Annotated in this window: 95 protein-coding genes, 1 tRNA gene and 2 pseudogenes (1 of these 98 only partly in view); 32 read left to right on the top strand and 66 right to left on the bottom strand. The window is 61.3% G+C overall.

What is annotated here, in order from left to right; all coding sequences use genetic code 11:
* From hisD to rpe, 4 genes are all read right to left on the bottom strand, one after another.
* A protein-coding gene (gene hisD / locus ACYVHT_RS15070) for a histidinol dehydrogenase (protein ID WP_460553404.1) crosses the window boundary here: on the bottom strand, positions 1-2,155 show its 5' portion. The gene continues 263 nt to the left of window position 1, outside the view; only the first 2,155 of its 2,418 coding nucleotides appear in the window; its start codon is at positions 2,153-2,155; its stop codon lies beyond the left edge, outside the window.
* Between the two features lie 2 nt (positions 2,156-2,157).
* Positions 2,158-3,009 carry an ATP phosphoribosyltransferase gene (gene hisG / locus ACYVHT_RS15065; RefSeq protein WP_460553401.1) on the bottom strand — a complete coding sequence of 284 codons (852 nt, stop codon included), beginning with the start codon at positions 3,007-3,009 and terminating at the stop codon, positions 2,158-2,160.
* A gap of 639 nt (positions 3,010-3,648) precedes the next feature.
* Positions 3,649-6,258 carry a TonB-dependent receptor gene (locus ACYVHT_RS15060; RefSeq protein WP_460553398.1) on the bottom strand — a complete coding sequence of 870 codons (2,610 nt, stop codon included), beginning with the start codon at positions 6,256-6,258 and terminating at the stop codon, positions 3,649-3,651.
* A 28-nt stretch (positions 6,259-6,286) separates the two neighbouring features.
* Positions 6,287-6,997: a ribulose-phosphate 3-epimerase gene (rpe, locus tag ACYVHT_RS15055; RefSeq protein ID WP_460553395.1), complete on the bottom strand. Its 711-nt coding sequence runs from the start codon at positions 6,995-6,997 to the stop codon at positions 6,287-6,289.
* A 165-nt stretch (positions 6,998-7,162) separates the two neighbouring features.
* On the opposite strand from rpe, the gene ACYVHT_RS15050 reads away from it, so the two are divergent.
* On the top strand, positions 7,163-7,759 hold the full coding sequence (locus tag ACYVHT_RS15050) for a hypothetical protein (protein ID WP_460553392.1): 597 nt from the start codon (positions 7,163-7,165) through the stop codon (positions 7,757-7,759).
* A gap of 86 nt (positions 7,760-7,845) precedes the next feature.
* On the opposite strand, the gene trmB is transcribed toward ACYVHT_RS15050, so the two are convergent.
* The 10 genes from trmB to holA form a co-directional block, all read right to left on the bottom strand.
* On the bottom strand, positions 7,846-8,511 hold the full coding sequence (gene trmB, locus ACYVHT_RS15045; RefSeq protein WP_460553389.1) for a tRNA (guanine(46)-N(7))-methyltransferase TrmB: 666 nt from the start codon (positions 8,509-8,511) through the stop codon (positions 7,846-7,848).
* Between the two features lie 97 nt (positions 8,512-8,608).
* A complete protein-coding gene (locus ACYVHT_RS15040; RefSeq protein WP_460553386.1) occupies positions 8,609-9,916 on the bottom strand; it encodes a bifunctional folylpolyglutamate synthase/dihydrofolate synthase in 1,308 nt (435 codons plus the stop codon).
* A 115-nt stretch (positions 9,917-10,031) separates the two neighbouring features.
* The gene (locus ACYVHT_RS15035) at positions 10,032-10,916 is read right to left on the bottom strand and encodes a hypothetical protein (RefSeq protein WP_460553384.1); all 885 of its coding nucleotides are present in this window, start codon (positions 10,914-10,916) and stop codon (positions 10,032-10,034) included.
* A 90-nt stretch (positions 10,917-11,006) separates the two neighbouring features.
* The gene (locus ACYVHT_RS15030) at positions 11,007-11,426 is read right to left on the bottom strand and encodes an ExbD/TolR family protein (RefSeq protein WP_460553381.1); all 420 of its coding nucleotides are present in this window, start codon (positions 11,424-11,426) and stop codon (positions 11,007-11,009) included.
* Between the two features lie 113 nt (positions 11,427-11,539).
* Complete coding sequence (locus ACYVHT_RS15025) at positions 11,540-12,235, bottom strand: MotA/TolQ/ExbB proton channel family protein (RefSeq protein ID WP_460553378.1); 696 nt, start codon at positions 12,233-12,235, stop codon at positions 11,540-11,542.
* An 8-nt stretch (positions 12,236-12,243) separates the two neighbouring features.
* A complete protein-coding gene (locus ACYVHT_RS15020; protein ID WP_460553375.1) occupies positions 12,244-13,452 on the bottom strand; it encodes an HU domain-containing protein in 1,209 nt (402 codons plus the stop codon).
* A 107-nt stretch (positions 13,453-13,559) separates the two neighbouring features.
* Positions 13,560-15,356: a TonB-dependent receptor gene (locus ACYVHT_RS15015; protein ID WP_460553372.1), complete on the bottom strand. Its 1,797-nt coding sequence runs from the start codon at positions 15,354-15,356 to the stop codon at positions 13,560-13,562.
* 36 nt (positions 15,357-15,392) lie between these two features.
* Positions 15,393-18,605, bottom strand: coding sequence for a tetratricopeptide repeat protein (locus ACYVHT_RS15010; protein ID WP_460553369.1), 3,213 nt, complete (start codon positions 18,603-18,605; stop codon positions 15,393-15,395).
* Positions 18,606-19,028: 423 nt separating this feature from the next.
* Complete coding sequence (locus ACYVHT_RS15005; protein ID WP_460553366.1) at positions 19,029-19,220, bottom strand: hypothetical protein; 192 nt, start codon at positions 19,218-19,220, stop codon at positions 19,029-19,031.
* 57 nt (positions 19,221-19,277) lie between these two features.
* Positions 19,278-20,336: a DNA polymerase III subunit delta gene (gene holA, locus ACYVHT_RS15000; protein ID WP_460553363.1), complete on the bottom strand. Its 1,059-nt coding sequence runs from the start codon at positions 20,334-20,336 to the stop codon at positions 19,278-19,280.
* A gap of 152 nt (positions 20,337-20,488) precedes the next feature.
* Here holA and tyrS point away from each other — a divergent pair, with 152 nt between their 5' ends.
* A complete protein-coding gene (tyrS, locus tag ACYVHT_RS14995) occupies positions 20,489-21,799 on the top strand; it encodes a tyrosine--tRNA ligase (RefSeq protein WP_460553360.1) in 1,311 nt (436 codons plus the stop codon).
* A 196-nt stretch (positions 21,800-21,995) separates the two neighbouring features.
* Here tyrS and ACYVHT_RS14990 read toward each other — a convergent pair.
* Positions 21,996-22,166, bottom strand: a pseudogene (locus tag ACYVHT_RS14990) (histone H1); the annotation flags it as partial.
* Positions 22,167-22,419: 253 nt separating this feature from the next.
* Positions 22,420-23,667, bottom strand: coding sequence for an aminotransferase class I/II-fold pyridoxal phosphate-dependent enzyme (locus ACYVHT_RS14985; RefSeq protein ID WP_460553357.1), 1,248 nt, complete (start codon positions 23,665-23,667; stop codon positions 22,420-22,422).
* Positions 23,668-23,933: 266 nt separating this feature from the next.
* Here ACYVHT_RS14985 and accC point away from each other — a divergent pair, with 266 nt between their 5' ends.
* Positions 23,934-25,445 (top strand): acetyl-CoA carboxylase biotin carboxylase subunit, encoded by a 1,512-nt coding sequence (gene accC, locus ACYVHT_RS14980; RefSeq protein ID WP_460553354.1) that lies wholly within the window; start codon positions 23,934-23,936, stop codon positions 25,443-25,445.
* Between the two features lie 71 nt (positions 25,446-25,516).
* Here the strand turns inward: accC and ACYVHT_RS14975 are convergent, their stop codons facing one another.
* The 3 genes from ACYVHT_RS14975 to parS form a co-directional block, all read right to left on the bottom strand.
* A complete protein-coding gene (locus ACYVHT_RS14975) occupies positions 25,517-26,002 on the bottom strand; it encodes a hypothetical protein (protein WP_460553351.1) in 486 nt (161 codons plus the stop codon).
* An 11-nt stretch (positions 26,003-26,013) separates the two neighbouring features.
* Complete coding sequence (locus tag ACYVHT_RS14970) at positions 26,014-26,472, bottom strand: RES family NAD+ phosphorylase (protein WP_460553348.1); 459 nt, start codon at positions 26,470-26,472, stop codon at positions 26,014-26,016.
* A gap of 81 nt (positions 26,473-26,553) precedes the next feature.
* Entirely contained in the window at positions 26,554-26,997 is a 444-nt protein-coding gene (gene parS / locus ACYVHT_RS14965) for a type II RES/Xre toxin-antitoxin system antitoxin (protein ID WP_460553345.1), read from the bottom strand.
* A gap of 211 nt (positions 26,998-27,208) precedes the next feature.
* Here parS and ACYVHT_RS14960 point away from each other — a divergent pair, with 211 nt between their 5' ends.
* From ACYVHT_RS14960 to ACYVHT_RS14950, 3 genes are all read left to right on the top strand, one after another.
* The gene (locus ACYVHT_RS14960) at positions 27,209-27,520 is read left to right on the top strand and encodes an antibiotic biosynthesis monooxygenase (protein ID WP_460553342.1); all 312 of its coding nucleotides are present in this window, start codon (positions 27,209-27,211) and stop codon (positions 27,518-27,520) included.
* Positions 27,521-27,604: 84 nt separating this feature from the next.
* Entirely contained in the window at positions 27,605-28,024 is a 420-nt protein-coding gene (locus ACYVHT_RS14955) for a secondary thiamine-phosphate synthase enzyme YjbQ (protein ID WP_460553339.1), read from the top strand.
* 108 nt (positions 28,025-28,132) lie between these two features.
* Positions 28,133-28,996 (top strand): class I SAM-dependent methyltransferase, encoded by an 864-nt coding sequence (locus ACYVHT_RS14950; RefSeq protein WP_460553336.1) that lies wholly within the window; start codon positions 28,133-28,135, stop codon positions 28,994-28,996.
* 35 nt (positions 28,997-29,031) lie between these two features.
* On the opposite strand, the gene bshB1 is transcribed toward ACYVHT_RS14950, so the two are convergent.
* On the bottom strand, positions 29,032-29,751 hold the full coding sequence (gene bshB1 / locus ACYVHT_RS14945) for a bacillithiol biosynthesis deacetylase BshB1 (protein WP_460553333.1): 720 nt from the start codon (positions 29,749-29,751) through the stop codon (positions 29,032-29,034).
* Positions 29,752-29,920: 169 nt separating this feature from the next.
* Entirely contained in the window at positions 29,921-30,931 is a 1,011-nt protein-coding gene (locus ACYVHT_RS14940) for a zinc-dependent alcohol dehydrogenase family protein (RefSeq protein ID WP_460553330.1), read from the bottom strand.
* Between the two features lie 120 nt (positions 30,932-31,051).
* On the opposite strand from ACYVHT_RS14940, the gene ACYVHT_RS14935 reads away from it, so the two are divergent.
* The gene (locus ACYVHT_RS14935) at positions 31,052-31,408 is read left to right on the top strand and encodes a winged helix-turn-helix transcriptional regulator (RefSeq protein ID WP_460553327.1); all 357 of its coding nucleotides are present in this window, start codon (positions 31,052-31,054) and stop codon (positions 31,406-31,408) included.
* 18 nt (positions 31,409-31,426) lie between these two features.
* Here ACYVHT_RS14935 and ACYVHT_RS14930 read toward each other — a convergent pair whose 3' ends face one another.
* From ACYVHT_RS14930 to ACYVHT_RS14900, 7 genes are all read right to left on the bottom strand, one after another.
* Entirely contained in the window at positions 31,427-32,518 is a 1,092-nt protein-coding gene (locus ACYVHT_RS14930) for a peptidoglycan DD-metalloendopeptidase family protein (protein WP_460553324.1), read from the bottom strand.
* 197 nt (positions 32,519-32,715) lie between these two features.
* Positions 32,716-33,651: an NAD(P)/FAD-dependent oxidoreductase gene (trxB, locus tag ACYVHT_RS14925; RefSeq protein WP_460553322.1), complete on the bottom strand. Its 936-nt coding sequence runs from the start codon at positions 33,649-33,651 to the stop codon at positions 32,716-32,718.
* A 181-nt stretch (positions 33,652-33,832) separates the two neighbouring features.
* On the bottom strand, positions 33,833-34,696 hold the full coding sequence (locus ACYVHT_RS14920) for a sigma-70 family RNA polymerase sigma factor (protein ID WP_035566352.1): 864 nt from the start codon (positions 34,694-34,696) through the stop codon (positions 33,833-33,835).
* Between the two features lie 122 nt (positions 34,697-34,818).
* Positions 34,819-36,990 (bottom strand): polyribonucleotide nucleotidyltransferase, encoded by a 2,172-nt coding sequence (gene pnp / locus ACYVHT_RS14915; protein ID WP_460553319.1) that lies wholly within the window; start codon positions 36,988-36,990, stop codon positions 34,819-34,821.
* A 202-nt stretch (positions 36,991-37,192) separates the two neighbouring features.
* Complete coding sequence (gene rpsO / locus ACYVHT_RS14910; protein ID WP_460553316.1) at positions 37,193-37,468, bottom strand: 30S ribosomal protein S15; 276 nt, start codon at positions 37,466-37,468, stop codon at positions 37,193-37,195.
* 140 nt (positions 37,469-37,608) lie between these two features.
* Positions 37,609-39,060 carry an LptF/LptG family permease gene (locus tag ACYVHT_RS14905; protein ID WP_460553313.1) on the bottom strand — a complete coding sequence of 484 codons (1,452 nt, stop codon included), beginning with the start codon at positions 39,058-39,060 and terminating at the stop codon, positions 37,609-37,611.
* A 78-nt stretch (positions 39,061-39,138) separates the two neighbouring features.
* Complete coding sequence (locus tag ACYVHT_RS14900; RefSeq protein ID WP_460553310.1) at positions 39,139-39,546, bottom strand: START-like domain-containing protein; 408 nt, start codon at positions 39,544-39,546, stop codon at positions 39,139-39,141.
* Positions 39,547-39,684: 138 nt separating this feature from the next.
* Between ACYVHT_RS14900 and ACYVHT_RS14895 the strand changes: the two genes are divergently transcribed.
* Positions 39,685-39,758: transfer RNA gene (locus ACYVHT_RS14895), tRNA-Met, on the top strand.
* A gap of 171 nt (positions 39,759-39,929) precedes the next feature.
* On the opposite strand, the gene rplT is transcribed toward ACYVHT_RS14895, so the two are convergent.
* The 5 genes and pseudogenes from rplT to ACYVHT_RS14870 form a co-directional block, all read right to left on the bottom strand.
* Positions 39,930-40,274, bottom strand: a complete 345-nt coding sequence (gene rplT, locus ACYVHT_RS14890; protein WP_168672944.1) for a 50S ribosomal protein L20 — start codon at positions 40,272-40,274, stop codon at positions 39,930-39,932.
* A 151-nt stretch (positions 40,275-40,425) separates the two neighbouring features.
* Complete coding sequence (gene rpmI, locus ACYVHT_RS14885; RefSeq protein ID WP_460553307.1) at positions 40,426-40,620, bottom strand: large ribosomal subunit protein bL35; 195 nt, start codon at positions 40,618-40,620, stop codon at positions 40,426-40,428.
* 207 nt (positions 40,621-40,827) lie between these two features.
* Positions 40,828-41,385 (bottom strand): annotated as a pseudogene (gene infC, locus ACYVHT_RS14880) (translation initiation factor IF-3); the annotation flags it as partial.
* 202 nt (positions 41,386-41,587) lie between these two features.
* Positions 41,588-43,519 (bottom strand): threonine--tRNA ligase, encoded by a 1,932-nt coding sequence (thrS, locus tag ACYVHT_RS14875; RefSeq protein ID WP_460553304.1) that lies wholly within the window; start codon positions 43,517-43,519, stop codon positions 41,588-41,590.
* Between the two features lie 159 nt (positions 43,520-43,678).
* A complete protein-coding gene (locus ACYVHT_RS14870) occupies positions 43,679-44,074 on the bottom strand; it encodes a winged helix-turn-helix transcriptional regulator (RefSeq protein ID WP_460553301.1) in 396 nt (131 codons plus the stop codon).
* 85 nt (positions 44,075-44,159) lie between these two features.
* On the opposite strand from ACYVHT_RS14870, the gene ACYVHT_RS14865 reads away from it, so the two are divergent.
* Positions 44,160-44,963: an SDR family oxidoreductase gene (locus ACYVHT_RS14865; protein ID WP_460553298.1), complete on the top strand. Its 804-nt coding sequence runs from the start codon at positions 44,160-44,162 to the stop codon at positions 44,961-44,963.
* 137 nt (positions 44,964-45,100) lie between these two features.
* Here the strand turns inward: ACYVHT_RS14865 and ACYVHT_RS14860 are convergent, their stop codons facing one another.
* The 4 genes from ACYVHT_RS14860 to ACYVHT_RS14845 form a co-directional block, all read right to left on the bottom strand.
* Entirely contained in the window at positions 45,101-46,264 is a 1,164-nt protein-coding gene (locus tag ACYVHT_RS14860) for a tetratricopeptide repeat protein (RefSeq protein ID WP_460553295.1), read from the bottom strand.
* A gap of 24 nt (positions 46,265-46,288) precedes the next feature.
* On the bottom strand, positions 46,289-47,221 hold the full coding sequence (locus ACYVHT_RS14855; protein WP_460553292.1) for a tetratricopeptide repeat protein: 933 nt from the start codon (positions 47,219-47,221) through the stop codon (positions 46,289-46,291).
* Between the two features lie 228 nt (positions 47,222-47,449).
* Positions 47,450-50,182 carry a DNA gyrase/topoisomerase IV subunit A gene (locus ACYVHT_RS14850; RefSeq protein WP_460553503.1) on the bottom strand — a complete coding sequence of 911 codons (2,733 nt, stop codon included), beginning with the start codon at positions 50,180-50,182 and terminating at the stop codon, positions 47,450-47,452.
* Between the two features lie 778 nt (positions 50,183-50,960).
* On the bottom strand, positions 50,961-52,904 hold the full coding sequence (locus ACYVHT_RS14845; protein WP_460553289.1) for a DNA topoisomerase IV subunit B: 1,944 nt from the start codon (positions 52,902-52,904) through the stop codon (positions 50,961-50,963).
* A gap of 222 nt (positions 52,905-53,126) precedes the next feature.
* On the opposite strand from ACYVHT_RS14845, the gene ACYVHT_RS14840 reads away from it, so the two are divergent.
* The 5 genes from ACYVHT_RS14840 to ACYVHT_RS14820 all read left to right on the top strand — a co-directional run bounded on the left by ACYVHT_RS14840 (position 53,127) and on the right by ACYVHT_RS14820 (position 59,261).
* Positions 53,127-54,338, top strand: coding sequence for an AI-2E family transporter (locus tag ACYVHT_RS14840; RefSeq protein ID WP_460553286.1), 1,212 nt, complete (start codon positions 53,127-53,129; stop codon positions 54,336-54,338).
* A gap of 201 nt (positions 54,339-54,539) precedes the next feature.
* Positions 54,540-55,373: an AraC family transcriptional regulator gene (locus tag ACYVHT_RS14835; protein WP_460553283.1), complete on the top strand. Its 834-nt coding sequence runs from the start codon at positions 54,540-54,542 to the stop codon at positions 55,371-55,373.
* 205 nt (positions 55,374-55,578) lie between these two features.
* The gene (locus ACYVHT_RS14830; RefSeq protein ID WP_460553280.1) at positions 55,579-56,316 is read left to right on the top strand and encodes an SDR family oxidoreductase; all 738 of its coding nucleotides are present in this window, start codon (positions 55,579-55,581) and stop codon (positions 56,314-56,316) included.
* A gap of 125 nt (positions 56,317-56,441) precedes the next feature.
* Positions 56,442-57,947, top strand: a complete 1,506-nt coding sequence (locus ACYVHT_RS14825; protein WP_460553277.1) for an exonuclease domain-containing protein — start codon at positions 56,442-56,444, stop codon at positions 57,945-57,947.
* Between the two features lie 117 nt (positions 57,948-58,064).
* Positions 58,065-59,261, top strand: a complete 1,197-nt coding sequence (locus ACYVHT_RS14820; protein WP_460553275.1) for an acyltransferase family protein — start codon at positions 58,065-58,067, stop codon at positions 59,259-59,261.
* A gap of 95 nt (positions 59,262-59,356) precedes the next feature.
* Here the strand turns inward: ACYVHT_RS14820 and ACYVHT_RS14815 are convergent, their stop codons facing one another.
* The 4 genes from ACYVHT_RS14815 to ACYVHT_RS14800 all read right to left on the bottom strand — a co-directional run bounded on the left by ACYVHT_RS14815 (position 59,357) and on the right by ACYVHT_RS14800 (position 66,338).
* On the bottom strand, positions 59,357-61,504 hold the full coding sequence (locus tag ACYVHT_RS14815) for a T9SS type B sorting domain-containing protein (protein ID WP_460553272.1): 2,148 nt from the start codon (positions 61,502-61,504) through the stop codon (positions 59,357-59,359).
* A gap of 234 nt (positions 61,505-61,738) precedes the next feature.
* On the bottom strand, positions 61,739-63,652 hold the full coding sequence (gene acs, locus ACYVHT_RS14810; RefSeq protein WP_460553270.1) for an acetate--CoA ligase: 1,914 nt from the start codon (positions 63,650-63,652) through the stop codon (positions 61,739-61,741).
* A 144-nt stretch (positions 63,653-63,796) separates the two neighbouring features.
* A complete protein-coding gene (locus tag ACYVHT_RS14805) occupies positions 63,797-65,266 on the bottom strand; it encodes an MFS transporter (protein WP_460553267.1) in 1,470 nt (489 codons plus the stop codon).
* A 142-nt stretch (positions 65,267-65,408) separates the two neighbouring features.
* Positions 65,409-66,338, bottom strand: a complete 930-nt coding sequence (locus tag ACYVHT_RS14800) for a zinc-binding metallopeptidase family protein (protein ID WP_460553265.1) — start codon at positions 66,336-66,338, stop codon at positions 65,409-65,411.
* Positions 66,339-66,395: 57 nt separating this feature from the next.
* On the opposite strand from ACYVHT_RS14800, the gene ACYVHT_RS14795 reads away from it, so the two are divergent.
* The gene (locus tag ACYVHT_RS14795) at positions 66,396-67,316 is read left to right on the top strand and encodes a flavin reductase family protein (RefSeq protein WP_460553263.1); all 921 of its coding nucleotides are present in this window, start codon (positions 66,396-66,398) and stop codon (positions 67,314-67,316) included.
* Between the two features lie 7 nt (positions 67,317-67,323).
* On the opposite strand, the gene ACYVHT_RS14790 is transcribed toward ACYVHT_RS14795, so the two are convergent.
* The 4 genes from ACYVHT_RS14790 to tsaE all read right to left on the bottom strand — a co-directional run bounded on the left by ACYVHT_RS14790 (position 67,324) and on the right by tsaE (position 70,571).
* Entirely contained in the window at positions 67,324-67,968 is a 645-nt protein-coding gene (locus ACYVHT_RS14790) for a PDDEXK family nuclease (RefSeq protein WP_460553261.1), read from the bottom strand.
* On the bottom strand, positions 67,969-68,799 hold the full coding sequence (locus ACYVHT_RS14785) for a DNA adenine methylase (protein WP_460553258.1): 831 nt from the start codon (positions 68,797-68,799) through the stop codon (positions 67,969-67,971). It lies immediately after the preceding gene.
* 10 nt (positions 68,800-68,809) lie between these two features.
* A complete protein-coding gene (locus tag ACYVHT_RS14780) occupies positions 68,810-70,036 on the bottom strand; it encodes an alanine dehydrogenase (protein ID WP_460553255.1) in 1,227 nt (408 codons plus the stop codon).
* A gap of 97 nt (positions 70,037-70,133) precedes the next feature.
* Positions 70,134-70,571 carry a tRNA (adenosine(37)-N6)-threonylcarbamoyltransferase complex ATPase subunit type 1 TsaE gene (gene tsaE / locus ACYVHT_RS14775; RefSeq protein ID WP_460553252.1) on the bottom strand — a complete coding sequence of 146 codons (438 nt, stop codon included), beginning with the start codon at positions 70,569-70,571 and terminating at the stop codon, positions 70,134-70,136.
* Between the two features lie 202 nt (positions 70,572-70,773).
* Here tsaE and ACYVHT_RS14770 point away from each other — a divergent pair, with 202 nt between their 5' ends.
* Together ACYVHT_RS14770 and ACYVHT_RS14765 are read left to right on the top strand one after the other, a co-directional pair.
* Positions 70,774-73,245: an outer membrane beta-barrel protein gene (locus ACYVHT_RS14770; protein WP_460553249.1), complete on the top strand. Its 2,472-nt coding sequence runs from the start codon at positions 70,774-70,776 to the stop codon at positions 73,243-73,245.
* Positions 73,246-73,401: 156 nt separating this feature from the next.
* Positions 73,402-74,658 carry a pyridoxal phosphate-dependent aminotransferase gene (locus ACYVHT_RS14765; protein WP_460553246.1) on the top strand — a complete coding sequence of 419 codons (1,257 nt, stop codon included), beginning with the start codon at positions 73,402-73,404 and terminating at the stop codon, positions 74,656-74,658.
* 586 nt (positions 74,659-75,244) lie between these two features.
* Here the strand turns inward: ACYVHT_RS14765 and porX are convergent.
* The gene (gene porX / locus ACYVHT_RS14760; RefSeq protein ID WP_460553243.1) at positions 75,245-76,813 is read right to left on the bottom strand and encodes a T9SS response regulator signal transducer PorX; all 1,569 of its coding nucleotides are present in this window, start codon (positions 76,811-76,813) and stop codon (positions 75,245-75,247) included.
* Between the two features lie 268 nt (positions 76,814-77,081).
* Here porX and ACYVHT_RS14755 point away from each other — a divergent pair, with 268 nt between their 5' ends.
* From ACYVHT_RS14755 to ACYVHT_RS14730, 6 genes are all read left to right on the top strand, one after another.
* Positions 77,082-78,308 (top strand): HD domain-containing protein, encoded by a 1,227-nt coding sequence (locus tag ACYVHT_RS14755; RefSeq protein ID WP_460553240.1) that lies wholly within the window; start codon positions 77,082-77,084, stop codon positions 78,306-78,308.
* 110 nt (positions 78,309-78,418) lie between these two features.
* Complete coding sequence (gene lpxD / locus ACYVHT_RS14750) at positions 78,419-79,459, top strand: UDP-3-O-(3-hydroxymyristoyl)glucosamine N-acyltransferase (protein ID WP_460553238.1); 1,041 nt, start codon at positions 78,419-78,421, stop codon at positions 79,457-79,459.
* 115 nt (positions 79,460-79,574) lie between these two features.
* The gene (locus ACYVHT_RS14745; protein ID WP_460553235.1) at positions 79,575-80,969 is read left to right on the top strand and encodes a bifunctional UDP-3-O-[3-hydroxymyristoyl] N-acetylglucosamine deacetylase/3-hydroxyacyl-ACP dehydratase; all 1,395 of its coding nucleotides are present in this window, start codon (positions 79,575-79,577) and stop codon (positions 80,967-80,969) included.
* 107 nt (positions 80,970-81,076) lie between these two features.
* Entirely contained in the window at positions 81,077-81,886 is an 810-nt protein-coding gene (gene lpxA / locus ACYVHT_RS14740; protein ID WP_460553232.1) for an acyl-ACP--UDP-N-acetylglucosamine O-acyltransferase, read from the top strand.
* Between the two features lie 148 nt (positions 81,887-82,034).
* Positions 82,035-82,667 carry an ABC transporter ATP-binding protein gene (locus ACYVHT_RS14735; RefSeq protein ID WP_460553229.1) on the top strand — a complete coding sequence of 211 codons (633 nt, stop codon included), beginning with the start codon at positions 82,035-82,037 and terminating at the stop codon, positions 82,665-82,667.
* Positions 82,668-82,873: 206 nt separating this feature from the next.
* A complete protein-coding gene (locus ACYVHT_RS14730; RefSeq protein ID WP_460553226.1) occupies positions 82,874-83,239 on the top strand; it encodes a hypothetical protein in 366 nt (121 codons plus the stop codon).
* Positions 83,240-83,396: 157 nt separating this feature from the next.
* Here the strand turns inward: ACYVHT_RS14730 and ACYVHT_RS14725 are convergent, their stop codons facing one another.
* Complete coding sequence (locus ACYVHT_RS14725; RefSeq protein ID WP_460553223.1) at positions 83,397-84,239, bottom strand: DUF4197 domain-containing protein; 843 nt, start codon at positions 84,237-84,239, stop codon at positions 83,397-83,399.
* Between the two features lie 113 nt (positions 84,240-84,352).
* Here ACYVHT_RS14725 and ACYVHT_RS14720 point away from each other — a divergent pair, with 113 nt between their 5' ends.
* Positions 84,353-85,678, top strand: a complete 1,326-nt coding sequence (locus ACYVHT_RS14720) for a competence/damage-inducible protein A (protein ID WP_460553220.1) — start codon at positions 84,353-84,355, stop codon at positions 85,676-85,678.
* A gap of 94 nt (positions 85,679-85,772) precedes the next feature.
* Here ACYVHT_RS14720 and ACYVHT_RS14715 read toward each other — a convergent pair whose 3' ends face one another.
* The 7 genes from ACYVHT_RS14715 to dnaG form a co-directional block, all read right to left on the bottom strand.
* Positions 85,773-86,150, bottom strand: coding sequence for a DUF4260 domain-containing protein (locus ACYVHT_RS14715; protein WP_460553217.1), 378 nt, complete (start codon positions 86,148-86,150; stop codon positions 85,773-85,775).
* A gap of 86 nt (positions 86,151-86,236) precedes the next feature.
* Positions 86,237-86,818, bottom strand: a complete 582-nt coding sequence (locus ACYVHT_RS14710; RefSeq protein WP_460553214.1) for a Crp/Fnr family transcriptional regulator — start codon at positions 86,816-86,818, stop codon at positions 86,237-86,239.
* 126 nt (positions 86,819-86,944) lie between these two features.
* Positions 86,945-88,171 carry a bifunctional 3,4-dihydroxy-2-butanone-4-phosphate synthase/GTP cyclohydrolase II gene (locus ACYVHT_RS14705; protein WP_460553212.1) on the bottom strand — a complete coding sequence of 409 codons (1,227 nt, stop codon included), beginning with the start codon at positions 88,169-88,171 and terminating at the stop codon, positions 86,945-86,947.
* A 152-nt stretch (positions 88,172-88,323) separates the two neighbouring features.
* Positions 88,324-89,496, bottom strand: coding sequence for a glycosyltransferase (locus ACYVHT_RS14700; RefSeq protein ID WP_460553209.1), 1,173 nt, complete (start codon positions 89,494-89,496; stop codon positions 88,324-88,326).
* A complete protein-coding gene (locus tag ACYVHT_RS14695) occupies positions 89,493-90,749 on the bottom strand; it encodes a glycosyltransferase family 4 protein (RefSeq protein WP_460553206.1) in 1,257 nt (418 codons plus the stop codon). Before ACYVHT_RS14695 ends, ACYVHT_RS14700 begins: the two co-directional genes overlap by 4 nt.
* A 92-nt stretch (positions 90,750-90,841) precedes the next feature.
* Complete coding sequence (locus tag ACYVHT_RS14690; protein WP_460553203.1) at positions 90,842-91,897, bottom strand: potassium channel family protein; 1,056 nt, start codon at positions 91,895-91,897, stop codon at positions 90,842-90,844.
* A gap of 102 nt (positions 91,898-91,999) precedes the next feature.
* The gene (gene dnaG / locus ACYVHT_RS14685) at positions 92,000-94,096 is read right to left on the bottom strand and encodes a DNA primase (protein ID WP_460553200.1); all 2,097 of its coding nucleotides are present in this window, start codon (positions 94,094-94,096) and stop codon (positions 92,000-92,002) included.
* 213 nt (positions 94,097-94,309) lie between these two features.
* On the opposite strand from dnaG, the gene ACYVHT_RS14680 reads away from it, so the two are divergent.
* Both ACYVHT_RS14680 and ACYVHT_RS14675 read left to right on the top strand, forming a co-directional pair.
* Positions 94,310-94,783, top strand: a complete 474-nt coding sequence (locus tag ACYVHT_RS14680) for a hypothetical protein (RefSeq protein ID WP_460553197.1) — start codon at positions 94,310-94,312, stop codon at positions 94,781-94,783.
* Between the two features lie 117 nt (positions 94,784-94,900).
* Positions 94,901-97,921, top strand: coding sequence for a leucine--tRNA ligase (locus tag ACYVHT_RS14675; protein WP_460553194.1), 3,021 nt, complete (start codon positions 94,901-94,903; stop codon positions 97,919-97,921).
* 77 nt (positions 97,922-97,998) lie between these two features.
* Here ACYVHT_RS14675 and ACYVHT_RS14670 read toward each other — a convergent pair whose 3' ends face one another.
* The 4 genes from ACYVHT_RS14670 to ACYVHT_RS14655 form a co-directional block, all read right to left on the bottom strand.
* Positions 97,999-99,087 (bottom strand): acyltransferase family protein, encoded by a 1,089-nt coding sequence (locus tag ACYVHT_RS14670; protein WP_460553192.1) that lies wholly within the window; start codon positions 99,085-99,087, stop codon positions 97,999-98,001.
* Positions 99,088-99,263: 176 nt separating this feature from the next.
* The gene (locus tag ACYVHT_RS14665; protein ID WP_460553189.1) at positions 99,264-99,614 is read right to left on the bottom strand and encodes an MmcQ/YjbR family DNA-binding protein; all 351 of its coding nucleotides are present in this window, start codon (positions 99,612-99,614) and stop codon (positions 99,264-99,266) included.
* Between the two features lie 11 nt (positions 99,615-99,625).
* On the bottom strand, positions 99,626-99,799 hold the full coding sequence (locus tag ACYVHT_RS14660; RefSeq protein ID WP_208173008.1) for a DUF6728 family protein: 174 nt from the start codon (positions 99,797-99,799) through the stop codon (positions 99,626-99,628).
* 129 nt (positions 99,800-99,928) lie between these two features.
* Positions 99,929-100,657 carry a phytanoyl-CoA dioxygenase family protein gene (locus tag ACYVHT_RS14655; protein WP_460553185.1) on the bottom strand — a complete coding sequence of 243 codons (729 nt, stop codon included), beginning with the start codon at positions 100,655-100,657 and terminating at the stop codon, positions 99,929-99,931.
* Between the two features lie 94 nt (positions 100,658-100,751).
* Between ACYVHT_RS14655 and ACYVHT_RS14650 the strand changes: the two genes are divergently transcribed.
* Positions 100,752-101,222 carry a nuclear transport factor 2 family protein gene (locus ACYVHT_RS14650; RefSeq protein WP_460553183.1) on the top strand — a complete coding sequence of 157 codons (471 nt, stop codon included), beginning with the start codon at positions 100,752-100,754 and terminating at the stop codon, positions 101,220-101,222.
* Here ACYVHT_RS14650 and ACYVHT_RS14645 read toward each other — a convergent pair whose 3' ends face one another.
* Both ACYVHT_RS14645 and ispG read right to left on the bottom strand, forming a co-directional pair.
* A complete protein-coding gene (locus tag ACYVHT_RS14645) occupies positions 101,223-101,642 on the bottom strand; it encodes a hypothetical protein (protein ID WP_460553180.1) in 420 nt (139 codons plus the stop codon). It lies immediately after the preceding gene.
* 42 nt (positions 101,643-101,684) lie between these two features.
* Positions 101,685-103,766 (bottom strand): (E)-4-hydroxy-3-methylbut-2-enyl-diphosphate synthase, encoded by a 2,082-nt coding sequence (ispG, locus tag ACYVHT_RS14640; RefSeq protein WP_460553177.1) that lies wholly within the window; start codon positions 103,764-103,766, stop codon positions 101,685-101,687.
* 171 nt (positions 103,767-103,937) lie between these two features.
* On the opposite strand from ispG, the gene ACYVHT_RS14635 reads away from it, so the two are divergent.
* Together ACYVHT_RS14635 and ACYVHT_RS14630 are read left to right on the top strand one after the other, a co-directional pair.
* Positions 103,938-104,423: a TlpA family protein disulfide reductase gene (locus ACYVHT_RS14635; protein WP_460553174.1), complete on the top strand. Its 486-nt coding sequence runs from the start codon at positions 103,938-103,940 to the stop codon at positions 104,421-104,423.
* A gap of 85 nt (positions 104,424-104,508) precedes the next feature.
* The gene (locus ACYVHT_RS14630; RefSeq protein WP_460553171.1) at positions 104,509-105,117 is read left to right on the top strand and encodes a thioredoxin family protein; all 609 of its coding nucleotides are present in this window, start codon (positions 104,509-104,511) and stop codon (positions 105,115-105,117) included.
* A gap of 71 nt (positions 105,118-105,188) precedes the next feature.
* Here the strand turns inward: ACYVHT_RS14630 and ACYVHT_RS14625 are convergent, their stop codons facing one another.
* The 3 genes from ACYVHT_RS14625 to ACYVHT_RS14615 form a co-directional block, all read right to left on the bottom strand.
* Positions 105,189-106,163 (bottom strand): NAD(P)H-quinone oxidoreductase, encoded by a 975-nt coding sequence (locus tag ACYVHT_RS14625; protein WP_460553168.1) that lies wholly within the window; start codon positions 106,161-106,163, stop codon positions 105,189-105,191.
* Positions 106,164-106,279: 116 nt separating this feature from the next.
* Positions 106,280-107,203 carry a PAS domain-containing protein gene (locus ACYVHT_RS14620; protein WP_460553165.1) on the bottom strand — a complete coding sequence of 308 codons (924 nt, stop codon included), beginning with the start codon at positions 107,201-107,203 and terminating at the stop codon, positions 106,280-106,282.
* 37 nt (positions 107,204-107,240) lie between these two features.
* On the bottom strand, positions 107,241-107,606 hold the full coding sequence (locus ACYVHT_RS14615) for a hypothetical protein (RefSeq protein ID WP_460553162.1): 366 nt from the start codon (positions 107,604-107,606) through the stop codon (positions 107,241-107,243).
* Positions 107,607-107,795: 189 nt separating this feature from the next.
* Between ACYVHT_RS14615 and ACYVHT_RS14610 the strand changes: the two genes are divergently transcribed.
* Complete coding sequence (locus ACYVHT_RS14610) at positions 107,796-108,338, top strand: hypothetical protein (protein ID WP_460553159.1); 543 nt, start codon at positions 107,796-107,798, stop codon at positions 108,336-108,338.
* Between the two features lie 161 nt (positions 108,339-108,499).
* On the opposite strand, the gene ACYVHT_RS14605 is transcribed toward ACYVHT_RS14610, so the two are convergent.
* Both ACYVHT_RS14605 and ACYVHT_RS14600 read right to left on the bottom strand, forming a co-directional pair.
* Positions 108,500-110,689 carry a glutamine synthetase III family protein gene (locus ACYVHT_RS14605; RefSeq protein WP_460553156.1) on the bottom strand — a complete coding sequence of 730 codons (2,190 nt, stop codon included), beginning with the start codon at positions 110,687-110,689 and terminating at the stop codon, positions 108,500-108,502.
* Between the two features lie 41 nt (positions 110,690-110,730).
* Complete coding sequence (locus tag ACYVHT_RS14600) at positions 110,731-111,027, bottom strand: hypothetical protein (RefSeq protein ID WP_460553153.1); 297 nt, start codon at positions 111,025-111,027, stop codon at positions 110,731-110,733.
* On the opposite strand from ACYVHT_RS14600, the gene ACYVHT_RS14595 reads away from it, so the two are divergent.
* Together ACYVHT_RS14595 and mtaB are read left to right on the top strand one after the other, a co-directional pair.
* Positions 111,016-112,800, top strand: a complete 1,785-nt coding sequence (locus ACYVHT_RS14595) for an LTA synthase family protein (protein ID WP_460553151.1) — start codon at positions 111,016-111,018, stop codon at positions 112,798-112,800. The two genes, ACYVHT_RS14600 and ACYVHT_RS14595, sit on opposite strands and share 12 nt — an antisense overlap.
* Positions 112,801-112,832: 32 nt before the next feature.
* A complete protein-coding gene (gene mtaB / locus ACYVHT_RS14590; protein ID WP_460553148.1) occupies positions 112,833-114,167 on the top strand; it encodes a MiaB/RimO family radical SAM methylthiotransferase in 1,335 nt (444 codons plus the stop codon).
* Here mtaB and ACYVHT_RS14585 read toward each other — a convergent pair.
* A partial coding sequence (locus ACYVHT_RS14585) for a hypothetical protein (RefSeq protein WP_460553146.1) occupies positions 114,164-114,465 on the bottom strand: 302 nt, incomplete at its 5' end. The genes mtaB and ACYVHT_RS14585 overlap by 4 nt on opposite strands.

The raw sequence follows: 114,465 nt of genomic DNA, 5'->3' as shown, positions 1-114,465 counted from the left end.
CGGGCAGTGCTTCGATTAGCCAGCGGCGGCCCCGCAATAGCTCGGCCCGCAGCTCGGGTAGGCTGGGCGCGGCGGCCAGGGCCTTGAGCGCCTGCTGCTGGGTAGCGGCCGAAATATTATAAGGCGGCTTGATTTTATCGAGATAGGCAATAAGCGCCGGCGCGGCGTAGGCCACGCCGAGGCGTAAGCCGGCCAGCCCCCAGGCTTTGGAAAAGGTCTGGAGCACCACCAGCCGCGGAAACTCGGCAAGGCGCGTGGTCCAGCTGGGGGCATCGGCAAAGTCGGCGTAGGCTTCATCGACCACCACCAGGCCGTTGAAGCTGCGGAGAATGGTTTCCATGGCCTCGACGGCCAGCAGGTTGCCGGTAGGGTTATTGGGCGAGCACAGGAAAACCAGTTTGGCGGTAGAAACCGCCAGTTTTTGCGGCGCATCGGCCGGCAGCTGGAAGTCCGCCGTCAGCGGCAGGCGCTCCACGCGCACATCGTTCAGGTTAGCGGCCACCTCGTACATGCCGTAGGTAGGCGGGCAGATAACGATGCTGTCTTGGCCGGGGGTGCAGGTGAGGCGCACGAGCAGGTCGATGGCTTCGTCGGAGCCGTTGCCCAGGAAAATCTGATTCGGCGCCACCCCTTTCAACTTCGCCAGTGCGGTTTTAATGGCGCGCTGGTGCGGGTCGGGGTAGCGGCTGAAATCATCGGGGCCCACGGAGCCGAGGCTGTTTTCATTGGCATCGAGCATGACCGGGGCCATGCCTTCAAACTCATCGCGGGCGGAGGAATACGGCTGCATGCGCTCCACGCTGGGCCGGATGAGGCCCGCGTAGGGGCTGGCGGCTTCGGTGGTTGCGGGCTTTGCGGCAGGTTCCTTGGCCAGCGCGGCCAGGCGCACCGAGACGGCGCGGGCGTGCGCGGCCAGGCCTTCGGCATCGGCCATGGTTTCCACGACCGGGCCAATGCGGCGCAATCCGGCGGCGGTGAGGCGCTGGAAGGTAATTTTCTTGACGAACGAATCGAGCGATACGCCGCTGTACTGGCGGGCATAGCCGCCGGTGGGCAGCGTGTGGTTGGTACCCGAGGCGTAGTCGCCCACGGCTTCGGGCGTGAGGTGGCCCAGGAATACGGAGCCGGCATTGGTGACGCCGGCGGCCAGGGCCTCGGCATTGTCGGTAGCCAGAATGAGGTGTTCGGGCGCATATCGGTTAGCAAAGGCCAGCATGGCGGCCGCGTCGGGCAGCAGAATGGCCCGGCTGCTTTCCAAAGCCTGGGCGGCGACATCCCGGCGCGGCAATGCCGCCAGCTGACGGGTAACCTCTGCCTGTACCTGGTCCAGCACTGCGCCGGAATTACTCAGCAGCATCACCTGCGAGTCGGGCCCGTGCTCGGCCTGCGAAAGCAAATCGGCCGCCACAAAGGCGGGGTTGGCACTGGCGTCGGCAATGACCAGCACTTCCGACGGCCCCGCCGGCATGTCGATGGCCACGCCGAACTCAGCGCTAGCGAGCTGCTTGGCAGCCGTCACGTAGCGGTTGCCCGGGCCGAAGATTTTATCAACCGCCGGCACGGTTTCGGTGCCCAGTGCCAGCGCGGCAATGGCTTGCGCGCCCCCAGCTTTCAGGACCTTCTCAATTCCGAGCAGCTGCGCCACGAACAGGATGACCGGGCTTACCGAGCCGTCGGGCTGCGGCGGCGTGCACACCACCACGTCGGGGCAGCCGGCCAGGCGGGCGGGCACGCCCAGCATCAGCAAGGTGCTGAAAAGCGGCGCGGAGCCGCCCGGCACATACAGCCCCACCCGCTGCACGGGCACTGCCCGCCGCGCACACGCCACGCCGGGCATGGTTTCGAGGCGCAGCTCCGGCTCGCGCTGGGCGGCGTGAAAGGCTTCAATATTGGCTTTAGCCTGGCGAATGGCGGCTTGCAAGGCAGCCGGAACTTGCGCGGCTGCAGCGCTAAACTCGGCTTCGGAAACCGACAGGCTGCTGAGCGTGGCTTTATCGAGCGCTGCCGCCAACGACAGCAGGGCGGCATCGCCGCCGCTGCGCACCTGGTCGAAAATGGCGCGGACGCGGGTGGCTACCTGGGGCGCTTCGGCAGCGGCCGGGCGCTGGAGCAGCGCGGGCCAGGTGCCGGGTTCGGGGTTGGAATAGCGCTGCATGGCTAGGAAATCATCTTTTCAATGGGCAGCACCAGAATGCCCTCGGCCCCAACGGCCTTGAGCTGGCTGGTGATGTGCCAGAACTCGTCTTCCTGCACCACCGACTGCACCGATACCCAGCCGGGCTCGGCCAGCGGGGTGACGGTGGGCGACTTGATGCCCGGCAGCAGGCGGCGCACTTCGTCGAGGGCCGCGATGGGCGCATTGAGCAGGATGTACTTGCTGCGCCGGGCGCGGCGCACGGCCTGCATGCGGAAGCGTAGCTGCGCGAGCAGGTCGGTTTGCTCCGCGGTGAGGTTGGGCTGGGCGATGAGCACGGCTTCGGAGCGAAACACGGTTTCGACTTCGCGCAGGCCGTTGCCAAGCAGCGTGGAGCCGCTGCTCACGATGTCGCAGATGGCGTCGGCCAGGCCGATGCTGGGCGCGATTTCGACCGAGCCGCTGATGGTGTGCAGCGTGGCCTGCACGCCGTGCCCGGCCAGGTAGCGGCCCAGGATGTTGGGGTACGAGGTGGCAATGCTCTTGCCCTGCAGGGCCTCAATCGACGGATAGGCATCGGCCCGGGGCACGGCCAGGCTGAGGCGGCACTTGCTGAAGCCGAGGGTTTCGACTTCGAGGTTGGGGTAGCCGGCTTCCACCAGCACGTTCTGGCCCACGATGCCGAGGTCGGCCACGCCGTCCTTCACGTAGCCGGGAATGTCATCGTCGCGCAGAAACAGGATTTCGAGCGGGAAATTGGTGGCTTCCGTTTTGAGCTTGTAGGACGTGCTCAGGAAGTTGATGCCGCATTCGCGGATGAGGGCGAGGGAATCCTCGCTCAGGCGGCCGGACTTTTGAATGGCTAATCGTAGCATGAAACGGGGTAACAGGCGGGCCGCGCTCGGATGGAAGGCGCGAATAAATCCGGCGCGGGCGCGGTGCCCGGCGGTCGAATTTCCCGGAGTATAATTGGAAGAGATGAAAAGTCCGGCACCACGGCAGCCCCGAACGCGGCGGTGGAGGCGCGGGCGGCCGGTGCTAGCTTAGCACCCGGCGCGCAGCCCGGCCCCCCACAGATGGTGGTGGTGATGCACGCCCGCAGCTGCCCGACGACCCGCCAGCGGGGCCTCGGCAACAGCACAAACGACGGCGGGGAAAATGGTCATCGGGCACAAAGGTAAAGCAGAAACCGAACGCGGCGACCTGAGCCTACCTCATTTTGTTTCCGTGCTCATACCGGCAAACGCGCTAAAAGGTTTACCGGGCCATAGTGGCACGCTGCAAAACAAGGCTTACCGACCCGAATTCTCCGACTGCTGAGTGGAAGAATGCACTCGCACGACGCACTACTTTATTTTCTTTCGCAGCGCCACCAGGCTTGGCGAGCCTCAACTGATACCCAAGTACCAGGGGCAGCGCCTGGCCCCACACTCTGACTCAACGGGCAAGGCAATGCTGGTGCCCGGTACACAAAGCACCGGCTGAGACCTGGCTGAAAGCAGGTAGCTAACTACTCAGAACCGCGCTATCAGCCGCAGGTTGACCACGCGCTGCGAGAGGTAGCTGGGCACGGAATAGGTCACGCCGTTCACGTCCTGCAGGTAGCTGTAGCCGGCCACGTTGTTGGCAGCCAGCACGTTGAGTATCTCCAAGCCCATCCACAGGCTGTCGAAGCTGTAGAAATGGGCTTTGGGCGCGTTGTTGTTTTTCAGCCCTACCACTTTCGAAAAGCCCAAATCGACGCGCTTATAGCTCACGGTCAGCGCGTCGGTGCCGCGCAGGTCGGGCTGGTTGGGGGGGCTGAACGGCAGGCCGGTGCCGAACACCAGGTTCACGTAGCCGCGCACCGAAGGATTGTTGGGCAGGTGGTCCTGAAAGAAAACGCCGATGTTCAGGCGCTGGTCCTGCGGGCGACGAATGAAGCCCTTGGCTTCGCGGCCGGTGACTTTGCCGGTGGCATCCACCACGTTCATGGAATCGTCGGCAATGTTTTCGCGCGTGGTGAGCACGCCCAGGCTGAACCACGACTCGGCCCCTTTCACAAACTCCCCGCTCAGGCGGGCATCGAAACCGGCGGCGTAGGCGCGGGCATCGTTCTTGGCGAAGTAGCGCAGGCGCACGTTGTCGATGTCGTAGGGCACCACATCGGTGAGGTATTTGTAGTAGGCCTCGGCCGAAAACTTAAAGGGTCGGCCGTACTTCTGGAAGTTGATTTCCTTGCCCACGATGAAGTGGTAGGACTTCTGGGCCCGCAGGTCCAGGTTCAGGTTGGCCGTCTGAATGAGGGGCTGCGTGGGGTCGGTGCGGTCGCCGGCCTGGTTGCGCAGCTCGCGGTAGAACGGCGGCTGGTAGTACACGCCCACCGCCGCCCTGAACGAGCGGTTGGGGTGCGCGCGGCTGATTTGCGAATACTGAATGCGCGGGCTGATGGCCAGCTGGCCGTTGGTGCTCCAGTAGTGCGCGCGCGCTCCGTAAGTGAGTGTGCGCAGCGAGTCGAGGCTCCAGGTATCCTGCACGAAGCCTTGGGTGCGGGTGCTTTCCAGGCTCAAATCCGACACCAGCCGGGTGCGGCGGGCATCGGGCACGAAATCGGCCGAGTCAGCGAAGCTGTATTCGTTGAGGGTATCGGTGATTTTTTCGCGGCCGGTTTTTGCGCCCCAGCGCACGGTATGGCCGGCGCCGGGCGACCAGCGCCCCCGGGTTTCGGCGGTGAAAATGCGCGCCGTGAGAAAGTTGCGCGAGTGCTTGAACTGCGAGCCAATGTCGCGCTGCCGCACGGCCTGGTTGAAATCGGGAGAGGTCGGGTCGCGGTTGATTTCGGCGAAGGTATAAGCGGCTTCCACGTCGCGCAACTCAAATTCCCGCGACACCAGCGCCGAGCCCAGCAGCTCCATCTGCAGCCTGGCGGAGAAGTCGTGCTTCAGGTTCAGGCCGGCCTGGTAGGTGTCGTACTGCATCCGCTCGCGGCCATCGTAGGCGATGAAAACGCGGGTGAGCTGGTTGGTGCCGGTCGAAAACGTGGATTGCCCGGTTTCGGGCGAGAAGCGGTAGTCGTTGTGCGCCACCACGCCCAGCAGGCCCAGCGTGGTGCGCTGCATGTCGTCTTTCCTGCCCAGCCCGATGTTGACGAACGCCTGTCCGTCGTAGAAAGTCGGGTTGTAGCCGCCCTGCTGCTGCTTCAGCGAGCTGAGCACGTACTGCGCGTTCTTGTAGCGCACGCCGGCCAGGTAGCTCACCCGTCCGTTGGCCGAGCGGGCTTCGGCATGGGCCGCGCCGCCCACCAGGCTGGCCGTGAGCGAGGCGGCAAATTTGTCGGGCGTTTTGTAGTCCACGCTCAGCACCGAGGCCAGCTTGTCGCCATACTTGGGCTGCCAGCCGCCGCTGCTGAACTCCACCTGCTTCACCAAATCGGGGTTGATGAAGCTCAGGCCCTCCTGCTGCGCCGAGCTCACCAGAAACGGCCGGTAAATCTCGAAGCCGTTGACATACACCAGGTTTTCGTCGTAGTTGCCGCCGCGCACGTTGTAGGTGCTGCTCAGCTCGTTGTTGGAAACCACACCGGGCAGCGTCTTCAGAATGGCGTTGAAATCGCCAAACGGCGAGGGAATTTCCTTGGCCGAGCGCGGGTCGATGTGCGTGATGCTGACCTGCTCGCGGGTATCGGCCTGGTCGGAGCGGCCGGTAACGCGCACGCCGCTCAGCGCCTTGGTATCCAGGCGCATGCTCAGGCGCAAGGGCCGGTTGGCATCGGCCGGCAGCCTCAACGGCTGGCGCAGCGTGAGGTAGCCCAGCCGCCGCACCACCAGCACGGCCGGCTGGCCCCCAGCCGGCACGCGCACCGAAAAGGAGAATGTGCCATCGGCGGCGGTATTGGTGCCGCCCGGCTGGCCTTCAACTGCTACGGCCGCCAACTCCAGGGGCTGCCCGCTGGCATCGCGCAAGGTGCCCCTGATGGTTACAGTGGTTGCCGCCGGGGCCTGCACCGGCGCGGGGGCCGGCAGTTGCGCCCGGGCAGCGGCCGGTATCAGCAGCAGCGCCGCCAGGCGCCAGACCGTGGCAGGAGTTGAACAGCCATTGTTTGCCGCTCTCAGTAACCGACGGCGCGGGGTAGCAGGTTTTCTCACAGTGCTCAAAAACGGATGGTCCGGGCAGTTATTGCTCGCGGCTCGGCAAAGGGCTCAGCTCCAGGCCGGCCAGGTGGTCGCGCAGGCTGGCCAGCGTGGCCACCGGGCCATCCGGTGCGCTGAACACGAAATTGCCGGCCACCAGCACGTCGGCCCCGGCTTCCACCAGCGGGCCGGCGTTGCTCATGTTTACGCCGCCATCCACTTCAATCAGGGCTTCCGAGCCGGTGTCGAGCAGCAGCTCTTTCAGCATGGCCACTTTTTTCAGGGTATTCGGAATGAAGGCCTGGCCGCCGAAGCCGGGGTTCACCGACATCACCAGCACCACGTCGAGGTCGGCGGCAATGTCTTCGAGCAAAGCTACCGGCGTGGCGGGGTTCAGGGCCACGCCGGCGCGGCAGCCCAGCTGCTTGATTTGCTGCACCACGCGGTGCAGGTGCGGGCAGGCCTCGTAGTGCACCGTGATGCTGCTGGCCCCGGCATCGCGGAACTGCGCGAGGTAGTTCTGGGGCTCCTCAATCATCAGGTGCACGTCGATGGGCTGCCTGGCGTAGCGGGCCACGGCCTGCAGCACGGGCAGGCCAAAGGAGATATTGGGCACGAAGCGGCCGTCCATCACGTCGAAGTGCAGCCAGTCGGCGGCGCTGGTGGCGAGGCGTTCGGTTTCGGCTTGCAGGTTGGCCAAATCGGCGGCCAGAAACGACGGGGCCAGCAAGGGGGCGCGGCGGGTTGAATTCATGGCGACGAAGATACGGCCGCCGCGCCCTCCCCAAATGCCGCCCAGCCGAAGCTTCGGCTCTACTTTTGTGCCCGGCCGGCGCCGGAAGTTGGCGCGCCGCCTACCAGAAAGCTGAGCATCACTCCCCAATTGCTCATTCTTAATTTTTCATTCCTCATCGAACCAGTGCCCCACCTCGTTCCCCTTCTCATCCGCGGCATCAACAACCTCTCCGATGCCCGCTACTGCGCCGGCATGGGCGCCGACAAACTGACCTTCGTGCTCGACCCGGCTCTGCCCGGCCACCTCGACGCCAAGACCATGAAGGAGCTGGCCGGCTGGATTGCCGGAGTTGAACTGATAGGTGAGTTCGACCAGCTCAGCGCTCATGAAATCAACGCCATAGCGGCCGACTGCAGCCTCGACGCCGTGCTGCTTCGCTCCTTCCGCACCGCCGATGAGCTGGCCGAAATTGCCCCGCCGGTGTACCTGGAGCTCTCCATCGAGGCGGCGGCGGCACTGCCCGACTTCCCCGCCTTGCCGGCGGGCTTCGTCATCGAGCTACCTGACCTGTTGCCGACGGAAGGGTTCGTCACCCTGCGCCACATCACCGGCCACAACCCAATTTGGGCAGGTCCGGGGCTGGACCCCGAACGCGCCCACTACCTGGCCACGCACCTGCGCCTGGCCGGACTGGCCTTTCCTTCCGGTGATGAGGTCAAGCCCGGTCTGCGCGATTTCGACCAGCTGGAAGCGGTTTTCGAGGCGCTGGAAACGGAGTAGCATTTCCCACAAGCCACGGCCCCGATGGGCATGACGCTCAGCGGGTCATGTCCATCGGGGCCGTGGCCTGTGGCGTCCGTTCCGGCTCAGGTCAGTCGGAACTGCACGTATTTGATGGGCACGCCCACGGCCCGGTACTTGCCCTCGAAGTTGGTTTGAATGGCCTGCGCTTCGGTAAAAGCCGGGTCGGTTTCGGCGTACAAATCCCGCGTAAACCGCTCAATTGCGGCACCCGGACGGGCCGCCAGCGTTTCCAGCGTGTAGTCGAACAGGCCCTCGTTGTCGGTTTTGAGGTGCAGCAGGCCGCCGGGCGTTAACAATTGTTCGTACAGCGCCAGAAAGCGCGGCGAAGTCAGCCGGCGCTTGATGTCGCGGTCACGCGGACGCGGGTCGGGAAACGTAATCCAGATTTCGGCCAGCTCGCCGGGGCCAAACTGCGCGGCCAGCGCCTCGGCCCGCATGCGCACGAAGCCTACATTCGTGAGGCCCATGGCCTCGGCCCGCGTGCTCCCCCGCCAAATCCGCTCCCCTTTGATGTCGAGGCCCAGAAAATTGCGCGTGGGGTGGCGCTGGGCCAGGCCCACGGTGTATTCGCCTTTGCCACAGCCCACTTCCAGCGTCAGCGGAAACGGCTGCTTGAAAAAATCGGTGCGCCACCGTCCGCCCAGCTGCTCGTATTGCGGCTTGCCGGGCTCAATGATATCGGGACGGGTGGCGTTATCGTTGAAACGCTGGAGCTTGACGCGGGACATTTAGTTAATGAAGAGTGAAGAGTAAAGAATGAGGAACGAGGAATCAAACTGACCTGAAAGGCAATTCTGCATCCCTCATTCTTCATTCCTCCTTGAGTTAAGCGTATAGTTCTTCCACTTCAGCAACCACGAAGGTGCTGCCGCCGATGAACACGGCATCATCCGGACTGGCAGCGGCCCGGGCGGCAGCTACGGCGGCGGCCACCGAGGGGTAAGCCTGCCCGGTCAGGCCCAGCTCTGCGGCCTTTTGCGCCAGCTCTACAGCTGGCAAAGCCCGAGGAATATTGGCGGCACAAAAGTAAAACCGGCCTTCCGCGGGCAGCAGGCCCAGCATGGAAGCCACGTCCTTGTCGTTGACCGTGCCGATAACCAAATGTAAACGCCGGTGCGGCACGCGGCGCAGCTGCGCCATCGCCATTTCCAGCCCGGCGGCATTGTGCCCGGTATCGCACACTACAAAGGGGCGGCGGCCGATGATGCTCCAGCGCCCGCGCAGGCCGGTGAGCTGGGTTACCTGCCGCAGGCCGGTGCGCACGGCCGCCTCGGTGCTCCGGAAACCCAAGGCCCGCAACTCGTCCAGAGTAGCCAGCACGCCCGGAATGTTGAACTGCTGGTAGTCGCCGGGCAGCCCCAGCTCGGCATTGGCCAGGTAGGGCCGGCCGTGCTGGGTGATGGTCAGCGGGCGCAGGCCGGTTTCGGGCGAGGCTTCGGCCGCGAATGTGGCCTTGTAAACATCATCGGCAAAAACCAGGTGGGCCAGTTTGGCGGCGGCTTCGCGTCGGAACACGTCGGCCACCTCGGGCTGGGTCTGGCTCACCACTACCGGCACGCCGGGCTTGATGATGCCGGCTTTTTCACCCGCAATTTCGGGCAGCGTGTTGCCCAGCAGCGCCTGGTGGTCGAAGCTGATGTTGGTGATGAGCGACACCAGCGGCGTAATGATGTTCGTGGAATCGAACCGGCCGCCCAGCCCTACTTCGATGATGGCCACGTCCACGCGCTGCTCGGCGAAGTAGGCAAAGGCCAGCGCCACGCACATCTCAAAAAACGACGGCTGCACCTGCTCAAACAACGGCCGCCAGCGGGCCACCCACTCCACCAGGTAGTCGGCCGGCAGCTCCTGCCCATTCACCCGAATGCGCTCCGTGAACTCACGCAGGTGCGGCGAGGTGTAAAGACCCACCTTGTAGCCCGCCGCCTGCAGCACAGCCGCCAGCAGGTGCGAGCTGCTGCCCTTGCCATTGGTGCCGGCCACGTGCACGCTCCGAAACTTCCGTTCGGGGTTGCCCAGCGCTTCGGCCAGCGCCAGCGTGTTGCCGAGGCCCTTTTTGAAGCCCGCCGCACCCACCCGCTGAAACATGGGCAGCTGCTCGTAGAGGTAAGTCAGCGTTTCTTGATAGGTCACGGGTTGGTGTAGATTTGGGTTAGCGGGCCACAAATTAACGGCGTTCGAGTCTTTAATAAAGAAAAACCCCGCTGCCTGCTCAGCAGACAGCGGGATACAACTGTTTTTATACCGATTAGCGAACAGTAATTTTAAACGTGTAAAAACCCGTCGCACCGCCCGTCCCACTATTGGTTCGGCGGAAACTCATGTCGTTCAGTGCATCTCGACAAAGCTTTTCCTGAGCAGCTGACACATTACCCGATACCTTTGAAATACCCAGGATTTCACCTTGCTCATCAATCTTTATTTTGAAACGAACTATCCCCGGATTATCGTCGATGGCAGGAACGCTTGGTTTTGAATCAGGTGCCCAGCCGGCCATTTCCAGCCCACCGCTGCCGGGGCTGCTGCCGGAACCGCCGCGGCCGGGGCTGCCATACAGCGCCTTGGCATCGAGCGAGCCGTTGGGGTCGCCCTGGTCGCCCACGGTACCGGGCCGGTCGCCGTTGTTGTTGCCGGTGGGGGTATTGCTGGTGCCATTCACGCCGTTGCCGCCGCCATTGGCGCTGCCGTTGGGCGAGAAGGCCACGGCTACCTGACGCTTGGGCTTGGGGGCCACTTTCACTTCTTCGCGGGCCGGGGCGGGCGTTTCGACTTTAGCTTCCGACACGGGGCTTTCCTCGGCGTCGCTGGTAATGATTTTCTCCTGCGAGGGCGGCGTGGGCGTGGGTGTGGCCTCGGCTACGGGCCGGGGAGCCGGCTCGGTGCTGGCTTTGGGCGGACGGCTGTCTTCGCGGTTTTGCGAGGCGTTGGCAGGGGCCATGCTCTGGATGTCGCCCGAGCCGGCCGGGTCGAGGCCGTAGTTCAGCTCCACGCCATCGCCGCCCCCCAGCGGGGCCAGCGGCGGATTCGGGCCCTTGAACACCATGAAGATAAACAGCAGCAATAGCACCCCGTGAACAACCAGGGTGCCAATCAGGGCCTCGCGGCGGTGCGGTTCGGGATAGTCAATAGCCATTTTTTCGATGAGGAATGAAGAATGAGCAAGGAAGAACTACGCATGAGCCGCGAAGAAGATGGTTCTTCACGGCTCATTCTTCATTCCTCACTATTTCCCGGCGGCCTGCTGGGCCTGGGTGGCCATCACCATTTTCAATTTCAGGCGGTTGCCGATTTCCAGAATGTCAACCAGCTTCTGAACGTTCAACGAGGCGTCGACGCGCAGCACCACGGTGGGCTGCTCGGCCGTAGGTGCCGTGCCCACCAGCGCCACCAGCGCCGATTCCACATCGGCCGGATTGACCTGCTTTTTGTTCACAAAATACTGTCCGGCCGCATCCACCGAAATGGTGATGGGCTGCTTCATCACCTGCTTGCTTGATTTAGCATTCGGCAGCAACAGCTTAATAACGTTGGGGTTAACCAGGGTCGAGGCAATCAGGAAGAACAACATCAGGAAGAACATGATGTCGTTCATGGCCCCGGTTTCAACGTGCGACGTGAGGCGATGCCGGCGGGAAAGATTCATAACTAGTTGAGTTATGAATTATAAATTATGCATTATGAATTGAACTACGGACAGCCTGACCAAGTGAAAGCTGCCCCTAATTCACAACTCATAATTCATAATTCATAATTCAATCAGTTGTCCTGCAGAATATCCATGAACTCGATGGCCGAGTTTTCCATCCGGAACACCATGCGCTCGACGAGGATGCTGAGCCAGTGGTAGCCGATGTGGGCGATGATGCCGACGATGAGGCCCGTGGCCGAAGTCACCAGCTTCACATACAGGCCGTCGGCCACCTGCGGAATGCCGAATTCCTTGGTGGCGGCAATGGAGTAGAAAATCTTGATTACCCCGATGATGGTACCCACGAAGCCAATCATGGGCGCCACGCCGGCGATGATGCCCAGGATGCTGATGTTCTTTTCGAGGCGGGCAATTTCAATCTTGCCCACGTTTTCCACGCTGGTTTCGATTTCCTTCAGCGGCAGGCCGATGCGGCGCAGGCCTTTCTCCACCATGCGGGCCAGCGGCGAGGCGGTTTGGGCGCACAGCAGCTTGGCTCCGGCCAAATCGCCTTTCACCATGAGCGAGCGGATGCTGGCCATGAAAGCATCGGGATTGCCGGCGGCTTTGCGGATAGTGAAATAACGTTCGAGGATGATGTAAACCGAGACGAGCGAAAGCAGCACCAGCGGTATCATGATGAAGCCGCCGCGCAGCAGCAGGTCGATAACGGGGACGCTGGTATCAGCAACGGGAGCCGATGAAACGGCGGTGTTTACGGTATCTACAGCGGCAACGGGGGCCTGCAAAAGGAAAACGGACATGCGGGGGGTTAAAATTTCAACGTATAAACGCCCGGATTTTTTACGCGCAGGCGCTGGGCTTCGCGCTGGGCCGAGGCTTGGTCAGGGTAATCGGCAGCCGTAACGCGGAAGTAGCGAGTGCCATAAAACCGTGGAATAATATGCGCGCGGAAGCCTTTCTGCGTAAGCTTCCGACAGCCGACTTCGGCACTAAGCATGGTAGTATATGACCCATCAACGACATAGAAACGGCCGGTGTGGTTTTTAATTGTAACCGAGTTGGCACCGGCCGGGGCCTTGGCAGCGGCAGCCAGCGCAGCTTTGGCTACGGGAGTAGCAGGCTCAGTGGCAGTGGGTTCGGCTGGTTTGGGGGGGGTAGCAACTGTTGGAGTCGTTTTTTCAACTACAGGCGCAGGCTTGGTGAGAGCTGGCGCGGGTGCCGCCGAAGCAATGACTTCAGGCGTGGCAGCAGGTTGCGTCTCCAGGCTCGCGACGGTGGGAGTCGAAGCGGCATTCTCTACCGGCGTCATGCCTTCGGTGGTCAGAGGCCGGGGGGTGAAATCGTGCTGGGCAAGCGTGGCTTGCTGGGGCTCCGTAACAGGGTTGGCGGGCGTAGCGTTGCGCGACGGCCACTCCCACTTCGGCACCTGCCAGCTGGTGGGCAGGTAGCCCACGTTGCGCGCCACCTGGTAGTTGGCCAGCAGCAGCAAGCCCACGGCAAACGCAATGACGCTGCCGGGCACCAGGCGGGCCAGACGGCCCCGCTTGGCAGCGGCCCCGCGCAACACCGGCTGCGGGCGCGTGGGCCGGCTGTCGTTGGCCCGCACAGGCCGGGCTACCAGCTCGGGCAAGCCAAAGGCCGAAGCCAGTAGGTTGTCGGTGCCCGTATACTCAAAGGCTAAGCCCCGACCAGCCGCACGCCGGAAAATGCCGATGCCAGGCAGCTCGGTGCGGTTGTTTTCGTTGAGTTCCTGTTGCAGATTGGCCACGGCAGTGCGCACGGCTTCGCGGGCCTGGGCAATGGACATGCCGGTATGTTGGCTCAGAGCGTCTACCAGCAGGCCGTCGTTGCGGGTCAGGGCCTGATTGAAGGCCACTAATTTGGTGGGCGGGCTCAGGGCCTGCCGGCCTGGCTGGGCGCGGGCGGGCGACACGTCGGCCACAAGGCCCCCAAAATCCGGAATAATCACGCAGTCGTGGTCACGGAGCAAGGGACGGATGTGGTCGGCTAGATGCATTCTGCTGTAGTTATGAGTTTTGAATGATGAGGTATGAGTTTGAAAGCAGCTGGAAGCCAGGCGTTATGAACAAAATGCATAACGCATCATTCAAAACTCATAATTACTCAAAACGAGTACGTGGCCCCGCCCAGCACGTTGATGCCCTTCACCGGATAGCCGTAGAAGCGCTGGTACTGGCGGTTGACGAGGTTGTTACCCATTGCAAAGATGGATATTTTTGGCGTAATGCGGTAGTCGGCGCGCAAATTCAGGTCGATAACCGGGTCGGTGGCGCGGTAGAAATCGGCAAGACGCGGCACCCCAACCCGGGAACCGGGCAGGTAGCTGATGCCGTAGCTCGCCGAATAGAAATACCCTTCCACGCCCAGCATCAGCTTATCGAAAACGTTGTAGGTACCGAAGACCGAGCCCTGGAACTCGGGGCGATGGAAGGGCTGCGGCAGGTTTTTGAGGGCGTACTTATTGTAGTCGAGCCGGGTGCCGAGGCGGAACTTCTCGGCCGCGTTATACAGCACTTCGCCGTGGATGTTGAGCACGCCGGTGGCGTTCTGGTCATACACGAGGTCGAACTTGGTGGGGTCGATGGCGTTGTTGAGGTAAAAGTAAAGGTTGCGGTCGCGGGCATACGTGGCTTTCACGTTGAACTCCAGGCCCCGGGCGGGCGTCGACGTGAAGCCGGCGTACACCGTCGGTCCACGGTGGGTGTCGGCCACGTTCAGGCCGCGGTTCAGCCAGGGGTTTTCGGTGCTGAGGTCGTAGCGCGTCACACGCTGCAGGGCCCCGCCCAGGCCGGCGTACACCATAAACTTCTCGGGCTCTACGGTGTAGCCGAGGCGCACGGCCGGGTAAATTACACCCTTACTCACGCTGGTGGCCGTGTCGGAAGAATAGCCCACCGTAGCCCCGATTGAGAAGGCAATGTTCTTATTCAGAAACTCATACGCCGGGGTGGCCTGCACAAAGGTGCGGCTGCGCGTAAGCTGCGCGGGGTCGGGCTGGGCGAGCGAGGGTGCCGCCTGGTCCTTATCCGAGATGAACGAGGCATCGGCCAGCACCGTGATGCGGCTGGTTTCGCCCAGCGCGTAGCCCACTTTGGCATTCAGGCGCACATCGTTTTCACTGGCGGCAAAGTTGTCGCCCCAGTGTCGGAACCCGATGCCCGCGTCGTAGGTCAGCTGCTGGTCGGGGGCGCGGTTGTGGGCGTAGGCTTTGATGGCGAAGCGGTTGAATACCTGCTTGATGTCGCCGGCCTCGGGCGTGGCCACGGACGTGCCGTTGGCCGCCTTTTCGTAGCCGTAGAAGTTGTAGCGCTCCCGGCCCAGGTCGATGTTGGCCCCGAAGGCAGCCGTGCCCCGGTACAGCTCGCCCATGAGGTGGGCACTGGTTTCGGATACGCCGGAGTTTTTGCCATCCACCGGCCCGTTCAGCGAGTTGACGTGCTTGATGTCCAGGCCGTAAGCATGGTCGGTATTGCGGGTGCTGTGGAAATAGCCCCGGCCGTAGAACGTGCCGTAGTTGCCGATGGCGGCCTTCACGAAGTTGCCGGTGAGCGGCGCGGGCTCCTCGGCCCGGATGGTAAGCACCTTCACCGAGGGGTTGAGGCGGTCGGCGGGCAGGCGGAAATCGGGAAAAGTGTAGGCCACCTTGCGGTCAAGCCTGGGCGCGGCCGGCAGCTTGATTTTATCGAAGTTGCGCGTGGATTCGGGCAGCTGGTTTACCCGCTCCTTCACGATTTCAATCTCGGCTTCCTCGATTTTACCCGTCTTTTTCTTCGTGGGCTGGGCCTGCGCAGCGGCAGGCATGACAGCCCCGGCCAGCACCGCAGCCAGCGCCACACCGGCCACCAGCCCTGGGCCCTGGCGCTGGTGCTCGTTAGAATTGTTAATCGGCAAACGCTTCATCAGCAATTTATTATTCAAATGAGAGATTACGCCAGGCTAGCGCTTGGGTGCCGGCTTGGGAGTCGGGGCGGGCGTGGTTTTGGTGGGCGCTTTGGCCGGCGTAGTTGCCGGGGCTTTGGCAGGCGCGGTGGCCGGGGTTTTGGCCGGCGCCTTGGTGGGCGCGGCTTTGGTGGGCGCGGGCTCCGTTTCCTCGGGCTGGTCGGCCCCGAGCGTTTTCACGCGCTGCCTGGCCGCCTCCAGCACTTCGGACACCGGGAAGTTATTGTCGATAAGCGAGTTCAGCGTGCCCCGCGCCTGGAAGTTGTCGCCCTCGGCCGCGTAAATCTCGGCCACCAGCAGAAAGGCCCGGCCCTGCCACAGCTGGTAGCTGCTGAAGTCCGAATTCACCTTCAGGGCCGCCGCAATGGCTTCCTGATTCTTTTTCTGCTTGAACAGGGTTTCGGCCAGGTAATACTGCGCTTCCGCCCCGTTCACGTCGTTGGGCGCGGCGGCTACGGCGGCGGCCAGCTCGGTGGCGGCCTGCTCGTAGCTCTCGGTGCGCAGGCTGGTTTTGCCCAGGTAGAGCAGCGCGGCGTTGGTGGCGTTGGCGGTGGCTCCGGCCATGGCGCGCAGCTCTTCGGCCACGCGCCGGGCGCCGGCAAAGTCGCCGGATTCGTAAAGGCTGCGCAACTGGCCCAGAGTGGCATTGGCCACTTCGCGCTTGTTGGTGCTGGCCCCGCGCAGGCGCTCGTAGAGCTTGGCGGCTTCGGCGTAGTTCCGGTTCTCGAATTCGAGGTCGGCGAGGCGGCCCACGGCGCGGTTCAGGAACTCGGTTTTGCCTTCGGTGAGCACGGCGCGCAGGCGGGTCAGGCCCTGCTGCCGGTCGCCGGTTTTCAGGTACGAGTCGGCCAGGAAGAACCGGGCATCCGGCCCCAGTGCCGACTCCGGGTATTGCTTCAAGTAAGACTCCAGCCGCAGAATGGCCGGCTGGTATTTCTCAGCCAGATACAGCGACTTGGCCGCTTCGAACTCGACGCTTTCCGTGGCCTTGCTGTCGGGGTTCTGAATCTTGAACGCCGACAGCGCGGCATCAAACTCCTCCGTCCGGCCCAGGGCCGAAAGGCTCTCCTGCAAGCTGTAGATGGCCTGCGAAGCGGCGTCGCTGCGCGGGTAGTCGGTCAGCACTTTCTGGAAGTCGGCCACGGCCTTGTCCTGCTGCTCCAGGTTGGCGTAGGCCACGCCGCGCTTCTGCAAGGCCTGCGGGATGAGCGGGCTGTTGGGCCGGTTGTCAATCAGCTTGGTAAAGCCCGCCACGGCCGGCTGGTACTCGCCGGCCTCAAACGAGAGCTGCGCCTGCTGAAACACGGCCTCCTCGGCGTAGCGCGAGTTGGGGCTGGTTTTGAGCAGGGCGGCCAGGGTGCTGTTGGCTTCCTCGCGGCGGCCCATCAGGCCCAGGGTGCGGCCTTTCTGGTAGTAGGCGTAGTCCTTGTCGGCCGCGTTGGCCGTGATGACTTTGTCGTAGAGCGGCAGGGCCTGGTTGTAGCTTTTGGCCACATAATAGGTGTCGGCCAGGCGCAGGGTGGCGTCGTAGTAGTTGGGGTCCGAGGGCTTGGCCGCTTCGTCGTTCAGGAAGGCCGTGAACTGCGGCCGGGCGCGGTCGTACTGCTTGGTGTTGTAGTAGGCGTAGCCCAGGCCGTAGCGGGCCTTCTGCTCGAAGTCCTTTTCCTCGGGGCTCACGCCGCCCTGCCGGGCCGAGCGGGCCGCCGCCACGTAGGCATTGATGGCATCGGGGTATTGCTGGCCCACGCTGTAAATCTCGCCGCGCAACACCTGGGCGGCGGCCCGCAAGGCATCGTCCGACGGGTACTTCAGCGACTTGTCCAGCAGCGGCAGCGCCTCCGAGTAGTTACCGTTGTTATACAGCGTGGCGGCCTGCGAGTAGGCCACGCGCTGGTAGGTGGCGTCCAGCCTGGCGCTGCGGTCGTCGATGCCTTCGAGGTAGGTAATGGCCTGATTGTAGTCGGTGGAGGCCAGGAAGCTGTTGCCCAGCAGCTCATCCACCACGGGCTGGTTTTTCGAGCGCGGGAATTTCTTCCGGAAATCCTTCAGCACGTTAATCACCTCGGGCAGGTTGCCCAGCTCGTACTGCACCTGGCCCAGCTTGAGCGTGGCGTTTTCGGCAATGGCCTTGTCGAAGGTGCTTTGGCGGGCGGCCTCGAAGGCCGTCACGGCCTGGGGCTTCTGGTTGGCCTGAATGTAGCTCAGGCCGAGGTGGTAGGCGGCGTTCTGGCCCAGCGAGTCGCGGCGCACGGCCACGTTGCGCAGGCTGGCGATGGCGCCCGGGAAGTCGCCCATCTTGTAATTGGCAAAGCCAATCTTGTATTGCAGCGCCGGCTCAATCTTGTTCTTGTGCACGGCGGCGTACTTATCAAAGTATTCAGCCGCTTCTTTGTACTGCTGCTTCTGGTAGTAGGCGTCGCCCACCAGCAGCTGAATTTCATCGGAATTCTGGGGCGGTGGGGTGTTTTGCAGCGCCTTGGTGGCGTAGCCAATCAGCCCGTCGTAGTTGCCTTCCTTGTAATATATCTGGGTGATGATGGCGGGCACCACCGGCTTGTAGGCATCGTTCTGCTCGGCCACGCCGAGGTCAGCGCGGGCGGCGGCGTAGTCGCCGGCGCGGTAGCCGAGGTAGCCGGCGTAGTACGAACTGGCGTACTTGTACTGGCTCTGCACCTGCTTGTTGCGGTCGAAGAGCAGGCGGGACTTTTCGTAGTCCTTCTGCTCGAAATAGCTGTAGCCCAGCTTGAAATCGGCTTCGGCGCGCTGGTCGTTGCTTAGGTTGTCGGGCGCTACTTTGGTGAAATAGCGAATGGCGCCTTCATAGTCCTTCTGGTCGAAGTAGAACTTGCCCAGCTCGAAGTAGGCGGCCGCGGCCTGCGGGTGGGCCGGGTGTTTGGCGGCGAAATCCAGAATCAGGCCTTCGGCATCGGGGTGCGAGAGGTAGAGGCCGCTCACGGCGTAGTAGTACTCGGCATCGGCGGTGCGGTCGCCGGCGGCGGGGCCGCCCTGGCTGCTGTGCACCGGCTCGATGGCCAGGTACTGCCGAAACGCTTCCTGCGCCGCGCCGTACTGCGCGCGGTCAAACAATTCCAACCCTTCCTGAAAGTGCCGCTCATCGGAGGCAAAAACCTGGGTTTGCTGGGCCTGGGCTGCCATGGGGGCGGCGGCGCTCAGCGTGGCGGCCAGCGCCAGCCGGGGAAATAGCTTCATGTAAATACCTGTCGTGGAGGGGCCGCACCGGGCCCGGGAACTCGCCAAAAGTAGCGATAAATGCCCGTAGGTTGCCCAGGCAACGCGGAAATCACGGGTTCATTGCCCGCGAAAGCCGCCATAAGCCGGCTTCGCAGCGCTCGCACGAATGGTGTAGGGCACGCAAATAGTAATGACCGAATCCCGGCCATTCACGACGGTTCGGAGGGTTCCAGGCTACCCTGGCCCGCACGGCCGCCATGTGGCTCACTGCCACCTTATCGGGGGCACGGTCACGTACGGGTTCCTCATCGGTGTGGGGCACCATTTCCCGGCCCATTTGCTGGGAGGAGCCATCCATCGCCAGATGGATGACTGCAAAAAAGGAAAGCCCCGCTGGCGTCTGCCAACGGGGCTCCCTCTTCGAAACAGGAAGTCGCCTGCCTATTGCTTGGGTGTGATGCCGGGCACGTTGAGGCTGCCATTTTTATAGCGCTTATACAAATAAGCTGCGCCGGCCGCCAGCAAAGCGCCTTTTACCAGACTACCCGACGTAGAACCGCCCGCGCGGGTACCGTCTTCGTTCTTACGGCCGCCAAACAGGCCGGAAATCAAGCCACCAAGGGTATTGCTCATGAGTGAAATCAGCTTTAGGGTGAATGTCTGACTTCTACGGCAGCCGCGCCGGGAGCGTTACTCCAGCACCCCGGCCGGCACGTTGTGCAGAATCAGCCAGACCAGCTCGCGCAGAATCTCGGCCTCGTCCATCGACCCGCTTTCGATGCCCTTGCTCTGCGCATCGGCCCGCCGGATGTTGTGGATGAGGCCCACCACCCGCTCGGGCGGGAACACGCGCAGGGCCTGCTGGTACTCCTTCTGAGCGAAGCTGTTCACGATGCCCAGGCTCTTAAACACGCCATCGGGCGGGTTGGGGCCGGCCTGGTGCAGCACCAGCAGCTTGCTGAAAAAGTTGAACAGCAGCGTCAGGTTCGGAATAAGGGGATTGGCCTTGGGATTGGCGGCGAAGTAGGCCAGAATGCGGTTGGCTTTGAGCACGTCGCGCTGCACCAGCGCCTTTTGCAGCTCGAAAATGTTGTAGTCCTTGCTGATGCCCACCAGCCGCTGCACCAGCTCCTCATCAATGGGCTGGCCGGGCTTGAGGTTCAGCACCAGCTTGTCGACCTCATTCGCCAGCCGGCCCAAATCGGCCCCGATGTATTCGGCCAGCATGGCCGTGGCCTGCCCCGTAATCTGCTGGCCCCGTCCGCGCACGTTGGCCGTGAGCCACTGCGGCACCTGGTTGTCGTAGAGCTTTTTGCTGGTCATGAGCACGGCCGGCGAGTCTTTGCCAGCGAGCAGCTTGCCCAGCTTCTTGCGCGAGTCCAGCGTCTTGTGCTTGTAGCAAAACACCAGCACGGTGCTGGGCAGCGGGTTTTTGAGGTAGGCCTCCAGGAAAGGCCAGCTCCGCTCCTGCTCCAAATCGGCCACGGCCTGGGCTTCTTTTACGATGACAACCGAGCGCTCGGCCATCATCGGAAACCGCTTGGCCTGGCCCAGGATGGCCGTCACGTCCACGTCCTTGCCGTACACCACCACCTGGTTGAAGCTGCGCTCGTGTTCGGCCAGAGCCGTGTTTTCAATCAAATCGGCCACCACATCGATGTAGTACGGCTCCTCGCCCTGCAAAAAATACACGGGCTGAAACTGGCGCTGCTGCAGCTGCTTAAGTATCGCGTCGGCTTCGAGTATCAATGGGTGAATGGCTGAATGGGTGGATGGGTGAATGGTTTCGGTGCGCCATTCTTTCGGGCTGGCAAAGGTAAAGCCGCCTAGTACCTTTGGGGCCACGTTTTGCGGGCGACCCCATTCTCATTCGCCCATTCACTCATTCAGCCATTCACCCATTGAATCTAATTGAAGAACTGACCTGGCGCGGCATGTTTCACGACGCCATGCCCGGCACCGCCGAACACCTCGCCGCCAACGCGCCCATCACCGGCTACATCGGCTTCGACCCCACGGCGGCCTCGCTGCACATCGGCAACCTGGCCACCATCATGCTGCTGGTGCACCTGCAACGCGCCGGCCACCGCCCCGTGGCCCTGGTGGGCGGCGCCACCGGCATGATTGGCGACCCCAGCGGCAAATCGGCCGAGCGCAACCTGCTCGACGAAGCTACCCTGCGCCACAACCAGGCCGGCATTCAGGCCCAGCTGGAGAAGTTTCTGGACTTCAGCGAAGGCCCCACCGGCGCGCTGGTGGTCAACAACTACGACTGGTTCAAGGAAATCGGCTTCCTGGGCTTCCTGCGTGAGGTAGGCAAGCACCTCACCGTGAACTACATGATGGCCAAGGACTCGGTGAAGCGCCGCATCAGCGGCAACGAGGACAGCGGCACCGACGGCATCAGCTACACCGAGTTCAGCTACCAGCTGCTGCAGGGCTACGACTTCGTGCACCTCAACAAAACCCTGGGCTGCACCCTGCAAATGGGCGCCAGCGACCAGTGGGGCAACATCACCACCGGCACCGAGCTCATCCGTCGCCTCGCCAATGCCGAAGGTACCGAGGCCAAGGCCTACGCCCTCACCGGCCAGCTCATCACCAAGGCCGACGGCACCAAGTACGGCAAATCCGAAACCGGCACCGTCTGGCTCGACCCCAACCTGACCTCGCCCTACCAGTTCTACCAGTTCTTCCTGAACTCGGCCGATGCCGACGCCCCGCGCCTCATCCGCGTGTTCACGCTGCTGAGCAAGGAGGAAATTGAAGCCATCGAAGCCGAGCACAACGCCGCCCCGCACCTGCGCATCCTGCAGAAGGCCCTGGCCGCTGACGTGACCACCCGCGTACACTCGGCCCAAGCCACCGAAGCGGCCATTGCGGCCTCGCAGGTTCTCTTCGGCGGCGGCGACCTGGCTTCGCTGGATGAGGCGACGCTGCTCGACGTTTTTGCCGGGGTGCCGCACCTGCGCGTGCTCCGCGCCGAGCTGCCGGAGCTCAACGCCGCCACCTTCCTCAGCGACTTCACCCTGCACAAAATATTCCCGTCGAAGGGGGAAGCCCGCAAAATGATTCAGTCCGGCGGCGTAAGCATCAACCGCGAAAAAGTAGCCTCGCCCGATGCGCCCATTGCCGCCCTGCAGCACCTGGCCGGCAAGTACCTGGTGGTGCAGAAAGGCAAGAAGAACTACTTCTTGGTGGAGCTGGTGTAAAGCACAAGCCTGACGGCCGTGCACAAAAAAGGCCCCGCCAGTTGGCGGGGCCTTTTTATTCGTCCACAAAAACGGTGGGCTGAAATTACTTCTTGGCAGCGGGCTTCTTGGTAGCCGGAGCCGCTTTGGCAGCCGGAGCTTTCTTGGCAGCAGCCGGAGCAGCTTTCTTGGCAGCCGGGGCGGCGCTGGCAGCACCAGCGTTTTTGGTGTTCTGCACCTCGGTGCGGAATGCCTGCGCCATCGTTTTCAGCTCCTGCATGCCTTTGCGCACACGGGTACCAGCAGCGGCGTTGTTCTTGTCGTAGAATTTCGAGAAATCGTCTTCGAGCGACATCACGAGGTCTTTCAGTTTGCTGAAATTGTTCATTGGGAATTGGGGTTGGGGGTGAAAAATGAGTTTGTGGGGGTGTTAAGCCGGCCCTAATATACAGGGATTTCAAATGCAAGCAAGTTTTTCACTTTTTTTTAAAAACCCCCTCCCCGGCTTTCAGAGGCAGATTTCACCAAAAAAAAGGCCCTTTGCGCAAAGTGCGCCAAGGGCCTTCCTATTAGAATAGTTCAAAAACAAAAGCGCGGGCCACCGGCGAAGGCAACCCGCGCTCCGGCACCGAAGCGCCGTTTTACACGGCTTGCGGAACGGCCGTCGTCCGGCTGTAAAGGCCGTTTTTGAGCTTGTCGGCCACCACCTCAAACGCCGCAATCGTTTCTTGTACGTCTTCCAGCGTGTGCACTGCCGTGGGAATGATGCGGAGCATAATGACGCCCTTGGGCACCACCGGATACACAACAATAGAGCAGAAAATAGCGTGATTCTCACGCAAATCCAGCGTAATCTGGGTTGCATCGGGGATTTCGCCCTCCAGCAGCACCGGCGTTACGGGCGAGGTAGTGGTGCCGATGTTGAAGCCTTTTTCGCGCAGGCCGCTCTGCACCGCCCGCACAATGGTCCACAGATTTTCGCGCAGCTCCGGCTTCGTGCGCAGCAGCTCCAGCCGCTTGATAGCGCCCACCACTAATGGCATTGGCAACGATTTGGCGAAAATCTGGCTGCGCATGTTGTAACGCAAATATTCAATCACGCTTTCCGGCCCCGAAACGAAGGCCCCGATGCTGGCCATGCTTTTAGCAAAGGTCGAAAAATATAGGTCGATGCCGTCCTGAATGCCCTGTTCTTCGCCCGTTCCGGCCCCGGTGGGCCCCATCGTGCCAAAACCATGAGCATCGTCGACGAACAGGCGGAAGTCGAACTTTTCCTTCAGCGCCACCACGCCGCGCAGGTCGCCCTGGTTGCCCGACATGCCAAACACCCCCTCCGTAATGACGAGGATGCCGCCGCCGGTTTCGTCGGTGATGCGCTTGGCCGCCGTGAGCTGCTTCTCGAGGCTGGCCATGTCGTTGTGGCGGTACACGAAGCGCTTGCCGGCGTGCAGGCGCACCCCGTCGATGATGCAGGCGTGCGACTCGGCGTCGTACACAATCACGTCGTGGCGGCTGGCCAGCGAGTCGATGATGGACACCACGCCCTGGTAGCCGAAGTTGAGCAGGCAGGTCGCCGGCTTCTGCACGAATTCCGACAGCTCGTTTTCCAGCTGCTCGTGCAGGTTGGAGTTGCCGCTCATCATGCGGGCCCCCATCGGCAGGGCCATGCCGTATTCGGCGGCCGCGTCGGCGTCCACCTTGCGCACTTCGGGGTGGTTGGCTAGGCCGAGGTAGTTATTCAGACTCCAGTTCAGCATTTTCCGACCGCGAAAACTCATGTGCGGTCCGGCTTCGCCTTCGAGCTTGGGAAACGTGAAATAGCCGTGCGCGTAGTGCGAGTGCGAGCCCAGCGGGCCCCGGTTGGCCGAAATGCGGTCGAATATATCCACTGAAAAAACGGGAATGAGGTGATAAAAAGGGTGGTAAACAGGCGCAAACGGCTACTTTGCGGGTAGCCAACACCTGCCTAATCACAAAGGTAACCCCCACGTTGCGGTTGTACATAATTTGGGCTTAACAACCGGATAATGGCCCGAGGGTTTGCGGCCGGGCTGCCGTTTCGCAGTTTCTTTGTGGGCGCTTTCTAATAGCTGAACTAACAATGACCGTCGTGCTGAGCGTAGTTGCGGCATGATGTGCTGAAAATCCCACCCCCATGAAAAAAATCACCAAGCTGCTCGTCGCCAACCGGGGCGAAATTGCCCTGCGCGTGCTGCGCTCGGCCAAGGAAATGGGCATTGCCACCGTGGCCATCTACTCCGAGGCCGACCGCAACGCCCTGCACGTGCGCTACGCCGACGAAGCCGTGTGCGTAGGCCCGCCCGCCTCGAAAGACAGCTACCTGCGCGGCGACAAGATTCTGGCAGTCTGCAAAGAGCTGGGGGTCGATGCCATTCACCCCGGCTATGGCTTCCTCTCGGAGAATGCCGGCTTTGCGCGCATGGTGCGCGAGGCGGGGCTGATTTTCGTGGGCCCCTCGCCCGAGGCCATGGAAATTATGGGCGACAAGCTCTCGGCCAAGCAGGCCGTGCAGGCCTACAATATCCCGCTGGTGCCGGGCACGGCGGAAGCTATTTCCGACGTAGCAGCGGCCAAGCAGATTGCGCAGGAAGTGGGTTTTCCGATTCTGATTAAAGCTTCGGCCGGCGGTGGCGGCAAGGGCATGCGGATTGTGAATAATGCCGACGAGTTTGAGGAGCAGATGCAGCTGGCCATCAACGAGGCTGTGTCGGCGTTTGGCGACGGGGCGGTGTTTATTGAGAAGTTCGTGACCGGACCGCGCCACATCGAGATTCAGGTGCTGGGCGACGAGCACGGCCACATCGTGCACCTGTTCGAGCGCGAGTGCAGCATCCAGCGCCGCCACCAGAAGGTGATTGAGGAAGCGCCCTCCTCGGTGCTCACGCCGGAGCTGCGCGCCCGCATGGGCCAGTGCGCCGTGGACGTGGCCCGCGCCTGCGACTACACCGGGGCCGGCACCGTGGAGTTTCTGCTCGACGACCAGCACAACTTCTACTTCCTGGAGATGAACACCCGCCTGCAGGTGGAGCACCCCGTGACGGAGCAAATCACGGGCCTCGACCTGGTGAAGGAGCAAATCAAAGTGGCCCAGGGCGAGCCCCTCGCCTTCTCGCAGGCCGACCTTACCATCACCGGCCACGCCCTAGAGCTGCGCGTGTACGCCGAAGACCCGCAAAATAACTTCCTCCCCGACATCGGCACCCTCACTACCTACGTGCGCCCCCAGGGCCCCGGCGTGCGCGTTGATGACGGCTTCGAGCAGGGCATGGACATTCCGATTTACTACGACCCGATGATTGCCAAGCTTGTCACCTTCGGGGCCGACCGCGCCGAGGCCATTGCCCGCATGCTGCGCGCCATCGAGGAGTATCAAATCACGGGCATCGAAACCACGCTGGGCTTCGGCCGCTACGTGCTGACGCACCCCGCCTTTGTGAGCGGCGATTTTGATACCAACTTCATCAAAAACCACTTCTCCCCCGCCGACCTCGCTCCCACCGCGCCAGACGAGGCCACGGCCAAAGTAGGCGCCGCGCTAGGCGCCATGCTCCTCAGCGAGAAGAAACCCAAAACGGCTGCCGCAACTGGCGAAACAACGGGCGCGGAGGTTTCAGGCTGGCGGCGGAATCGGTTGGGGGTGCGGTAGGCCTAGACAAATCGATTTATAAAAAAGTACTCGCTCAATACTAGCATCCGGCTTAGTATTGAGCGATTTTTTTAATCCTGCGCACGATAAAAATCATCGCCTATTTCCTGAATCTCCAGATTACTATTTACTTGGCAAATCGCAATGAAGTTTACCAACTCTTCTTTGTAATCCAGCAATTTATATAGCTCTGCAATCCTCAGGTAATTCCATTCATCATTTGCAGCAAGGTAGCTTGCTGCTGAAATCTGGATACTGCTTTTTGCCAAGGGCTCATGTTTATAATTATTCAGTACATCTCTGGCTAGCCCTATTGCATTCAGGTTGCTGCTGTCAATGGCATTATCCATTATTCCTGAAACCAATGGCAGTATAATTTCAATGCTTGGCTTCATGTCTCGCAAAAACCTTAACGCAGTTTCATTGTCACCAACTTTTGTCAGAGCCATTTTCAGGTCTTTTACAATTTCCTCTTCATTCTGCATGAAGTCATATCTGCAGGTGAAGAATCTGTCTTCTGCCTCGCGAAACTGAAGCCAGTGATTTGTGTAAGTCATATCATACCAGCTTAAACATCATCCTGCTTAATGCGCGGGTCAAACGCAAAATCCTCCCAGCCCACAATCTTAACCTGCGCAAAATCCGGGTGGCGAGTGTTGAGCACGTAGTTGTGCTCGTGGGCGATGATGGACGACGGCACCCGCAACACGGCCGCCGTCTGGCGCTGATACCAGGCAGCGCCCAGGGGCTGGCAGCGGGCGTAGTGGCGCGGCAGCTGCCACTCGGGCGGCAGTTGGGCCAGCGTCAGCTCTTCGATAGAAAGGGTATCGGGCACTTCAATGCGAATGACTTTGAAGAGGCTGTTGAGGCCTTCGCCGCTGCGGTGCACCACGTTTTCGAGACAGGCCAGGGCGCGGCTGCCGGCGGCGTAGATGACCAACTGGCCGCGCAGGTTCCAGCGCCCGGGGTTGCCGGAGGCGACGAGCTCGCCGGCGTACTTGGCCAGGCAGATGCGGTAGATTTCCACTTACGGGGCGGGTTTGAACGAAGGATGGAAATAAAGCCTTCGTGCTGAGCTTGTCGAAGCACGACGAACTGGTGGATGCTCTTAAGCCAGGTCGCCGTGGGCGATGCGGTCAACTTCATCGGCGACCAGGTCGATGCCGCCGCTGGTTTCGAGCAGGGCGAGCGGGGGCTGGTTGTCGAGGCCGTAGGCGGGCTTGTCGAGCCAGCGGCGAAAGGCGGTGAGCGAGCCGAATACTTCCTCACCCTGGCTGGCCAGGGCCAGCAGCTTGAGGATTTGCTCGCTGGCAGCGGGGCCGAGGCGCTTCTTACCCTCCCGGTAGGCACGCAGGGTTTTGGTAGTGGTGTGCAGCAGGTCGGCCAGTTCGTTGGCTTGTAGCTGCAGCAGCGTAGCCACGTCGAAAGCGGTTTTGGCGGGAACGCCGGTGCGCGCTTGCATCACGAGGGCGAAGGAATCGGACACGGTGGCTTGCAGGCCCAGCAAGGCGGGCGAGTAAACGGCGGCGGGTGGAGTGGCAATGGCGGCCATGGGTTCAGGAGTTTGCTCTTGCCCAAAGATGGGAAATATTTCCGTAGTAACGGGAAATATTTCCTTTTCGTTTCCAGTATCAGTGGATACGCCGCCAGCAACGGGTGGCCCAACCTGCCACGAGGGGTTCGCGTTAGCATATTTGCCTCCCGGCATTCGCTGCTCCTGTTTTTTTGACATTCCTCTCCTTCAACTGTTTTTGTTTTCGCCCATGCCCACTATTATTACCCGCATCTGGCACGGGGTTACTCTGAGCAAGTATGCCGAAACCTATCTGCAATACCTGAAAACGTCTGGCATGGCAGACTACCAGAACACCACGGGCAATCTGGGGGTGCAGATACTGCGGCGGCTGGAAAACGACCGGTGCCACTTCTGGACCATTAGCCGCTGGGACAGCTATGAGAGCATTAAGGGCTTTGCGGGTGAGCAGTACGAGCAAGCCCGCTACTATTCAGAAGATGCCCAATACCTGCTCGAATTTGAGCCCACCGTGCTGCACTGTGAAACCTTCGACTTTTAGCGACTAGGCCATCTTTTTCTGGCCAGGTCCGCCTGCTGGAGGGCCAGGGTCCAGATGTTTCTTGTATTGCCTCCATCCTTCCCTATGGTTTTTCAGAAACAGCTGCGGCTACCGGCCATGCGCCGGGGCTTCCACCTCATCACCGAGTACGTGCGGCAGGAGCTACCCGAGCTGGCGCAGGTACGGGCCGGTCTGCTCCACGTGTTCATTCAGCACACCTCGGCCAGCCTGTGCATCAACGAAAACGCCGACCCCACGGTGCGCCACGATTTCGAGCAGTTTTTCAACCGCGCCGCCCCCGAAAACGCCCCCTACTTCCGCCACAACTCCGAAGGTCCCGACGATATGCCCGCCCATCTGAAAGCCGCGCTGTTGGGCAGCAGCGTGAGCATTCCGGTCACGAACGGCCGGCTGGCACTGGGCATCTGGCAAGGCATCTACCTGGGCGAGCACCGCGACCACGGCGGCCGGCGCACGCTGGTGATTACGCTGATGGGCGAGTGAGCGACGAGGTCTGGCTAAGGACGGCATTAGCGCAGCGCCTGCTGCGGCCGCGCTGGATGGAATATCTGTTCATAACTTCCGTTCGCATCTTCAAACGAGGCATAGCTTATGAATGAGCAACCCAAGGACTACAGCACCATCAGCCTCTCGGCCAAGTCGCTGCTGCTGCTGAAAGGCTACACCAACATCCCGTATGCCCGGGAGACGGCGGCGCTTATGCAGGGGCCGGAAGTGTTCGACCTGGATTTTGGGACCACAGACTTCTGGTTCTGGATGCGGGTTGCGCACTTTGAGCTGCGCTACTGGAGCATCGACCAGCTGTTGCAGCAGGCCGGCAATAAGAATGTCCTGGAGCTTTCTTCCGGCTATTCTTTTCGCGGCCTGGCACTTTGCGTCAACAACTCCGCCATTCACTACATCGACACCGACCTGCCGGAAGTAGTAGCGACCAAACGGGATATAATGACGCGGCTGCAGTTGCCCCCAAGCCCAGGCTTCGAGCTGCTCCCCCTGAACGCCGTGGACGAACCGGCCTTCCGCAGCGTAGTGCAACAGTTTGGCGCCGGCGCACTCAGCATTGTCAACGAAGGCCTGCTGATGTACTTAAACCTTGAAGAGAAAAAGCGTCTGTGCCAGACCATTCATTCCGTGTTGCGTGAGCGGGGCGGCTGCTGGATAACGGCCGATGTCTACGTAAAACGGCCGGCCGAAGTGCGGGCGCAGCTACCCCAAAGCGCCGGCGAGCGCCGCTTCTTCGAGCAGCACCACATCGAAGAAAACAAGTTTGATAGTTACGAAGCGGCCCGGGCCTTTTTTGCCGGGCAGGGCTTGGAAGTAGTCGCCGAAGCAGTGCCGGATTATCAGCGCCTGACGGTGCTGCCCCAACTGCGGCAGGCAGTGCCGGAAGAAGCGCGCAACCGCAAGGAACCGCCCCCCAAATTACAGGCCACGTGGATGCTACGGGTGGTATAATTCGCTAGTACCACCGGGCCATTGCCCGATTTTCACTACAGCAACTCCCCCACCTCGCGCACGCCCACCGGCCGCGCCACCGTGAAGCCTTCGCCAAACTCCACCCCAATGATGTGGCCGAACTCCCGCGCCCGCGCCTCCATAAACCGGCCAAAGGCCTGGCTGGACAGGTAGGTTTGCGGCGCGTCAAGGTCGGGGTTGAAAAACTGGGTTTTGAAAGCCTGGATGGCGGCCCACTTCTTGTCCCAGTGCGGCGTGATGTCGACCACGAAAGCGGGCGGCAGCTGCCGGTCCTGGATGTAGTGGTACACGTTTTTCGGGCGCCAGGCTTCCTGGGGCCGGCCGTGTTCATCGAGGGTTTCAATCATGCGCAGCCCGGCCAGGAAGCAGGCATCGATGGCCAGCTGAGCGGCCCGGCCGTGGTCGGGGTGCCGGTCGTCGATGGCGTTGGCCAGCACCACTTCGGGCTGGTAGCGGCGGATGGCGGCAATGAGCAGCAGCTGGTGCTCCCGGTCGTTGCGGAAGAAGCCATCGGCCATGCCCAGGTTTTCGCGAATATCGATGCCAAGGATTTTATTCGAAGCAGCCGCTTCGGCCGCCCGGATTTCGGGGGTGCCGCGCGTGCCCAACTCGCCCCGCGTAAAGTCAACAATGCCAACTTTTTTGCCCACGGCCATGCTGGCCAGCAGGGTGCCCGTGCAGGACATTTCTACGTCGTCGGGGTGGGCGCCTAGCGCTAAAACATCAAGCTTCATACAAGTCTGCGCAACGCAGCATGGGTTAGTTAAAAGAGGAGGCCGCAGCATGGCGGCCACAATTCGGGGCTTGCCACCCCGGCCCAAGCAGAAGCAGCAAGCCCCGAACGGGTTCGCAAAGGAACGGGTAAAACACGGAGAAGCGGCCGGCGGCGGCCACCAGACCGCCTTACAGTCGCACCACGATTTTGCCGAAATGCGCTCCGCTCTTGAGATGCTGCAGGGCAGCGGGCGCTTCCTCAAAGGCAAATACGCGGTCGATAACCGGACGCAGCCGGGTTTGCGTCAGGGCCTGGAGGTAGCGCTCAAACATGTCGCGGCTGCCCACGTAGATGCCTGTCAGGCGCAGGCTTTTGGTGAGCAGCAGGTGGGTGGCGATGGGAGCCGCCACGCCCGTGAGCACCCCCACAAAGGCAATATGGCCGCTGGCCCGGGTGGCCCCCAACGATTTTTCGAGCGTGCCGGCCCCTCCCACTTCCACCACATGGTCGGCCCCGAGGCCGTTGGTGAGGCGCTGCACTTCCTGCTCCCAGTCGGGCGTGGTGCGGTAGTTGATGGTTTCGTCGGCCCCCAGCTCGCGGGCGCGGGCCAGCTTCTCATCCGACGACGAGGTGATGATGACGCGGGCGCCCGCCGCCTTGGCCAGCTGCATACTCAGGATGGAAACGCCGCCCGTGCCTTGCAGCAGCACCGTCTGGCCGGGCTGGAGGTGGCCCTGCTCAAACAGGCTGTTCCAAGCCGTCACGCCCGCGCAGGGCAGGCAGGCGGCTTCCTCATAGGTCAGGTAATCGGGCAGTTTCACGAGGCCCTGCTCGCTCAGCACCACGTACTCGGCCAGCATGCCGTCGGCCGAGCCCCCCAGCGCCTGGGCGTGCACTTCGGCCACCAGCGGGCCGGCGAGCCAGGTTTGAAAGAAGATGCCGGCTACGCGGTCGCCGGCCTGCACCCGCGTCACGCCCGCGCCCACGGCGGCTACTTCGCCCGCGCCGTCGGAGCAGGGTATCACGGGTTTCAGGCGGTTGGGGCTTTGGGCAACGCCTAGGTCACGGTAGTTCAGCGACACGGCCCGCACGCGCACCAGCACCTGGCCGGGGCCAGGCTGCGGAACGTCGGCTTCGGTCAGTTGCCAGCCCGTGGGGCTTTCGGAGCCGGCGGAGGGCAACAATTCGTATTTTTTCATGGGTCAACTGATTGGTAAGTGTCCTGCAAAGCAACCGGCACTCCCCAGCCCAAACAAGTAGTTTGGCTTTGCGGTCTTAGGTCCGGATTCCGTACCGATGCTGACTATCAACTCCAAAAAATGAACCCGCCCCTATTCGATTTAGACTACTGTCCTATCCTGCCGGCGCTGGAAGTGATTGGGGGTAAGTGGAAACCGCTGGTGGTATACCACATCTACCTCGGTGCCCAGCGCTTCGGCGAGTTGCAGCGCCGCATTCCGGCCATCAGCAAAACGATGCTTACCCAGCAGCTGCGCGAGCTGGAGCGCGACGGCCTGCTGCACCGGCAGGTCTTCGCCGAAGTGCCCTCCCGCGTCGAATATACCCTCACTGAAACCGGCCTCACGCTGCTGCCCGTGCTCAAAGCCATCGGTGCCTGGGGCCGCCAACTAAAAGAGCAGCAGTTTGCCCCCAGTGGAGGCAAGCTGCTGCTCTGACCATCATTGAGTTCGTTGCTATTTAATCCGCAGCTTTTTGCCGGGCTGCAGGGTTTTCACCCCCGGGTTCAGCTTACGCAGCGTACTCACGCGCACGCCGTATTTCTCGGCCACCTCCGAAAGCGTATCGCCCGAGCGCACCCGGTGCGTCACCGTTTGCCGGGCCCGCGAGGGCGACCCGCTGTGCCCACTGCTGCGGTGCCCCAGCGCCCGGCTGTAATAGTTGAACAAGGCCGAGGTAATGGTGAAGTTGTCCTTCCGCAGCTTGTAGCCGGGGAAATCATACATCAGCACCGGGTTGATGGGGTTGCCCTGGTAGCGCACCTCAAAGTGCAGGTGCGAGCCCGTGCTGCGCCCCGTGCTGCCGCCGTAGCCAATCAGCTGGCCGGCTTTTACGAAGGTGCCCACGGTCACCAGCGCTTTGCTCAGGTGGCCATACACGGTTTCGAGGCCATTGTAATGGCGCACCAGAATGTAGTTGCCATAGCCCCCGCCGTCCCAGGCCTGAATGCGCACCACGCCATCGAACACGGTTTTTACCGAGTCGCCGGTTTCCAGGTCCAGGTCCATGCCGTAGTGCCAGCGGTAGCCCCGGAAGGCGAAGCCCGAAGTAATGGGCGTGGTATTGAGCGGCATTTTGGCGTAGCGCTGCCGGGGTGGGTCGGTGAGGTGCAGCTTCAGCGAGTCGCGGTAGCTGCGGCCATCCACCCGGTAAGGGTTTACGCGGTGCGTGTCCCAAATCGAATAATACCCCGCCACCTTCACCCACGACGAATCAATGAGCACTTCCTCCGACATCTCCACGATTTCCTGCCCGCCCTCGTCCAGCGTCGTCGTGTCTTCGCTCACGATGCTGAGCTTCTTGGCCGGGTTGAAATAAATAGACTTCGCGGCGTCGGAATTGTCGTCCGGTATTTCCTCGGTTTCGATAACCGTGGTGGTGTCCGGGCGCACGTAGCGCATCTTGGGCGTTTTGATGCGGAAAAAGTCCGACTTACCGGTCGTGCTGCCGGATTTCGTCTTAGGCGTCGTGTTCTTATTCTTGCGGCGTTGGGCCTGGGCCGGATTCAGCCCCACCAACAGCAGCAGCAGCGCCAGCAAAAGCAGCACCGGACGCCAATAAGTTGTTTTCGGAAAATTCAAAAGCAGATTGTTTTTTAGCCAATAACCAGCAAAACGCCATGCTGCGCCTGTCGAGGCCAACGTCCCCGGGCGAGTAATCCAATCACGAGGATTTACTACCACGGTAGAGCGGCTTCGACAGGCTCAGCATGGCGTTCTGCTGTTATGACGTTCTGAAAGCGAATTTAGTGTATTCCAAGCGCAGCGAGGTAGCGCTCGGCATCCAGCGCCGCCATGCAGCCGGTGCCGGCAGCCGTCACGGCCTGCCGGTAGGTGAAATCCTGCACGTCGCCGCAGGCAAACACGCCGTCCACATTGGTCTTGCTCGTGCCGGGAATCGTCTTCAGATAGCCCTGCTCGTCGTGGTGCAGGTAGGGCTGAAAAATCTTCGAATTCGGCTCGTGCCCGATGGCCACGAAGAAGCCTGTCAGCGGAATCTCGCGGGTTTCGTGGGTCAGCACGTTTTTCACGCGCACGCCCTCCACACTGTGCTCGCCCAGAATCTCATCCGTCACGGTATCGAAGAGCACCTCAATCTTGGGGTTTTCGAGCACGCGCTTCTGCATAATTTTCGAGGCTTTCATCTCGCTCTTGCGCACAATCATGGTCACCTTGCTGGCCAGGTTGGCCAGGTAAGTAGCTTCCTCCGCGGCCGTATCGCCGGCGCCCACAATGGCCACTTCCTGACCCCGGTAGAAAAACCCGTCGCACACCGCGCAGGCCGACACACCCGCCCCGTTCAGCTTAGCCTCCGACGGCAGTCCCAGCCATTTGGCCGAAGCCCCGGTGGCAATAATTACGGCATCGGCCGTCAGCTCCGTGGTTTCGTCAATGGTAATTCTACGCGGCATCACCGAGAAATCTACCGCTGTGGCAATGCCGTAGCGGATGTCGGTGCCAAAGCGGGTGGCCTGCTTTTTCAAGTCTTCCATCATCTCCGGGCCCATGATGCCATCGGGGTAGCCGGGAAAATTCTCCACGTCGTTGGTAATGGTAAGCTGCCCGCCGGGCTGCAAGCCCATGTACATAACGGGGGCCATGTTAGCGCGGGCGGCGTAGATGGCCGCCGTATAACCAGCCGGGCCGGAGCCTATAATCAGGCATTTGATGTGTTCAGCCATTGTAGTTGTAGCGCGAAGCTCTGCTTCGCGTATCGTTGAACGATGAGTAGTCAGGTAAGTAGCTAGCGGCGCAGCCGGAGTGCTCCACCCGGCATTCCGGTAGACGCAAATCAGCGCAAAGCCGTACAAAAAACCCCAACCTTACAGCTGGGGTTTTTGCAACAACAAAACTAAGCAGAAGTTAGCCCAGATACGGCTTCAGCGCCTTCGAGCGCGACGTGTGCCGCAACCGCCGGATGGCCTTTTCCTTAATCTGGCGCACCCGCTCGCGGGTCAGGTTAAACTTCTCGCCGATTTCTTCCAGCGTCAGAGCCGCCTCGCCGTTCAGGCCGAAGTAGAGCGTAATCACGTCCGCCTCGCGCTTGGTGAGCGTGCTCAGGGCGCGCTGCACCTCCTTGCGAAGCGAGTCGTTCATCAGGGCCATGTCCGGCGACTCTTCGTCCTCATTTTCGAGCACGTCGAGCAGGCGGTTTTCCTCGCCCTGCACAAACGGCGCATCCACCGATACGTGGCGGCCCGAGATTTTGAGGGTATCCACTACCTCGGAAGTAGTCAGCTCCAGCACTTCGGCAATTTCTTCGGGCGAAGGCTCACGCTCGAATTTCTGCTCGAGCTCCGAGAACGATTTGCTGATTTTGTTCAGCGAACCCACCCGATTCAGGGGCAGGCGCACGATGCGGCTCTGCTCAGCCAGGGCCTGCAGGATGGACTGGCGAATCCACCACACGGCGTAGGAAATGAATTTAAAGCCCCGCGTTTCGTCAAAGCGTTTGGCCGCTTTGATAAGACCGAGGTTACCCTCATTGATGAGGTCACCAAGGCTAAGGCCTTGGTTCTGATATTGTTTTGCCACCGACACTACGAAACGCAGGTTGGCTTTGGTCAGTTTTTCAAGCGCTTGCTGGTCCCCGTCGCGGATGCGCTGCGCGAGCGTTACCTCCTCGTCGGGCGTGAGCAAATCAACCTTGCCAATCTCCTGGAGGTACTTGTCCAGTGACTGGCTTTCGCGGTTGGTAATCTGCTTACTGATTTTTAGCTGTCTCATGGGGACTAGGTAAGAACGATATCTGAGTGGGGATTATACGTAAGAAAAGTCCGTTCGGGCAGTCCCTAAGTCAGAGGAAACCAACAGGCCTCCCCTGACTTTAGTTCGGGCCGCCCGACGGACTACGCTTTAGCTTCGCCGTTGCTGGCAGCTGCGGCTTCGGGCTTCGGCAGCAATACTTTGCGCGAGAGCCGGTACTTGCCGGTTTTCTTATCGATTTCCACCAGTTTCACGTCAATATCCTGTCCTACTTCGAGCAGGCCTTCCAGCGTCTGAATCCGCTCGTGCGTCACTTCCGAGATGTGCAGCAAGCCGTCTTTGCCCGGCATAATCTCCACAAAAGCGCCGTAGGGCTGAATGCTGCGCACTTTGCCTTTGTACACCTCGCCCACTTCGGGCTGGGCCGCGATGGCGCGAATCCGGTCGATGGCGCCTTGCATGTCTTCCTGGTTGGAAGCGTAGATGCTTACGTGGCCCTTCTCGTCCTTCTCCTCGATAATCACCGTGGCGTTGGTGTCCTTCTGAATCTGCTGAATCACCTTGCCGCCCGGCCCGATTACCGCCCCGATGAACTCTTTGTCGATGAGCATCTTGTGCGAGCGTGGGGTATGCGGTTTCAACTCCGGCGCGGGGGCCGAAATCGTTTTGGCCATCTCGCGCAGGATGTGCAGGCGGCCCTCCCGGGCCTGGTGCAGGGCAGCCGTCAGAATCTCATTGCTCAGGCCCTGGATTTTGATGTCCATCTGGCAGGCGCAAATGCCTTTCTCCGTGCCGGTCACCTTGAAGTCCATGTCGCCGAGGTGGTCCTCGTCGCCGAGAATGTCGCTTAGCACCGCGTACTCGCCGGTTTCCTTGTCCTGCACCAGCCCCATGGCAATACCCGCCACGGCCGAAGTGATTTTCACACCCGCATCCATCAGCGCCAGCGAGCCGGCGCAAACGGTAGCCATCGAGCTGGAACCGTTCGACTCCAGAATGTCCGACACAATGCGGATGGTGTAAGGGTTTTCTTCCTCCGACGGCAGCACCTGCTTCAGCGAGCGCAGCGCCAGGTTGCCGTGGCCGATTTCGCGGCGGCCAGCCCCCCGGTTCGGCTTCACCTCGCCGGTCGAGAAACCGGGGAAGTTGTAGTGCAGCATGAATTTCGAGAAGCCCTTGGTCAGCGGCTGGTCGATGATTTGCTCATCGAGCTTGGTGCCGAGCGTGGCCGTGGTCAGGCTCTGGGTTTCGCCGCGGGTGAAAATAGCCGAGCCGTGCGCGCCGGGCAGGTAGTTGATTTCCGACCAGATAGGACGGATTTCGGTGAGCTGCCGACCATCGAGACGAACCCGCTCCTTCACCATCATGTCGCGGATGGCTTTCTTCTCAGCCGAGCCGTAGTAGCGGCTGAACATTTTCATGTCCAGCTCCGGCTGCTCCGCTACGAGCTTGTCCAGAAACGCCTTTTTCACTGCCGAGAAACCTTCCTTGCGGCCAGCCTTCTTGGTATTGCCCGAGCGCGCTACATCGTAAGCGCCCTGGTAAACGCCCTCGTGGATGAGCTTTTTCAGGGCTTCGTTCTCCTCGTATTTCGGATACTCGCGGGGCTGCGACTCCGGCGTACGGCCCACGGCCAGCGCCAGCTCGGTTTGCAGCTGGCACTGGGCCTTAATGGCCTCGTGGCCGAAGGCAATGGCCGCCACCATCTCTTCTTCGCTCACTTCCTTCATGGCGCCTTCCACCATGGCCACCGAGTCGGCCGTAGCGCCCACCATCAGGTCCATGTCGGCGCGCTCCAGGTCGGAGGTTTTGGGGTTAATCTGGAACTGACCGTCGATGCGCGCCACGCGCACTTCGGAAATCGGGCCGGCAAACGGAATGTCGGAAATCGACAGCGCCGCCGAAGCGGCCAGGGCAGCCAGGGCGTCGGGCTGCACTTCTTTATCGGCCGAGATGAGGGTAATCATTACCTGCACCTCGTAGTGGTAGTCTTTGGGGAACATTGGCCGCAGGATGCGGTCAACGAGGCGGCAAATCAGGATTTCGTAGTCGCTCAGGCGGCCTTCGCGGCGCTGAAACGAACCGGGAATCTTGCCGGCCGAGCCAAATTTCTCCTGGTAGTCCACCGACAGCGGCAGGAAGTCGACGCCTTCGCGCTGGCTCGGGGCCGAAACCACCGTGGCGAGCAGCATGGTATCGCCGAGGCGAACGACGACGGCACCGTCGGCGAATTTGGCCAGCTTGCCGGTTTCGATGGAGATGACGCGGCCGTCGGGCAGCGCCAGGGTTTTGGTAATGGCGTGGGGTTGGGACATCAGCGGGGTTTGCTTAGAAAAGCGACAGCGGGCGAGCAGCCAAAAACGGGCACCGCCAGCGGCCCCCGTTACTCATAATGAATGACAACAGCAGTGCGCCGATAAAACCAACCGTCGGGGGCGGCCTCGGCGCCAAACCAACCCGAACAAAAAAAGAGTAGGGAACCTTCGTTGGAAGGCTCCCTACTCTCAGATTCTGGACTTACTTGCGGATGCCCAGCTCCTTGATGATGGCGCGGTAGCGGTTGATTTCGCGGTGCTGCAGGTAATCCAGCATGCTGCGGCGCTTACCTACCAGCTTCAGCAGGCCCAGGCGGGTGCTGTGGTCCTTTTTGTTGGTCTTCAGGTGCTCCGTCAGGTGGATGATGCGGTGCGTGAAGAGGGCAATCTGTGCTTCGGCCGAGCCAGTGTCGGTTTTAACTTTTTGCAGGCTGTTCTTTTCGAAAATGGCCTGTTTTGCTTCGGTGGTGAGTTTCATCGGCTGATAGGAGTTACCCCGTCTTTGGATTAAGGATGAAAAAAGAAATTGGAATGCCCCATACTTTGGGGTGCCGCAAAGGTACGGAATTTAAAAACAGGATAAAAGCGTACCGGGAAGATTTGTGGCCTGAGCCGATGTTAAGCCACCTCCTCAACCGGCTCGGTGATTCTGCGCAGGGCCGGAATGCCCAGCCGCTGCGGCAAACGCCGCCAGAAGTCCATTTCAAGCAAGCCGGAGTCGTTGTAGGCCTGATAAAGAAAGAACAGGCCGGCGGGTAGCAGCACCAGGTTCGACATCCACATGCCCAGGCCCACCGGCATCACAAACTCGCGGCCATACTTCTCGCCCATGATGCTCAGCACGTAGTACACGATAAAAAAGAGGATGGAAATCAGGATTGGAACGCCCAGGCCGCCCTTCTTGATAATCGAGCCCAGTGGTGCCCCAATCAAAAACATCAGCAGCACGGCTACCGACTGCGAGTATTTGCGGTACACTTCAATGCGGAAAAGGGCCGAGTTTTTGGCCAGGTCCTCCAGCCGCTCGGTGGTGGTATCGGCGAAGGTTTGCAGGTTGCGGGCCCGGTTAATGGCTTGCTCCAGAATCGTCACGGACGGAGCTGCCAGCTTGGTGGGCTGCACCTGCCAGCTTTCCACTTTTCTGTTCGCCGCCCGGCTGGTGGTGTCGAAGCGCACGTACGTGTAATACCCGTTGATGGTGTGCGGCAGCATGTTACGCTCCTGGCGCAGCTTTTTCTGCACCGAATCGGTGGCGTAGTGCAGCTGCGGAATATTGAGCATCATGCGGTTGGTCGTGAACAGCTCCTCTTTGGTGCGATTCAGGTCGAATGAGGCCAGTGAGAACGTAATCGTATTGTGGTCGAAGCCCTGCCGGATAAAGCTGGCTCCGGCGCGGTTGGAGGCATCGGGCTGCTCAATGTAGTTGTGGCCATGAAAAAGCTCCAGGCCCAGGTAGCCGCCATTGAGCAGGGTGAACATCCGGCCCGAATCGGCCAGCATCACGGTGGCGTTGCCCGATTTCTGGGTGTGGTCGTAAATCATCACGCCGTGCAGCTGGTCGCCATTCTCGCCGGTTTTCTTGTCCACCTTGATGGTGTACCCGGGAATGCCGTTATAAAAAACGCCCTCCCGGATATCAAGCGCCAGCTTCTGCTGGCGCACGTCCCAGAGCAGGCTGTAGGCTTTCAGGTTGGCTTTGGGCACAATGGTTTCATTGAACCAGAACGCTCCGATGGCCAGCCCCGTGGTGAGCAGCAGCACGGGCCGCAAAATGCGCGTCAGCGCAATGCCGGAGGCTTTAATGGCCGTCAGCTCGTGGTGCTCGCCCAGGTTGCCATAAGTCATCAGCGACGAAAGCAGCACCGCCAGTGGCAGCGACACGGGCACAATCAGCACGCTGAAATAGAACAGCAGCTGCAGCAATACGCCCGTGCCCAGGTCTTTGCCGATAATATCGTCCAGATACTTCAGCAGCGTGTGCGTGAGCAAAATGAACTGCACCACCGCGAAGGTGAGTAGAAACGGCCCGGTGAAGGCCTTCAGGATGAGTTTGTCGAGCTTTTTAAGCATACAGAGTGCGGCAATGCCTTAACGCAGTACCGGCATCGCAACGAAAAATAAACGGAAAAAGTACCTCAGTCGCGAAGGCTACCCTCCCACCTGCTCCCGCAGCCGGGCCACCAGCCCTTCCCACAGCTCGTGCTGCTCTGCCGCACTGTGCCCGGCCGAATAATCCACCACCCGCAGATATACCTCATCGGTCACCTGCGAAGAATCAAGGGTAAATTCCAGAAAGTTTGCATCAACGACCTGGTGCCTGTGGTCGTCCAGAAACACGAACCGCACCGCTTTATTGAGGCGCTGCCCCGCGATTTCGGCGTAATGGTTGTCCTGGTCCCAGATAAAATTAAGGCGCTGGCCCTCCACATAGCGCACATCGTCGCAAAACCACTGCGAAAGACCGGAGGCGGTGGCCAGGTAAGGAAAAAGAATTTTGGGCGACGCATTGATGGGAAATTCCACCACGAACCGCGTTTTGGTTTGAGTATCAGGCAATGCCATTGGACTAAGACGAAGGACCCCGGGCATCACCATGGTAAAAACGGCAGCCCAGAGAATAAATACAGTGTTTTTTGGCCCTGGACCTTGCGTCGGGGCCGATTGTAGCGTTACCTTTGCACCCACAAAAAACCCGGCGGGGTAGCTCAGCTGGTTAGAGCACAGGATTCATAACCCTGAGGTCGGCGGTTCGAGCCCGCCTCCCGCTACGTCGAAAGCCGTTTCAGTCTGGTACTGGAGCGGCTTTTTTGCTTTCCGGCGGCTTGGTGCGGCGGGACACCCATCGGGCCCGTAGCTCATCCATACCGCCAAGGCCTAAAACAAGAAAACGCTGAACCCAAGGGCCAGCGTTTTCTTGGTCAGATAGCGCGCAGGGGCAATTATTTTGCCTTCTCCACGATGCCTTTGAAGGCTTCGGGGTGGTTCAGGGCCAGGTCGGCCAGCACTTTGCGGTTGAGCTCGATGCCCGCCTTTTTCAGGCCGCCCATCAGCTGCGAGTACGACAGGCCGTGCTCGCGAGCGCCGGCGTTGATACGCTGAATCCAGAGTGCGCGGAATTCGCGCTTCTTTACTTTACGGTCGCGGTAAGCGTAGAGCAGGCCTTTTTCAACGGCATTCTTGGCTACGGTCCACACGTTTTTGCGACGGCCATAGTAGCCTTTCGCCAAACGCATGATTTTCTTACGGCGGTGGCGCGAGGCCACGTGGTTGACACTTCTTGGCATAACCTTGAGAGTTTTTGGCAGCCGGCGACGGGTTAAGTCTTAAAGCCGGAAGCCTGGTGAGGAAAAATTATGAATTATAAATTATGAGTTATGAATTGAAAATGAGCAGCTTGATATGGCCAATTTCTAATTCATAATTAAAAATTCATAATTAAAAATTGAGCATCTGACGCACGCGATTCATATCGGAGCTACTAACCAGGCCCGTGTGGGTCAGGCCGCGCTTCTGCTTGGTCGTCTTCTTGGTCAGAATGTGCGATTTGAAGGCGTGCTTCCGCTTCACCTTGCCCGTTCCGGTGAGCGCAAAGCGCTTCTTGGCACCGGATTTCGTCTTTACTTTCGGCATTGTAGTGGTTGTTGGAGGGTTGGTTGTTGATTGTTGATTACTCGCCAACCGAGGGCTGGGAAGTCATCTTCAACCGGGGTAATGCTATTCGGCGGCATCGGCAGCGCGTGCCGCTTCGGAGGTCTTGTCAGCTGCTTCGGCTTTGGGCTCGGCTGGCTTGGGGGCTTTCTTGTCCTTGTCGGGAGCAGCCGCGGGCTTGGCGGCAGGTTTCACGACGGCCGCAGCTTTGGGCGCGAGGTAGAGAAACATGCGCTTGCCTTCGAGCTTGGGCAGCTGCTCTACTTTGGCGAGGTCTTCGAGGGCCTGGGCAAACTTGAGCAGCAGGATTTCGCCCCGCTCCTTGAACACGATGCTGCGACCAACGAAGTGCACGTAGCTCTTGATTTTGGCACCTTCGCGCAAAAACTCCTGGGCGTGCTTCACTTTGAAGGCGAAGTCGTGCTCGTCGGTGTTGGGACCGAAGCGAATTTCTTTGAGGACAACCTTGGTCTGCTTGGCCTTCAGCTCGCGGGTCTTCTTTTTCTGCTCGTACTTGAATTTCGAGTAGTCGATGACGCGGCAAACGGGCGGCACGGCAGTGGGCGAAATCTCAACGAGGTCGAGGTTTTGCTCCTGTGCCATCTTCCGGGCCTGGTCGGTCGGATAGATGCCCTGCTCCACGTTGTCGCCAACAAGGCGCACTTCGCGGGCGGTGATTTTCTGGTTGATTTTGAACGGCTCTTCCACCTGCTGGCGGGGCACGTACCGACGGTTCGGGGCTGCTATGGTTTGGTCCTCCTGCTAAAAAAGTGGCGGGGAATTGATTTATGGGCGATGTTCGACCGGGTAGGGTCTGGCAATCAGGGGGCAAATATCGGTATTTTTATTGGCAAAGGCAAGCTGGTGGCACAATGTATTTTGCTGGAAGCACAAAAAAACCCGCTATGCGCTGGCATAACGGGCTTTTTCTATAATCAACTGCTGGTTATCAAGCCTCTACCATCTGGCTTTGCACGCTTTTCACAAACGCGTCGATTGGCATGGAGCCGAGGTCACCTTCGCCGTGCTTGCGCACGCTGATGATGTTGTCCTGGGCTTCCTTCTCCCCTACCACCAGCAGGTACGGCAGCTTGGCCATTTCGGCATCGCGGATTTTGCGGCCGATGCGCTCGTCGCGGGCGTCCACGGTGCCGCGCAGGTCGCGCTGTTCCAGTTGGGCTTTCACCTCGTTGGCGTAGTCGATGTACTTGTCCGAGATGGGCAACACGATGAACTGCTCGGGCGTGAGCCAGAGCGGGAAATTGCCGGCGCAATGCTCGATGAGCACGGCCACGAAACGCTCCAGCGAGCCAAAGGGCGCGCGGTGCAGCATCACGGGGCGCTTTTTCGTGTTGTCGGGCGCCACGTACTCGAGGTCGAAGCGCTCGGGCAGGTTATAGTCGACCTGGATGGTGCCGAGCTGCCAGCGGCGGCCGAGGGCATCGCGCACCATGAAATCGAGCTTGGGACCGTAGAAAGCGGCTTCGCCGTACTCGGTGACGGTGGGCAGGCCTTTCTCCTCGGCAGCTTCCTGAATGGCGCTTTCGGCCAGGGCCCAGTTTTCGTCGGAGCCGATGTACTTGGTTTTGTTGTCGGGGTCGCGCAGGCTGATTTGGGCCGTATAGTCCGTAAAACCGAGGTTTTTGAACACGTACAGCACCAGGTCAATCACCTTCTTGAACTCCTCCTTAACCTGGTCGGGGCGGCAGAAGATGTGGGCGTCGTCCTGCGTGAAGCCGCGCACGCGGGTGAGGCCATGCAGCTCGCCCGACTGCTCGTAGCGGTACACGGTGCCGAATTCGGCCAGGCGCACGGGCAGGTCGCGGTAGCTGCGGGGCTCCGTTTTATAGATTTCGCAGTGGTGGGGGCAGTTCATCGGCTTGAGGAAGAATTCCTCGCCGGGGTTGGGCGTTTTGATTGGCTGAAACGAGTCGGCCCCGTACTTTTCGTAGTGGCCGCTGGTTACGTACAGTTCCTTGGCGCCGATGTGAGGCGTGACGACGGGCTGGTAGCCGGCTTTCACCTGGGCTTTGCGCAGGAACTGTTCGAGGCGCTCGCGCAGGGCGGTGCCTTTGGGCAGCCACAGGGGCAGGCCCGCGCCTACTTTCTCCGAGAAAGCAAACAGCTTCAGCTCCTTGCCGAGCTTGCGGTGGTCGCGGCGCTTGGCTTCCTCAAGGCGCTCGAGGTACTCGGTGAGGTCCTTGGCCTTGGGGAAGGTGATGCCGTAAAGGCGCGTGAGCTGCTTGTTCTTCTCGTCGCCGCGCCAGTAGGCGCCGGCTACGTTCATCAGCTTGGCCGCTTTGATGGTGCCGGTGTCGGGGATGTGCGGGCCGCGGCAGAGGTCGGTGAAGCCGCCCTGCGTGTAGAACGTGATTTGGCCGTCTTCTAGGCCGTCAATCAGCTCCAGCTTGTAGGGGTCCTGCTTCTCGGTGAAGTAGGCAATGGCGTCGGCCTTCGAGACTTCTTTGCGGATGTACTGGCTTTTGTTTTTGGCCAGCTCCAGCATTTTCTTCTCGATTTCGGGGAAGTCTTCGCTGCTGATGCTGCGGCCTTCGCCGAGGTCCACGTCGTAGTAAAAGCCGTTTTCGACGGCCGGGCCGATGGCCAGCTTCACGCCGGGGTACAAGGCTTCGAGGGCTTCGGCCATGAGGTGGGCCGAGGAGTGCCAGTAGGTCGCCTTGCCGGCGGTGTCGTTCCAGGTGAGGATGCTGACCTGCGCGTTGTCAGGCAGCGGGCGGTGGAGGTCGCGGACTTCGCCGTTGACCGATACGGCCAGGGCGTTGCGGGCGAGGCCTTCGGAAATGCTGGCGGCCAGGTCGTAGCCGCTGGCGCCGTCGGCGAGCTGGCGAAGCGAACCGTCGGGGAGCGTGATGTTGAGCATACTGATACTAAAAGGTTGCCAGAGCGGCAAAGCAGGCGCAAGTTAGCAATTGCGCAATAAGGCTAACCCATTATTGGGGCAGAAAATGCCGCCAGAGAGGGCTCAGCAGAAAGTTTGAAGCAGCCAACCAATGGACAGAAGCGTTTCAGCCGAGAGTACCTAAGACATTTCAGCGGAAGAAGGCTGTTCCGTGGCCCGGCTCTTAATCTTCGTCCGGTGCTTTAAACCAAACTCAACCAAGGCATTGATGACGGGCTGGGTTTCGATGGCATGGGACGTGAGGGCGTACGAAACCGTGACGGGCTTGGTATTATTGACCGTGCGGGTAATGAGGTGGTTTTCTTCCAGCTCCTGTAGCTCTTTCGACAATACCTTGGGGGTTATGCCCACCGACGTGGCCTGTAAGTCCTTGAACCGCATGGTGCCATAGGTGTATAAATTAAGCAGGATACAGAATTTCCACTTCCCGCTCAGCAGGTCGATGGCGTCTTTGAGCGCCAGGATTCTTTCGCGGGAAAGCTCCGGGTCTTGTTCGCAGTTTTCAGTCAGGGGCATAAATAGTCACTTTCCTTAAGGTAACGGATAGCAAATGTAAAGTGACTACCCTACAATTTTGCTTTACACTTATTCAACAAGCAATATGAACAAGACAATTTTTATCACTGGTGCTTCGGCAGGCCTGGGAAAAGCAACCGCCAGGCTATTTGCGGCTAAGGGCTGGAACGTGATTGCCACCATGCGCAAGTCCGACAACGAAACCGAGCTTTCCCAACTGGACAATGTCCGACTGCTGGCCCTGGATGTAACCAGCTTGGCCCAGATTGAAGCCGCCGTGCAGCAGGCGTTGGCGTGGGGTCCGGTAGATGTGGTGTTTAACAACGCGGGCTACAGCTTGCTGGGGCCTTTAGAAGCTACCACTGATGAGCAGCTGGTGCACCAGATGGAAACCAATTTTCTGGGCGTGGTGCGGGTTACCCAGGCTTTTATTCCCGCCTTCAGGGCCCGGAAAGCGGGGCTTTTTATCACCACCAGCTCCTCGGCGGGGTTGATGGCCTTCCCGGTGAGCTCTATGTACGATGCCAGCAAATGGGCATTGGAGGGCTGGAGCGAAAGCTTGTCGTATGAACTGCGCCAGTTCGGGATTGGCATCAAAAACATCGAGCCCGGCCTGGTATCGACGGATATGGCCGAGCGGTCGGTGCACGTTGCGCATCCGGCTTACGAAGAACTGACAGGCAAATTCTTCGCGCTTATCAGCAACCCCGACAGCCTGGTATCTACGCCCGAGCAAATTGCCGAAGTAGTGTATGGCGCTGCCACCGACGGCAGCGACACTTTGCGGTACGTCTGTGGGGATGATGCGAAAGACTTGTATGCGCAGCGCCTGGCCGTGGGCGATGAAGCTTTTCGAAAAGGCCTGCTGCAAATGATTGAGGGCATGTAATGAGGCGGATAATGCATTTTTAATGCGGAAGCCCAACAGTCCCGTGTCGATTTTGGCACGGGACTGTTGGGCTTCTGAGGCTGGCCGGGCACGAGCATCTGCCTCGTTCGTCCAAGTGCTTAACCAAGTGTTTGGCGCTAGCCAGCACTGGGCGGGCGTACCGGCAGCGGCGCGATGGGCTGCGGCCGGGCCGGCACGGGCGAACGATGGTAATAGGAGCGCGGCACGGTGCGCAGGCTGTCGGGCAGCGCGGCCTGCACCTGCTCGTTGGTCTTCCAGACCTTGAAAGTCCAGTGGGCGTTGCCGGGGTTTTCGGCTACCAGCCGGCGGTACTGGGCCAGCGCCTCGGGCAGGCGGTTCTGGCTTTCGAGGGCTTCGGCGAGTACGGCACGGGCTTCGGGCAGGCGCGGGTTGCGACGCAGGGCGCGGGTGAGGTGCTGAATGACAGCGGCGGGCTGCCGGGCTTTGGCGGCGGCCAGGCCGAGGCGGTAGTCGGCCCGGTACACGGTGGTGTCGAGGGCCAGGGCGCGGCGGTAGTACCAGAGGGCACTATCGGGGCGGCCCTGCAGCTCCAGCTGGCGGCCGTAGTCGTAGCGCAGCAGGCCGGAAGCGGTATCGAGCTTCATGCCCTGGGCCGCGTACCTGGCGGCTTCGGCCGGAATGCGCCAGGCATTGAGCAGGAAAGCCAGCTGGTGGAGGATTTCGGGCTCGCGGGGGTCGCGGGCCAGGGCATCCTGCAGGTATTGCACGGCGGTGCTGGTATCGGCGGTGGCCGCGTAGGCGAGGCCTTTGTAGAAGAGGGCGGCGGGCTGGTCGGGGTCGAGGCGCAGGGTGCGGTCAAGGTTGTCGAGGGCGGCGGGGTAGTTGCGGGCCGCGAGGTGGGTTTCGCCCACCAGCAGCGGCAGCTCGGGCCCCGAGAAGCCGTGCTCGGCCGCCCGACGGGCAGCGGCCAGCGCGGCCGGCAGCTGGCCCAGCGCCCGATACGCCCGGGCCTGCAGGAAATACAGCTCGCCGCTGTCCTCGTCGATGGCCAGGGCGCGGTTCGCATCATCGAGCGCGGCGCGGGCCTGGCCGGCGGCCAGGCGCAAGGTAGCGCGGCGGGCCAGCAGCGTGGTATTGCGCGGCTCCCGGGTGATGGCCCCGTTCAGCTCATCGGCCTGCACACGGGGGCCGCTCTGCACGGTGGCCAGGTTCACCAGCCTGTCGGGCTGCTCGGAGGGGGTGGACTGGCAGGCCGCCAGCCCCGCTCCTGCCAGCAGCCGCCAGAACGCAGAATATCGAAGTGAAGCCGGAAAACGCATTATCATCGACTGCAAAGCTAGCAGCTACTGCTTGCCGCTAATGGTGTCCATGCGCACCTTGCTGGAATCTCCCGGGGCCAGCACCGGCGGCTTGGCGGCTTGGCCCTCCCGCTCGCGGCGCTTCTGGCGGCGGGCATCGGCCCGCACCAGCGGCGGCAGCATTTTGCGGCACAAGCGGCTCAGCACCAAATCTTCGCTGGTAATGGTGGGCAGGCGCTCGGCTTCGCGCAGAATGGCGATGGCGCGGCGGCGGCGACCCTGGTAGCGGTACATCCGGGCCAGGTCGTAGCAAAACTGCAGGTTGTGCGGGGCCAGCGCATGGGCTTTTTCCAGGTCGGCCATGGCTTCGCGGCTGTCGCCACCGCTGGGCACGCCGCCCAGCACCAGCCGGCTATAGAGGCGCTCCAGCAGGTTGTAGTGCGCCACGCGGTACTGCCAGCGGCCCCGCAGCTGCCAGGTTTCGGCCAGGTCGGGGCGGCGCTCGGAGGCCAGGTAAACGTGCGAGCGCAGGTCGTGGTAGGCTTTCAGCCGGGCCCCGGCGCGGTAGAGCGTGGCTTGGTTGAAGAGGGCCAGCGCCACGGCGTAGTTGCTCTCGCCGCCCTCGGGCCGGAGCAGCAGGGCGCGGTCGGCGTAGCTGCGGGCGGCATCGAAGTAGGCGCTTTTGCGGGTTTCGTCGGAATAGCGGGCTCCGATTTTCACGCTCAGCACGGCCGACTGCCACAGGGCCAGGTAGTGGTTGGGCACAATTTTCAGAATCTCCTGATACACGCCCAGGGCTTCCGAGTCCTTGAAGCTGCTGGCCAGGTTGGCGGCCTGAAACAGCTTGATGCGCACGGCCGGCGGGTCGGGCGCGGGGGCAGCGGGCAGGGCTGAAACCAGGGGCTGAGCCGACGAACGGGCATGAGGCTGCCCGGCCACCGGGCCCAATGGCAGCGTTGCCAGTAGCAGCCAGCACAATTTCCGTAACCTTCCCTGATGAGCCACCGTCCTGCGTCCGCTTTTTTTGCACGAAGGTAAAGCCGGAACCGGCGCGGGTAATGGAAGCCTGCCGTTTCGCCGCCACGCACTGGCTGGTCGCTTGCGTGATAACAGGAGTCGTACCAACCTGCTCCAGCAGCACCCGCCGCGTTACGGGCGGTGCGTCGCAGTTGCCGGCAGCGCCGAGCTGCACCAAGGCCGAAACCCTTAAAACAGTCCCAGCTGCGCCTTGGGCCGCTTCAGCAGCTCCTGGGCGCGGGCCACTTCCTCGGCCGTGACATCGACCGGGCCGGTGGGCTCGGGGCGGGGGACTTCGGCAGCATTCTCGCCGGGCCTGGGCGTAGCGGCGCGTTTCTTCACTTCGCGGCGCTGGGGCTCGGGGCCTTCGTCGGTGAGCAAGCTGAGGGCGTGGATTTTGAAGTAGTTGAGCTTGTTGCCCATCGCCTTCCAGCCTTTCACGTCGATGAATTCGTGCAGGCCAATCTGCTCTTTCTCCTTGTCGGCCTTTTTGTCCTTCTGCAAGGTTATTTCCACCAGCGGCTCGGGGTTGGCCGTCACGGCCAGCAGCTTCGAGCCTTTGGTTTCGGCAATGAAGGTGAAGCGCTTGTCGAGCGTGCTGGTTTCAATCTTGAACCGCTTGACGTAGTGAATTTTGGTATCGCCGTCCACGTACACGGCGCTGAGCACGGTTTCGGGCTCCAGCTTGCGCAGAATCAAGATGTTGGGCACGTCGAAGTGCAGGCCGGGGTCGGGCGCTTTCAGCTCGTAGCTGCCGTCCTTGTACACCACCAGCACCGTGTTTTCGGTATCGAACGTGCCCAGGTAGCGCCCGTGGCCGGCCGTGTTGAGGCGGCCCACCACGCTGTCGAAGAACATTTCGCGGCCGCCCAGCGTGGAGTCGCCCAGCGCTTTCTGGGTAATTTTCTTGATGGGCTGCTTGGTCACGATGTTGCCCATCGAGCCCTTGCCTTTGATGGCGAGGTCGGCAAAATCGAAGTCGAACTGCTTCACCCGCGCCGGCGCTTTGTCGGAAAGCTGCACGCTCACAATCTCCGACTCCGAATTGGGGTTGGCCGTGAGGTACAGGGTTTTGGTGCCCTTGGTGCCTTTGGTCAGGTCGTACACCTTGTCGCGGGTGATGCCCGACACCAGGAAGCGCTTGGCGAAGCTGATGCCCGACGCGCCGTCCAGGTACACCATGTTGTATACCAGCCGGTCGTCGTTCTTGTTGTACACGCCCACGTGCAGAATGTCCTTGCCCACGAAGGTCTTCTCCGCGATTTTGCTCACCGTAAAGGTGCCGTCGCGCCGGATGGCGATGATGTCGTCCAGGTCGGAGCAGTCGCAGATGGTGACGGCGTTTTCGTCCTTCTTCAGGCCGTAGCCCACGAAGCCGTCGGCGTAGTTCACGTAGAGCTTCTGGTTGGCCACGGCCACTTTCTGGGCCGTCACCACGTCGAAAGTGCGGAGCTGGGTTTTGCGCTCGCGGCCCGCGCCGTACTTCTTCAGCAGGCCCTTGAAGTAGTTGATGGCGTAGCGCGTGAGGTTGGCCAGGTGGTCGGCCACTTCGGCCAGCTCCGCTTCCAGGCGCTGCAGATACTCGTCGGCCTTGAAGGCGTCGAACTTCGAGATGCGCTTGATGCGGATTTCGGTCAGGCGCGTCAGGTCGTCCTCCGTAATGGCGCGGCGCAGCACGATGCGCTGGTCGTCGGCCCGGGCCTTCTCCCCTGCCACGCGCACAAATTTCTTCAGGCCCTTGTCGATGGTTTCGAGAATCTCGGCCCAGGTTTCGCACTCCTCAATCTTGCGGTAGATGCGGTTTTCGATGAAAATCTTCTCCAGCGAGGCATCGTGCCACTTCTCCCACAGCTCCTCCTGGCGAATTTCCAGCTCGCGCTCCAGCAGGCGCACCGTGGCCTTGGTGCTCTGGCGCAGCACGTCCTCCACGCCCACGAAGCGGGGCTTTTCGTCGATGATGACGCAGGTATTGGGCGAGATGCTGATTTCGCAGTCGGTGAAGGCGTAGAGCGCGTCCATCGTCAAATCAGGCGACACGCCGGCGGGCAGCTGCACCTGGATTTCCACGTTGGCCGCCGTGTTGTCGACCACCTTCTTAATCTTGATTTTGTTGGCTTCGCTCGCCTTCACGATGCTTTCCATCAGCGCCGTGGTGGTGGTGCCGTAGGGAATGTCGCGGATGATGAGCAGGGTCTTGTCCACCTTCTCGATGGTGGCGCGCAGGCGGATTTTGCTGCCGCGCAGGCCCGAGTTGTAGTTGCTCACGTCGCACAGGCCGCCGGTCGAAAAGTCCGGAAACAGCTGCACCTCGTGCCCCCGCAGCACCTCAATGCTGGCCTCGCACAGCTCGCGGAAGTTGTGGGGCATAATCTTGGTGCTCAGGCCCACGGCAATGCCCTCCACGCCCTGCGCCAGCAGCAGCGGGAATTTCACGGGCAGGGTCACGGGCTCGCGCTTGCGGCCGTCGTAGCTCAGCTGCCACTCGGTGGTGTCGGGGTTGAACACCACGTCGAGCGCGAACTTGCTCAGGCGGGCTTCGATGTAGCGGGCGGCGGCGGCGCTGTCGCCGGTGCGCACGTCGCCCCAGTTGCCCTGGTGGTCGATGAGGAGGTCTTTCTGGCCCAGGTTCACGATGGCATCGCCGATGCTGGCATCGCCGTGCGGGTGGTACTGCATGGTCTGCCCGATGATGTTGGCCACCTTGTTGAGGCGGCCGTCGTCCATCTCCTTCATGGCGTGCAGAATGCGGCGCTGCACGGGCTTGAGGCCGTCCTCGATGGCCGGCACGGCCCGCTCCAGAATAACGTAGCTGGCGTAGTCCAGAAACCAGTTCTGGTACATGCCACGCACGGTGGCCACGTCGTGAATGGTTTCGCCGGGTGAGAAGCGGGGCTCTTCCTCGGTTTCGGGCTCGGCCTCGATGGCCACGGCTTCTATGACGGCCGCAGTGTGGCCAAACAAGTCGGCCCCGGCTCCGGGCTGCGGTTCGGCATCGTCAGCCGATTCTTCAGCCGCCGGCACTTCCGCTGCGGCGGTCGGAAACTCGGTGGACTCTTCGGCATCGGCGTCCGCCGCTGGCGAGAAGGCCCCCAGGTCGAAATCGACCGAATCGCCGGGCTGTAAAAAATTTTGGTCGGGAGCGTCGGAAGCAGGAATATCGGGAGTGGCCACGGAGGAAACGAATGAGGTCGGCGTACTGCCGTCAAAAATACCGGAATCAGCGCGGAGCGCAATAAATTACAATTTCAGCCAGCGGCAGATAGTTCCCAAATTTCTTAGCGAACGGCAGCAAATCCGCACCTGGCCATCAGGCCACAACATTGGCTCTTGCCTCAAATTACGCCATTTTAGCGCAAAAAAGCAAGCTAATCAGACTAGTGAAGGCGCCAGGCGTTCTACCCCGGCTAGCAACGGCCGCCGCCGGCCTCAGCCCGGAAAGAAAAAAGCCCGAACCAAAGGCTCGGGCTTTTCCGTGGAATTTGTCGGCTAGTCTACCCCTAGGCGACGGTTCAAACGTACGCACAAAAATTTTATTTCCAAACATTCGCTACGCATTCAGGAAATTTTCAGGGGTCAGCGGGCGGGCCTTGCGCGGCCCTTCTGCATGCCTGGAAGCTACGCTGGCCGTATGCGCCCCACGAAAACGCCCCCGCCCGAAAGACCGGACGGGGGCGCTGAAGCCTGCGGCGAAGACGCCGCGCTAGGCCAGGTCTTCCTCCGCCACTTCGGCCACGGGCAGCACGTCGGAAGTGATGAGGTCCTTTTCGAGGCGCAGGTTGTCGATGATGAATTCCTGGCGGGCGGGCGTGTTTTTGCCCATGTAGTAGGTGAGCACCTGCTGAATGCTGCGGTCGGACTGCAGAATGACGGGCTCCAGCTTGATGTTCTCGCCGATGAACTTGCCGAACTCCTCCGGCGAAATCTCGCCCAGCCCTTTAAAGCGGGTGATTTCGGGGTTGCGGCCCAGCTTCTTCATCGCGGCCTGCTTCTCCTGCTCGGTGTAGCAGTAGATGGTGTCCTTCTTGTTGCGGACGCGGAAGAGCGGCGTTTCGAGGATGAACACGTGGCCGTTGCGCACCAAATCGGGGAAGAACTGCAGGAAGAACGTGAGGATGAGCAGGCGGATGTGCATACCGTCCACGTCGGCATCGGTGGCCACCACCACGCGGTTGTAGCGCAGGCCTTCGATGCCTTCCTCAATGTTGAGGGCGTGCTGCAGCAGGTTCAGTTCCTCGTTCTCGTACACGATTTTCTTTTTCAGGCCGTAGCAGTTCAGCGGCTTGCCGCGCAGGCTGAACACGGCCTCCAGCTCCACGTTGCGGCTCTTGGTGATGCTGCCGCTGGCCGAGTCGCCCTCGGTGATGAAGAGCGTGGTGAGTGCCTCTTTTTCGGCGCCGTCCTTGGCGTTTTCGCCCAGGTGGAAGCGGCAGTCGCGCAGCTTGCGGTTGTGCAGGTTGGCTTTTTTGGCGCGCTGGTTGGCCAGCTTTTTCACGCCGGCCATGTCTTTGCGCTCCCGCTCGCTCTGCTCGATGCGCTTGCGCAGGTCCTCGGCAACTTTGGGGTTCTTGTGCAGGTAGTTGTCGAGGTTGTCCTTGACGAAATCGACGATGAAGCCGCGCACCGTGGGGCCGTCCTCGCCCATGTTCACGCTGCCGAGTTTGGTTTTGGTCTGGCTTTCGAACACCGGCTCCTGCACCCGCACCGAGATGGCGGCAATGATGCTGGCCCGGATGTCGGCCGCGTCGTAGTCCTTCTTGTAAAACTCGCGCACGGCCTTCACCACGGCCTCGCGGAAAGCCGCCAGGTGCGTGCCGCCCTGCGTGGTGTACTGGCCATTGACGAAGGAGTAATACTCCTCGCCGTAGTCGTTGCCGTGCGTCATGGCCATCTCGATATCCGGCCCTTTCAGGTGGATGATGGGGTAGCGCATGCTTTCCTCGTCGGCTTTGCGGGACAGCAGGTCGCGCAGGCCGTGCTCGGAGTAATACTTCTGACCGTTGAAGTTGATGGTCAGGCCGGCGTTGAGGTAGACGTAGTTCCAGATTTGATTTTCGAGGTACTCCGGGATGAAGCGGTAGTTCCTGAAAATCGTTTCGTCGGGCTGGAACACCACCAGCGTGCCGTTGCGCTGGCTGGTTTTGGTGGGCTTGGGGTCGCTCACGAGCTTGCCCTGGGCAAACTCGGCGGCTTTCAGGGTGCCCTCGCGCACGCTTTGCACCAGGAAGTAGCCGCTGAGGGCGTTCACGGCCTTGGTGCCCACGCCGTTCAGGCCGACGGACTTCTGGAAAACCTTGCTGTCGTACTTGCCGCCGGTGTTGATTTTGCTCACCACGTCCACCACCTTGCCCAGCGGAATGCCCCGGCCGTAGTCGCGCACCTGCACCTTGGAGTCCGAAATCTTGATGTCGATGGTGCGGCCGTGGCCCATCACGTGCTCGTCGATGCAGTTATCGACCACTTCCTTCACCAGCACATAAATGCCGTCGTCGTAGGCTGAGCCGTCGCCGAGCTTGCCGATGTACATGCCGGGCCGCAGGCGGATGTGCTCGCGCCAGTCGAGCGAGCGGATGCTGTCTTCGTTGTAGCCGTGGTCGGGGGTTTTGGTGGGAGCTTCCGGTTCGGCGGCAAGTAGTTCGTCTTTCATTCCAAAAAATACGTAAGCGGGGCAGATTTCAAGTAAAATAACGCAGAAAACGGCGGGCTACCAAGCCAGCGGCTGCCATTGAGCTTAGCCGGAATCGCCAAATTATTTAGTTTTCAACACCAATTGCCGGGCCGCGGTTCACGCGGTGCGCGGCTTGGCACCGTGGCTTTTGCCTGACTGGCCGCCCGTCGGCGGCCTTAATCACCCTTCATCCTGCCTGCTATGCTCCCACGCCCTACCCTTCCGCGTCCCAACGGCTTCAACCTGCCCAGCAACATTCCCTCGCCCACGCGCCACCACGCGCCGGCCGAGGTGAAGCAGTCGCCGGTTGTCCACTACACCTTCCTGCTCATTGGCATGTCGCTGCTGGTATTCGTGCTGCGCAAGCTCGATAGCGTGCTGCTGCCCATCCTGTTTGCGGCGCTGCTGTCGGTGCTGCTGCTGCCGCTGGTGGTGCGCCTGGAAAAGTGGAAGTGGCCGCGCATCTGGGCCATCATTGTGGCGCTGCTGCTCGTGGTCATTGCCCTCACGGGCCTGGTTTATCTGTTTGGCACCCAATTGATGAGCCTGCGCGACGAATGGCCCAAGCTGCAGGAAAAGAGCCTCGAATATTTCGACTCGGTGCAGCAGTGGGCCAGCGCGAAGTTTGGCTACCAGCCCATGAGCAAGGAAGAGCTGATTGATTCTTCGATGAAGTCGGTGAAGAAATCGGCGGGCGGCTTTCTGGGGTCCACGCTCAGCACCACGGCCGGCGTGCTGAGCGTGACCACGCTGATACCCATCTACATTTTCTGCTTTCTGTATTACCGCGACCACATGCGCCAGTTCCTGTTCCGCTTCGTGGCTCCCGACAAGCGCACCACCGTGCTGCACACGATGGATAGCATCCAGACCGTCGTGCAGGCCTATATTCAGGGGTTGTTCACGGTCATTGTGGTGGTGTCGGTGCTCAACGCCATCGGGCTGCTGCTGCTGGGGGTGAAATTCGCCATCTTTTTCGCCATTTTCGCTTCGGTGCTGGCCGTCATTCCCTACATCGGCATCATGGTGGGCTCGTCCATTCCGGCGCTGGTTACGCTGGTCGAAACCGGCTCGCCGGGCAAGGCGGCGGCCGTGGTGGGCGTGTTTATGTTCGTGCAGTTTCTGGAGGGCAATTTCATTACGCCCATGATTACGGGCTCGAAGGTGAGCATCAACCCCATGGCCGCCATCGTGGCCCTTATTCTGGGTGGCGAGCTGTGGGGCACGCCGGGCATGATACTGAGCATTCCGCTGGTGGCGGTGCTCAAAGTGGTGTTCGATGCCAGCAAAGCCACCGAGCCCTGGGGCTTTCTGCTGGGCGACGTGACCGATGGGGAGGACACGCAGACCGATACGTCGGACGACAAGCCGGGCTTTTTCAGCAAGGCGTGGCGCATGATTAAGCGGATGTGAGCCTGATATACAAGATGGGCCGGCAGCAGCAAGGTTTCGGCCGAAGGCCAGTAGCCGCGCCCCAGGGCCGGCCCGCTGAACAAAGCAAATTCGGCCTTTTAGGCAAAGTAGGCCGGGTGAGGACTGCCTAATTTTGCATGGTCAGCAAGCGCTGCACGCCGCAACAAGCGGCCTGGCCGAGCGCTGCTGCCATCCATCACTATGACCGTCAAGCAGCTGAATCACTACGCGGAAATGGTAGTAGCCTGTAGTGGCGACCAACGCTACGGAGGAGAAATAGCCGCCGACGATGCTGTGCTGGTAGGCGTGCTGGCGGGCGAGCTGAAGGTGGTGCAGGCCAACCGCACCCACTACTGCGGACCGGGCGACACGGTGTTGCTGCCACGCCGGCAGCCGGCCACGCTGCTGAAGTCCCCCAAGGATGGCATTGCGTACCAGGCCGTAATCATGAAGCTGCCCACGGCGCTGGTGCAGGCGTACTACGCCGGGAATCCGCCAACGGGTACTTCGGCAACTCGCGGCCCGGTAGTTTTTCCGGAAAACCCGCTGCTGCAGAGCCTCTTTGCCTCGCTGCTGCCCTACCTGGAACTGAAGCAGCACTTGCCGGCAAAGCTGCTGGCTGGCAAGGTGACGGAGGCGATTGAAACTTTGCGCAGCCTCGACCGGCACAGCGACGGCGTGCTGGCCGACTTTGCCGAGCCCGGCAAGCTCAATCTGGTGGAGTTTATGGAGGCGAACTACATGTTCAACATGCCCCTGGCCAGGTTCAGCGCCCTCACGGGCCGTAGCCTGACCACGTTCAAGCGTGATTTTAAGAAAGCCTTTCGGCTCAGCCCCCAGCGCTGGCTGACGCAGAAAAGGCTGACGCTGGCACATTACCAGCTGGCAGAAAAGAGCAGAAAGCCCGTGGAACTCTACCTGGAGGTAGGTTTTGAGAACCTGGCGCACTTCTCGTACGCCTTCAAAAAGCACTTCGGCTACCCGCCAACTGCCCTGACCGGGCGGGCCGGCCACCACCCCCTGCCGGCTGGCTGAGCCGCGGGCATTGATGCCACGCTGATACCAAAAGGGCCCTGCCAATGACCGGCCGCAGCTGCCCGCTGCCCGCCGCCAGGGTACGCCGTGCCGTTAGCAAACGCCCCAACCAAACCCTAACAACTTAATCATCAACATTATCAAGTCCAAGTAGCCAACATAACGCTACCGGATTTTCTTTTTCCCCCACTTGTTCATGCAACTCATGAAATCAGCATTGGTAACCGGCGCAAACAAAGGCATTGGCCTGGAAGTGGCCAAACAACTCGCACAGCAGGGCTATTTTGTGTACCTCGGCAGCCGCGACCTCGAAAACGGGCAAGCGGCCGTGGCCCGGCTTCGGGCCGCCGGGCTGCCCACCCTTGAAGCCGTTCGGCTCGACGTCACCCGTCCCGATTCCATCCGGGCGGTCCGGGCGCTAATTGGCGAAAAAACGCCGGCGCTGGACGTGCTGGTCAACAACGCCGGCATCTCCGGCGGATTTCCGCAAGATGTTCGGCAAGCCACGCCGGAGCAGTTTCGGGCCGTGTTCGAAACCAACGTGTTTGGCGTAGCCGGCGTCACGCAGGCCTTCCTCGATTTGCTGTCCGCCGCGCCGCAGCCGCGCATTGTCAATGTAAGCTCCGCCATGGCGTCCCTGGGCCTGTACGCGGACTTCGACAACGAAAACTTTGCCCTGCGGGTCCCCGTGTATCAGGCTTCGAAAACGGCCCTGAACATGTACACCCTTAACCTGGCCTACGAGCTGCGCGATACCCCGTTCAAAGTCAATGCGGTATGCCCCGGCTATACCAGAACCGACTTTACGGGCCAGCAAGGCACCAGCACGGTGGAAGAAGCCGGGCAGCGCATTGTAAAGTATGCGCTGCTTAGCCCGGACGGGCCCACCGGCAAGTTTTTCAGCGAAGAATATTTTCCGGCCCCGGCAACCTGTCCCTGGTAATCCCGGCCCGGGCGGCTATTTAACTGGTGGAAAAAGGCAGCCGCACCGGCTGCCTTTTTTATTGTGCAACCTTCTGCCGGGCTAAGTTTGTTAGCTTTCTTTTCGACCCTCTTCCGCGCGACGCTTTGTACGCCATCATCGACCTCGAAACCACCGGCGGGCAGCCCACCCAGGACCGCATCACCGAAATCGCCATCTACATCCACGACGGCGAGCGCATCGTGGACGAGTTTGCCACGCTGCTCAACCCCGGCCGGGCCATTCCGCCGTTCATTACCCAGCTCACGGGCATCACCAACGACATGGTGAGCGACGCGCCCAAGTTCCACGAAGTGGCCCGCAAAGTGGTGGAAATGACCGAAGGCTGCGTGTTCGTGGCCCACAACGTGCGCTTCGACTACTCGTTTCTGAAGAAGGAGTTTGCCGACCTGGGCTACAACTACTCGCGCAAAACCCTGTGCACCGTGCGGCTCTCGCGCAGCCTCATTCCGGGCCAGCCCAGCTACAGCCTGGGCAAGCTCTGCCAGAACATCGGCATTCCGCTCGAAGGCCGGCACCGCGCCGCCGGCGACGCCCACGCCACGGCCCTGCTCTTCGGCAAGCTGCTGAAGATTACCAGCGAAAGCGACGACCTGCCCCACGGCCAGGACACCAGCCACACCCTGGCCCGCGTGGATGCGCTGGCCCCCGCTGGCCGCAACCCTAGGTCAGCGGCAGCTAAGCCCGACGGCACCAAAGCCCCCTCGCCCAAGCGCGTAGCGGCCGTGCAAACGGCTATTCGCGAGGCGCTCATGCCGCCGCTGCTGCCGGCTTCGGTGGTGGCCAGCCTGCCGCAGGCCACGGGCGTGTACTACTTTCATAACGAGGCGGGCGAGGTGATTTACGTGGGCAAGTCCATCAACATCTACAAGCGCATTCAGCAGCACTTTGCAGTGGACGTGAAGTCGCGCAAGAGCCTGGATTTCAAGAATTCCATTGCCGATATCACCTGGGAGCTGACGGGCTCAGAGCTGGTGGCGCTCTTGTACGAGTCGCACCTCATCAAGCAGCTCAAGCCGGCCTACAACCGGGCCCAGCGACGCTCGGTGTTTCCGGCCGGCATCTACCTGCGCACCAACGAGGACGGCTACAAGGTGCTGGCCTACGGCCGGGCCGATGCGCGCAACGCCGAAATCCCCATTATTGCGCTCGGCAACCAGTACAAGGCCCAGGGCTTCCTCTACCACAAGGTGGCCAAGTACAACCTCTGCCAGAAGCTGTGCGGGCTGTATAAAACGCCCGGCCCGTGCTTCGACTACCAAGTGCACCGCTGCCAGGGCGCGTGCGTGGGCCAGGAGCCGCCGGAGAGCTACAACCTGCGCGTGGACGAGGCCATCGACAGCATCAGCTACGAGCACGAGTCGTTCGTGGTCATCGGGCCGGGCCGCACGGAGCTGGAAAAGAGCATTGTGCTGGTCGAGAACGGCCGCTACCGGGGCTTCGGCTACGTGGATGAGACGTTTTCGGCCCGCAAGCTGGCCGATTTCCGCGACGCCATCAAGCCTTATACCGATAACAAAGACATTCAGCAGATTATCCGGAACCATCTACGCATCAAGCGCAAAGGCGAGCGGGTGAAGGTGTTTGGCTGAGGGCAAGCCGAAGCAGGCACACTCCAGGGGGCTGGCATCAGCAGACAGCTGAACAGTAGATAGCGGGGGCGATGGTAGCTTTGTTGGGCATATCTACCCTTTTCAGCTCCGAAACAGATGCCGCTCCAAGAAGAAAGACCTGGCCGAATAGCATTGGCCCAGAACTACATGCCTGCACTGACGGGCATTCGGGCGGTTGCCGCTGCCATGGTTTGCTTTCACCACTTCAATCCGCTGGCACGATTTAAAACCGATACGGGCATTAAGCGACTGGCTTTCGGATTTATACAGGAGATGCACATTGGCGTGTCCATTTTCTTTGTCCTGAGCGGATTCCTGATATGCTACCGCTACTACAGCACGGCTCCGGCCCTGAGCCGGCAGTGGTTTGGCCGCTATATGATGAACCGGGTGGCGCGCATCTACCCCATGTTCCTGCTCGTAACGCTGCTCACCTTTTTTTTGATTGAGCATAATCCTGCGCGCTACGAGTCGGCTCCGCTTTACGCCCATTTGCTCCCGGGCGAACGCCTGGCAGTGTTCGGGCTGAATCTGACGCTGCTGAAAGGCTTTTTTGAAAACTACATCTTTACCGGAGTTGGCGCCGCCTGGACGCTGACGGTGGAGGAGTGCTTTTATCTGGGTGCGCCATTTTTCATGTTGGCGATGTACTTCAACCGCTGGGCGCTGGTGTGGCTGCCGGTAGCCTGCCTGCTGCTCGGCCTTGTGTTGGTACAAACCGTGGGCAGCCTCGATTTCCACGGTCTGTTCAGCAACGATAAATTCATGCTGAACCGCACATTCCTGGGTCGGTGCCTGGAGTTTTTCGCCGGGATGGGCCTGGGACTGTACGTGCTGCATCAGCGGGCCAACAGTCCGGAACAACTAAACCGACGCGGGAGCTGGTGCACCTGGCTGGGCTCGGGGCTGCTCATCGGGATGCTGCTTTGGCTGGCGCTGGTGAGCATTGACAGCATCTACGACTCGAAAGTGCTCTACGCCGGCATTTTTATCAATAATGTCCTGCTGCCGATACCCATCGTGCTCTTGTTCTACGGCCTGCTCACCGAGCAGAGCCTTCTTCGGAAACTGCTTAGCACCCAGCTGATGGACACGCTGGGAAAAAGCTCCTACATCTTTTACCTGATACACGTCGGGGTTGTGAATACCCTGTTGGCCAGGTACGTTATCCACAACTCCGTCATTCAGTTTATTTTACTAAATGTGATTTCCGTGCTGCTGTACAAGTACGTAGAATCGCCTCTTCATCAGTGGCTTAAACCCCGCCCATTGCTGGTGGCCTCACGCGCCTAGCCGCACTTGCCTGGCACTAGCGCCAAAAAAACGCCCCGCTTCCGGACAGCGCCGGGGCTATTTCAGGAGCGGCGGGCTGCTTGCTCCCGGCCGGCCTATTTCACCACCTCGACCCAGCCTTTGAGCTGCCGGCCCGAGGTGGCATTGACCAGCAGAAAATAATACACCCCGGCGGCCTGCCCGGCCGCGCCCCACTGGTTGTCGTAGTGCGCCTGCTGGTACACCAGCCCGCCCCAGCGGTTGAATACCTGCAGGTTCCAGCCCTTGAACTCCAGGCCCTGCAACACGAAGGTGTCGTTGTCGGAGTCGTTGTTGGGGGTGATGATGTTGGGGATTTTAAACGGGCAGTCATCGCCGTAGCGCACCCGGGTTTCGGCGGTGGTGCCGCAGCCCCGGGCATTGGTTACGGTAACGACGTAGCGCCCCGATGCGCGGGCTGCCAGCCGGGGGGCGGTGCTGCCGTCCTGCCAGCGGTAGGTGGTGCCGGCGGGCTGCGGGCCGGGGTCGAGGACGAGACTGTCCTCGACGCAAATGACGTATTCCGGACGCAGGGTGAGCGTGGGTGAGGGCACAAATGCCAGCCGCAGGGTGTCGCGCACCGTGCATTGCTGGGGTGGGGTCACCTCTACCCAGTAGAGGCCGGGGGCTGTGGCCCGGAGCTGGGAAGCGGTGCTGCCATCCTGCCAGCGGTAGGTGGTGCCCGGCGGCTGGGCGGGCGTGATAGTGAGCAGCGCATTACTGATGCTGCTGTTGCAATCCGTCGCGGCGTTGGATTGCAGCCGGGCTGGGCTGCGCGGCAGGATGCGGACGGTCTGGGCGTAGGTGCGGGTGGTGCCGCTCACTTCGTGCATCGTCATGGTGGCCACGTAGGTGCCCACTCGCAGGTAGCGGTGCTGCACTGCGGGGCCGCTGGCCGTGTTGCCGGGGTTGGCCGGGTCGCCAAAATTCCAGGTGAACACGGCATCGGGAATGGCGGGGTACACCGAGGCAGTGAAAAAGCTGGTTTCGCCTTCGCACACATCGGTGCCCAGCAGCCCGTAATTGAGCAGCACCGTGCCCGGCACGGGCGGACGCACCATGACGTTGGGCAGCCCCAGGTAGCTGCCCCTCCCCGTCCACACCACCCCGTTGGCACGGTAGGCACAGCCGAGGCCGGGAGTGTCGGGCGCATCGATAACGCCCACCGAAGTGCTGCCGAAGTTCTGGTAGCACGCCACGTATATCTTGTTATCGGCCGCGAGCTGCAGGGCCCCGCCGTACACCACTATGGAAAACTGAATCTGGCTTCCGGTGACCAGGTTGTACTGCGTGATGCTGGAGCCGGAAGTAGCGTAGAGCAGGTTGCCATTGGGCGAGAACTCAACACCGTAGAAACCCGCCAGTATGTTGGGGCTATTGAGCAGGCCCAGCAGGCGGGGGTTCGAGACAATGCCGGTGCCGTAGTTGAAGTCGAACAGCTCCAGGCTGTTGTTGTACTGCGCCACGGCCAGCTGCCGGCCATCGCGCGAGGCTCTCATGTAGCCGATGCAGTTGTAGTCGCGGCGCGGGTTGTTGCCGCCCTGGTGAATGATGCCGCCCGCCGACAGCACGGGCGTGGTGGCCAGGCCCGTGGGCGTGAGCAGGTAAGCCAGGAAGACGTTGCTGTTCCAGGCGTGCACCAGTATCCAGATGTCGCGCTGGTTGGCATGGCGCACGGCCAGCAGCTTTTCCGTCAGCCGGCCGTCGCCCACGGGCACCTGCACGGGGTTGTTCTTGGTGGTGACTTCGCCCAGCCCGCCCTGCCGGGCCATGTCCACCACGGAATAGCGCAGGCCGCCGCGCAGGCCATTTTCGGCCGCATCCACGGTGAAAACATAATACTCGGTGCTGCTGCCGGGCCGGGGCACCGCCACCACCCCCTGCGATGCCGAGTTGGGCAGCAGCTCGGTGCGGGTGCTGTCTTTGAAAGCGCCCATGTCGCGGCCGTTCACCAGCTTCCGATGCAGCCGGTTCCAGGCGTAGATGCCGTTGGTATAGAACAGGAGGTTGCCCTGGGCATCGGAAATCGCCGCTGAGCCCTCGCCGGAGGTCATCACGCCATCGGAAAGGGCGCGGGCCGTGCCGCCGGTGAAAGAAATGCCGGCCCGATTGCCGAAATACCAGGTGTCAAATTCTTTTTGCGCCACGGCCCCCTGGTGCCCGAGGGCCAGCACCATGGTCAGCAGCAGCAGTTTCAGTGCGTAGCTTTTTTTCCGTAAGCTCATGTTTCAGGCGGTGAAAAATGTGGTAGAAAGAATGTTAGCCGGAGGCCGCTGCATTCGGGAAGCCGGCCGGCTGCATTCGCTGAAAAGGAACTGAAAACCACCGGGAAAATTATGCCAGAGCTCGTCACAGCTGGCCCCAGGCGGCGGAGGTACCCCGCCCGCTTATCGGGCGTTGGCCACAAAAAAGCCTCGCTTCGGCAGCGAGGCTTTTTTGTGGCCGGGGTGATGGGCCGGCTACTGCTTGCCGGCCAGAATCTCATCCACCACCAGCGGGTCAAGGAGGGTGGTTACGTCGCCGAGGTTGGAGGTTTCGCCCTCGGCCACTTTGCGCAGGATGCGGCGCATGATTTTGCCGGAGCGGGTTTTGGGCAGGCCCGACACAAGCTGAATCTTGTCGGGCTTGGCGATGCGGCCAATGTTGGCCACCACGGCCTCGATGATGCTGGACTCGACGCGCTGGCGGTCGATGTCGTTGTCGGGCACCCCGTTCTGGCAGATGACGTAGGCATAGATGCCCTGGCCTTTCACGTCGTGCGGGTAGCCCACCACGGCGCTTTCCACCACCTCGGGGCTTTGGTTGATGGCGTTTTCGATTTCGGCCGTGCCAAAGCGGTGGCCCGAAACGTTTATCACGTCATCAACGCGGCCAATGATGCGGTAGAGGCCGTTTTCGTCGCGCCGGGCGCCGTCGCCGGTGAAGTAATAGCCGGGATACGGCTGGAAATACGTCTGGCGGGCGCGCTCGTGGTCGCCCCAGGTGGTGCGGATGATGCCCGGCCAGCTGGCCTTGATGGCAAGGTAGCCTTCCTGGTCATTGCCTTCGATTTCGGTGCCGTCCTGGTTCAGCAGCACGGGCTGCACGCCGGGCAGCGGCAGGCCGGCGCGGGCCGGCACGCTGGGCGTGATGCCCGCCATGGCCGATATCATGATGCCGCCGGTTTCGGTCTGCCACCAGGTGTCCACGATGGGGCAGCGGCCCTTGCCCACGTGCTGGTGATACCAGTGCCAGGCCTCTTCGTTGATGGGCTCGCCCACCGAGCCGAGCACGCGCAGGCTGCTGAGGGAGTAGGCCAAAACGTGGTCGATGGGCGCGGCCATGAGGCTGCGGATGGCTGTGGGCGCGGTGTAGAAAATGGTGACGTGGTGCTTGTCAATCACCTCCCAGAAGCGGCCGGGCGAGGGAAACGTGGGCACGCCCTCAAACAGCAGCGTGGTGCTGCCGGCCAGCAGCGGGCCATACAGCCCGTAGGTGTGGCCCGTGACCCAGCCAATGTCGGCGGTGCACCAGTACATGTCGTTTTCCTCCACCTGAAACACGTTGCGGAAGGTGTAGTCGGCCCACACCATGTAGCCGGCCTGGGTGTGCACCACGCCCTTGGGCTTGCCGGTGCTGCCGCTGGTGTAGAGGATAAACAGCGGGTCCTCGGCGGCCATTTCTTCGGCCGGGCAGTCTTTCTCCACGTCTTTCACCTCGTCGTGGTACCACACGTCGCGGCCCTCCTTCCACTGCACGGGCCAGCCGGTGTGCTCCACCACGATGACGCGCCGCACGCCGGGGCACTGCTCCAGCGCCTCATCGACCACGCTTTTCACCGGGATTTGCTTCGCGCCCCGGTTCAGGCCGTCGGCGGTGAGGACGAAAGCGGCCTCGGCATCGTTGATGCGGTCGGCAATGGCAGTGGCCGAGAAGCCGGCAAAAATGACGCCGTGCACCGCCCCGATGCGGGCACAGGCCAGCACGGCCACGGCCAGCTGCGGAATCATGGGCAGGTAGAGCACCACCCGGTCGCCCTTCCGCACCCCGTTCTTCTTGAGCACGTTGGCAAACTGGCATACCTGCTCGTGCAGCTCGCGGTAGGTCAGGCGCAGGTGGCGGGTTTTGGGGTCGTTGGGCTCGAAGACGATGGCCAGCTTGTTGGCGCGCTGGGCCAGGTGGCGGTCGAGGCAGTTTTCGGTGATGTTGAGCGTGGCCCCGGCGTACCAGGTGCTGGTGCCGCCCGGCGAAAACTCGCCCCCGCGCACGGTATCCCACTTTTTGCGCCAGGTGAAGGGCTCGGCGGCGGCGGCCCAGAAGGCATCGGGGTTTTCAACGGACTGCTGGTAGTCGGCGTGGTATTCTTCGAGCGTGCGGGTGCGAATGGCGGACATGGGGTGGTTTGGCAATAAAGGCGTGAGCAGGTTTCCGGTGGCAAATAGAAGGCTTTTTGCCGGGAAAAACACCCATAGCGAAGGAATTGAGAGGATTGTGACAAAAGATGAGAGGATTACGGGCGCCGTTGCGCCAGCCCTACCCTAGTCCATGATGCGCACGTTGCGCGTATCCTTCATCAGCGCCGAGCCAATGGCCCAGCACAACAGGGCGATAACCACCGGGTAAATCAGCCCCGACAGCGCGGCGTGCTCCTTAAAGAACGTGCCGGCGGGCTGGGCCTTGGCCCACACGCCAATCCAGGTGGCCACCAGCGGCACGAAGCCCCCAAAAATGCCGTTGCCAATGTGGTAGGGCACCGAGAGCGAGGTGTAGCGCACCTTGGTGGGAAACAGCTCGACGAGGTAGGCGGCAATGGGGCCGTACACCATCGTCACGAACAGCACGAGGCAGAAGGTGAGCAGCGTGAGCATGGGCAGGTTGGGCGCGAGGGCTTTACTGACGGCTTCCACCGCTTTGCCGGCAGCATCCACGGTGGCAGGCGTGATTTCGGTGAGCGGGCCGGCGTAGGCCTTGATGCCGTGGAAGAGCGGCACCGTGAACAGCGCCGCGCACAGCATCCCGGTCATGATGATGCGCTTGCGGCCGATGCGGTCGGAGAGCGAGCCGAAGTAGATGAACAGCGGCGTAGCCGCCACCATGCTCACCACCAGCACGATGCTGGCATCAATCAAATCCAGCTTCAGGGCATTCTGCATGAAGGAATAGGCGTAGAACTGGCTGGTGTAGAACACCACGCCCTGCCCCATGGTGGCCCCAAACAGGGCAATGAGCACCAGGCGGCGGTTCACGGGGTTGGCAAAGGTGTCGCGCAGCGGGTTGGTGCTGGTTTTGCCTTCGGCCTTGGCTTTGGCGAAGAGCGGCGACTCGTGCAGCTGCTTGCGGATGTAGTAGGAGGCCACAATCAGCACGCCCGAGAGCAGGAAGGGAATGCGCCAGCCCCAGGTCTTGAAGTCGGCATCGGACATGGCTTTTTTGGTGAGCACAATCACCAGAATGCTCAGGATGAGGCCGGCCGTGGCCGTAATCTGAATGTAGCTGGTGAAGTAGCCGCGCCGGTTGTCGGGCGCGTATTCGGCCACGTAGGTAGCGGCCCCGCCGTACTCGCCGCCCAGCGCCAGGCCCTGAAACAGGCGCAGCACCAGCACGATGGCCGGCGCCACCCAGCCAATCTGGTCGTAGCCAGGCACCAGGCCGGTGGCCACGGTGGCCCCGCCCATCATGAGCAGCGTCAGCAGAAACGTGTATTTGCGCCCAATCATGTCGCCGATGCGGCCAAACACCACGGCCCCGAACGGCCGCACGATGAAGCCCACCCCAAACACGGCCAGCGCGCCCAGCAGCGTTTCCTCCGGCTTGCCCTTTGCCCCAAACAGCACCGGTCCGATGATGGCCGCCAGCGAACCGAAGATGTAGAAATCGTACCACTCGATGACCGTGCCCACCGAAGAGGCAGTTATCACCTGCCAGATTTGTTTGGTCGTGGTCGTGTTGTTGTCGTGCGCGACGGCCGCAGCCGACGATTCGATGGGTGGGATGAGCGGGGATTCCATGCGAGCAATAATTGAAAGCCGGAATGTAAGCACGCAATTGACACGCCCCACCTATCGCAGGCCTTGCGGGATTATTTTAAGCCGTTTGCACCCCTCCAGGTGCAACAAAGGCGTAGCGTTGCGCCGCCACCCCGATTCCGGCTCACGCGCCCACCACCACGGCCAGCAGGGCATCCACCGCCAGCCCCAGCCGGCGCATGTCCAGCCGGGCCAGGGTATCGGTGGCCTCGTGGTAGCTGTGGTTGCGGTAGAAGGCCGTATCGGTGAGCAGCACGGCCGGGTAGCCAAATTTCCAGTAGTTCAGGTGGTCCGAAAAGTCGATGCCCGGCAGCCAGGCCGGCGCTTTGAACCGCTTCACCGGCAGCTGCGCCCGTTGGCGGTAGTGCCGCGCAAACTGCCGCCCGAAACGGCCATTGCCAAATTTTTGCGCCACCGTCACGTAGTTGCCCCGGCTGCCATAAATCAGCTTCAGCGGCCCGATGGGGTACTGCTGGGTGTGTTTGCGGTCGTCGAAATAGCCCAGCATTTCGAGCGCCACCATGCCCCGCACCGGCACGCCGGCCGCCTTCAGGGCGGCGGCGTGCACGTGGCTGCCCATGTTTTTGGTCCGAAAGAATGGCGGCTCTTCCAGCGTGTAGGCCACCAGGTCGATGCGATAGGGCAGCGCCGGCTGCTGCCCCAGCAGCCGGGCCAGCTCCAGCAGGGCCGCCACGCCGGTGCCGTTGTCGTCGGCCCCGGGCTGGTCGCCGCACACGTCGTAGTGCGCCCCGACAATCAGGCGCGGGCCGTCTTTGGGGCCGAAGGACCCGAGAATGTTGCGGTAAGTTTGCCCGCGCACGGCGTAGGGCTGCTCGCCAACCTCCGTGGCGCCGGCCGCCCGCAGGTGCCGGGCCAGGTAGCGCCCCACCGAATCGAGCACGGCCGGGTGCTGGTAGTTGCGCGGCTGCGGCGTGGTCGTCAGAAACGCCAGGTGTCGGTGGAGCAGGGCAGTATCGGCGGGCAGGTTTTGCGCGGCGGCCGGCGCCGTTCGAACCCATCCCATGAGCAGCAGGGCCGCCAAAGTCATTTTCATGCGCCCAAGCTACTTAGCTTTGGCCAATCGTTTCGTTTCCGCGCCTTTTTCCCGCCCATGCTCGCCCCCACCCCGTCGTTCCACTCCCTCACGCCTGCCGACCTCACCCCCGCCCAGTGGCACCCGTTTCTGGTGGGCGCGGTGGCTCCGCGCCCGGTCGCCTTCGCCAGCACCATCGATGCCGCAGGCAACGTCAACCTTAGCCCCTTCAGCTTCTTCAACGCCTTCAGCTCCAACCCGCCCATCCTGGTGTTCTCGCCGGCAAACCGCGTGCGCGACAACACCCAGAAGCACACGCTCGAAAACGTGCGCGAGGTGCCCGAAGTCGTCATCAATATCTGCGATTACGCGCTGGTGGAGCAGATGTCGCTGGCCAGCACCGAGTACGGCAAAGGCGTCAACGAATTCACCAAAGCCGGCCTCACCGAGCTGGCTTCCGAACAGGTGCGCCCGCCCCGCGTAGCCGAAGCACCCGCCGCCTTCGAGTGCGTGGTGGAGCAGGTTATCGAGCTAGGCAAAAACCACGGCGCCGGCAACCTCATCATCTGCCGCATCGTGCGCGCCCACTTCCGCCCCGACATCCTCCTGCCCGACGCCACCGGCATCGACCCCTTCAAGCTCGACGCCGTAGCCCGCCTCGGCGGCGACTGGTACTGCCGGGCCAGCGGCGCCAGCCTCTTCGAAGTTCCAAAGCCCAACCGCCACATCGGCATAGGCATCGACCAGCTACCGGAGCACCTGCGCAACTCTGCTGTACTAACTGGCAATGAGTTAGGCCGCCTCGCCAACATCGAGCGTGACGCCCTGCCCACGCCGGAGCAAGTGGAGGAATTTAAATCCGAGCCGATGGTGGCTTATCTGCTCAACAAACACCGCGACGATGTTTCAGAGCGACAGAAGCACCTGCTGCAGCTGGGCCGCCAGTTGCTGGCCGAAGGGCGGCTCGTGGCGGCGTGGAAGGTGTTATCGATAGAATAGCTTTTCTCTATTCGAGAGACACTACCGATTCGTCATCAAATCGTATAGGTGCGATATTAAGCAAATGAGCCACCAGCACGGGCCGGGCATAGAAGGCGCGGGAAGTACTACCGTGCCCTGCCCCCTTAGTACGCGGCTGAATATATTTCCCTAAACGGCCAGTCAGAGCGTTGCCTTTGCGCACGGTTTCCCGGATGAGGTCATAATCGGCTTTTAAAGCCCGATACAACGCCGGATTTGTCAAATTAAATTCGGCAATGCTGTGCAATAAGGAATGTTCTTCCTGTTGGCTTTCGTGGATTCGGGCCACAATCAGCGTCTTGCGTAGCTTATTGTACAGGTGGCTTTCCTCAAACTCTTTCTGCGTAATTTCCACAGGGTCGAGCATTGTGATGGCAATGGTTTCTTTTACCCGCAAACTTCTATCACGCTTGCTACGCACCAGCGAAGTTGACTTCAATTCCCAGCTTCCAAAATTAGGCGCCCGCGAGCTATTTAATGGCAGGGATAAAAACCGTTCCAGCGTGTGCCCGGCCCAACCTTTGTTTTTCTTTCCGTCCTTAAAAATAGTGACCCCGTGGGCATGAGCGACCTGTACTAGGTCCTTATCAATTAACTGCTCCAGCAGTCTGACCGCATCGGCTCTTTCCATTTAAATATTCTTGGTAGCCAGCATTTCCAGCGCCGGGGTTCGGTTGCCCGAACTAGCAATGCGTCGTGGTGCTAGTAAGGTCGTAATTGAGAAGCCGGCAGCTTGATAAGCCTCCATAATGCGCGCCGTTGCTTGGTTAGTAATAACCATTGGTACTTTCTGTCGATTTAGCCAGCTTATCAAGCGTACTTGGTCGTCCCAAGTGAAATCTTCTTTTCCGTATTGGCTAAATGGCGTATCGTAGGGTGGGTCAACGTAGAGAAAATCATTATCCGTCACCTTTGTTTGCTCGAAATCATGACACGTTATTTGCCACTTGCTCAATCCTAACCGGTACGAAGAAAAGTCTTGTGTGTAGTTAATTTTCTTGTATCGTCCGAACGGAACATTGAACTCATTTTTGCTATTAAAACGACACAAGCCGTTAAAGCACGTACGATTCAAATAATAGAATAATTCGGCTGCTTTTTTAGAACGTGCCTCGCCGACTTTGATTAAACCGTTGAATTGTGTACGCGCCTCATAAAACGCGGATTCCTCATTATAAAAATCGGTGCTTGTGACTAAGCCTTTCTGCAACCACTGATAAAAATTTATCAGGTGCTCATTACTGTCTGACAATAATGCCTGGCCCGGTTTCAAACCCAACGCAACGCCCATTCCCCCAACAAATGGCTCTACCAGTCGGCGACTTTTGAACTGCTGCCAGATGGGCTGTAAGTATGGCAATAACCAACGCTTGCCTCCCGCCCATTTGAGCGCTGGAGTAAGCACACAATTCTCTGCCGTGGGATTGTAATCCGGGAATAATAAGCCTGCTATCTTATTCAAAATTCAATAATTAATTCCGCACCGCAATCAGCAGCCCCAACTCCTTATACCGCAGATTAAACTTCTTCGCAATCATCGCATTCGTGAGCGAGCCGCGGTAGATGTACACGCCGCTGCGGAAATGCTCGTTGGTGAACAGCACTTCGTTGATGCCGCCGTGCTGGCTGATTTCCTGGAGGATGGGCGTGAAGATGTTGCTCAGCGCGTTGGTGGCGGTGCGGGGCACGCGCGAGGCAATGTTGGGCACGCTGTAGTGGATGACATCGTATTTGCGGAACACCGGGTTGCTGTGGCTGGTCATCTCGCTGGTTTCGAAGCAGCCGCCCTGGTCGATGCTCACGTCGATGATGATGGAGCCGGGCGACATGCTGGCCACCATTTCCTCGGGCACCATGAAGGGAATGCGGCCGTCTTCCACCGCCAGCGCGCCGATGACGACGTCGGCCCGTCGGATTTGCTGGCTGAGGGCAAACGTATCCAACGTACTGGTGTAGAGCTGCATGCCCAAGTTGTGCTTGAGGCGGCGCAGCTTGTACAGGTGATTATCGAACACCTTCACCTCGGCCCCCAGGCCGGTGGCGGCGCGGGCGGCGTACTCGGCCACCGTGCCCGCCCCCAGGATGACGACCTGCGACGGCGGCACCCCCGTGATGCCGCCCAGAATGATTCCCTTGCCCTCGTTGGAGCGGGCCAGGTATTCGGCCGCAATCAGCATCACCGTCGAGCCCGCGATTTCGCTCATGGCGCGCACCACGGGGCGGGCCCCACTGGGGTCCTTCATCAGCTCGAAGCCGATGGCGTTGATTTTCTTGCGGGAGAGCGCGGCAATGTATTCCTGCGTCATCGAGCCCATTTGCAGGGCCGAAATCAGGGTTTGGCCGGGGTGCAGCAACTCGATTTCTTCGAGCGTGGGCGGGGCCACCTTCAGCAGAATGTCGGCCTTAAAAACTTCCTCGGTGGAATAGGCAATCTGGGCGCCGGCCTCAGAATAGGCGTGGTCGGCGTACTTGCTGGGCTCGCCGGCCCCGGCTTCCATCACCACCTCGTGCCCGGCCGATACGAGGTGCTGCACGGCCTCGGGCGTGAGGCCGAGGCGGTTTTCCTGGAGGGAAGTTTCGCGCGGCAAACCAATAAAGAGCTTGCGCTTGCGCGTTTCCACGGCCAGCATCGACTCCTGGGTGAAATAGGCACGGCTCGTGGCCAAAGATTCGAAACCGGAGGGTAGCTGTTCGGGCATAAGTGATGGAATTAAGAATAATAGTCTAAAAATTTACGCTGCCGGGCGCAAAGCCAACGGCTTGCTTTTCAATTTATATGCTATGCACTATTGATTCTTAACTGATAATTTTTAATTCGATTCGCCGGCTTTCGGCACTTAAGACTTCCAGGCGCACTTCGAGCCGGGGCGTGGGCAATAAAGCCGCCACACGGGCAGGCCATTCCACCAAACAAAGATACCCGGAATCGAGGTACTCCGTCGCGCCCATTCGTTCGGCCTCGTCGAGGGACTCGATGCGGTAAAAATCAAAATGATAGACGGGGCTTCCCTGGCCGTCGCGGTACTCGTTGACCAGCGCGAAGGTTGGGCTGCTCACATCGTCGGCCACGCCCAGGGCCGCGGCGAGGGCGCGAATGAGGGTGGTCTTGCCGGCCCCCATCTCCCCTTCGAAGGCCACCACCGTGCAGCCCGATTCGGCAATGGCGGCGTGCACCTGAGCAGCGGCAGCGGGCAACTCGGCCAGGCTGGCAACGGACAAGATTTTGGGAATCATGCACGAAAATACCGCCCGCCGGGCAGATAAGGGCTCTCGTTTTTGGAATATCCCCCTTCGTGCCACACCTTTACGTTTTGCTGAGTAGCCTAAGCAATTCATTTCAAAGCCGGTAAGCACTTGCCTGAAATATTGGAGCAGCCTGCCTTCAGCAACCGGCCGCACCGGCCGGTCTACTTCGGCTTCTACCTCGCGCTACCCGATGCCCCTACGCTACCCTGCCCAAACCGGCTTTTCGTGGGCCGTATTTTCCGGCCAGCTACTCGCCAGCTTTCTGTTTTTGGGCTCACTGACCGCCGCGGGGCAGCAGCGGGCGCCGGTGAGCGGCACCGTAGCCAATGCCGCCCGGGAAGCCGTGGAGTTTGCAACCGTTACCCTGCACCGGGCAGCCGATTCGACGGTTGTTAAAACCGAATTCAGCGACGCCAGCGGGGCTTTCCAGCTAAATGCGCCGAGCGGGCCGCGCTACCTGCTTTCGGTGGCGCAGGTGGGTTTTGTGCGGTACTGGAGCCCGGCGTTTGAGCTGCCGGCCGCCGGCCTGGTGCTAGCGCCCATCCGACTGGCTACCAGCCAGGCCACGGCGCTGAAGGAAGTGACCGTGACGGCCCGCAAGCCGCTGTTTGAGCACCTGGCCGACCGCACCGTGGTAAACGTGGCCGACAGCCCGCTCTCGGCCGGGGCCACTGCGCTGGAGGTGCTGGGCCGCTCGCCGGGCGTGACCGTAGATGCCGCCGATAACCTGGGCCTGCGCGGCCGGCAGGGCCTGCTGGTGGTGGTAGATGGCAAGCGCGTGCCGCTCACCGGCGCAGAGCTGGCCGACTACCTGAAGGCCCTGCCCGCCGAGCAGCTGCAAAGCCTGGAGCTGATTACCAACCCGCCGGCGCAGTACGATGCGCAGGGCGGCGCGGGCGTTATCGCCATCAACCTCAAAAAGGACCAGCGCCTGGGCACCAACGGCAGCGCCAACGCCAGCTACGGCCGCGGCGAGTACGGCAAGTTCACGGGCGGCCTGGCGCTGAACCACCGCCGCAAAAACGTGAACCTCTACGGCAACTATGCCTATACCGACCGGCGGGGCTTTCTGCGGCTCGATTTTGAGCGCCAATATGCGGCAACGCCCCTGCAGGCCGCCGCCACCAGCAGGCTCAATACGGAGCAATTGACGTGGCTGCGCTCGCACAGCGGCAAAGTGGGCGGCGATTTTACGCTTTCCAGGCGCACGCTGCTGGGCGTGTCGGCCACCGTGCTGGCCAGCCAGACGGCTTACACTACCACCAACCAGACCCAGGTTTTCGGGGCGCTGGGCGAGCCCGCCAGCCGCTACCACTCCGCCGCCGCGCAGGACGTGCAGCGCCCCAGCGGCAGTGCCAACATCAACCTGCGCCACGCCTTCGCCGATTCGGCCACGGCAGCCACCCTGACTGCCGATGCCGACTACGCCCGCTACCGCACCACCCGTCTGCTGGCCCTGCGTACCTACTTCGATGAGCCGGCCCAGCCCGCTGCGCTGCTCAGCGGCGACCAGCGCAGCGACCTTGCCATTGCCGCTGCCAAGGTCGATTTCAGCCAGCCCCTGCCCCGCCGCGCCCGTCTCGAAGCCGGGGCCAAAGTGACGGCGGTGACCTCGGACAACAACGTGGCCTTCGAACGCACCAGCAATGGCGTGACCGTGTTCGACCCCGCCATTTCCAACCAGTTTCAGTACCGCGAAAACGTGAATGCCGCCTACGTGAGCCTGCGCGGTGCGACGGGAAAAACCACTTTCCAGGCCGGCCTGCGCGGCGAGCAAACCAACACGCGGGCCGACCTGCTGGGCGAAAGCCAGCGGGAGCGGCATTATTTCCAGCTGTTTCCGAGTGCCACGGTGCAGCACACGCTCGGCGAGCGGCACGCGCTGGGTCTGGCGGTGACGCGGCGCATCGACCGGCCCAGCTACGTGCAGGTGAACCCCTTGCGCAATTATTTCGACGCAACCTCTTACCGCGCCGGCAACCCCGACCTGGTGACCCAGACCAGCTATAATTTCGAGCTGACGCATACCTACCGCCAGAAATTCACCACCGCGCTGGCCTACGCCCAAACCAGCCAGCCCATCATCAACGTGGTGCAGCCGGCCCCGGACGGTGGCCGCCTGGTGGTGAACCGCGACGTGAACCTGACGACCCAGCATTTTTACTCGCTTACCCTTACCGCGCCGCTGGACCTCACCAAGTGGTGGTCGCTGTATGCCAGCGGCGTGTTTTACTACACCCGCTTTGTGGGCGAGCTGGCCGGCACCGCCCTCAATCGTAGCCAGGCTACGTGCATCCTCAACGGCACCAGCAGCTTCACCCTGCCCCACGGGTGGACCGCCGATTTGAATGGCTTTTTTGAGTCGCAGGAGCAGTATGGGTTTCAGGCCATTCGGCCGCGGGGCCAGGTTGGGGCGGGCCTCCAGAAAAGCGTGTGGGGCAAGCAGGGCACCCTGCGCCTGAACGTGGCCGATATTTTCTATAACACGCCCAACCGGGCCGTTTCAACCTTTGCCAGCTTCTCGGAGCGGTTTTACCGGCGGGAAGATTTGCGGGTCGTTACGGCCGCCTTCACCTACCGCTTCGGCAATGGCAAAGTGGCCGCCGCCCGCAAGCGCACCGCCGGGGCCGAGGACGAGCTGCGCCGCGCCAGCGGTCAATAATAGCGGCTTTGCCGGTGAGGAATACGCCGCCGCACGCCCAGCCCCGGCAGCCGGCGTGCCCGTTTATAATTCCTCATTTCGCATTCTTCGTTCCGTCGTAAGCGACGTGCCTTTTACCTTCGTGGGCCGAAGCGGCACTTATTTCCCCGTTTTCCTATGCAAGTATCCAAGATGGCAGCCGGCCTTATCGGCTCCGAAATCATTCGAATTGGCAACCAGGTAAGTGAGCAGGTGCGCCAGGGCGCCGACATCTGCAACCTGACCATCGGCGATTTCGACTCCAGGATTTACCCGATTCCGGCGGGCCTCACCAGCGGCATCATCGAGGCTTACCAGGCCGGCCAGACCAACTACCCGCCCGCAGCCGGTATAGGCGAGCTGCGCAACAGCGTAGCCGCTTTTCTCAAAACCCGCCAGGGCCTGGAGTACAACCCCAACGACATTCTGATTGCCGGCGGGTCGCGCCCGCTTATCTACGCCACTTATCGCGCCCTGCTCGACGAAGGCGACCGCGCCATTTTCCCGCTGCCCAGCTGGAACAACAACCACTACTGCCACCTGGTAGGGGCCACGCCGGTAGCCGTAGCAACCAAGCCCGAAAACAACTTCATGCCCACCGCCGCCGACCTGGCCCCGCACGTGGCGGGTGCCACGCTGCTGGCCCTGTGCTCGCCCCTGAACCCCACCGGCACGGTGTTCACCAAGGAGGGCCTGGAGGAAATCTGCGACCTGGTAATTGCTGAGAACAAGCGCCGTGGCCCCGACGAAAAGCCGCTCTACGTGCTCTATGACCAGATTTACTGGCTCCTCACCTTCGGCTCGGCCAAGCACTACGACCCCGTGAGCCTGCGTCCCGAGCTGCGCGACTACGTTATTTACATCGATGGTACGTCGAAGTGCTTCGCCGCCACCGGCGTGCGCGTGGGCTACAGCTTCGGCCCGGCTGCTATCATCGACAAGATGAAGTCCATCCTGGGCCATGTGGGGGCCTGGGCTCCCAAGGCCGAGCAGGTGGCTACCGGCAAGTTCCTGCCCCAGACCGCCGCCGTCGATGAGTTTCTGACCAGCATCAAGGGCCGGCTGCAAACGTCGCTCACCGCCCTTTTCGAAGGCCTGAAAGCGTTGAAATCGCAGGGCTACCCCGTCGATGCCGTGGCGCCCGCCGGAGCCATCTACCTTACCGCCAAAATCGACGTGCTGGGCCGCACCGCGCCCGATGGCACCGTGCTCAGCAGCACCGCCGAGCTCACCTCCTACCTCATCTCCGAAGCCAAGCTGGCGCTGGTACCGTTCAGCGCCTTCGGCTCGCCGGCCACGGAGCCGTGGTTTCGCGCCTCGGTGGGGGCCGAGACGGTGGAATCAATTCAGTCGGCGCTCCCGCGCCTGAAGGCGGCACTCGATAAGCTGAAATAACGCCTGAGGCGGCGGGGCACACCTACCCAATTAATCGGAGATGCATTAAAAGAGGGATGCCGGCTATGGCATCCCTCTTTTAATGCAAAAAAGGCTGCCAGCAATACTGACAGCCTTTCCATAAGGTCAAACGCAAACCAGTCCTCTTCTTCCCTGCTCACCCAAGCAGTTCAACTGGTTGAAATCTGACTAACACCACATAATGAAATATAACACCTTATAAACACATGCTAAATCAACGAACAATAAACCAAGTTGGTAAAACAACACGTATACGGCTCAAATCGAACTAATTTCTTATAAAAACACTAATGCTGCTCACTTATTACACTACAAATATAGCGGACCCATTTCTTAAAGTGCAAATTATTTTTGCACTTTTTTAATCATATCGAACCGCTACACTCGCTTTCTTCCTCAGAATGAGCCTGAAACCTGTGCCGGACAATCTCATGGAGCAGTCCAAATTGTCTCTCTCTTGGTTAAAGCCTATTCCAGTGGTTACAGCACTCGGCTACATTCCTGGGCCAGAAAAAAGGCCGCCTCGTTTGAGGCGGCCTTTTTTCTGGCAATGAAGCGACAAGGTCTAGCCCTTCGCCGTGAGCGTCACATAGGGAATGATGCATTCCTCGAGCGAGATGCCGCCGTGCTGGAACGTGTCCTTGTAGTAGTTCACGTAGTAGTTGTAGTTGTTGGGATAGGCGAAGAAATAGTCGCCAATCGTAAACACATACGCGGTGCTCACGTTTTCGCGGGGCAGGAAAATGCGCTCCGGCTTGCGCACCACGTACACGTCGCGCGAGTCGTCGAAGCCCAGGTTTTTGCCGTGCTTGTAGCGCAGGTTGGTGTTGGTGTTGCGGTCGCCCACAATCTTGTAGGGGCGCTTGCAGCGGATGGTGCCGTGGTCGGTGGTGATGATGAGCTTGCCCTTCTTCTCGGCAATCTGCTGCATCATCTCATACAGCGGCGAGTGCAGGAACCACGAGCGGGTGATGCTGCGGTAGGCCGACTCGTCGGCGGCCAGCTCGCGAATCATGGCCATGTCGGTGCGGGCGTGCGAGAGCATGTCCACGAAGTTGTAGACGATGACGTTGCACTTGTAGTTGTTGTGCAGGTTGCTCATCTTGCTCAGCAAGTCCTTGCCGGCCTGCAGGTTGGTCACCTTGTTGTAGCTGTGCTTGGCCTTTTGGTTGTTCTTCTGGAAGTTGATTTCCATGAACTCGGCCTCGTGTAGGTTTTTGCCCTCGTCGTCGTCGTCGGTCACCCACAGGTTGGGGTATTTCTTCTGAATATCGGCCGGCATCATGCCCGAGAAAATGGCGTTCCGCGCATAAGCCGTGGTGGTCGGCAGAATGGCGTAGTACATCTCCTCGCTGTCGACGGTAAACAACTCCGTGATAATGGGCTCCAGCACCTTCCACTGGTCGTAGCGCAGGTTGTCGATGAGGACGAAATACACGGGCGTGTCGCCGGTGGCCTTCAGCGTCGGGAACACCCGCTCCTTGAAGAGCTGGTGCGACATGAGCGGCGCGTCCTTGTCGTCGCCGTTCACCCAGTCCTCGTAATTCTCGGTGATGAAGCGGCCGAAGTACGTGTTGGCCTCGTCCTTCTGCATGTTGAACACCTCGGCCATGCTCTTGCCCTCGGTTTCGTTGATTTCGAGCTCCCAGTACACCAGCTTCTTGTACACGTCGGCCCATTCGGCGGGCGAGAGGCGGTCGGAAAGCTGCATGCCGAGCTGGCGGAAATCGCGCTGGTAGCCCGAGTTGGTGGCTTCGCTCACGAGGCGCTTGTTGTCGAGCACCTTCTTCACCGACAGCAGAATCTGGCTGGGGTTCACCGGTTTAATGAGGTAGTCGGCGATTTTGGCCCCGATGGCCGATTCCATGATGTGCTCTTCCTCGCTCTTGGTAATCATAACCACGGGCACGGTGGGCCGGATGGCTTTGATTTCGGTCAGGGTTTGGAGGCCGGTGAGGCCGGGCATGTTTTCGTCGAGAAAAACAAGGTCGTAGCTCTTCTCCTGAATTTCCTCGATGGCATCGGCGCCGCTGTTGACGGGGGTCACGTCGTAGCCCTTCTCCTTGAGAAACAGCAGGTGCGGCTTGAGCAAGTCGATTTCGTCGTCGGCCCAGAGAATGGTGGTTTGTTGCATAGTAGGGACTTGGGGTCTTGGGGACTTAGCTTACGCTGACCTTTGGTTGGGGTCTTGGTTTCGGGTACTAACGTAAGACGTCCCGAATGGATATAGCGAAATGCTATTGCCTTTACTGCGGCGGGTTGTTGAGCTTGCCCAAACGGTGCGCCGTAGTTTCGCGTTCAGTCATGGACGGGCTGCGGCTGCAAATGTTGCCTGATTCTCGTTATTCGGCCTGCATTTCTCCGGTTTCCTTTTCCGCTCGTCACCCCTTCCGGCACTCCTCGTGAACAAAAAGAAGATTTTCAACGACCCCGTCTACGGCTTCGTCACCATCCCGACGGAGTTTCTGTTCGACCTCATCGAGCACCGCTACTTTCAGCGGCTGCGGCGCATCCAGCAGCTGGGGCTCACGGGGTTTGTGTATCCGGGGGCGCTGCACACGCGCTTCCACCACGCGCTGGGGGCCATGCACCTGATGAGCCTGGCGCTGCGCACGCTCAAGGACAAGGGCGTGAAGATTTCGGCGGCCGAAGGCGAAGCGGCCATGGCTGCCATCTTGCTGCATGACGTGGGCCACGGCCCCCTCTCCCACGCCCTCGAAACCGCCATTTTCCAGGATGTGCCGCACGAGCAGCTGTCTCTGTTTCTGATGCAGCGGCTCAACGCCGAGTTTCACGGCAAGCTGAGCCTGGCCATTTCCATGTTTGATGGCAGCTACGGGCGGCCGTTTTTTCATCAGCTGGTGAGCAGCCAGCTCGACATGGACCGCCTGGACTACCTCAACCGCGACTCCTTCTATACCGGCGTGGAGGAAGGCCGCCCCGGGGCCGACCGCCTCATCAAAATGCTGCGCGTGCACGACGAGCGGCTGGTGCTGGAGGAAAAAGCCGTGTATTCGGTCGAAAACTTCCTGGTGAGCCGCCGGCTGATGTACTGGCAGGTGTACCTGCACAAAACCGTCACCTCGGCCGAGCAGATGGTGATTCGCGTGGTGCAGCGCGCCCGCGACCTGGCCCGGCGCGGCGTGGAAGTACCCGCCAATACCTGCCTGGGCTATTTCCTGGGCCGCGCCGTGAGCCTGGCCGAGTTTGAGAAGGACGAGAAAATCCTGAGCCATTTCGTGGAGCTCGACGACTACGACATCTGGTCGGCCATCAAGGCCTGGGCCGGGCATCCCGATAAAGTGCTCAGCTACCTGGCCAAGAGCATTCTGCACCGCAACCTGCTCAAAATCGTGCTGGCCCCCGAGCCGTTCGATGAGGATTTCCGCCTCGGCATCCGCGAGCTGATTGAGGAAAAATTCGGCCTCCCGCCCGAGGAAGCCGAGCTGCTCATGATTCCCGGCCGCCTGAGCAACAGCGCCTACAACCCCAGCGGCGAGCCCATCGAAATCCTGACCAAAAAAGGCGACGTGGTGAACGTGATGGAAGCCTCTGATTTGCCGAACATTCGGGCCCTGAGCCAGCGGGTGGAGAAATTTTATATCTGCTACCCGAAGGAAATCGTGTAGCATTCGGGCGTTCAAAACGTCTTGCTGCAGGCAATACGGCCGGTTGCTTCATCTGGCCCTCATCTTTCCCTCAGATAGAAAACAGACTGCCGAACTACTTTTGCGCCCCTATGGAATTTACCGTTCAGCAAATTGCCGAAGTCCTCGGCGGCACTGTGGAGGGCGACGCCACCCAGCGCATTTCCAGCCTCGCCAAAATTGAAGAAGCCCGCGCCGGCTCGCTCACCTTCCTCTCCAACGCCAAATACGAGCCGTTTCTCTACGAAACCGGTGCTTCGGCCGTCATTGTGGGCACGGCCCAGGCGCTGCGCGAGCCCATCAGGCCCACGCTCATCCGGGTCGAAAATCCTTATACCGCTTTCAGCCAGCTCCTCGAATTCTACGCCCAGGCCACCCGCACCGGCAAGCGCGGCGTGGAGCAGCCATCGTACATGGGCGAGAGCTCCGAAATCGGTGCCGGGCACTACCGGGGGGCTTTTTCCTACATCGGCGAAGGCTGCAAGCTGGGCGAGAACGTGCTGATTTTCCCCCATGCCTACATCGGCGACCGGGTTACGATTGGGGCGGGCAGCATCATCCACGCCGGGGCCAAAATCTACCCCGATACCGTGATTGGGCAGTTCTGCGTCATCAAAGCCGGGGCCGTGGTGGGGTCCGATGGCTTCGGCTTCGCCCCGCAGCCGGACGGCTCGTATAAGGCCATTCCGCAAATCGGCAACGTGGTGCTCGAAGACTACGTGAGCATCGGGGCCAACGCCACCGTGGACTGCGCCACCCTGGGCTCGACCCGCGTGGGCCGGGGCAGCAAAATCGACAACCTCGTGCAGCTGGCCCACAACGTGGAGGTCGGCAAAAACACGGTCATCGCGGCCCAGACGGGCATCGCCGGCTCATCCAAAATCGGCGACCAGTGCGTGCTGGCCGGGCAGGTAGGCATGGCCGGCCACGTCACGCTGGCCAACAAGACCACGGTCACGGCGCAGTCGGGCATCGGCAAGAACGTGAAGCAGGAAGGCACCATTCTGCAGGGCTCCACGGCCTTCGATTTCAAGCAGAACCAGCGCGCCCAAATTGTTTTCCGCCGGCTGCCGGAGCTGGAGCAGCGCGTTACGGAGTTGGAGAAGGCTAAAAACGCGACGGAAAAGCCCTAGCTTTGTGCTTTAGAAGTGGGACTTTGAGAAGTGAGAGGGGAAAAAGCGCCGCTGCCGTTGGGCAGGGCCGTTTCCGGCTCTCTTCTCATCTTCTCACCTCTCACTTCTCACGAGAATGAACGATAAGCAACACACCATCAAGGCGCCCGTGACGGTGCGCGGCATTGGCCTGCACACCGGCGTGGAAGCCACCATGACGTTTTGCCCCGCTCCGGTGGGCCACGGCTATAAGTTTCAGCGGGTCGATTTGCCCGGTCAGCCCACCGTCGATGCCGACGTGGACAACGTGGTGGACCTGAGCCGCGGCACCACCATCGAGCAGAACGGGGCCCGCGTCAACACCGTAGAGCACACGCTGGCCGCCCTCGTGGGCCTGCAGCTCGACAACGTGCTGATTCAGCTCAGCGGCCCCGAGCCGCCCATCATGGACGGCTCGTCGGCCGAGTTCATCAAGGCCCTGAACACGGTGGGCTTTGAGGAGCAGAACGCCCTGCGCAACTACTACGAAATCCCGGAAAGCATTCGCTACGTGGACAATGCGCGCGGCGTCGAAATCGCGGCGCTGCCCCTCACCGACTACCGCCTCACGGTGATGGTGGACTACAACTCGCCGGTGCTGGGCTCGCAGCACGCCACGCTCACCGACATCGGCCTGTTCAGCGAAGAAATTGCCTCCTCGCGCACGTTCTGCTTTTTGCACGAGCTGGAAATGCTCTACAAAAACAACCTCATTCGCGGCGGCGACCTCAGCAACGCCATTGTGGTGGTGGACCGCGTGGTGGGCGACGACGAGCTGACCGAGCTGGCCAAAATGCTGGGCAAGCCCCGCGTGTCGGTGAAGAAGGAGGGCATTCTGAACAACGTGGACCTGCGCCACAAAAACGAGCCCGCCCGCCACAAGCTGCTCGACCTCGTGGGCGACCTCGCCCTGGTGGGCCGCCCCCTGAAAGGCCAGATTCTGGCTGCCCGGCCCGGCCATGCCGCCAACGTGGCCTTCGCCAAGAAAATCAAGAAGAAGATGCTGGAGTCGCGCACCAACCCGGTGCCGGCCTACGACCCCAGCCGTGAGCCGGTGATGGACATCAACCGCATCATGCAGGTGCTGCCCCACCGCTACCCTTTTCTCCTGATTGACAAGGTGATTCACCTCGACGAACAGGTGGTGACGGCCGTGAAAAACGTGAGCATGAACGAGCCCTTCTTCACGGGCCACTTCCCCGGCAACCCGGTCATGCCCGGCGTATTGCAGATTGAGGGCCTGGCCCAGACCGGCGGCATCCTGGTAATGAACACCGTGCCCGACCCCGAAAACTACTGGCAGTACTTCCTGGGCATCGAAAACGCCCGCTTCCGCAAGCGCGTGCTGCCCGGCGACACCATCGTGTACCACTGCCAGCTGCTGGCCCCCATCAAGCGCGGCATCGCCAAAATGCGCGGCCAGGCCTTCGTGAATGGCAAAGTGGTGTGCGAAGCCGAAATGAGCGCTGCCATCGTCCGCAAAGACGTCTAATTTTTCAATTATGAATTATGAATTATGAGTTATGAATTTGCTCAGCCAGTGGCAGCCAATTCAATTCATAATTCATAATTCATAATTCATAATTTTCTGAAAGAAGAATGCTTTCCCCCCTCGCCCATATCCACCCCGAAGCTCGCCTCGCGCCGGGCGTAACCGTTGAACCGTTTACGACCATCGCAGCGGATGTTGAGATTGGGGAGGGCACCTGGATTGGCCCGAACGTTACCATCATGAACGGGGCCCGCATCGGGGCGCACTGCCAGGTCTTTCCGGGTGCCGTGATTGGTGCCGTACCCCAGGATTTGAAGTTTGCCGGTGAGCGCACCACGGCCGTCATTGGCGACCACACCGTGATTCGGGAATGCGTGACCGTGAACCGCGGCACCGTGGACCGGGGCGAAACCCGCGTGGGCAGCCACTGCCTGCTTATGGCCTACGTGCACATCGCGCACGACTGCATCATCGGCAACAACTGCATTCTGGCCAACACCGTGCAGGTGGCGGGCCACGTCGAAATCGGCGATTATGCCATTGTGGGCGGCTCATCGGCAGTGCACCAGTTCGTGAAAATCGGGGCGCACGCCATGATTTCGGGCGGCTCGCTGGTGCGCAAAGACGTGCCGCCATACGTGAAAGCCGGCCGCGAGCCCCTCTCCTACGCCGGGGCCAACTCGGTGGGCCTGCGCCGCCGGGGCTTCTCCGAAGAGTCCATCAACATGGTGCAGCAGCTGTACCGGACGCTGTTTCTGGGCGGGCTGAACACGCACGACGCGCTGGCCCTGATTGAGCAGGAGCTGCCCGCGTCCCATGAGCGCGACACGGCCGTGGGCTTCGTGCGGGCGGCCACGCGCGGCATCATCAAAGGCCCCAAGCGCGGCCGGCCCACGGATGGCAGCGAGGCCGAGTAGGTAGTCTTACCAACGTAGGATGAACGTCATGCCGAGCGCAGCCAACGCTTCTCTACCGCGCCACTAACCGGGTTTAGGACTGCAGTAGGGATGCTTCGGCTGCGCCCGGCATGACGTTCTTTTTGTCCCGATACAAACAAATACCCCCTTGCAAATCACCGCCACCGGCCTGGGCAAGCGCTTCCGGCGCGACTGGATTTTCCGGGGCCTTACGCGCACGTTACAGCCGGGCAGCGCCACGGCGGTGCTCGGCCCGAACGGCGCAGGCAAAAGCACGCTGCTGAACACCTTTGCGGGCCAGCTGCTGCCAACGGAGGGCACGCTGACCTACGCGCTGGCCGGCCGCGCCGTGGCCGTGGAGGACCTTCCGGCGCACCTGGCCTACGCCGCGCCCTACCTGGAGCTGCTGGAAGAGCTCACGCTGCTGGAGCTGCTCCGGTTTCATACCCGGTTCAAGCCCTTGCGGCCGGGCATTTCACTGGATAAGCTCGTTGGGCTGATGTACCTCGAAAAAGCCCGCCACCAGCTGGTGCGGGAGTTTTCGTCGGGCATGAAGCAGCGGCTGAAGCTGGCGCTGGCGCTGTATGGGGAGGCCCCGCTGCTGCTGCTCGACGAGCCCACCACCAACCTCGATGCCACCGGCGTGGCCTGGTATCTGGAGCACGTGCAGGCCACCCGCCCGGGCCGCACGCTACTGCTCAGCTCCAACGTGCCGGCCGAGTATGGCTTCTGCGACGAACAGCTTGTGGTGACGGATTTCCAGGTGACGCGCCCGGACTAGGGGCGGTGCGCAGGAGTAAAAACTTCTTCTTATTTTGGGCCCACGGAAATTCGGCACCGCGTTGTGAAACCGGCGTTTGTGGCGCTTCAGCTTACATTTTTGCGCGTAAATCTGCCGCAGCACTCAACCGGAAATACACGCGCCACGTATCTTCGCGACCAGCTTAGGCACTCTATCTTCCACTCTAAATACCCCCCGCCCCGGCCATGATTAATGACGACGACCTGGACGACGACCTCCTCGACGACGACGACGACCTCGACACCTATGCCAAGAAAGGTGGCGCCGCTGCCATTGGCAATTCCGAAGACCGACTTTCGGCCAAATACGCCGACTACCTGATGTGGACCGACACCGGCTCCTCGCACGACGAGGCGCTGGACCTAGCCAACATGACCGAAGAAGAATTTGTGGAGGCCGAGCGCGCCGAGAACTCCGACCGCGGCGGCTTTACCAGCCTCGACGACGACGATGACGACTTCGGCAACGATGACGACGACGACGATGACGAGGGCTACAGCAGCGGCCGGGGCAGCCGGCGCGGCAGCAGCTTCGACAGCGACGACTACTAGGCGTTTGCGGGTAGCCGGTGTGGGGTAGCCAGTAGTCAGACTCTGCCAGCCGACGCCTCTACCACAGGAAATAAATAAAAAGGCCCCGCCCGGAGATTCCGGGCGGGGCCTTTTCGGTAGTCCGGCTATTGACTACCCCATACTGACTGCTAAAATTCTAACGCCCAAACACTTGCTTCAGGATGTCGGAGGTGCGGGCGGCGGGATTTTTGCGGATTTTGGCTTCTTCCTGCGCCAGCAGCACAAACAGGCCATCCACGGCTTTCTGGGTGGTGTAGTCGGCCAGGCTGAGGTTGACGGGCGTCATCAGCGGGATTTTGTTGTACTGGTTGGTGATGGTGGCGTAGGCCCGGCCGGCCCCGACCTGGTCGATAGCGGCCTCAATGTCGGGGTGGAAAGCCGAAACCAGCTGCGCCTGCGTGGACTTGCGCAGGAACTGCGTGGCCGCGTCGGTCTGGCCGCTGGTCACCAGCGTGAGGGCATCGGTGATGCTGATGTTGGCCAGGGCGTTGAGGAAAATGTCCTTGGCTTTGGGCGCGGCGGCTTCGGCGGCGCGGTTGAGCTGGGTTTCGAGCTGGGTAAAGACCGTGTTCATGCCCGGCACCCGGCCGATGGTGCTTTTCACAATGTCCAGGTCGGGCGGCGTGGGAATGTGAATGTCGTCGTTCAGGTTGAAGCCATCAGGCTCGGAAGCAAACTGCACGGCCTTGGTAATGCCTTTGTTGAGGGCTTCTTTGATGCCGGCGCTGGCCTGGGCTTCGGTGAGCGGCGCGGGGGGCGTGACCACGGCAGGCGTAGCCGCTTTGGTGGCGGCGGCTTTCGCGGCGGCCGCTTTGGCGGCGGCGGCCTTCGCAGCAGCGGCTTTGGCGGCAGCAGTTTTGGCAGCGGCGGCTTTGGCAGCCGCCGCTTTTTTGGCGGCGGTGGTCTGGGCGTGGGCGGCCGGAGCCGTGGTGGCCAGCAGGCCGGCTACGAGCAGGGCACTGGCAATGCGAGTAAACATGGAATAAACTAGTGCGGCGGGAAAACCGGAAGGCCCCTGTGGCTGTCCTAAGGCCGCCGCTGCTGCAAAGTGAAGACAATTTTGCGGCCAAACCTATTTTTTTCGCTCAACCCATGCCCACCGCCCGCCCACTCTCCGCCGCCAGCCCGTCGAACCCTGCCGCCGCTGCCCCGCACAATGTCGAAATCATGACCATCGGCGACGAGCTTTTGTACGGGCAGGTCATTGATACCAATTCGGCATTCATGGGCCAGGAACTGGGCAAAATCGGCCTGCGCGTGCGGCAGATTTCCTCGGTTTCGGACCGCGCCGATGAGATTGTGGCCGCCCTCGACCAGGCCCGGCAGCGGGCGCAGGTGGTCCTCATCACCGGCGGCCTGGGGCCAACCAAGGACGACCTCACCAAGCACGTGCTGGCCCGGTATTTCAACACCGAGCTGGTGATGCACGAGCCCACGCTGCACCACGTGGAGGAGATTTTCAAGCGCTTCAACCGGCCCATGCTCGACGTGAACCGCCAGCAGGCCCTGGTGCCGGCCAGCTGCGAAGTGCTGCACAATGCCGTGGGCACGGCCCCGGGCATGTGGTTCAACGATAAGGGCGCCATCTTCGTGAGCATGCCGGGCGTGCCCTTCGAGATGAAGCGCCTGATGACCGACCACGTGCTGCCGCGCCTGCAAAGCCAGTTTCACATCGCTCCCATCGAGCACGTGGTGGTGATGACGGCCGGCCTGGGCGAGTCGTTTCTGGCCCAGAAAATCGAGGATTGGGAAGATGCCCTGCCCGCCAACATCAAGCTGGCCTACCTGCCCAGCTTTGGGGCGGTGCGCCTGCGCCTGACCGGCACCGCCGACGGCCAGCCCGAACTGCGCGGCCGGATGCTGGCCCTGCTACCGGCCCTGCGCGAGCGCATCGGCGAGTTCATTTTTGCCGAAGAAGAAACGACCATCGAGGCCGCCATCGGCAAGCTGTTGCTGGCCAAAGGCCTCACCGTGGGCACGGCCGAAAGCTGCACCGGCGGGCTGGTGTCGCAGCGCCTCACCAGCGTATCGGGCAGCTCGGCGTATTTCCGCGGAGCCATTGTGGCCTACCACAACGACATCAAGCAGCAGGAGCTGGGCGTGAAGGCCGAAACCCTGGCCGAGTTCGGGGCCGTGAGCGAGGCCACCGTGCGCGAGATGGCCGAAGGCGCGCGCCGCCGCCTGGGCGTGGACGTGGCCGTGGCCACCAGCGGCATTGCCGGCCCCACCGGCGCCACTGCCACCAAAAAGGTCGGCACGGTGTGCCTGGCCTACGCCGACGGTACCCAGACCATCAGCCGCGAATACGTGCTGGACCGGGGCCGGGCGCTGAACGTGGAATACGCCGCCCAATCGGTGCTCACGCTGCTGCGGCAGCAGCTGGCCAACCTGGAGGTGGCCCCCGGCTGGCGCCTGTGAGCTACTTGCCGCCACCGGGTTGGCGGGAGCAATGCAGAGCCGTAATGGCTGGGGCTCATAGGTTGCGGGAGCTGAACCGTGGCCGCGGCGTGTGCTATCCGGCCGATTGAGCCCCGGCCTGGCCGGCTCCCACGCGCCCCAGGTGCGTGTCCTGAAAGCTGGTTACGTACTTGAGGCCATAGCCCAGCAGGCGGTCGAAAGCGCTGTGAAAAAAGAGTACCGTGCCTGCCAGCAGCAACAGCGGCTGCCCGAGCAGCCAGCCGGCTACCCCAACCAGCAGCGCCAGGGCCCTGTGATGGGCAAAATTGTAGCAAAAAGCCCCTACGCGCGGTCCGCCCAGGTAGCCGGCCATGCTCAGGTCGGGGAGCAGGAAGGTAGCGGGCAGCACCCACCACGCGTACGGCAGATGGGCAAAGATGACCAGCGCACACAGCGCCTCGGCCAGTTCCTCGGTTTTGAGCAGGGTTTTCATAAAAGTGCCTCGGGGGATGAGATTGAACCCTGCAAAATTCCTCCTGCCAGGCCCGGGGCAACGATAACAAAAGCTAAGAAATGTGTTTAGGCAGCCGCCGGCTTATCGCCACGTTTGCGGCCGGCCTGAACCACGCGGCTTCGGATGCGGCTCAGCGAAACCGGGGTGATGCCAAGGTAATTGGCCACCAGATGCTGCGGAATGCGCTCCAGAATTTTGGTTTTGCCGCTCGTGAGGAGCGCCAGGTAGCGTTCCTCGGGCGAGAGCAGGAGCTGCTCCGTTAAGCGGGCATCGGTGCCGAGAAGGTGGTATTCGGCCACGAGCCGGCCAAAACGCTCGTACACGGGACGCTCGTCGTAGAGCTGGCGCAGCACGGCATAGTCGAACTCCAGCAGTTCGGTATCGGCGAGGGCCTGAATGCTGAGCTGACTCGGCTGGCCGGTCAGGCAACCGGGATAGTCGCCGAACAAATGGTTTTCAAAGAAGAAATAGGTAGTGCGCTCTTCCCCATCGGGGCGGGGATAGTAGAGCCGGCAGGCCCCCTTCAGCAATAGGGCCAGCACAGGCACGCGTTGGCCGGCTTGCACGAAATGCTCCCCGCGCACCAGCTGGCGGCTCCGCAGGGCCTCGGCCAGCGGCTGCCAGTCGGCGTCCGTGAGTTCGGGCACAAAGCGTTGGACGTAAGCGCGTAGCGGGTGCATAGCATTGAGAAACAGGGAGTAGCTAAAGCCCGGCAAAGCCAAACGTCCCGCAGAGCACCGCTCAGCAGGACGTTTGGACTGGTGCGAAAGGCTCTACGCCGCCGGCGTTTCGGCGGGCACGGGGCGCATGATTTCGTGGCCCATCTTGTCGCGCTTGGTGGCGAGGTAGTTTTCGTTGTGCGGGTTGGCGTGGATTTCGATGGGCAGCGTTTCCACGATTTCCAGGCCGTAGCCGATGAGGCCGGTGCGCTTGCGGGGGTTGTTGGTGAGCAGGCGCATCTTGGTTACGCCCAGGTCGCGCAGAATGCTGGCTCCCACGCCGTAGTCCCGCTCGTCGCCCTTAAAGCCCAGGTCTTCGTTGGCCTGCACCGTGTCGCGGCCCTGTTCCTGGAGCTTGTAGGCTTTCAGCTTGTTGAGCAGGCCGATGCCGCGCCCCTCCTGGTTCATGTACACAATCACGCCCCGGCCTTCGCGCTCAATCTGGCGCATGGCCTGGTGCAGCTGCGGGCCGCAGTCGCAGCGGCACGAGCCGAAGATGTCGCCCGTCACGCAGGAGCTGTGCACCCGCACTAGCACAGGCTCGGGGCCGCTGATATCGCCCTTCACCAGCGCGAGGTGCTTGGCCCCGTTCGAGTTCTGGGTGAAGGCATAGAGGTCGAAATCACCGTCTTCGGTGGGCAGCTGCACCGAGATTTCGCGGGTGATGAGGCTTTCCGTGGCCAGGCGGTACTTGATGAGGTCCTGCACCGAAATCAGCTTCAGCCCCCACTTCTTGGCCACGAGTTCGAGGTCGGGCAGGCGGGCCATCTCGCCGTCTTCCTTCAGGATTTCGACCAGCACCCCGGCCGGCTCAAACCCGGCCAGCCGGGCCAGGTCCACGGCCGCCTCGGTGTGGCCGGCGCGGCGCAGCACGCCTTCCTTGCGGGCCTTGAGCGGGAAAATATGGCCCGGCTTGCCCAGCTCTTCGGGCTTGGTGGTGGGGTCGATGAGGGCCAGAATGGTCTTGCTGCGGTCCGAAGCCGAGATGCCGGTGGTCACGCCGTTCTTCAGCAAATCGACCGACACCGTGAACGGCGTGGCGTGCAAAGCCGTGTTGTGGCCCACCATCAGGTTGAGGCCCAGCTCCTCGCAGCGCTGCTCGGTGAGGGGCGTGCACACCAGCCCGCGCCCGTGCGTGGCCATAAAGTTGATGATTTCGGGCGTGGCGCACTGCGCGGCACAAATGAAGTCGCCTTCGTTTTCACGGTCCTCGTCGTCGACGACGATGACCACTTTGCCAGCGCGAATGTCTTCGATGGCGGATTCGATGGAATCAAGCATGGTGGGATGGGGTATTTCGGGCCATAACAGCGAGGGCCGCCGCAAAGTTAGCCCGTCCGTCGTGCCCAGCTGTAGCGCGGACTTTGTAGTCCGCGTCCCTGCGCCGCTCAAACGGATTTAACGGCGCGGGGACGCGGACTACAACGTTCGCGCTACTGCCCAAAAAGCGCCTCCAGCCGGGCCGTGGCGCCCGCCCAGGTGTAGCGCGCCTTCACAAAAGCTTGGCCCCGGGCCGCCAGCGCCGCCGCCCGGCCGGGGTCATCCAGCAGGCCGATAATGGCCTGGGCGAGCTCCTGAGCGGTTTTGGTCACCAATAACTCCGTGCCATCGGTGCCGCCGAGAGCATTGTTGGCCAGCGGCGTGGTCACGCAGGGCAGGGCCATGGCCATGGCTTCGAGCAGCTTGTTTTGCAGGCCGGTGCCCACCCGCATGGGGGCTGCAAACACCCGCGCCGCCGCATACGCCGCCCGGATATCGGGCACCCACCCGCTGATTTCCACGTGCGCCGAGGCCAGGGCCTGCACCCTCGGCGCGGGCGTGGTGCCGGCCACCAGCAGCCGGGCCGCCGGGTGGCGCTGCCGCACCAGGGGCATTATTTCCTCGGCCAGAAAGCAGGCGGCATCCACGTTGGGGTGGTAGCTCATGTTGCCGCAAAACAGCACGTCGTATTCCTTCGCGGCATCGGGCCGGGGCTGGAAAAAGTCGGTATCGATGCCGTTGAGGACGATTTCAATCTCATCGCGGCGCGGATGCTGAATGAGCTGCCGGTCCTGGTCGCTGATGATGGTGTGGTGCTGAAACCAGTCGAACGCCGCCGCCTCGTAGGCCAGCAGCCGCTGCGCTTCCAGCGCCCAGATGGCGCGCTGCCACACCGGGGCCTGCCCGACGCGGCGCACCATGCCGGCCGAAAACACATCCATGTAATCCAGCGTCATGGGCACCCCGCCAACGTGCGGCCGCAGGTACTCGGCCATGCGAATGAGCTGGCAGTAAACGTGGTCGGGCCGGAAAGTGCGCAGCAGGCCATCGACCTGGCGCTGCGCCGATGCATCGTAGAAATAGCCCACCTGCAGCGGCCGGCCGTTGGCCAGCGCCCGCGCCATGTTGCGGGCAATGCCGGGCCGCCGCAGCCGGTGCACCACCAGCCCGCCCCGGCACAACGGCCGCACCTGCGCCAGCGCCTCCGCCGACACTTCTTCATCGGACAGCGCAAAGAGGCTGATTTCGTGGCGCCCGGCCAGGTAGCGGAGCTGGTGAAAAGCGCGCAGCTTGTCGCCCTTGTCGAGCGGAAACGGGAAGCGCGAGAGGAGAACAAACAGCTTCATGCGGGCGGCGAATGGGCGGGCGTACCGGCCGGGGCGGGCACGAGCAGCCGCTCGTACAAATCAACAAAACGCTGCACCACGCGGCGGTTATCGTAAACCTCAGCGGCCGTTTGTGCCGCTTGGGCGCCAATTTCGGCCACGGCTGCTTCGCCCCGCGCCCAGGTGCGCAGAAAATCCAGCCACTCGGCCGGCGAGTCGCGCACGATGATGTCGTGGCCGTCGCGCACGGCAATGCCCTCGGCCCCCAGCGCGGTGCTGAGAATGGCCTTGCCCAGCGCCATGCCCTCAATGATTTTGACGCGCATGCCGCCGCCGCTCAGCAGCGGCACCAGCATCAGCCCATACTGCTGCATAAAGGCCGGGGCCGACTCCACGAAGCCGTGCATGAACACGTTATCGGCCTTCAGGTTGAGCAGGTGCGCGGGCGCGTTGCGGCCGGCAATGTGCAGCTCCACGGCGGGAAACTCGGCATGAAAAGCGGGCCAGACCTCGCGCAGCAGCCAGTCGACGCCTTCCTGGTTGGGCAGCCAGTCGAGCGAGCCAATCATAAACAGCGTGCGCGGCCTGGGCTGAATGGCCGGGTCGCGCTGCACGCGGCCCAGCTCCACCCCGGCCGGAATGAATACCACCGGCTCGGGGCAATGCAGGGCGCGCAGGCGGTCGGCATCGGCTTCGGTGATGGCGGCCACGGCGTCGAACTGGCGCAGGTAGCGCCGCTCAAATTTCTCCAGGCGCGTGGCCATGGTGCGCAGCAGCACCTGTTTCAGCGGGTTTTTCTCCCAGCGGGCCAGCTTGTGCCAGATGGTGTTTTCGATGTTGTGCGCCCGCAGCACCAGCGGCGGCACCCGGAAATCGTGGCGGTGCTGACGGCCCAGCTCCTCGGCGTACCAGGCCACGAAGGTTCCTTCCATCTGCACAACGTCCACGTCATCGGCCCGCAGAAGTTCGACGAGCTTCTCCCCCACCAGCGGACTGATAAACCGCTCCACGTTGTAGGGCTGGCGGCTGAAGAGGTAGTTTTTCAGGGCCCGGGGGGCCGAAATATCGGTATCGACTTCCACCGTCACCAGCCGCAGATTTGGGCCGAGATGGGCCAGGGCATCGGCCGGCTGGCGGTGCTTGGGCGTGTTGATGGCCAGCAGCGTGACGCGGTGCCCCGCCCGCACGAAGCCGGCGGCTACGTCGTACATGGCAATGGCCCCGCCATCATGAGGCGGAAACGGCACGCGCGGACAAAGTTGCAGGATGTGCATTGGCTTGAATTATGAATTAAAAATTATGAATTATGAATTGGCATATGCAGGTAATCCAACTCATAATTTTTAATTCATAATTTATAATTAAACTAAAGTTGCCGGAAGCGGACTTCGAAGTTCTCAATCTGCTCTTCGCTGCCGAGCACCAGCAGCACGTCGCCCTCCACGGGCACGTAGTCGACGGGCGGGCTGACGAGGAGCGAGCCGCTGGCCTGGCGCATTCCAATAATGGTGGCCCCGGTGACGGAGCGCACGTCGAGCTCGCGAATGGTGCGGCCCCGCAAATCGCGCCGCAGCTGCTCGAAACTCATCTCTTCGAGCCGCAGCTTATCGGCGCTGAGGCCGGAAATCAGGTCCAGGAAGCGGATGACTTCGGGGCGCACCACCAGCTTGGCCATGTGCGAGCCGCCGATTTCGTCGGGCATCACCACCGAGTCGGCCCCGGCCGTGAGCATCTTGCTTTCCGAGGTTTTGAGCGAAGCGCGGGCAATGATTTTCAGGCGCGGGTTGAGGGCGCGCGCCGAGAGCGTCACGAACACGTTGTCGGCATCTTTGGGCAGTGAGGTGATGAGGGCCGACGCCCGCTCCACGCCGGCCTGCTTGAGCACCAGGTCGGTGGTGGCATCGCCGAAGACGGTAAAAATCTTGCCGCCCGCCATGCCGTCGCCGTCATAATCTTCGCCGGTGTGGCCGTCCGTGATGCTTTGCATCAGGGCCTGGTTGGCTTCGATAACGACTACGCGGGCCCCGCTGGCGCGCAGCTCCTGGTAGGCCCGGCGGCCGTTGCGCCCAAAGCCACACACGATTACGTGGCCGCTGAAGCGCTTTATTTCCTGGTCAGTTCGAATCATCCGATAAATTTTGCGCAGCTCGCCGTCAAAGATAAACGAGGAAAAAACCGACACGAGGTAGGCCACCACCACCAGGTTGTAGAGAATGTAGATGGAAACGAACAGCCGGCCCGCCTCCGAAAACGTGTGAATCTCGCCAAAACCCACCGTGGCCACGGTGGTCACCGTCATGTAAAACGCATCGACCGGGCCGTAATGCTCGATGACGGTGAAGCCCGTCATGCCAATAACCAGGCTGGCCAGCGTGAGCACGACGGCCAGAATCAGGCGGTTGATGTTGAGTCGCTGGAGCATGTTTTTAAAAAGAATAAAGAATGAGGAATGAAGAATGAGGAATTGAGGTCGACCAACGTGCTAGCCAATTTCTAATTCTTCATTCCTCATTCTTCATTAAAATCAGGTGCCCCGCGCCACTACCGTGCCCAGCAGGGCAGCCAGCTCATTATCCAGCTCCTTGAGGCGCTTGATGTCGCCCAGAATTTCGAACATTTCGGCGTCTTCGAGCGGGTGGCGCAGCTTTTCGAGGCACTGGTCGAGCTCGCGCTGCACGTGCACCTTGTTGAGGCGGAGCACGGCGTTGTCGCAGGCCAGCTGGGGCAGGTCCACTTCGTTGAAAACGTAGATTTCCTTGGTGCGCCAGTTGGGGCTGATTTCGTAGCGTTCGGTGGCCAGGTCGGTGATGAGCTGGCGGATGTCTTCGCGCTCGTTCTGGGCCAGCAGGCGGGCATCGGGGAAGCGGCCGGCCAAAAGCTCCTGGCGGCAGATTTCCCACATCTCGGCGTAGAGCGGCCGGGTGAGGGGGTACTCGCCGAGCTGGCCCAGGAGGTAGCCGGCCACGCTCACTTCGGGCTCGATTTCACGGCCCGCATACAGCACCAGCAGCCGCAGCACCTCCCGTTCGCAGAGCTGGAGCATATCGGGCGTTTCTTCCTCTTCGGCGGCTTTCTTCGGCGCTGTCGCGAAGGATGCTCCCAACGCTTCGGCCGCTTCGGCGCCGCCGTACATCAGCATTTCGGCCTCTTCCTCGTCGGTCATCGGGCGCTGGGCCGGGGCCGGGCGCGGGTTGCTGCCGGGCGGGAAGCCCGTGTTGGCGCTGCCGGCGCCGTTGCCGTAATTGCCGCGGTTGTCGCCGGGCTGGGGGCGGCCGTCGGGCGCTTTCTGGCTGGCGGTTTTCACCAGCTTGTTATACTCCGTGATGAGCACCTGCTCGTCGATGCCGAACGTGGCCGAGGTCTGCTGCAGAAACACTTGGCGCTTGATGGCGTCGGGCACTTTGGCGATGCTGTGCAGCACGTCGCGGATGGCCTCGGCCTTCTTCACGGGGTCGTTGCTGGCCTCGCGGGCCACCAGCGTGGTTTTGAAGGTGATGAAGTCCTGGCTCTTGGTTTCGATGTACTCGGTGAAGCGCTGGTCGCCCACTTTGCGGATGTAGCTGTCCGGGTCGTCGCCGTCGGGGAAGAGCACCACGCGCACGTTCAGGCCGCCTTCGAGCAGCAAGTCAGTGCCGCGCAAGCTGGCCTTGATGCCGGCCGCGTCGCCGTCGTAGAGTACGGTCACATTATCGGAGTACCGCTTGATGAGGCGAATCTGGCCTTCGGTGAGCGAGGTCCCCGACGAGGCCACCACGTTTTTGATGCCGCCCTGATACAAGCTCAAAACGTCCAGATAGCCTTCCACCAGGTAGCAAACCTCCTGCGTCCGGATGGCCTGCCGGGCCTGAAACAGGCCATACAGCACGTCCGACTTGTGGTAAATCTCCGACTCGGGCGAGTTCAGGTACTTCGCCATCTTGTCGTCGCGCTTCAGGGTGCGCGCCCCGAAGCCCACCACCCGGCCGCTGATGTTGTGAATCGGGAACATGACGCGGCCCCGGAACCGGTCGTAGCGCCGGCCGGTGTCCTTGCCCTGGTCGTCGGTGCGGATGACGGTGAGGCCGGTTTTTTCCAGGTATTTCTTGTCGAAGCCGGCGGTTTCGGCGGCTTTCATCAGGTCGTCCCAGCTGTCGAGCGAGTAGCCAAGCTCGAAGGTCTGGATGGTGCTCAGGTTGAGGCCGCGCTCCTTGAGGTAGCCGTAGCCGATGCTCATGCCCTCTTCGGAATTGAGTAGCAGGCGGTGGTAGTGGTTTTTGGCGAAGTCCGAAACGATGAACTGCGAGTCCCGCTCGTTTTGCTCCAGCTGCTGCTGGGGCGTTTTTTCCTCCTCCTGAATCTCGATGGCGTACTTGCGGGCCAGGTATTTCAGGGCCTCCACGTAGCTGGTGCCCTCCACGTCCATCACAAACTGCACCACGCCGCCGGCCTTGCCGCAGCCGAAGCACTTGTAGAGGCTCTTGGCCGGATTTACCGAAAACGACGGGGATTTCTCGTTGTGGAACGGGCACGGGGCCCACAGGTTCTGGCCCTTGCGCTTGAGCTGCACGAAGTCGCCGACGACTTCCACGATGTCGGCGGTCTGGATGATGTGGTCGACTAATTCTTTGGGGATGCGGGCCATGAGAGGCTGTTCAATCTAATATATTTGTCCGATGCCCGCCGGAGCCGGCTTACGCGCTGCTTAGCCAAATTTGCCGCCGGCTTACCGCGGCAATGCTCCCCGAAAACACCGGCGTTGGGCGACTGGCCGACTGCACGCAGCCAGCCAGGCCTCCTACGCAAAACTACGGCCGGCCGGGGCATCGGCCTTCTACCCCACTCTCATCTTTCCCCCATGCATTACCTGAACCTGTCTACTTTCTTCGCTGAGCAGCGCCGCCGCTGGTACGACACCACCAAGCTTTATCCCAAGGAATACGTGGCTGGAGGCTGGGCTGCGCTGCTGCAGGCCGAAACAGTGTTCAACAAAGGCCCGCTCTACAACGCGCAGCTCGAAACGGTGGAAGTGAAAAGAGAGCTCGAAGACCTGCGCTATAAGTTTAAGCTGGCCCGCGAGCAGTGGGAAAAAGAGGCGTCCCAGCGCATTTCGGCCAAGCTGCTGCTCAGCGAAGCCCACCGCATTTCGCAGGACGACCGCCGCCGCGCCGCCCGCACCCGCCGCGCCCTGGAGCGCATCGCCACCGTAACAGCGCTCGACGAGTATGAGCCCGAAGTCCGGCTGCGCTACATTCAGGAGCTGGTGCGCCAGCACCTGGCGCCGGCCCCGGCGCCGGAGCAGGATGAGAGCCCGCAGGAGCCGGAAGCGTAGCGCGGACGCGGCAGCGTTTCTGCGCCCATTCGCGCAATTTTAGCGGCCTGGGTGCGCGGACTACAAAGTCCGCGCTACTCCGCACGTTACCTTTGCCTCGAATAAACTCCGCGCAAGATGCCCGCATACCGTCCCGAAGAAATTGAAAAGAAGTGGCAGGCCCACTGGAAAGCCCACCACACCTTCCAGGCCCACAACCACTCCGATAAGCCCAAATACTACGTGCTCGACATGTTCCCCTACCCCTCCGGGGCGGGCCTGCACGTGGGGCATCCGCTGGGCTACATTGCCTCCGACATCGTGACGCGCTACAAGCGCCTGCGCGGCTTCAACGTGCTGCACCCCATGGGCTTTGACTCCTTCGGCCTGCCCGCCGAGCAGTACGCCATCCAGACCGGCCAGCACCCGGCCCTGACGACGGAGCAGAACATCAGCACCTACATCCAGCAGCTCAGCAGCCTGGGCTTCAGCTACGACTGGAGCCGCGAAGTCCGGACCTCTGACCCCAGCTACTACAAGTGGACGCAGTGGATTTTTCTCAAGCTGTTCAACTCCTGGTACAACCTCGACACCGACCGCGCCGAGCCCCTCACCGAGCTCACCGCCCGCTTTGCCGAGAGCGGCAGCCAGGGCATCCGGGCCGCCGGCGACGACGAGGAGCGCCACGAGTTCACGGCCGGCCAGTGGCAGATGATGAGCGAAAAGCAGAAGCTGGCCGCCGTGCTCCCCTACCGCCTCGCCTACCAGCAGGACACCTACGTGAACTGGTGCGCCGGCCTGGGCACCGTTTTGTCGAATGACGAAGTAAAAGACGGCCTCTCGGAGCGGGGCGGCTTCCCCGTCGAGCGCCGCCTCATGCCGCAATGGAGCCTGCGCATCACCGCCTACGCCGACCGCCTCCTGCAGGGCCTCGACCAGCTCGACTGGCCCGATGCCGTGAAGGAGATGCAGCGCAACTGGATTGGCAAGAGCATCGGGGCCGAAGTCACCTTCCCGGTTTTGAGTAGTGAGTATTCAGTAGTAAGTAGTGAGGCAAAGGCCAAAGAAGCCAATAATCTCACTACTCAATACTTGCTACCCAATACTGACATCAAGGTCTATACCACCCGCGTCGACACTATTTACGGGGCCACGTTCCTGGTGCTGGCCCCCGAGCACGAGCTGGTGGACGTGATTACGACGCCCGCGCAGCGTGCGGCGGTGGACGAGTACATCGCCGCCACCAAGCGCCGCTCGGAGCGCGACCGCATGGCCGACGCTAAAACCGTGTCGGGCGTGTTCACGGGCGCCTACGCCCTGAACCCCGTGAACAACGAGCCCGTGCCCATCTGGCTGGCCGACTACGTGCTGGCCGGCTACGGCACCGGCGCCGTGATGGCCGTGCCCAGTGGCGACCAGCGCGACTACCTGTTCGCCAAGCACTTCAACCTGCCCATCCCCGCCATTTCCGATGCCCAGCAGGGCCTCGACCAGCAGGCCGACCCCACCAAGGAAGGCCGCTACATCAACTCCGGCATCATCAACGGCCTCACCTACAAGGAGGCCACGCAGAAGCTCATCGCCTTTCTCGAAGAGAAGGGCCTGGGCAAAGGCAAGGTGAATTTCCGCCAGCGCGACGCCATTTTCGGCCGTCAGCGCTACTGGGGCGAGCCCATTCCGATTTACTACAAGGACGGCACCGCCTACGGCATCGCCGAGGCCGACCTGCCCCTCGTCCTGCCCGAAATCGACGAATACAAGCCCACCGAAACCGGCGAGCCGCCCCTCGGCCGCGCCCAGGATTGGCTCTACAAAGGCAAATACCCCTACGAGCTGAGCACCATGCCCGGCTGGGCGGGCTCGTCGTGGTACTACCTGCGCTACATGGACCCCACCAACGAAGCCCGCTTCGTATCGGAGGCAGCCGAGCACTACTGGGGCAGCGTGGACCTCTACATGGGCGGGGCCGAGCACGCCACCGGCCACCTGCTCTACGCCCGCTTCTGGTACCTGTTCCTGAAGGACCTGGGCCTCGTCAGCAGCAACGAGCCCTTCCAGAAACTGATTAACCAGGGGATGATTCTGGGCCGGTCGAATTTTGTGTATCGGCTGAATGCTGCCCTGCCAATCACTGAGATTAAAATCGATGGCCCTGAATTAGCTAAAATTTATCCAGCCAGTTTCTACATATCGAAAGACAAGGCAGATAAGTATGAAGCTGGTGACGAGGCTGTCTCTCAGGAAATTCTGGAGTTTGTTCAGAATTATATATCCACTTTTAATGCTAAAGAACAAGGTGTCAAAATCATTGACCCGCATGGCGTAGGTATTTCAGACTTACACGTTGATGTCATGTTAGTTGATAATGATATACTTGACATTGAGGCATTCCGCAAATCACGGCAAGACTACCGTCTCGCTGAATTCATTACTGAGGATGATGGGCGTTACTTGTGCGGTTGGGAAATTGAGAAGATGTCTAAGTCAAAACTTAACGTCGTAAATCCCAATATTCTAATCGACAAATACGGCGCGGACGCCCTGCGCCTCTACGAAATGTTCCTCGGCCCGCTGGAGCAGTACAAGCCCTGGAATACCAACGGCATCAGCGGCGTGAGCGGCTTCCTCAAGAAGCTCTGGCGCCTCTTCCACCCCGAAGACGGGGCCCTAGCCGTGACCGACGTGCCCGCCACCCCGGCCGAGCTCAAGGTGCTGCACAAGGCCATTCAGAAGGCCCAGGAAGACATCGAGAAGTTCAGCTTCAACACCTCGGTCAGTCTGTTCATGATTACCGTGAACGAGCTCACGGCCCTCAAGTGCCACAAGCGCGCCATCCTGGAGCCGCTGGTGCTGCTGGTGTCGCCCTACGCCCCGCACCTCGCCGAGGAGCTGTGGCAGGAGCTGGGCCACGAACCCGGCAGCATCTCCACGGCCGGCTACCCCGAGTTCCGCGAAGAATTCCTGGTGGAAGACACCGTGACCTACCCGCTGGCCATCAACGGCAAGGTGCGCGAGCAGATGCAGTTCGCCGCCGCTGCCACCGCCGCCGAGATTGAAACCGCCGTTCTGGCCTCCGATTTCCTGGCCAAGCACGGCGAGGGCAAGGCGGCCAAAAAGGTGATTGTGGTGCCCGGCCGCATGGTGAACGTGGTGGTGTAATCGCCGTTGCTATTGAAAACGAAAAAGGCCCGCTGCAATCGCAGCGGGCCTTTTTCGTGCCGGAGAGGCTGTACTGCTCAGGCACGCCTGGCACGGAAAAGCTGACCGGATAGGCGGGTAAACGGCGTTTCGATGTAGCGATAAAACAGGTAGGCCACGCCCACGGCTCCACTGATGCAAATCAGCAGCGACAGCACGACGGTAGCCAAGTTAACCACCGGAATTAGCCGTATGAGAATCAACTCTATCGAGCAGCCCACAATGACGTGCAGCAGGTAGAGCGAATAGGAGATGTTGCCGAAGAACGTGGCCACCGGATTGCTGAAGCGCAGGTAGCTGATGGCCAGCGCCGTGGCCACGCCCGTCAGCACGGGCGCAGGCGTCACCTGAAACACGCCGATGACGGAAAACAGCGCCAGCAGGGCAAAGAAGTACGTTCGCGAAATCAGCTTGTCGAACATCAGCCAGGTGGCCATGCCAAAGGTGAAGAGCACGTTGTAGTGAAACAGCGTCTGCTCGGGCATGCCCGGGATGTAGTTGGATGCACTCAGGGCCAGGCCCAGGGCCAGAATACCCCACGGGTACTTGCGCACCAGCGGAAAGAGCAGGCCCAGCACCAGGTAAAATTCAAATTCGATGCTCAACGTCCAGAAAATTCCGTTAATCCACGAATAAGAAGTGAACGGAATGGTAAACAACACATTGTGCAGCAGCATGGGCCAGGATATGGGCTTTGAGAAGGGCGCCGGCGACAGGTGGAAATAATCGACCAGAAAGCAGGCTCCCATCAGCACGCCCATGGCCAGGTAGGCCGGCGGCCCGATACGCACGAACCGGCGCACCATAAATTTGCCGAAGCTGCTGAGCGAGTAGTTGCTGCGGGCCAGCGCAAACGGAATGATAAAGCCGGAAATCACAAAGAACATTTCGACCCCGAGGTATCCCCGGTGCCCCACAAACTGCATCACCGGATGCCGGAAGGTGCTCAGGGCCCCGGTGGTGAAGTGAAACAGGCACACGCTGAGCGCTGCGATTCCCCGCAAGCCGTCGAGAATGCTGATGTGTGCTTTGGGACGCGGAGCCACGGGTGTCGGGGCAACCTCCTCAACTAAAAGGGTATCCGTCTCGGTTTCGAAAGGCGACGGTTCGGCTAGAACTGGTTTCATCTAAGCTGGTAAAATGGGAGTCAAAATTACGCCATGTCAGGCGAATACTGCTCAGTCGGGTGGACTTTCCCATTTTAACGAATAGACTTACGTCATTGGCCCACAGCAAAAATCCCCGCCATAATGACGAGGATTTATTGCGATACAGAAACTGTAATTGCGTTCTATAACTATAGCTACAGTTCTATAGCCGCTTTCACGGCTTTCGGCAGCGAGGCGCGCACCAACTCGTACGAGTGGTCAATCAGCTCGCGCAGCTGGCTTTCCGGCGCGCCCGTGCCGATGAGCACCGTGTTCCAGTGCTTTTTATTCATGTGGTAGCCGGGCAGCACGTAGTCGTGCGCCTCGCGCAGCTCCACGGCCCGCTCGGGGTCGCACTTCAGGTTGATGCTGCCGAAGGTGTCGATGCTGGTCAGGGCGAACACCTTGCCGCCCACTTTAAACACCAGCGTATCGGGGCCGAAGGGCGTTTCTTCGGTTACGCCGGCTTTCAGCAGGCAGTAGTCGCGGAAATCCTCAATATTCATCCGGCAATTTCCTACAGCACGTAGCGGAACAGCATTATCACCAGGCACACCAGGAACATGGCCAGGCTGAGCTTATTGATGAAGTGCATGGTCTTCATGTTGAAGTTGTTCTTGCGGTTGGGGTCGTGCTTGCGGAAATAATAGCCGAGCACGGGACCGAAGTTGAAGAGGTTCTTGCCGTTCATATCAGAGCAGGTTTGGGAGTAGCTAAGGTAACACCGGGCGCGGCAGAATGATTTCTGGCGTTTCTTGTAGCACATGCTTTGGCTTGTGCCTTGCGGCATTGGGCCACCGGGCACAAGCTGAAGCATGAGCTACAAGGCCCGGTGCTCGCGCCAGGCCAGCCCGGCGGGTAGCTCCACCGAGGCAAACTCCAGGTGAATCACCCGGCGCGGGCGCTCACTCGTGCTGCGGTTCGAAGCGTGGAGCAGCAGCGGTTTCATCAGCATGGCCCCGCCGGCGGGCACGGCACAAACGGCAGCCGTTGGCGTGAGGGCCGCAATATCGGCCGCGGGCACCACCCCGCGCAGGTGCGAGCCAGGCACCACTTTCAGGGCGCCGTTGGTGGCGTCGCAGTCGTCGAGGTGGATGCGAATGGTGCATTCATTTTCCAGCACGGCCACCGGCGGCTGCACCGAAATGCCCTCCGGCTTGCTGGTCCAGGGGCCGAAACCGGGCAGGTCGGCGCGGCGGTCCACGTTTATCATCAGGTCCTGATGCCAGGCCGCCAGCCAGTTGGAGCCGGCCGGCTTGTCGAAATAAATGGCTTTGGTGAGGTGGCAGCCGTCCGGAAAAAGCCGGGCCAGCACCGTGCGCAACGCCGCCGTATCGAGCAGCGGCCACAGCGCGGGCACCTCGCCCAGCAAATCCCGAATGGCAAAAACGTCCTGGCTGCGCCGGAAGTTGGGCCCGCCGGCCGGGGCGCATTCTATGGCGTGCAGCAGCGCCGCTATTTCCGGCTGGTCGTATAGGCCCGGCAGCAGGGCAAAGCCTTTTACCGCAAACTGATGGCTGGTGGCGAGGTCGAAGGCAGGGTGTTTCATGGGCTGCAAAGCTACATTCGGGGCCCGGGCTGCGGTGGTGCAACAGCCCGCCCCGTTGCCTTGCCTTTAGCCGACTCGCATTCTCCCAACCTGTATGAAAAACCGTTTTACCCTCTTCGCCGCCGTGCTGCTGGCGGCCACCTCGCCCGCCGCCCGCGCCCAAAAAGCCCCTTCCGAGACGGAAGCCGTGCAGCAAACCGTCACCGCGTTTTTCGACGGCATGCGGCGTGGCGACAGCACCGCCGTGCGCCGCACGCTGGCCCCGGCGGCCATCTTTCACGGTTTCGGGGGCAAGCCCGGCCAGCCGCCCACGCTGGAAATCGAATCCATCAACGGCTTCCTGAAAGCCGTGGGCACGCCCCACCCCGCCATTTGGGACGAGCGGGTGCAGTTCGAGCGGGTGCTCATCGACGCCAACCTGGCCAGCGTGTGGGCGCCGTATGCGTTCTACCTGGGCAGCAAATTCAGCCACTGCGGCTACGACTCCTTCCAGCTGGTGAAGCTGGCCGACGGCTGGAAAATCGCGCACATCATCGACACGAGGCGGAAGGAAAAGTGCAGGTAGCTACCCGTTGTCTGACTGCTTGTAAGTAATAAAGACGTTTTCTTCAAGCGAAAAACCATCCCGCTCAACGTTCACATTATCGATATTTTCTTCCACTCTGAGTTCCGGCTCACTTAATTGGTTGCCCGCCCAACAAGTGTAGAATTCAACACTATTTTCAAATTTAAATATATAATTAATATAATTAAAAAGAGCGCTGGCAGAACTGGCACTTTCGAAAAAATCTTCAGTTGTCCCAGCATTAAAACCACAAGAACATGATTGCCATGAACCCATATAGCGGATATGTGATTTTGAAAAATGCTTTTTAACAGCTTGCTCGTCTTCGGGAACTTCAGTGGTGTAGAAGTATGGGCTTGCTGCGTTCCAATCAATTAAGGGCAATTCTGAATTCGCTCCTACGTACACATAATAGCACATGTGCTCCTTACTTCAGACTAACAGTTCCTAAACTCTAGCTCATTACGCCCCCACCGGTTCCTCCACCACTTCCTTCTCAATCCACTTCCCATCCTCGCGCATCAGCTCAATCAGGTCATCTACGGCCCGTTCTTCGGGCACCGATTTCTTGATGACTTCCTGGCCGCGGTAGAGGGAGATTTTGCCCTTGCCCACGCCCACGTAGCCGTAGTCGGCATCGGCCATTTCGCCGGGGCCGTTCACGATGCAGCCCATGATGCCGATTTTGATGCCCTTGAGGTGGTCGGTGCGCTTGCGAATCATGGCCGTGGTTTCCTGCAGGTCGAACAGCGTGCGGCCACAGCTGGGGCAGCTGATGTATTCGGTTTTGCTCATGCGGGTGCGGGCCGCCTGCAGAATGCCGAACGAGAGCTGGTTCAGCATGTCGATATCGCTGAGCCATTCTTCCTGGGGACGGTCGACGGGGAGCAGGTCGGTGCAGAGGGCAATGCCGTCGCCGAGGCCGTCGATGAGCAGGCCGCCCACGTCGGTAGCCGCATCGAGCTGGGTTTGCGCGGGATTTTCCACCGTGTAGGTGCGCCGGACAACCACCGGGCAGGTCACGCCGGCATTCATCAGCTCGAAAAAGGCCCGGCGCATTTCGGGCATGGCGTGGGCGTTGGTCGTATTCAGGGTGAGCACCACAGTGGCATCGGTGCGCAGGCGGTGCAGCAGCGCGGCATCCAGCGCGTCCAGCTCCACCATCAGGAAATTGAGCTGGGGGTGCAGCTTCGCAAAATCACCCATGTACGTATCCACCGTCATCAACGGGAAGTGGTCGGGGCGCTGGCCGGAATCGACCCAGGCGCTGTGCGTCACGATTTCCTTCAGGCCGTTGGGCAGCATAAACGGCACGGGCCGCTCGCCGGTGTAGATGTAGTCGGCCCCGAGGTCCGACATCTGAAACTTGTCCAGAAACGGCGAATACAGGTGCCCGGCGGCGCGTAGGTCGGCGTATTCCAGTTGCGGCAGGCGCGACAAATCGGCCACCACGCGCGGCACGTTCAGCCCACCAAAGTTGGCCACTTCGTGCGTCGTGCGGCGGTGGTACTGAAACGGGTTAATCGGCGACGCTGCGCTTAATGAAGAATGAGGAATGAGGAATGAGGAATTATCACGCCCCAATTCCTCATTCTTTATTCGTAATTCCTCATTAAGCGTAGCGTTTAGCGGCTTGATGGGCCGGGCCGTGGCGGCGCGGCCGGTGTAGCGGTCAATCAGCATGCGGGCCACGGGGGCTTCGGCCTCGGGCGCTTCGGTGAGGCTCACGCGCACGGTGTCGCCCAGGCCGTCTTCCAGCAGCGTGCCGATGCCCACGGCGCTCTTGATGCGGCCGTCTTCGGCCTCGCCGGCTTCGGTCACGCCCAGGTGCAGCGGGTAGGGCTGCAGCCCTTCCTCGTCGAGCTTCTGCACCAGCAGGCGGTAGGCCTGCACCATCACCTGGGTGTTGCTGGCCTTCATGCTCAGCACCACGTCGTAGTAGTTTTCTTCCTCGCAGAGGCGCAGGAATTCCAGCGCCGACTCCACCATGCCGAGCGGCGTGTCGCCGTAGCGGCTCAGAATCCGGTCGCTCAGCGAGCCGTGGTTGGTGCCGATGCGCATGGCCGTGCCGTGCTGCTTGCAAATCTGGACCAGCGGCCGAAACCGCTCGCGGATGCGCTCCACCTCGGCCGCGTAGGTGGCGTCGGTGTACTCAATCTCCTCGAATTTCTTTTTGTCGGCGTAGTTGCCGGGGTTCACGCGCACTTTCTCCACGATGCGGGCGGCCAGCTCGGCGGCGTTGGGCGTGAAGTGAATGTCGGCGATGAGCGGCACGTTGTAGCCGCGCTTGCGCAGCTCCTTCTTGATTTCCAGCAGGTTCTGGGCCTCCTTCATGCTGGGCGCGGTGATGCGCACGTACTCGCAGCCGGCCTCCACCATGCGCAGCGTCTGCTCCACCGAGCCCAGGGTGTCCATGGTATCGACGGTGGTCATGCTTTGCACGCGGATGGGGTAGTCGCCGCCCATCGGCAAACCGCCAATGTTGACCACGCGCGACACGCGGCGCTTGTATTCAGTGAGGCTGGGGCAATACGTTTTGTTCATGAGCCAAAAACTATGGTCGGAAGGCGAAAGTTGCGCCGGAAGCACAAAGGTAAAGCGGTTCGGGGCGGGGTCGGGCCGCAACTTCTGGGCTTAGCCCGTTGTCTATGATGAGAAGTAGGGTGTGGGGTGTATCCGGGAAGCTCTGCCTCTTAGCGTTTCAAAATAAGTCTTATGCTTTCTTCAAAACCTCTGCTGCTCGGCATCAGCCTGCTCTTCTCCGCGCCAGTTTTTGCGCAGCGGGTTGAGGTTATCCGGTTTCCCGAGCTGCAACAGCGCCTGACGCGGCCCACCGACACAACCTACATCGTGAATTTCTGGGCTACCTGGTGCGCGCCCTGCGTGAAGGAATTGCCCGGCTTCGAGCAAATCCGGGCCGCCAATGCCACCAAAAAAGTAAAGGTGCTGCTCGTGAGCCTCGACTATGCCTCTCAGCTTGATAAGAAAGTGAAGCCCTTCGTGAAGCAGCGCGGCCTGAAGTCGGAAGTCGTGCTGCTCAACGAAGCCGACCCCAATTCCTACATTGAAAAAGTGGATGCCAAATGGTCGGGCGCGCTGCCTTTCACGCTGATTGTGAACAACAAAACCCGGCAGCGCACTACCTTCGAGCAGGAGCTGACGCCCGCCGAATTAGCCGCGGCGCTCCAGAAATTTCTGTAACTTCTCCGAAGCACCTTCGTGCGCCGCTTTCGCTCTCATACGCCCCATTATTCAACCCCCAAACCCTTTTTTGCCCATGAAAACGATGCCCAGAACGCTCTCCCTGCTCACCCTCTGCTTCGCCCTGCTGCTGAGCAGCTTCACGCTGCGCCCCACCGATGAGGGCTACAAAGTGGGCGACAAGGCCGCCGATTTTAAGCTCAAAAACATCGACGGCAAACTGGTGTCGCTGGCCGATAACAAAGCCGCCAAAGGCTACATCGTGGTGTTTACCTGCAATACCTGCCCCTTCGCCAAAGCCTACGAAAGCCGCATCGTGGACCTGAACGCCAAATACGCCCCCAAGGGCTACCCCGTGGTCGCCATCAACCCCAACGACCCGGCCGTGGCCCCCGGCGACTCCTACGCCGACATGCAGAAAAAGAAGTACGCCTTTCCGTATCTGGTTGATGAGTCGCAGCAGGTAGCCAAAACCTACGGCGCTACCCGCACGCCGCACCTCTACGTGCTCACGCGCAAGGGCAACGACTTCGTGGTGAGCTACATTGGCGCCATCGATGACAACTCGGAAGACGCCAAGCTGGTGAAAACCAAATACGTGGAAAACGCCATGACCGAAATTCTGGCCGGCAAGCCCGCCACCACCAGCTCGACCAAAGCCATCGGCTGCACCATCAAGTGGAAGCGGGCTTAATTTGAGAAACAGAAGCTAATTGTCCGTCATGCTGCGCTGGTCGCGGCATGACGTTCTGTTTCTGCCAGCTTCTACCCTGCCACTTCCAGCACAATCTTGCCGATGTGGGCGCTGCTTTCCATCAGCCGATGCGCGGCCGCCGCTTCGGCCAGCGGGAAGGTTTTGTAGATGACCGGCCGGAATTTCCCCGCCGCAATCAACGGCCAGACGTGCTTCTCAACCTCCGCCGCCAGCGCGGCTTTGAAGTCGGCCGAGCGGGGCCGCAGCGTGCTACCTGTGATGCTCAAACGCCGCCGCATCACCTCCAAGGCATTGAACTCGCCCTTGCTCCCCTGCATGGCGTTCACAAACACCAGGCGGCCGTCATCCTTCAGCAGGCGCAGGTTTTTGGCAATGTAGTCGCCACCAATCATGTCCAGAATAACGTCAACGCCCTCGTTGTTCAGCACTTGCTCGAAGTCTTCGGCTTTGTAGTTGATGGCCCAGTCGGCCCCCAGCTCGCGGCAGGCGCTGCACTTGGTTTCATCGCCGGCCGTGGCGGCCACCCGGCTGCCCAGGGCCCGGGCCAGCTGAATGGCCGTGGTGCCGATGCCGCTGCTGCCGCCGTGCACCAGCAGCGTTTCGCCCGGCTGCAACGCGCCGCGCTGAAAGACGTTGTGCCACACCGTGAACACGGTTTCGGGCAGCGCGGCGGCTTCCACCATGCTCAGGCTGGCCGGCACGGGCAGGCAGTGGCGGGCGTCTACGGCCACGTACTGGGCATAGCCCCCGGCCGGCAGCAGGGCGCACACGGCATCGCCGGGCTGCCAGCGCCCCGCCGCTGCGCCGCATTCTTCGATGATACCCGCGATTTCCAGCCCCGGCACCGTGCCGGCTACGTCGCCGCTGCCAGCGTATTTGCCCTGACGCATCAGCACGTCGGGCCGGTTGACGCCGGCGGCCTGCACCCGAATCAGTACTTCGTGCGCGGCAGGGCGGGGCTTGGGCAACTCACGGACCTGAAGCACCTCGGGGCCACCGGGCTGCTGGATAACAATGGCTTGCATAAAAACTGGTTTGATAGTGGTACACAAGGCAACGGCTAAAGGAGGCCGCCGCTGCTGCTGTTAACGAAAAACGGCTCCGAAGAGCCGTTTTATGCTTCCAAAATATATGCTGCCGGCTAGCCTTTGCCCGCCTGCTGCCGCAGCTCCTTCACTTCGCGCTCCAAATCCAGCGTCCGGAACATCACTTTGGCTTCCAAATCGGCATACGCCCGTTCCAGCTGCTCCTGTAGCTCGCGCATGGCTGTCACGTCGGTATTGGTGCCGAACCAGCGCACTACCTCGCCCTGCTCGTTGCGCAGCGGCACCACCCGCGTCAGAAACCAGCGGTAGTTGCCATCCTTCCCACGCAGCGGAAACGTTATTTCCCAGGGCTGGCCGGCCGGCCATGCCTGCGTGGCCTTGTCCACCACCTGCTGCACGTAGTCGGGGTGGTGCGCTCGGCTCCAGCCCCAGCCGCGCATTTCCTCCAGATTGGAGCCTGTGTAGTCGAACCAGCGCTGGTTGTACCAGTAAATATCGCCGTCGGGGTGGGCAATCCAGGCCAGCTGAGGGATACTGTCGGCCAGCGTCGTAAACTCTTGTTCGCGCTGCTTAAGCTCCTGCTCGGCACGCTTCTGCTCCTCAATATCGGTGCAGGTGCCAAACCAGGCAATGATATTGCCGGCCTCGTCGCGCCGGGGCCGCGCCTGGCCCAGAAACCAACGGTAAGCGCCGTCGCGGCCTTTGAACCGGTATTCAATTTCGTAGTCGTCGCCGGTGGCCAGCGAATGGCCCCAGATTTCGCGGGCCCGGGCACGGTCGTCGGGATGCAGCAGGTTGTTCCACATATCCGGGCCCACGCTATCGGCCAGGGTATAGCCCGTGTAGTCAATCCACCGCTGGTTGAAATAGGTGTGAAAACCCGTCGGGTCGGTTATCCAGACCAGCTGCGGAATCAGGTCGGCCAGAAACGTAAATTGTTCGGGGCCAACCAGGCCCTGCTCATTGCCAGTGGACAGGGCCTCGGCGGGCAATGGATTAACGGAAGACGAAGTGCTCACGAACAGACGAAGGAATTAAGATTCGAAAAATAAAGAATCAGGCGCGGTCAAGCTGCATCTCCATGCCCGACGCAAAATACAGATTCAGCTGGCTATGCAGGCCATCGGCGGAGCGGCGCAGGCGCGTCACCAGTGCCCGGGTGGCTTCTTCGGGCAGCTCAAAAGTCAGGTATGGGCGGTTCAGGATTTCGTCGCGCATCACGGCCCACTGCCCCGTCTGGCTGGGGCCGGGCGGAATTGGCCGGGCCTCAAGCTGGCCCGGAGCTAACACCAGACGCGCCGCCCGCGCCAGGGGGCTGGCGGGGTCGTTGTGGTTCAGCACGCGGTTGGCCACCTGCCACTCGCCGCCGAAATACTCGTCGGGTGATTGTTGTAAATTTATATCCAGCAGCAAGTCTGACATAGAGAAGAAAATAGCAGCCCGCAGGCAACAACTTAACAAGCAAAACGGGCCAGGGTTACCAAATTTATTCCCCGTATGGTTTCCAGGGCCGTTTTAATCAAACGCCCCCACTTTTGCTTACCGCCGGGCTAACCCAAATTGGTGCGGCTGCGTTCCACCCCAAGCATTAAATATCCGCAGTACCACCGAATGAAAAAGCCACGCTTTCTGCCTACGTTAATCGGCGCAGCACGTTTCACGGGGCTCGCAGCCTGGCAAACCGGCCGGCTGTTCCGGCAATTGGCCGCCCGTGCCCTCGACAGCGTGCAGGATGTGCTGCGCGCCGAAGTAGAAAAAGGCAATCTGAAGCTGGTGGCCGACTTTCTGGCCGACAAGGCCCTGCCCGCCGCCCGCGTACTGCTGGTAGAGCAAATGACCACGCGCCTGCTCCTGCGCCTGGGCCTGCGCGGGGCCCTGGCGTCCAATGTGGTGGGCTGGGTGCTGCCCTTCGTCATTGAAAAGCTGATTGTGGCCGGCAACAAAAGCGGCCTGTTTGACAAGCTCAAAGCCAACCCAACCATCAGCGAAGCCCTCGACAAGCTTGATGAGCTGCGCAGCGCGACCTGGCGCATGCTGGTGCCCGACCCCGGCAGCAGCGCCGAAGTAGTAGACGAGGATGCCGATGCTCAAGCTCCTCGTCTACCGCTGCTTTTGGCAGCGCCAGCCACTATTCCCGCAAAACAGGCAAAATAGCCGTTACCGCCTCAGTAAAAGGCTTTTTTGATTCATACTTAGCCGCAATCGTTTGCAGCGAACAACCAAAAAAAGCCACCTCACCCGAGATGGCTCTTTCAAAACCGGGGCGCGGCGAGAATTCCCACCCAACACCGGACCCGATTCCGTCCACTGACGACTTACCGGCTGAACAATAGTTCGCGGTACTTCACCAGAGGCCAGTCCTCGTCGGCCACCATGCGCTCGAGCTTGTCAACGGCGCGGCGAATGGTGTCGAATTTTGATTTTATTTCGTCGCAGTACGCAATGGCCCGCTCCCGCATGTCCTCAATCTTGTTGGCCTGCTTGCGGGCTTCGGTCATTTCGTCCACCGTGGTTTTAATGGTCGAGACGTAACGCGAAATATCTTTAATCATGTTCACCGTCACCTGGCTGAGTTCTTCGTCGAGGCCCAGTTCGCGCAGGCCGCGCACGTTGTTAATCAGCTTGGTCTGGTAGGCCAGCGCGGTTGGAATGACGTGGTTTACGGCCAAATCACCCATCACGCGGCCTTCAATCTGAATCTTCTTCTGGTAGTCTTCCAGCAAAATCTCGTGGCGGGCGTGGAGCTCGACATGCGAGAAGATGCCGTGGCGGGCAAAAAGTTCCGCCGCGTCTTCGCGCACCAGCGCATCCAGGGCCAGCGGCGTGGTAGCGATGTTGTTCAGGCCACGCTTGGCGGCTTCTTCCTTCCACTCGTCGGAGTAGCCGTTGCCTTCGAAACGAATTGCTTTAGAGGAAATTACGTACTCGCGCAGCACTTCCACAATGGCTACTTCCTTTTTCTTGCCCTGCTCAATCAGCGCATCGACCGCTTTTTTGAAGTCAATCAGCTGGTCGGCCACAATGGCGTTCAGCACGGTCATGGCCGACGAGCAGTTGGCCGACGAGCCCACGGCGCGCAGCTCGAATTTGTTGCCGGTGAAGGCAAAGGGCGACGTGCGGTTGCGGTCGGTGTTGTCGAGCAGGATGGGCGGAATCTTGTCGATGCCCAGCTTGAGGTAGATGTTGTCGCCTTTGTCGAGCGGCAGCTTGGCCGTGCGCTCCAGTTCGTCGAGCACACCGTCCAGCATCGAGCCCAGGAACACCGACATGATGGCCGGGGGCGCTTCGTTGGCGCCCAGGCGGTGGTCGTTGCTGGCCGAGGCAATGCTGGCGCGCAGCAAGTCAGCGTAGCGGTGCACCGCTTTGATGGTGGTGATGAGGAACGCCAGGAACTGGAGGTTTTCTTTGGGCCGGCGGCCGGGAGCCAGCAGGTTCACCCCGGTATCGGTGCTCATGGCCCAGTTGTTGTGCTTGCCACTGCCGTTCACGCCGGCGAAGGGCTTCTCGTGCAGCAGCACTTTGAAGTTGTGACGCTCGGCTACGCGGGCCATCACGTCCATCAGGAGCTGGTTGTGGTCAACGGCAAGGTTGGCGTCTTCAAAAGTCGGAGCGCACTCGAACTGATTGGGCGCCACCTCATTGTGGCGCGTGCGCAGCGGAATGCCGAGTTGGTTCGACTCCTCCTCGAAATCGAGCATAAAGGCATGCACGCGGGCCGGAATCGAGCCGAAGTAGTGGTCGTCGAGCTGCTGGCCCTTGGCCGGCGCGTGGCCGAACAGGGTGCGGCCGGTCAGGACGAGGTCGGGGCGGGCATCGTGCAGGGCTTTATCGACCAGGAAATACTCCTGCTCGATGCCCAGCGTGGTGTTGACACGGGTTACGTCCTTGTCGAAATACTGACAGACGTCAACGGCGGCCTTTTCCAGCACGGCCAACGATTTGAGCAGCGGGGCTTTGTAGTCGAGGGCTTCGCCGGTGTAGGCTACGAAAATCGTAGGGATGCACAGCGTCTTGGCCCCAATGGTTTCGATGATGAAGGCGGGCGAGGTGGGGTCCCAGGCGGTATAGCCCCTAGCCTCAAAGGTGTTGCGGATGCCGCCGTTGGGGAACGACGAAGCATCGGGCTCCTGCTGCACCAGCGCCGAGCCTTTGAAGTTTTCAATCGGCCGGCCGTCGGAGTTCAGGTCGAAGAACGAGTCGTGCTTTTCGGCCGTTGCGCCGGTCAGGGGCTGAAACCAGTGCGTGTAGTGCGTGGCCCCTTTGGCCATGGCCCAGGTTTTCATGGCCGAAGCCACGGCATCGGCCACGTTGCGCTCTACGGTGGCGCCCTGCTTGATGGCGGCCTGCAGCTTCTTGAAATAATCGCCCGGCATGGTGGCCCGCATGGCCTCCAGGTTGAACACGTTTTGCCCGAAACTGTCGGAGCGACGCGCAGCGGCCGGCTCCACGGTTACGGGGCGGCGCAGATTGACGAGTTCAAGGGCTTTAAAACGAAGGATGGCCATAAGGTGCGTACCGGACTGAAGCGTTTGGCAGGATTATGTTTTTATTTCGAAGGCAAAGATAAAACACGAATCACATTTCGAGATAGAATACCCTGAAATAAAAGGGTTGTTTTCGATAAAAACAGTCCTTTAGTCTGCCAACCCCCTTCTTTTTCAACGTCAATGGCGCTGTTTCTCTGACAAAAAGCCGAAAAGGCGTTTTTGGCCCCGGCTTTTTTACCACCTGAGCCATCGGTTACCTTTGGGGGGTGAAAAACCGCTTTGCGTTTCAGCCGCGCTACTTTTTGTTCTGGCTGCTGTTTTTTGAGTTTGGCCGGTGCCTTTTTTTGGGCTACCACCACAAACTGGCTGCGACTCTCCCGGCCGGCACGCTGCTCAAAAGCCTGCTCTACGGCTTGCGGCTTGACGCTTCCTCCGCTGCTTACGTCAGCGTGCTGCCATTTCTGTTTTTTGTGGCCGGCAGCTTGTTTCCCCGCCTGCCTTTGGCAAAGCTGACAGGCGGCTATTCGATGGCCATCGGGGCGGTGCTGGCTTTGTTGATGACGGCCGACCTGGAGCTTTACCGGGTATGGGGGTTTCGGCTCGATGACACGCCGCTGCAATACCTGAACTCGCCGGCGGAAATGGCTGCTTCGGCGGGAAGCTCGCCGGTGGCCCTGCTGCTGGGGCTGTTTCTGCTGCTGCTGCTGGGTGGGTGGGCCATCTATCAAGGAGTGGTGGGCAAGCTGCCGCCCCTGCCCGAGTGGTTTGGGCGCTGGCGGGCCGCGCTGGCGGGGCTGCTCTACACGGCGCTGCTGGTGGTGCCGCTGCGGGGCGGCACCCAGCAGATTCCGGTGAACCAGAGCGACGTGTATTTCTCGCGCATTGCCTTTGCCAACCACGCCGCCCTGAACGCCCCCTGGAACCTGATGAATGCCCTGGTGCTGCGCGCCGATGAACAGCCGGTTAAGCCCTTTATGCCCGATAGCGCTGCCCGGCGGCTGGTAGCCAAGCTGTATCCGGGCGCGGTGGGGCAGCCGGTACCGGCCGATACTACGGCCAATTACCTGAGTGAGCCGCGGCCCAATGTCCTGTTCATCATTCTGGAAAGCTTCACGGCCAAGCTGGTGCACAATGCAGGCGGCGAGCCGGGCGTGACGCCCAACCTGGACAGCCTGGCCCGGACGGGGATTTCGTTCAAAAACCTGTACGCGGCCGGCGACCGCAGCCAGAAGGGCCTGGTATCGCTGCTATCGGGCTACCCCAACCAGCCAACCACCAGCATCATCAAATTTCCGCGCAAAACCGAGCGGCTGCCCCATCTCTGCCGGGTGCTGGCGGGGGCGGGCTACCGCTCACACTACTATTATGGAGGCGAGCTGGCGTTTGCCAACATGAAAAGCTATTTGCAAACGGCCGGCTACGAAAAGTTTACGGAGCGCTCGGACTTTGCCGTAGCCGACCAGAATTCCAAATGGGGGGCTCACGACGGTGTGCTGTTCGACCGCCTGCTGGGCGACCTGCGCCAGCAGCCGCAGCCCTTCTTCGTCACGGCCTTCACCCTGAGCAGCCACGAGCCGTTCGACGTGCCCATGAAGACGAAGTTTCCGGGCCAGGACGAAACGAGCCTGTTTCGGAACTCCGTGTATTATACCGACCGGGAACTGGGGCGCTTTCTGCGCGCCGCGCGCCAGCAGCCGTGGTACGCGCACACGCTGCTGGTGCTGGTGGCCGACCACGGCCACACGCAGCCCGGCGGCTCGGCCAACCAGAGCTATTACAAGTTTCACATCCCGCTGGTGCTGGCCGGCGGGGCCCTGCGGCCGGAAGCGCGGGGGAAAGTAGTTGCCACCATCGGCTCGCAAACGGATGTGGCCGCCACGCTGCTCCGGCAGTTGGGGCTGCCGGCCACGGACTTTGTCTGGAGCCGGGATTTGCTGGCGCGGCATCCGGTGTCGTTTGCGCACTACTCGTTCAACAACGGTTTTGGCGATGTCACCGCCGCCGGGCAGGTCACCTTCGATAATATCACCCAGCGGGTGTGGGAGCGGGATATTGCCGTGCCCGACTGGCAGCTGAAGCTGGGCAAAGCCATGGAGCAGGTTTCGCTGGAGGACTTTGCGCGGAAGTAGCAACGCGGGCGCGGCCGTATCTTTGCAGCCTTATGCCTACTCCCCAATCCGTTGCTTTTTACACCCTCGGCTGCAAGCTGAACTTCTCCGAAACGTCGGCCATTGGCCGGCAGTTTGAAGAAAAAGGCTTCGCAAAAGTTGCCTTCGAAGCCGGGGCCGACCTATACGTTATCAATACCTGCTCCGTGACCGACCACGCCGACCGCAAGTGCCGGAAAGTGGTGCAGCAGGCGCTGAAGCACAATCCCGAGGCGTTTGTGGCCATCGTGGGCTGCTACGCGCAGCTCAAGCCGCAGGAAATTGCCGAAATCCCGGGCGTGAGCGCCGTGCTCGGCGCGGCCGAGAAGTTTATGCTGGTCGATATTCTGGCCGATTTTAAGAAGCCCGCCGCCGGGCAGCCGGGCGTGGTGCACGCCTCCCCCATTGCCGAGGCCAACACCTTTGTGCCCGCGCACTCGTTTGGCGACCGCACCCGCACGTTCCTAAAAGTGCAGGACGGCTGCGACTATTCCTGCTCGTTCTGCACCATTCCGCTGGCGCGGGGCGGCAGCCGCTCGGGCAGCGTGGCCTCGGTGGTGGAGCGCGTGGAGAAGCTGGCCGAAACCGGCGTGAAAGAAATCGTGCTAACCGGCGTGAACCTCGGCGACTTCGGCCTGCAGGGCCCCGCGCGCGAACGCCTGGAAAGCTTCACCGATTTGGTGCAGGCCCTGGACGGCGTGAGCAGTATCCGCCGCTTCCGCATCAGCAGCTGCGAGCCCAACCTGCTGACCGACGAAATTCTGGAAACCGTGGCTGCTTCCGCGCGCTTCATGCCGCACTTCCACATCCCGCTGCAAAGCGGCTCCGACAAGATTCTGGGCCTGATGCGCCGCCGCTACCGCCGCAGCCTCTACGCCCAGCGCGTGGCTCGTATCAAGGAGCTGATGCCGCACGCCTGCATCGGGGTCGATGTGATAGTGGGTTTCCCGGGCGAAACGGAGGCCGACTTTCTGGACACGTATAATTTCCTCAACGAGTTGCCCATCAGCTACCTGCACGTTTTCCCCTACTCGGAGCGGGCCGATACGCTGGCGCCCACCCTGCCCGGCCGCGTGCACGACCGGGTGCGGCACGAGCGCACCACCCAGCTACGCAGCCTCTCGGAGAAGAAAAAGCGCGCCTTCTACGAAGCGCACCTCGGCCTGGAAACCGAAGTATTGTTTGAGGACGACGTGACCGACGGACGCATGGAAGGCTTCACCCCCAACTACATCCGCGTGACCGCGAAGTACGACCCGCTGCTGGTGGGCGAGATGAAAACCCTGCGCCTGACCGGCGTAAACGCCCTGGGCCTGATGGAAGCCGAGGAAGCAGGCATTTTCGCCTAAACCATTGCCTGCCGGGCCATGGCCAGCATCTCGCGCAGCATCTGCTGCTGTTCCACCAGGTGCTGGTTCCGTAGCTCAGCCAGCGCCAGTTGGTGCTGCAGGTGCTGCGCATGAAGCGCGGCGGCCACATACGTTTCCGGATTGGCAACAGCGGCAGTCGCCGGCGCCGCTGTTGGCGCGGGCGCTGATGCGGCGGCGGCTACGGGCGGGGCAGGCGTGGCTGCCCCAGGCGGCGGAGCGGCTACCGGAGCCGTGGGCGGGGTAGGCGCAACCGGCGCAGCCGGCGTTTCCTCCGGCG

Source organism: Hymenobacter daeguensis, assembly GCF_054780555.1.
Note: the sequence above shows the minus strand (reverse complement) of the source record. Positions and strands in the feature narration are given on the sequence as shown.

What these genes read in the sequence shown, in the direction of transcription:
- ACYVHT_RS15020 (WP_460553375.1), bottom strand. Translation starts at nt 13,452, where the DNA reads ATGCATCTAGCCGACCACATCCGTCCCTTGCTCCGTGACCACGACTGC.
- ACYVHT_RS14870 (WP_460553301.1), bottom strand. Translation starts at nt 44,074, where the DNA reads ATGCCCCTGACTGAAAACTGCGAACAAGACCCGGAGCTTTCCCGCGAA.
- ACYVHT_RS14705 (WP_460553212.1), bottom strand. Translation starts at nt 88,171, where the DNA reads ATGCTTGATTCCATCGAATCCGCCATCGAAGACATTCGCGCTGGCAAA.
- lpxD (WP_460553238.1), top strand. Translation starts at nt 78,419, where the DNA reads ATGGAATTTACCGTTCAGCAAATTGCCGAAGTCCTCGGCGGCACTGTG.
- ACYVHT_RS15015 (WP_460553372.1), bottom strand. Translation starts at nt 15,356, where the DNA reads ATGAAGCGTTTGCCGATTAACAATTCTAACGAGCACCAGCGCCAGGGC.
- ACYVHT_RS14615 (WP_460553162.1), bottom strand. Translation starts at nt 107,606, where the DNA reads ATGTCAGACTTGCTGCTGGATATAAATTTACAACAATCACCCGACGAG.
- ACYVHT_RS14805 (WP_460553267.1), bottom strand. Translation starts at nt 65,266, where the DNA reads ATGGAATCCCCGCTCATCCCACCCATCGAATCGTCGGCTGCGGCCGTC.
- ACYVHT_RS14790 (WP_460553261.1), bottom strand. Translation starts at nt 67,968, where the DNA reads ATGGAAAGAGCCGATGCGGTCAGACTGCTGGAGCAGTTAATTGATAAG.
- tsaE (WP_460553252.1), bottom strand. Translation starts at nt 70,571, where the DNA reads ATGATTCCCAAAATCTTGTCCGTTGCCAGCCTGGCCGAGTTGCCCGCT.
- ACYVHT_RS14680 (WP_460553197.1), top strand. Translation starts at nt 94,310, where the DNA reads ATGCATTACCTGAACCTGTCTACTTTCTTCGCTGAGCAGCGCCGCCGC.
- ACYVHT_RS14955 (WP_460553339.1), top strand. Translation starts at nt 27,605, where the DNA reads ATGGTTTTTCAGAAACAGCTGCGGCTACCGGCCATGCGCCGGGGCTTC.
- ispG (WP_460553177.1), bottom strand. Translation starts at nt 103,766, where the DNA reads ATGAACAAAACGTATTGCCCCAGCCTCACTGAATACAAGCGCCGCGTG.
- ACYVHT_RS14690 (WP_460553203.1), bottom strand. Translation starts at nt 91,897, where the DNA reads ATGCTCCAGCGACTCAACATCAACCGCCTGATTCTGGCCGTCGTGCTC.
- rpe (WP_460553395.1), bottom strand. Translation starts at nt 6,997, where the DNA reads ATGAATTCAACCCGCCGCGCCCCCTTGCTGGCCCCGTCGTTTCTGGCC.
- ACYVHT_RS14935 (WP_460553327.1), top strand. Translation starts at nt 31,052, where the DNA reads ATGAACCCGCCCCTATTCGATTTAGACTACTGTCCTATCCTGCCGGCG.
- dnaG (WP_460553200.1), bottom strand. Translation starts at nt 94,096, where the DNA reads ATGGCCCGCATCCCCAAAGAATTAGTCGACCACATCATCCAGACCGCC.
- ACYVHT_RS14765 (WP_460553246.1), top strand. Translation starts at nt 73,402, where the DNA reads ATGCAAGTATCCAAGATGGCAGCCGGCCTTATCGGCTCCGAAATCATT.
- trxB (WP_460553322.1), bottom strand. Translation starts at nt 33,651, where the DNA reads ATGGCTGAACACATCAAATGCCTGATTATAGGCTCCGGCCCGGCTGGT.
- ACYVHT_RS14960 (WP_460553342.1), top strand. Translation starts at nt 27,209, where the DNA reads ATGCCCACTATTATTACCCGCATCTGGCACGGGGTTACTCTGAGCAAG.
- pnp (WP_460553319.1), bottom strand. Translation starts at nt 36,990, where the DNA reads ATGTCCCAACCCCACGCCATTACCAAAACCCTGGCGCTGCCCGACGGC.
- mtaB (WP_460553148.1), top strand. Translation starts at nt 112,833, where the DNA reads ATGCCTACTCCCCAATCCGTTGCTTTTTACACCCTCGGCTGCAAGCTG.
- ACYVHT_RS14835 (WP_460553283.1), top strand. Translation starts at nt 54,540, where the DNA reads ATGACCGTCAAGCAGCTGAATCACTACGCGGAAATGGTAGTAGCCTGT.
- ACYVHT_RS14700 (WP_460553209.1), bottom strand. Translation starts at nt 89,496, where the DNA reads ATGAAGCTGTTTGTTCTCCTCTCGCGCTTCCCGTTTCCGCTCGACAAG.
- ACYVHT_RS14630 (WP_460553171.1), top strand. Translation starts at nt 104,509, where the DNA reads ATGCCCAGAACGCTCTCCCTGCTCACCCTCTGCTTCGCCCTGCTGCTG.
- ACYVHT_RS15035 (WP_460553384.1), bottom strand. Translation starts at nt 10,916, where the DNA reads ATGGCTATTGACTATCCCGAACCGCACCGCCGCGAGGCCCTGATTGGC.
- ACYVHT_RS14800 (WP_460553265.1), bottom strand. Translation starts at nt 66,338, where the DNA reads ATGAAAATGACTTTGGCGGCCCTGCTGCTCATGGGATGGGTTCGAACG.
- ACYVHT_RS15010 (WP_460553369.1), bottom strand. Translation starts at nt 18,605, where the DNA reads ATGAAGCTATTTCCCCGGCTGGCGCTGGCCGCCACGCTGAGCGCCGCC.
- ACYVHT_RS14975 (WP_460553351.1), bottom strand. Translation starts at nt 26,002, where the DNA reads ATGACTTACACAAATCACTGGCTTCAGTTTCGCGAGGCAGAAGACAGA.
- parS (WP_460553345.1), bottom strand. Translation starts at nt 26,997, where the DNA reads ATGGCCGCCATTGCCACTCCACCCGCCGCCGTTTACTCGCCCGCCTTG.
- ACYVHT_RS14730 (WP_460553226.1), top strand. Translation starts at nt 82,874, where the DNA reads ATGATTAATGACGACGACCTGGACGACGACCTCCTCGACGACGACGAC.
- thrS (WP_460553304.1), bottom strand. Translation starts at nt 43,519, where the DNA reads ATGCTCAACATCACGCTCCCCGACGGTTCGCTTCGCCAGCTCGCCGAC.
- lpxA (WP_460553232.1), top strand. Translation starts at nt 81,077, where the DNA reads ATGCTTTCCCCCCTCGCCCATATCCACCCCGAAGCTCGCCTCGCGCCG.
- ACYVHT_RS14770 (WP_460553249.1), top strand. Translation starts at nt 70,774, where the DNA reads ATGCCCCTACGCTACCCTGCCCAAACCGGCTTTTCGTGGGCCGTATTT.
- trmB (WP_460553389.1), bottom strand. Translation starts at nt 8,511, where the DNA reads ATGTCCCGCGTCAAGCTCCAGCGTTTCAACGATAACGCCACCCGTCCC.
- ACYVHT_RS14665 (WP_460553189.1), bottom strand. Translation starts at nt 99,614, where the DNA reads ATGAATATTGAGGATTTCCGCGACTACTGCCTGCTGAAAGCCGGCGTA.
- ACYVHT_RS14950 (WP_460553336.1), top strand. Translation starts at nt 28,133, where the DNA reads ATGAATGAGCAACCCAAGGACTACAGCACCATCAGCCTCTCGGCCAAG.
- porX (WP_460553243.1), bottom strand. Translation starts at nt 76,813, where the DNA reads ATGCAACAAACCACCATTCTCTGGGCCGACGACGAAATCGACTTGCTC.
- ACYVHT_RS14905 (WP_460553313.1), bottom strand. Translation starts at nt 39,060, where the DNA reads ATGCTTAAAAAGCTCGACAAACTCATCCTGAAGGCCTTCACCGGGCCG.
- ACYVHT_RS14635 (WP_460553174.1), top strand. Translation starts at nt 103,938, where the DNA reads ATGCTTTCTTCAAAACCTCTGCTGCTCGGCATCAGCCTGCTCTTCTCC.
- ACYVHT_RS14940 (WP_460553330.1), bottom strand. Translation starts at nt 30,931, where the DNA reads ATGAAAAAATACGAATTGTTGCCCTCCGCCGGCTCCGAAAGCCCCACG.
- ACYVHT_RS14845 (WP_460553289.1), bottom strand. Translation starts at nt 52,904, where the DNA reads ATGAAAGACGAACTACTTGCCGCCGAACCGGAAGCTCCCACCAAAACC.
- ACYVHT_RS14675 (WP_460553194.1), top strand. Translation starts at nt 94,901, where the DNA reads ATGCCCGCATACCGTCCCGAAGAAATTGAAAAGAAGTGGCAGGCCCAC.
- ACYVHT_RS14695 (WP_460553206.1), bottom strand. Translation starts at nt 90,749, where the DNA reads ATGCACATCCTGCAACTTTGTCCGCGCGTGCCGTTTCCGCCTCATGAT.
- ACYVHT_RS14920 (WP_035566352.1), bottom strand. Translation starts at nt 34,696, where the DNA reads ATGAGACAGCTAAAAATCAGTAAGCAGATTACCAACCGCGAAAGCCAG.
- ACYVHT_RS14610 (WP_460553159.1), top strand. Translation starts at nt 107,796, where the DNA reads ATGAAAAAGCCACGCTTTCTGCCTACGTTAATCGGCGCAGCACGTTTC.
- acs (WP_460553270.1), bottom strand. Translation starts at nt 63,652, where the DNA reads ATGTCCGCCATTCGCACCCGCACGCTCGAAGAATACCACGCCGACTAC.
- ACYVHT_RS14780 (WP_460553255.1), bottom strand. Translation starts at nt 70,036, where the DNA reads ATGCCCGAACAGCTACCCTCCGGTTTCGAATCTTTGGCCACGAGCCGT.
- ACYVHT_RS14670 (WP_460553192.1), bottom strand. Translation starts at nt 99,087, where the DNA reads ATGAAACCAGTTCTAGCCGAACCGTCGCCTTTCGAAACCGAGACGGAT.
- ACYVHT_RS14720 (WP_460553220.1), top strand. Translation starts at nt 84,353, where the DNA reads ATGCCCACCGCCCGCCCACTCTCCGCCGCCAGCCCGTCGAACCCTGCC.
- accC (WP_460553354.1), top strand. Translation starts at nt 23,934, where the DNA reads ATGAAAAAAATCACCAAGCTGCTCGTCGCCAACCGGGGCGAAATTGCC.
- ACYVHT_RS14815 (WP_460553272.1), bottom strand. Translation starts at nt 61,504, where the DNA reads ATGAGCTTACGGAAAAAAAGCTACGCACTGAAACTGCTGCTGCTGACC.
- ACYVHT_RS14715 (WP_460553217.1), bottom strand. Translation starts at nt 86,150, where the DNA reads ATGAAAACCCTGCTCAAAACCGAGGAACTGGCCGAGGCGCTGTGTGCG.
- ACYVHT_RS14625 (WP_460553168.1), bottom strand. Translation starts at nt 106,163, where the DNA reads ATGCAAGCCATTGTTATCCAGCAGCCCGGTGGCCCCGAGGTGCTTCAG.
- bshB1 (WP_460553333.1), bottom strand. Translation starts at nt 29,751, where the DNA reads ATGAAGCTTGATGTTTTAGCGCTAGGCGCCCACCCCGACGACGTAGAA.
- rplT (WP_168672944.1), bottom strand. Translation starts at nt 40,274, where the DNA reads ATGCCAAGAAGTGTCAACCACGTGGCCTCGCGCCACCGCCGTAAGAAA.
- ACYVHT_RS14725 (WP_460553223.1), bottom strand. Translation starts at nt 84,239, where the DNA reads ATGTTTACTCGCATTGCCAGTGCCCTGCTCGTAGCCGGCCTGCTGGCC.
- ACYVHT_RS14650 (WP_460553183.1), top strand. Translation starts at nt 100,752, where the DNA reads ATGAAAAACCGTTTTACCCTCTTCGCCGCCGTGCTGCTGGCGGCCACC.
- hisG (WP_460553401.1), bottom strand. Translation starts at nt 3,009, where the DNA reads ATGCTACGATTAGCCATTCAAAAGTCCGGCCGCCTGAGCGAGGATTCC.
- ACYVHT_RS14655 (WP_460553185.1), bottom strand. Translation starts at nt 100,657, where the DNA reads ATGAAACACCCTGCCTTCGACCTCGCCACCAGCCATCAGTTTGCGGTA.
- ACYVHT_RS14745 (WP_460553235.1), top strand. Translation starts at nt 79,575, where the DNA reads ATGAACGATAAGCAACACACCATCAAGGCGCCCGTGACGGTGCGCGGC.
- ACYVHT_RS14820 (WP_460553275.1), top strand. Translation starts at nt 58,065, where the DNA reads ATGCCGCTCCAAGAAGAAAGACCTGGCCGAATAGCATTGGCCCAGAAC.
- ACYVHT_RS14840 (WP_460553286.1), top strand. Translation starts at nt 53,127, where the DNA reads ATGCTCCCACGCCCTACCCTTCCGCGTCCCAACGGCTTCAACCTGCCC.
- ACYVHT_RS14865 (WP_460553298.1), top strand. Translation starts at nt 44,160, where the DNA reads ATGAACAAGACAATTTTTATCACTGGTGCTTCGGCAGGCCTGGGAAAA.
- ACYVHT_RS14605 (WP_460553156.1), bottom strand. Translation starts at nt 110,689, where the DNA reads ATGGCCATCCTTCGTTTTAAAGCCCTTGAACTCGTCAATCTGCGCCGC.
- ACYVHT_RS14645 (WP_460553180.1), bottom strand. Translation starts at nt 101,642, where the DNA reads ATGTGCTATTATGTGTACGTAGGAGCGAATTCAGAATTGCCCTTAATT.
- ACYVHT_RS15030 (WP_460553381.1), bottom strand. Translation starts at nt 11,426, where the DNA reads ATGAATCTTTCCCGCCGGCATCGCCTCACGTCGCACGTTGAAACCGGG.
- ACYVHT_RS14660 (WP_208173008.1), bottom strand. Translation starts at nt 99,799, where the DNA reads ATGAACGGCAAGAACCTCTTCAACTTCGGTCCCGTGCTCGGCTATTAT.
- ACYVHT_RS15005 (WP_460553366.1), bottom strand. Translation starts at nt 19,220, where the DNA reads ATGAGCAATACCCTTGGTGGCTTGATTTCCGGCCTGTTTGGCGGCCGT.
- ACYVHT_RS14860 (WP_460553295.1), bottom strand. Translation starts at nt 46,264, where the DNA reads ATGCGTTTTCCGGCTTCACTTCGATATTCTGCGTTCTGGCGGCTGCTG.
- ACYVHT_RS14795 (WP_460553263.1), top strand. Translation starts at nt 66,396, where the DNA reads ATGCTCGCCCCCACCCCGTCGTTCCACTCCCTCACGCCTGCCGACCTC.
- ACYVHT_RS14830 (WP_460553280.1), top strand. Translation starts at nt 55,579, where the DNA reads ATGAAATCAGCATTGGTAACCGGCGCAAACAAAGGCATTGGCCTGGAA.
- ACYVHT_RS15025 (WP_460553378.1), bottom strand. Translation starts at nt 12,235, where the DNA reads ATGTCCGTTTTCCTTTTGCAGGCCCCCGTTGCCGCTGTAGATACCGTA.
- rpsO (WP_460553316.1), bottom strand. Translation starts at nt 37,468, where the DNA reads ATGAAACTCACCACCGAAGCAAAACAGGCCATTTTCGAAAAGAACAGC.
- rpmI (WP_460553307.1), bottom strand. Translation starts at nt 40,620, where the DNA reads ATGCCGAAAGTAAAGACGAAATCCGGTGCCAAGAAGCGCTTTGCGCTC.